The organism is Rhabdobacter roseus (genome assembly GCF_014202275.1).
Lineage (GTDB): Bacteria > Bacteroidota > Bacteroidia > Cytophagales > Spirosomataceae > Rhabdobacter > Rhabdobacter roseus.
The window spans coordinates 114327-208894 of the sequence record NZ_JACHGF010000011.1; the positions used below are offsets into that span (position 1 = coordinate 114327).

The 94568-nt window shown below is 54.3% G+C and carries 76 protein-coding genes and 1 tRNA gene (1 of these 77 only partly in view); 29 read left to right on the top strand and 48 right to left on the bottom strand.

From position 1 onward, the window contains the following. From HNQ92_RS24110 to HNQ92_RS24145, 8 genes are all read left to right on the top strand, one after another. Window positions 1-1349 carry the 3' portion of a RagB/SusD family nutrient uptake outer membrane protein gene (locus HNQ92_RS24110; RefSeq protein ID WP_184178238.1) on the top strand. It extends 55 nt beyond the left edge of the window, so only the last 1349 of its 1404 coding nucleotides appear in the window; the start codon falls outside the window, past its left edge; the stop codon is at window positions 1347-1349. Between the two features lie 104 nt (window positions 1350-1453). Next, window positions 1454-3949, top strand: a complete 2496-nt coding sequence (locus tag HNQ92_RS24115; RefSeq protein WP_184178240.1) for a PIG-L family deacetylase — start codon at window positions 1454-1456, stop codon at window positions 3947-3949. Next, complete coding sequence (locus tag HNQ92_RS24120) at window positions 3949-5100, top strand: DUF5009 domain-containing protein (protein WP_184178242.1); 1152 nt, start codon at window positions 3949-3951, stop codon at window positions 5098-5100. Before HNQ92_RS24115 ends, HNQ92_RS24120 begins: the two co-directional genes overlap by 1 nt. 108 nt (window positions 5101-5208) lie before the next feature. Beyond that, window positions 5209-6489, top strand: coding sequence for a Gfo/Idh/MocA family oxidoreductase (locus tag HNQ92_RS24125; RefSeq protein WP_184178244.1), 1281 nt, complete (start codon window positions 5209-5211; stop codon window positions 6487-6489). A gap of 69 nt (window positions 6490-6558) precedes the next feature. Further along, a complete protein-coding gene (locus tag HNQ92_RS24130) occupies window positions 6559-10023 on the top strand; it encodes a 3-keto-alpha-glucoside-1,2-lyase-like domain-containing protein (RefSeq protein WP_184178246.1) in 3465 nt (1154 codons plus the stop codon). 364 nt (window positions 10024-10387) lie between these two features. Continuing rightward, window positions 10388-11614, top strand: coding sequence for an NADP-dependent isocitrate dehydrogenase (locus tag HNQ92_RS24135; RefSeq protein WP_184178248.1), 1227 nt, complete (start codon window positions 10388-10390; stop codon window positions 11612-11614). 378 nt (window positions 11615-11992) lie between these two features. Beyond that, on the top strand, window positions 11993-12430 hold the full coding sequence (locus HNQ92_RS24140; RefSeq protein WP_184178250.1) for a hypothetical protein: 438 nt from the start codon (window positions 11993-11995) through the stop codon (window positions 12428-12430). Window positions 12431-12721: 291 nt separating this feature from the next. Continuing rightward, window positions 12722-13690: an AIPR family protein gene (locus HNQ92_RS24145; RefSeq protein WP_184178252.1), complete on the top strand. Its 969-nt coding sequence runs from the start codon at window positions 12722-12724 to the stop codon at window positions 13688-13690. A 427-nt stretch (window positions 13691-14117) separates the two neighbouring features. Here the strand turns inward: HNQ92_RS24145 and HNQ92_RS24150 are convergent, their stop codons facing one another. Further along, window positions 14118-14318, bottom strand: coding sequence for a prevent-host-death protein (locus tag HNQ92_RS24150; protein WP_184178254.1), 201 nt, complete (start codon window positions 14316-14318; stop codon window positions 14118-14120). Between the two features lie 127 nt (window positions 14319-14445). Beyond that, window positions 14446-15969 (bottom strand): RtcB family protein, encoded by a 1524-nt coding sequence (locus tag HNQ92_RS24155; RefSeq protein WP_184178256.1) that lies wholly within the window; start codon window positions 15967-15969, stop codon window positions 14446-14448. A gap of 236 nt (window positions 15970-16205) precedes the next feature. Here HNQ92_RS24155 and HNQ92_RS24160 point away from each other — a divergent pair, with 236 nt between their 5' ends. Further along, window positions 16206-17423 (top strand): pyridoxal phosphate-dependent aminotransferase, encoded by a 1218-nt coding sequence (locus tag HNQ92_RS24160; RefSeq protein ID WP_184178258.1) that lies wholly within the window; start codon window positions 16206-16208, stop codon window positions 17421-17423. A 235-nt stretch (window positions 17424-17658) separates the two neighbouring features. After that, window positions 17659-18735, top strand: a complete 1077-nt coding sequence (locus HNQ92_RS24165) for a ferredoxin--NADP reductase (RefSeq protein ID WP_184178260.1) — start codon at window positions 17659-17661, stop codon at window positions 18733-18735. A 28-nt stretch (window positions 18736-18763) separates the two neighbouring features. On the opposite strand, the gene HNQ92_RS24170 is transcribed toward HNQ92_RS24165, so the two are convergent. From HNQ92_RS24170 to pdhA, 11 genes are all read right to left on the bottom strand, one after another. Next, the gene (locus HNQ92_RS24170) at window positions 18764-19516 is read right to left on the bottom strand and encodes a hypothetical protein (RefSeq protein WP_184178262.1); all 753 of its coding nucleotides are present in this window, start codon (window positions 19514-19516) and stop codon (window positions 18764-18766) included. Between the two features lie 327 nt (window positions 19517-19843). Further along, the gene (locus tag HNQ92_RS24175) at window positions 19844-21787 is read right to left on the bottom strand and encodes a M56 family metallopeptidase (protein ID WP_184178264.1); all 1944 of its coding nucleotides are present in this window, start codon (window positions 21785-21787) and stop codon (window positions 19844-19846) included. Between the two features lie 2 nt (window positions 21788-21789). After that, entirely contained in the window at window positions 21790-22164 is a 375-nt protein-coding gene (locus HNQ92_RS24180) for a BlaI/MecI/CopY family transcriptional regulator (RefSeq protein ID WP_184178266.1), read from the bottom strand. 150 nt (window positions 22165-22314) lie between these two features. Further along, window positions 22315-22977 (bottom strand): ATP-binding cassette domain-containing protein, encoded by a 663-nt coding sequence (locus HNQ92_RS24185; RefSeq protein ID WP_184178268.1) that lies wholly within the window; start codon window positions 22975-22977, stop codon window positions 22315-22317. Beyond that, window positions 22974-23297, bottom strand: coding sequence for a hypothetical protein (locus HNQ92_RS24190; protein ID WP_184178270.1), 324 nt, complete (start codon window positions 23295-23297; stop codon window positions 22974-22976). The genes HNQ92_RS24185 and HNQ92_RS24190 overlap by 4 nt, the downstream gene beginning before the upstream one ends. A gap of 124 nt (window positions 23298-23421) precedes the next feature. Further along, the gene (serS, locus tag HNQ92_RS24195; protein WP_184178272.1) at window positions 23422-24711 is read right to left on the bottom strand and encodes a serine--tRNA ligase; all 1290 of its coding nucleotides are present in this window, start codon (window positions 24709-24711) and stop codon (window positions 23422-23424) included. A gap of 79 nt (window positions 24712-24790) precedes the next feature. Next, a complete protein-coding gene (locus HNQ92_RS24200; RefSeq protein ID WP_184178275.1) occupies window positions 24791-26149 on the bottom strand; it encodes an aspartate kinase in 1359 nt (452 codons plus the stop codon). Window positions 26150-26221: 72 nt separating this feature from the next. Next, window positions 26222-26497, bottom strand: coding sequence for a CBU_0592 family membrane protein (locus tag HNQ92_RS24205; protein WP_184178277.1), 276 nt, complete (start codon window positions 26495-26497; stop codon window positions 26222-26224). Beyond that, on the bottom strand, window positions 26494-26988 hold the full coding sequence (ribH, locus tag HNQ92_RS24210) for a 6,7-dimethyl-8-ribityllumazine synthase (RefSeq protein WP_184178279.1): 495 nt from the start codon (window positions 26986-26988) through the stop codon (window positions 26494-26496). Before ribH ends, HNQ92_RS24205 begins: the two co-directional genes overlap by 4 nt. Window positions 26989-27118: 130 nt before the next feature. Continuing rightward, complete coding sequence (locus HNQ92_RS24215; RefSeq protein WP_184178281.1) at window positions 27119-27820, bottom strand: tetratricopeptide repeat protein; 702 nt, start codon at window positions 27818-27820, stop codon at window positions 27119-27121. A gap of 190 nt (window positions 27821-28010) precedes the next feature. Continuing rightward, on the bottom strand, window positions 28011-29039 hold the full coding sequence (pdhA, locus tag HNQ92_RS24220) for a pyruvate dehydrogenase (acetyl-transferring) E1 component subunit alpha (protein WP_184178283.1): 1029 nt from the start codon (window positions 29037-29039) through the stop codon (window positions 28011-28013). 131 nt (window positions 29040-29170) lie between these two features. Between pdhA and recF the strand changes: the two genes are divergently transcribed. After that, window positions 29171-30265, top strand: a complete 1095-nt coding sequence (gene recF, locus HNQ92_RS24225) for a DNA replication/repair protein RecF (protein WP_184178285.1) — start codon at window positions 29171-29173, stop codon at window positions 30263-30265. A gap of 54 nt (window positions 30266-30319) precedes the next feature. Here recF and HNQ92_RS24230 read toward each other — a convergent pair whose 3' ends face one another. From HNQ92_RS24230 to HNQ92_RS24240, 3 genes are all read right to left on the bottom strand, one after another. Beyond that, complete coding sequence (locus tag HNQ92_RS24230) at window positions 30320-31387, bottom strand: hypothetical protein (RefSeq protein WP_246440747.1); 1068 nt, start codon at window positions 31385-31387, stop codon at window positions 30320-30322. Between the two features lie 223 nt (window positions 31388-31610). Next, window positions 31611-32432: a hypothetical protein gene (locus HNQ92_RS28795; RefSeq protein ID WP_246440749.1), complete on the bottom strand. Its 822-nt coding sequence runs from the start codon at window positions 32430-32432 to the stop codon at window positions 31611-31613. A 516-nt stretch (window positions 32433-32948) separates the two neighbouring features. Next, the gene (locus tag HNQ92_RS24240) at window positions 32949-34148 is read right to left on the bottom strand and encodes a hypothetical protein (RefSeq protein WP_184178382.1); all 1200 of its coding nucleotides are present in this window, start codon (window positions 34146-34148) and stop codon (window positions 32949-32951) included. 313 nt (window positions 34149-34461) lie between these two features. Here HNQ92_RS24240 and HNQ92_RS24245 point away from each other — a divergent pair, with 313 nt between their 5' ends. Further along, window positions 34462-35601: an acyl-CoA dehydrogenase gene (locus tag HNQ92_RS24245; protein ID WP_184178384.1), complete on the top strand. Its 1140-nt coding sequence runs from the start codon at window positions 34462-34464 to the stop codon at window positions 35599-35601. Between the two features lie 175 nt (window positions 35602-35776). Beyond that, window positions 35777-36706: an AraC family transcriptional regulator gene (locus HNQ92_RS24250; RefSeq protein ID WP_184178291.1), complete on the top strand. Its 930-nt coding sequence runs from the start codon at window positions 35777-35779 to the stop codon at window positions 36704-36706. 83 nt (window positions 36707-36789) lie between these two features. Here HNQ92_RS24250 and HNQ92_RS24255 read toward each other — a convergent pair whose 3' ends face one another. The 6 genes from HNQ92_RS24255 to glpK form a co-directional block, all read right to left on the bottom strand. Continuing rightward, complete coding sequence (locus HNQ92_RS24255) at window positions 36790-38184, bottom strand: NADH-quinone oxidoreductase subunit N (protein WP_184178293.1); 1395 nt, start codon at window positions 38182-38184, stop codon at window positions 36790-36792. A 42-nt stretch (window positions 38185-38226) separates the two neighbouring features. Then, window positions 38227-39681, bottom strand: coding sequence for a complex I subunit 4 family protein (locus tag HNQ92_RS24260; RefSeq protein WP_184178295.1), 1455 nt, complete (start codon window positions 39679-39681; stop codon window positions 38227-38229). A gap of 22 nt (window positions 39682-39703) precedes the next feature. After that, on the bottom strand, window positions 39704-41623 hold the full coding sequence (gene nuoL, locus HNQ92_RS24265) for an NADH-quinone oxidoreductase subunit L (protein WP_184178297.1): 1920 nt from the start codon (window positions 41621-41623) through the stop codon (window positions 39704-39706). Window positions 41624-41677: 54 nt separating this feature from the next. Further along, on the bottom strand, window positions 41678-42019 hold the full coding sequence (nuoK, locus tag HNQ92_RS24270; protein WP_425504312.1) for an NADH-quinone oxidoreductase subunit NuoK: 342 nt from the start codon (window positions 42017-42019) through the stop codon (window positions 41678-41680). Between the two features lie 106 nt (window positions 42020-42125). Next, a complete protein-coding gene (locus HNQ92_RS24275; RefSeq protein ID WP_184178299.1) occupies window positions 42126-42935 on the bottom strand; it encodes a 3'-5' exonuclease in 810 nt (269 codons plus the stop codon). Window positions 42936-43058: 123 nt separating this feature from the next. Next, window positions 43059-44558: a glycerol kinase GlpK gene (gene glpK / locus HNQ92_RS24280; RefSeq protein WP_184178301.1), complete on the bottom strand. Its 1500-nt coding sequence runs from the start codon at window positions 44556-44558 to the stop codon at window positions 43059-43061. Between the two features lie 187 nt (window positions 44559-44745). On the opposite strand from glpK, the gene pbpC reads away from it, so the two are divergent. Further along, entirely contained in the window at window positions 44746-47085 is a 2340-nt protein-coding gene (pbpC, locus tag HNQ92_RS24285; protein WP_425504313.1) for a penicillin-binding protein 1C, read from the top strand. Window positions 47086-47135: 50 nt separating this feature from the next. Here pbpC and HNQ92_RS24290 read toward each other — a convergent pair whose 3' ends face one another. The 4 genes from HNQ92_RS24290 to HNQ92_RS24305 all read right to left on the bottom strand — a co-directional run bounded on the left by HNQ92_RS24290 (window position 47136) and on the right by HNQ92_RS24305 (window position 50316). After that, window positions 47136-47621, bottom strand: a complete 486-nt coding sequence (locus HNQ92_RS24290) for a GAF domain-containing protein (RefSeq protein WP_184178305.1) — start codon at window positions 47619-47621, stop codon at window positions 47136-47138. A 75-nt stretch (window positions 47622-47696) separates the two neighbouring features. After that, on the bottom strand, window positions 47697-48122 hold the full coding sequence (locus HNQ92_RS24295; RefSeq protein ID WP_184178307.1) for a lipocalin-like domain-containing protein: 426 nt from the start codon (window positions 48120-48122) through the stop codon (window positions 47697-47699). Between the two features lie 193 nt (window positions 48123-48315). Then, window positions 48316-49185 carry a sugar phosphate isomerase/epimerase family protein gene (locus HNQ92_RS24300; RefSeq protein WP_184178309.1) on the bottom strand — a complete coding sequence of 290 codons (870 nt, stop codon included), beginning with the start codon at window positions 49183-49185 and terminating at the stop codon, window positions 48316-48318. Window positions 49186-49335: 150 nt separating this feature from the next. Next, on the bottom strand, window positions 49336-50316 hold the full coding sequence (locus HNQ92_RS24305) for an isoaspartyl peptidase/L-asparaginase family protein (protein WP_184178311.1): 981 nt from the start codon (window positions 50314-50316) through the stop codon (window positions 49336-49338). Between the two features lie 106 nt (window positions 50317-50422). Between HNQ92_RS24305 and purU the strand changes: the two genes are divergently transcribed. Next, window positions 50423-51256, top strand: a complete 834-nt coding sequence (purU, locus tag HNQ92_RS24310; protein WP_184178313.1) for a formyltetrahydrofolate deformylase — start codon at window positions 50423-50425, stop codon at window positions 51254-51256. Window positions 51257-51322: 66 nt separating this feature from the next. Here purU and HNQ92_RS24315 read toward each other — a convergent pair whose 3' ends face one another. From HNQ92_RS24315 to HNQ92_RS24325, 3 genes are all read right to left on the bottom strand, one after another. Continuing rightward, window positions 51323-52381: a hypothetical protein gene (locus HNQ92_RS24315; RefSeq protein ID WP_184178315.1), complete on the bottom strand. Its 1059-nt coding sequence runs from the start codon at window positions 52379-52381 to the stop codon at window positions 51323-51325. Then, complete coding sequence (locus HNQ92_RS24320; RefSeq protein WP_184178317.1) at window positions 52353-52949, bottom strand: anti-sigma factor; 597 nt, start codon at window positions 52947-52949, stop codon at window positions 52353-52355. Before HNQ92_RS24320 ends, HNQ92_RS24315 begins: the two co-directional genes overlap by 29 nt. A 129-nt stretch (window positions 52950-53078) precedes the next feature. Next, a complete protein-coding gene (locus HNQ92_RS24325; protein ID WP_184178319.1) occupies window positions 53079-53636 on the bottom strand; it encodes an RNA polymerase sigma factor in 558 nt (185 codons plus the stop codon). 194 nt (window positions 53637-53830) lie between these two features. Between HNQ92_RS24325 and HNQ92_RS24330 the strand changes: the two genes are divergently transcribed. Further along, the gene (locus HNQ92_RS24330) at window positions 53831-55057 is read left to right on the top strand and encodes a 4-hydroxy-3-methylbut-2-enyl diphosphate reductase (protein ID WP_184178321.1); all 1227 of its coding nucleotides are present in this window, start codon (window positions 53831-53833) and stop codon (window positions 55055-55057) included. A 33-nt stretch (window positions 55058-55090) separates the two neighbouring features. Here the strand turns inward: HNQ92_RS24330 and HNQ92_RS24335 are convergent, their stop codons facing one another. Together HNQ92_RS24335 and HNQ92_RS24340 are read right to left on the bottom strand one after the other, a co-directional pair. After that, window positions 55091-55609 (bottom strand): DinB family protein, encoded by a 519-nt coding sequence (locus tag HNQ92_RS24335; RefSeq protein ID WP_184178323.1) that lies wholly within the window; start codon window positions 55607-55609, stop codon window positions 55091-55093. Between the two features lie 65 nt (window positions 55610-55674). Next, complete coding sequence (locus tag HNQ92_RS24340) at window positions 55675-57153, bottom strand: glycoside hydrolase family 10-like protein (protein ID WP_246440758.1); 1479 nt, start codon at window positions 57151-57153, stop codon at window positions 55675-55677. Window positions 57154-57529: 376 nt separating this feature from the next. Here HNQ92_RS24340 and HNQ92_RS24345 point away from each other — a divergent pair, with 376 nt between their 5' ends. Beyond that, entirely contained in the window at window positions 57530-59344 is a 1815-nt protein-coding gene (locus tag HNQ92_RS24345; protein WP_184178325.1) for a glycosyltransferase family protein, read from the top strand. 94 nt (window positions 59345-59438) lie between these two features. Here HNQ92_RS24345 and HNQ92_RS24350 read toward each other — a convergent pair whose 3' ends face one another. Continuing rightward, window positions 59439-60713: a Glu/Leu/Phe/Val family dehydrogenase gene (locus HNQ92_RS24350; RefSeq protein ID WP_184178391.1), complete on the bottom strand. Its 1275-nt coding sequence runs from the start codon at window positions 60711-60713 to the stop codon at window positions 59439-59441. Between the two features lie 353 nt (window positions 60714-61066). On the opposite strand from HNQ92_RS24350, the gene HNQ92_RS24355 reads away from it, so the two are divergent. Further along, complete coding sequence (locus tag HNQ92_RS24355; RefSeq protein ID WP_221307535.1) at window positions 61067-61450, top strand: TraR/DksA family transcriptional regulator; 384 nt, start codon at window positions 61067-61069, stop codon at window positions 61448-61450. Window positions 61451-61626: 176 nt separating this feature from the next. Next, the gene (locus HNQ92_RS24360) at window positions 61627-62091 is read left to right on the top strand and encodes an META domain-containing protein (RefSeq protein WP_184178327.1); all 465 of its coding nucleotides are present in this window, start codon (window positions 61627-61629) and stop codon (window positions 62089-62091) included. Between the two features lie 58 nt (window positions 62092-62149). Here HNQ92_RS24360 and mnmC2 read toward each other — a convergent pair whose 3' ends face one another. Together mnmC2 and HNQ92_RS24370 are read right to left on the bottom strand one after the other, a co-directional pair. Next, window positions 62150-62827 carry a tRNA (5-methylaminomethyl-2-thiouridine)(34)-methyltransferase MnmC2 gene (mnmC2, locus tag HNQ92_RS24365; protein ID WP_184178329.1) on the bottom strand — a complete coding sequence of 226 codons (678 nt, stop codon included), beginning with the start codon at window positions 62825-62827 and terminating at the stop codon, window positions 62150-62152. Window positions 62828-62844: 17 nt separating this feature from the next. After that, entirely contained in the window at window positions 62845-64116 is a 1272-nt protein-coding gene (locus HNQ92_RS24370; protein WP_184178331.1) for an aspartyl protease family protein, read from the bottom strand. A gap of 199 nt (window positions 64117-64315) precedes the next feature. On the opposite strand from HNQ92_RS24370, the gene tpiA reads away from it, so the two are divergent. Next, the gene (gene tpiA, locus HNQ92_RS24375) at window positions 64316-65077 is read left to right on the top strand and encodes a triose-phosphate isomerase (protein WP_184178333.1); all 762 of its coding nucleotides are present in this window, start codon (window positions 64316-64318) and stop codon (window positions 65075-65077) included. 52 nt (window positions 65078-65129) lie between these two features. Here tpiA and HNQ92_RS24380 read toward each other — a convergent pair whose 3' ends face one another. Further along, entirely contained in the window at window positions 65130-65645 is a 516-nt protein-coding gene (locus tag HNQ92_RS24380; protein WP_343063042.1) for a rhodanese-like domain-containing protein, read from the bottom strand. A 90-nt stretch (window positions 65646-65735) separates the two neighbouring features. Here HNQ92_RS24380 and HNQ92_RS24385 point away from each other — a divergent pair, with 90 nt between their 5' ends. The 7 genes from HNQ92_RS24385 to HNQ92_RS24415 all read left to right on the top strand — a co-directional run bounded on the left by HNQ92_RS24385 (window position 65736) and on the right by HNQ92_RS24415 (window position 76465). Continuing rightward, window positions 65736-68807 (top strand): serine hydrolase domain-containing protein, encoded by a 3072-nt coding sequence (locus HNQ92_RS24385; protein WP_184178337.1) that lies wholly within the window; start codon window positions 65736-65738, stop codon window positions 68805-68807. 145 nt (window positions 68808-68952) lie between these two features. Next, window positions 68953-73278: an Ig-like domain-containing protein gene (locus HNQ92_RS24390; protein ID WP_184178339.1), complete on the top strand. Its 4326-nt coding sequence runs from the start codon at window positions 68953-68955 to the stop codon at window positions 73276-73278. Between the two features lie 77 nt (window positions 73279-73355). Further along, window positions 73356-73802, top strand: a complete 447-nt coding sequence (locus HNQ92_RS24395) for a nucleoside deaminase (protein ID WP_184178341.1) — start codon at window positions 73356-73358, stop codon at window positions 73800-73802. A 65-nt stretch (window positions 73803-73867) separates the two neighbouring features. Next, window positions 73868-74479, top strand: a complete 612-nt coding sequence (locus HNQ92_RS24400) for a superoxide dismutase (RefSeq protein ID WP_184178343.1) — start codon at window positions 73868-73870, stop codon at window positions 74477-74479. A 106-nt stretch (window positions 74480-74585) separates the two neighbouring features. Then, window positions 74586-74661: transfer RNA gene (locus HNQ92_RS24405), tRNA-His, on the top strand. 68 nt (window positions 74662-74729) lie between these two features. Further along, a complete protein-coding gene (locus tag HNQ92_RS24410; RefSeq protein ID WP_246440770.1) occupies window positions 74730-75392 on the top strand; it encodes a carotenoid biosynthesis protein in 663 nt (220 codons plus the stop codon). Window positions 75393-75586: 194 nt separating this feature from the next. Then, window positions 75587-76465, top strand: a complete 879-nt coding sequence (locus tag HNQ92_RS24415; protein WP_184178345.1) for a MerR family transcriptional regulator — start codon at window positions 75587-75589, stop codon at window positions 76463-76465. Here HNQ92_RS24415 and HNQ92_RS24420 read toward each other — a convergent pair. From HNQ92_RS24420 to HNQ92_RS24435, 4 genes are all read right to left on the bottom strand, one after another. Further along, entirely contained in the window at window positions 76462-77415 is a 954-nt protein-coding gene (locus HNQ92_RS24420) for a D-2-hydroxyacid dehydrogenase (protein WP_184178348.1), read from the bottom strand. The genes HNQ92_RS24415 and HNQ92_RS24420 overlap by 4 nt on opposite strands. 199 nt (window positions 77416-77614) lie before the next feature. Further along, window positions 77615-77932, bottom strand: coding sequence for a hypothetical protein (locus tag HNQ92_RS24425; protein ID WP_184178350.1), 318 nt, complete (start codon window positions 77930-77932; stop codon window positions 77615-77617). A 162-nt stretch (window positions 77933-78094) separates the two neighbouring features. After that, complete coding sequence (locus tag HNQ92_RS24430) at window positions 78095-78700, bottom strand: hypothetical protein (RefSeq protein ID WP_184178352.1); 606 nt, start codon at window positions 78698-78700, stop codon at window positions 78095-78097. Window positions 78701-78983: 283 nt separating this feature from the next. Continuing rightward, on the bottom strand, window positions 78984-79952 hold the full coding sequence (locus tag HNQ92_RS24435) for a YheT family hydrolase (RefSeq protein WP_184178354.1): 969 nt from the start codon (window positions 79950-79952) through the stop codon (window positions 78984-78986). Between the two features lie 100 nt (window positions 79953-80052). Here HNQ92_RS24435 and HNQ92_RS24440 point away from each other — a divergent pair, with 100 nt between their 5' ends. Together HNQ92_RS24440 and HNQ92_RS24445 are read left to right on the top strand one after the other, a co-directional pair. Next, the gene (locus tag HNQ92_RS24440; protein WP_184178356.1) at window positions 80053-82725 is read left to right on the top strand and encodes a cation-translocating P-type ATPase; all 2673 of its coding nucleotides are present in this window, start codon (window positions 80053-80055) and stop codon (window positions 82723-82725) included. Between the two features lie 259 nt (window positions 82726-82984). Then, window positions 82985-83671 (top strand): hypothetical protein, encoded by a 687-nt coding sequence (locus HNQ92_RS24445; RefSeq protein WP_184178358.1) that lies wholly within the window; start codon window positions 82985-82987, stop codon window positions 83669-83671. 149 nt (window positions 83672-83820) lie between these two features. Here the strand turns inward: HNQ92_RS24445 and HNQ92_RS24450 are convergent, their stop codons facing one another. The 9 genes from HNQ92_RS24450 to HNQ92_RS24490 form a co-directional block, all read right to left on the bottom strand. Then, entirely contained in the window at window positions 83821-86211 is a 2391-nt protein-coding gene (locus tag HNQ92_RS24450; RefSeq protein WP_184178360.1) for a M1 family metallopeptidase, read from the bottom strand. A gap of 48 nt (window positions 86212-86259) precedes the next feature. Continuing rightward, entirely contained in the window at window positions 86260-86883 is a 624-nt protein-coding gene (locus HNQ92_RS24455; protein ID WP_184178362.1) for a HupE/UreJ family protein, read from the bottom strand. A gap of 246 nt (window positions 86884-87129) precedes the next feature. After that, a complete protein-coding gene (locus HNQ92_RS24460; protein ID WP_184178364.1) occupies window positions 87130-88461 on the bottom strand; it encodes a DUF58 domain-containing protein in 1332 nt (443 codons plus the stop codon). Between the two features lie 13 nt (window positions 88462-88474). Further along, window positions 88475-89446 carry an AAA family ATPase gene (locus HNQ92_RS24465; RefSeq protein ID WP_184178366.1) on the bottom strand — a complete coding sequence of 324 codons (972 nt, stop codon included), beginning with the start codon at window positions 89444-89446 and terminating at the stop codon, window positions 88475-88477. Window positions 89447-89458: 12 nt separating this feature from the next. After that, entirely contained in the window at window positions 89459-90679 is a 1221-nt protein-coding gene (locus HNQ92_RS24470; RefSeq protein WP_184178368.1) for a DUF4350 domain-containing protein, read from the bottom strand. Window position 90680: 1 nt separating this feature from the next. Next, on the bottom strand, window positions 90681-91400 hold the full coding sequence (locus HNQ92_RS24475; RefSeq protein WP_184178370.1) for a DUF4129 domain-containing protein: 720 nt from the start codon (window positions 91398-91400) through the stop codon (window positions 90681-90683). A gap of 90 nt (window positions 91401-91490) precedes the next feature. After that, window positions 91491-92252 (bottom strand): PKD domain-containing protein, encoded by a 762-nt coding sequence (locus tag HNQ92_RS24480; protein WP_184178372.1) that lies wholly within the window; start codon window positions 92250-92252, stop codon window positions 91491-91493. A gap of 131 nt (window positions 92253-92383) precedes the next feature. Continuing rightward, the gene (locus HNQ92_RS24485) at window positions 92384-93292 is read right to left on the bottom strand and encodes a DUF7847 domain-containing protein (RefSeq protein ID WP_184178374.1); all 909 of its coding nucleotides are present in this window, start codon (window positions 93290-93292) and stop codon (window positions 92384-92386) included. Window positions 93293-93398: 106 nt separating this feature from the next. Further along, window positions 93399-94400, bottom strand: a complete 1002-nt coding sequence (locus tag HNQ92_RS24490) for a stage II sporulation protein M (RefSeq protein WP_184178376.1) — start codon at window positions 94398-94400, stop codon at window positions 93399-93401. Window positions 94401-94568 lie beyond the last annotated feature (168 nt).

Below are 94568 nucleotides of genomic sequence, written 5' to 3' on the forward strand. Positions count from 1 at the left end.
GCAGTGAGGATTTCACGAACCTTAATCCGGTTTCCCAGCGAAATGTCAACGGATTTTACCAAACCGCCGGTGACATGAACACGGCCATCAATGCAGCCTACAAAGTGCTGCAAATGAATGGTACCTATAACCAGAGTTACTGGATCATGCATGAAATGCGAACAGACAATACCGATCAGGGGCCGGACGGAACCGGCCTGGGGGCTGAACTGACGGTGATTGACAATTTTTCTGAAATATCCACGAGTGAAATCATCACGGCAGCGTATACGGATTCGTATCTGGGCATTGCCCGCAGCAACATAGTACTCAGCCGCATTGACGCCATTCCCATGGATCAGGCGATGAAGGATCGGATCAAAGGGGAAGCTCTCTTTCTACGCTCGTTGTTTTTTTACAATCTTGCCGTTTCCTTTGGTCATATTCCGATGCCACTCACCGAACCCAAATCGGCCGACGAAGGGCGGGCTCTACCGCAAGTACCCGCCGCTGAAATTTATCGTCAGATTAGCGCCGACTTGGTACAGGCCGAAGCCTTTTTACCCATCAAACACGCGGCCGCCGCAGATCTCGGTCGGGCAACCAAAGGGGCCGCGGCGGCCCTGCTCGGAAAAGTATACCTGACCGCTGGCGATAAGTCTTCGGCCGCTACCGTTCTAAAGCGCATCGTAGAGACCTACGGGTATTCGCTCATGCCCGACTACGCCACGATCTGGGGACTTGCCAATAAGAACAACCGGGAGTCAATTTTTGAAGTACAGTACCGAGGGGGAGGCACTGGGACCGGTAATGGTTTTACTAATGCTTTTTCACCCTTGCTGCGCCAAACCACCGGAGCCTATAAAAATCGGCCTACCGTAAACATGATGAACGCCTACGAACCAGGCGACGATCGGTTTTTGAAATCCATGGATACAAGCTACGTGAACTCACAGGGGACTTTACTGACCAACTCAGCCAACAACGTGCGGTTCATTACTAAATTCGGAAAAGAAAATACCTTCAATGAAAACGATGCATCGTATAACTTCATGGTCCTGCGCTATGCCGACGTATTATTGATGCTGGCCGAAGCACTCGGCGAGTCGGATGCTGCGTACGGATATATCAATCAGGTGCGAGCCCGGGCCAAACTGGCGCCGATCAGTGCGGCCACGCCCGGTACATTTGCCGATAAACTCCTACGTGAACGCCGGGTTGAACTAGCCTTTGAAAATCATCGCTGGGCCGATTTGCTGCGGTTTGGCAAAGCGACCGAGGTTATGCAAGCACAGGGCAAAACCGCCCGGCTGCTGTATTTGATCCCACAGCGGGAGCTGGATATTAATTCATCCTACAAACAAAACTAGCACTTTAAAAAGGAAACCGTCCCCTTCTCTCCAATCCGGATACACCGTAGCCCGATTAGGAGGACCCGGATCGTACTCCCTTATACCGATCTTCCGTCTATACTATGCAAAGCAACGTAATAAAAGCAGGCCTTTGGCTGCTCCTTGCCTGCGGATCGGGTTCCCTGACCGCTCAGGCCCCGCAGCGGCTCCCCTCTTCCAAATTGGCTCAGGATATTAAAAAACTCAATGTGCTCGGCAATGTACTATACATGGCTGCCCACCCCGACGACGAGAACACAACGTTTATCGGTTACATGGCCAATGAAAAGCTCTATACGACCAACTATCTGGCTTTAACCCGCGGCGACGGCGGCCAAAACCTGATTGGCCCCCAAATCCGGGAACAACTGGGTATAATCCGCACGCAGGAGCTTTTGCAGGCCCGCCGAATAGACGGCGGGCGGCAGTACTTTTCCCGCGCCAACGACTTTGGTTTTTCCAAAAATCCGCAGGAAGCATTCATGATTTGGGAAAAAGAGCAATTACTGGCTGACGCCGTATGGGTGATCCGGAAAGTAAAACCGGACGTAATCGTTACACGCTTCCCACCCGATAGCCGGGCCGGGCATGGCCATCATAGTGCGTCATCTATTCTTGCCGAGGAAGCCTTTGACGCCGCGGCTGATCCCACACGTTTTCCCGAGCAACTCAAATACGTAGCCCCCTGGCAAGCCAAACGCCTGCTGTGGAACATCAGCATGTGGTCGATTACCAACCGAGCCGAGTTTGTAAAAAATGCCGGGCAGTACCTAAAAATTGACCTCGGCGTCTATAATCCACTGCTGGGAAAATCGTACGGAGAACTATCGGCCGAAAGCCGGAGTATGCACAAAAGCCAGGGCTTTGGCTCCGTAGGCACGCGGGGAACGTCGGTAGAATATTTCCAACACACCAAAGGCGACAAAACCATGACCGACCTGTTTGAAGGCATTGACACGTCCTGGAAACGGGTAAAAGGCAGTGCCAAAATAGAACAACTGGTGCAGCGGGCCGCCAGGGAATTTGACCCGGCCAATCCTGCCGGTAGCGTACCCTTGTTGTTATCTATTCGTACGGAGCTACAAAAACTCCCGGATGGCTTCTGGAAAACCACTAAACTAGCCGATGTGCAGGAGCTCATCAAAAATGCGCTGGGTCTGTATCTAGAAGTTACGGCCCCGGAATTTGCCTATTCGCCCGGGGCTACCCTACCGCTTACGGTAGAAGCCATCAACCGCTCGTCGGTGTCTGTTTCGCTGGAAAAAATCCATTTTCCCTTTGCGACAACGGATTCTGCCATGCATACTCCCTTAGCTTATAATCAAGATCTTACCTGGGAAACCAACGCCAAAATACCGGTAACTACCCCCATTTCGCAACCCTACTGGTTACGCAAGGAAATCGGGTACGCCGGATTGTTTTCGGTGGATGATTTGCAGGAAATCGGTCAGCCGGAAAACCCACCGGTTGCCGTTGTAACTTTTGACCTGCTCGTAGCTGGACAACCCCTGCGAATGGAGGTACCGGTGGCATTCAAGAAAAAGGATCCCGTCCTGGGCGAAGTGTACCAGCCTTTGGTTATTACCCCCCCGGTATTTGCCACCATTGCACAGGAGGTATACATGTTTGACACGGCCGAACCTCGGAAGGTGGACGTAACGGTCAAAGCCGGAAAAGACAATTGTTCGGGCGACGTGCAGTTAGCGCTGCCCGAAGGATGGAGGTCCATTCCCGAAAAAATTTCGTTTGCTCTTAGGGATAAAGGTTCCGAGCAAACCGTGGAATTTCAACTTTTCCCCCCCGTTGATCCGCAGGAAGCCCGCCTGCGGGCCGTGGTGACCCTGGAAGGCCAGGAATACGATAAAAGCTTCGGTTTGATCAGCTATACGCACATTCCAGCGCAGGCGTTTTTTCCGGCTGCCTCGGCGAAAGCAGTCAAACTGAACCTGGTCAAAAAAGGCACCAATATTGGGTACATTATGGGGGCGGGAGATTTGATCCCCCAAAGCTTGCGGCAAATTGGCTACCGCGTCTCCCTGTTGGAAGATCAGGATATCACACCTGAAAAATTGGCAACATTTGATGCCGTTATCACGGGCGTTAGGGCCTATAATACCAATGAACGCATGAAACACCATCAGACGGCTTTGTTAAAATACGTCGAAAATGGCGGCAACCTGGTGGTACAGTATAATACAAATATGGGCCTTATTACTACCGAGCTGGGTCCCTACCCGTTTGAACTCACCCGGGACCGCATTACAGAAGAAACCTCAGAAGTACGACTTATCAAACCGGAAAGCGTGGTGCTGAATTCCCCCAATAAAATAACAGCTGATGACTTTAATCACTGGGTACAGGAGCGTGGGCTTTATTTTCCGCAGAATTGGGACCCTCAGTACGAGGCAATTATTTCCTCTAACGACCCTAACAGCCCACCCCTCGACGGCGGCATTTTGGTGGCTCGCTACGGTAAAGGCACCTATGTCTACACCAGTTTGTCCTGGTTTAGAGAACTACCCGCTGGCGTACCCGGGGCTTACCGACTTTTTGTAAATCTACTATCCCTTGGTGACTAGTGACAACGGCTCAATCAACCAAAATTCCGGCCAACGCGTCCTCCCGGGTAGTTCCCCAACGCCTGCAATCGCTTGATACTTTGCGGGGGTTTGACATGTTCTGGATCACCGGTGGAGGGCAGCTCGTGCATGCTCTCACCGCCGCCTCAGGCTGGGCGTGGCTGCAAAGCGTAGACCAACAGCTTCACCATCCGGAATGGCACGGATTTCGTGCCTACGACCTGATTTTCCCACTCTTTATTTTTTTAGCAGGCGTGTCTACCCCATTCTCCATGGACAGCCGCCTAGCCAACGGCCATTCACCCACTCGTTTGGCCCGCAAGGCCATACAGCGGGGGTTGATTCTGGTGGCCCTGGGTATATTGTACAACAACGGATTTTTCAAAACCGAATGGGCCCTAATGCGCTATCCAAGCGTATTAGGGCGTATAGGCCTGGCCGGAATGCTTGCGCAGCTTCTTTATATCTATTGCTCAACGCGCTGGCTGATTGCGTGGTCTGTGGGTATTTTGGTCGGGTACTGGGGCTTTATGTCCTACTTCCCGGTACCCGGCTGCGGGGCGGGTTTGCTGACCATTGAGTGCAATCCGGCCAGCTATTTTGATCAGCTCATAGTACCCGGACGGCTGCACAATAAAATTCACGACCCCGAAGGCCTGGTATCTACCCTACCCGCCATAGCCACCGGACTGTTAGGTATTTTTGCCGGTAAATTCCTGCGCCTTTCGCCCCACCAATTTACCCCCTCGCAAAAAGTATTGCTGCTTTGGACGGCCGGAATTCTGGGCATTGGCCTGGCACTAACCTGGAATTCATTTTTTCCCATCAATAAAAACATCTGGACAAGCTCCTTTGTACTCCTGACGGGCGGGTTGAGTTTTTTATTACTGGGGCTATTTTACGGGGTCATTGATGTCCTACACTTCCGTTCCTGGACGTTCTTCTTCGTGGTCATCGGCATGAACTCCATTGTGATTTACATGGTCAAAAAATTCATTGACTTTTCCTATACCGCTCAGACTCTGTTTGGGGGGTTGCTAAGCTTTTTTTCTGAGCCGGTACAAATGGTCGGGGCGGTGGTAACCTATATTCTGATTCAATGGCTATTTATGTGGATTCTGCATCGCAATAAGTTATTCTTAAAAATATAATATGCCTGGAATTCCCTTGCCTAACCCTTAAAAAAGTCTATTCCCCGCTTAAACCGCTTCCTTCCAAGGGGTGGTGGGGGGGAAACTCAAGTTTTTATAGAACGTATCATGCAAGAAAAAAAATCTACCAAAAAAGGAGTTTCCCGGCGTGATTTCGTCAAAGGAACTGCCGCCACCTTGGCGGCTTTTACCATTGTTCCGCGCCATGTGCTGGGCAAAGGGTTCCTGGCCCCGAGCGATCAGCTCACCAAGGGAATTATTGGTGTGGGCGGTATGGGACAAGGCCACATTTCCTACGCCGGAACCCGCGTGGTGGCTATTTGTGATGTAGATAAAAGACACCTGGCCGCAACATTGACCAAGCTCGACCAAGGCACCAAAACGTTTACCGACTACCGCGAACTAATCAAACTGCCGGAGGTGGATATTGTCCACATTGCGACACCCCCTCACTGGCACGGAATCATGGCCGCCGACGCCGCTCGCGCGGGGAAAGATATCTGGTGCGAAAAACCCATGACCCGCACCATCGGCGAAGGCAAGCGCGTGATGGAGGCCGTGCAGCAGCACGGCCGCATTTTCAGGCTCAATACCTGGTTTCGGTTTGAATCTAACTTTTACGGCATGAATACGACCGTGAAGCCGATAAAAAAACTCGTTGACAGCGGCATGCTGGGTTGGCCCCTGACCGTGACCGTAGGCAAGCATACGGGCTTTGACTGGAAGTTCTACTGGGTAGGCAAAACGGATCTTGCGCCCCAGGCCGTTCCGGTCGAACTTGATTATGACCAATGGCTTGGCCCGGCGCCGTACAAGCCTTACAACGCCCACCGCACGCATGGCACCTTCCGGGGTTACTGGGACTATGATGGCGGTGGATTGGGCGATATGGGGCAGCATTACATAGATCCGATTCAGTATTTTCTAGGAAAAGACCACACCAGCCCGATTCAGGTAGAGGTGGATGCCCCCCAGCAACATACCGACGCCGTTGGAACCTGGCGGCGGATTGAATTTACCTACGAAGATGGCTGCAAGATTATCCTTGATGGCGAAGGTAAGGACGTCAACGCGCCCTACATTGCGGGTCCCAAAGGCAATGTATACAACGGGTTCCGCTGCGATATTCCTGATTTTGAGAAAAAACTGGCCGCATTCCCCGATCCCGAACCACAGGTGACGGACTTTGTTGAAGCAGTAAAAAAACGGAAGAAATTTGCCCTCAATGAAGAAAACGGACACCGCTCGTGTACCATTGTAAACATGGGACTGGCCGCCTTGCGTTTAGGAAGATCGCTTTCATTTGATCCGGTAAAACAACAGTTTATCGGCGATGAAGGAGCCAACCGCCTGATCGATCAACCCATGCGCGCGCCCTGGAATGTGTAAAAACAGGGTGGAAAAAGAAGATTGAATGCTTCTTCTTCTCCATCTCTATGTAGTCCGTACAATTGATTCATGAAACGACCGAAGGAAGTGAAAAAATATATTTACAGTATCCTCTTGTTCTGTTTGCCCCTGACACCCGGTTGGGCGCAGCAACTGAACGCCAACCGAACAACCGCCACCCGAATTGCTGATTTACTGGCCCAAATGCCCGCAAAGGATGCCAAAGCGCTGGCCAAAAATGCCGAAGAAACCGCCGCATTAGGCCAAGAGGGTATTGTCCTACTCATCTCCCGCCTGTACCCGACTGGCCACGGCGACAACTCCGCCATTCAGTATGCCGTGGGTGGCTTTACCTACTACGTCACACAGCCCGGCAGAGAAACCTGGCGTCAATTAGCCTCCGAAGCCTATGCCGAAGCGCTGCCCAAATTGACTGATAAAACCAACCAGGCATTTGTCCTTTTTCAGTTGCAGCAGGTAGCCAAGACCGAAGCCGTCCCAACGCTGGTGTCGTTCCTCAGCAATAAAGACCTGGCCGGACCCGCTGCACGAGCGTTGGTAAAAGCCGCTACACCCGAAGCCGGAAAAGCCTTATTGGCTGCGCTGGAAAAACCCTGGGGCACCAATCATCTGTCGTTTATGGAAGCACTCGGCGATATGCCTTACCCGGAGGCTGCCCCGCTTTTGGAAAGTTTGGCCGCAAATGAAGATCAAACGATTAGAAATACAGCCTACTATGCCCTAGCCCAACTAGCTGCGTCGTCCTCGGAAAGTGTGCTGCAACAGGCTGCTCAAAAAGCCGGATACGTATACACTGAATCTAACGCTACGGCCTACTATCTGCGATATCTCACCCTTAGGCTGGCCAAAGGTGAAAATACAGCCGTGGCCAAAGCAGCCCAAACGCTGCTCGCTCAAACGCCAGGCGCTACACAGGTATCTACCCGCACCGCCGCACTCAAACTACTGTCGGATGCCAAAGGCGATGCCGGGCTGGAAATTTTGGTAAAAGCTGCCGAGAGTACAGACGGGGCCTACCGGGCCGCCGCGTTGAAATACCTGCAACCCCTGGCTAGCCCCACTACTACGTCTCTACTATTAAAATCGCTGGCCAGAGGGTCGCTCGCAGTAAAGGCCGATGTGATGGACTATTTTGCCAAAATTAATGCAAAAGCCGCATTACCTACTATCCTTAAACTACTCCCTGAGAAAGACCCGATCGTACAATTGGCAGCCATTGATGCCGCCGGGAAAATCGGGGGCGAAAGTGTTTTACTTGCCTTTTTACCGCTACTCAAAACAGGGCATGCCGAGACGATTCGTGCGGTAAAAACAGCTATTTTGTCCATGAAAGGCCCAACCGTAGTGGGTCAGGTGGTGAAGGCGGTTCCGTCGCTATCGCCCGCGGCACAGGTGGCCTTTGTGGAAATTTTGGGCGCGCGCCGGGCCGATGCTCACATGAGCGTGATCGCGGCTTTGCTCAAAAGCCCACAGGCAAACGTAAAAACTGCCGCCTTCACCGCCCTGAAACAAGTAGCTACGGGTCAGGATTTACCCCAACTTTTTACCTTACTAAACACGACTACCGACGCCGCACATCAGCAAGCGGTACAGGAGGCTATCAAGGCTACCATTCCGTCGGTGGGTGGAGTGAATCAGCAAGCCGACCTGGTGTTGCAGCAAATGGCATCGGCTCCTCAGAAGTCGGTCTATCTGCCGGTATTAGCAGCAATTGGTGGAAAAAAAGCGTTGAATGTCGTTACTTCCGCCTACAAAAGTACCGATCAGCAAATGCAGCAGGCGGCTATAGCATCGTTGGCGGCATGGACAACCCAGGAAGCTGCCGGTGAACTGTACACGATCGGCATGACCACAACAAATGACATCTACCGTGATGCAGCGCTGAAAGGATACGTAAAAAGTGTAAGTAGCGCCTTGGCCACGCCCGTTCAGAAAGTCCTGATGCTTCGCAAAGCCCTGGCATTTTCCTCAACCCCCGAACAAAACCAACTGATATTAAAAGAATTACAAAAAAATAAAACCTTTGAATCACTGATTGTAGCAGGAAAATATCTTAATGACGTTCCTGTACAGCAGGTCGCCGCCCAGGCCGTCATTGCCATTGCCCTGGCTAATCCCGATTGGAACGGCTCAGTAGTTACGGATTTACTGACCAAATCCATGCAAGTGCTAACCGGACAGGATAGTGAATACCAAAAGGAAGCGATTCGCAAACATTTGTCAGAACTACCCAAAGGCGATGGTTTTGAAGCCATCTTTAACGGGCAAGATTTAACCGGCTGGAAAGGTCTCGTCGAAAATCCAATCAAACGCGCCAACCTGCCCGCCGATTCACTGCGTGCCCAACAGGCTCTCGCTGATGAAAAAATGCGTACCGGATGGGTGGTGAAAAAGGGAGAGCTAGTCTTTACCGGAAAAGGGGATAATCTCTGCACCGTTAATAAATATGGCGATTTTGAGATGTACGTGGATTGGAAAATTGAGCCCGAAGGCGATGCCGGAATTTATCTGCGGGGCACGCCACAGGTGCAAATTTGGGATACCTCCCGCGTGAGCGTAGGCGCACAGGTAGGTTCAGGAGGATTGTACAATAACCAAAAAAATGAAAGCAAGCCCACGCAGGTAGCCGACAACGCGGTGGGCGAATGGAATACGTTTTATATAAAAATGATCGGCGACCGGGTAACCGTTGATCTGAACGGAATACGGGTGGTGGAAAATGTAATTCTGGAAAATTATTGGGATAGAAACCTGCCTATTTTTCCGACGGAACAACTGGAATTGCAGGCCCATGGCACACAGGTATATTACCGCGACATTTATGTAAAAGAACTTCCCCGCCACGAGCCTTTTGTACTGCCCGCCGAGGAACAGCAGGCAGGTTTCAAAATGCTATTTGACGGAACTAACATGCACGAATGGACTGGAAATACGCAGGATTATGTCATTGAGGAGGGAATACTCGTGACCCGCCCCACGGGCCGAGGCAACGGAAACCTGTATACCAAAGAACAATACCAGGATTTTAACTTTCGGTTTGACTTCCAGCTGACGCCCGGAGCCAACAACGGTCTCGGCATACGCGCCCCGCTCACGGGCGATGCAGCCTACGTAGGTGCTGCTGAAATACAGATTCTGGACGATAACGCGCCGATTTATGCCAACCTGCAACCGTACCAGTACCACGGCTCGGTGTATGGTATCATCCCGGCCAAACGTGGTTTTCTAAAACCCGTGGGGGAATGGAATTCCGAAGAAGTAATGGTGCAGGGGACAAAAATAAAGGTCATTTTGAACGGTACGACCATCGTGGATGGAGACCTGGCAGAAGCCACGAAAAAAGGCACCGCCGACCACAAGGACCACCCCGGCCTGACTAATCCCACGGGTCATATCGGTTTTTTGGGCCACGGAACGGTCGTGAAGTTTCGTAACGTGCGGATAAAGGATTTAACGGTGAAAGAAGCCCTTGCTCCTATTGTGGAATCAAAGAAAAAACGGAAGAAAAAGTAGTTTCAGCCTCAATAGAACATAGGCGTTGATCGGCATTGCCTTAGTAGACTACCGGGACCCTAACAATGAGCTAGTTTTATATACGCTTGAAAAGATTTATTATAGCTAATCCTGCACCCATCAGGCTTATAGTTCAGCTGGGATCCGAGCCGGTAAAAGCTCAGTCGCCGGATTTGTGGTGTGCCGTTTTCGAATGCAGTTTTTTTTCGGCCGACCAAACCCCGGAGGAGCGTCTCCCAGCCAAAAGGGCCAGGGTTTTACACTCCTATTTCATAATACATTAGCCTTTTAGCCTATATTTTGTACTTTTGCGCCGTCTTTTGTACAAATCTTGTTTGGCTATTTTACTAATTTATTTACGAACATGAACAAAATTAAGGTTGCAAACCCAGTCGTTGAGCTCGACGGCGACGAGATGACCCGCATCATCTGGAAATTCATCAAGGAAAAACTCATTCTACCCTACCTGGATGTCGATATTAAGTACTATGACCTGGGTATCGAATACCGCGACGAAACCAACGATCAGGTGACGATCGACGCCGCCCATGCCATCAAAGAGTACGGCGTCGGGATCAAGTGCGCCACCATCACGCCCGACGAGGCGCGCGTGGAGGAGTTTGGTCTGAAGCAAATGTGGAAGTCGCCCAACGGTACCATCCGGAACATCCTGGACGGAACAGTATTCCGCGAGCCGATCGTGATGAGCAACGTACCCCGCCTGGTGACGACCTGGACCTCCCCCATCATCGTGGGACGTCACGCCTTTGGCGACCAGTACCGTGCTACGGATTTTGTGGTACCTGGCAAGGGAAAACTAACCATGAAATTTGAGGGTGAAGACGGTACCGTGCAAGAGTTTGAGGTATTCAACTTCCCCGGTGGTGGCGTCGCGATGGGTATGTACAACCTCGACGAATCCATCCGTGGCTTTGCGCGTTCGTGTATGAACATTGGCCTCCAGAAAGGCTGGCCGGTGTACCTTTCGACCAAAAATACCATCCTGAAAAAATACGACGGCCGCTTTAAGGACCTGTTCCAGGAAGTATTCGAAGCCGAATTCAAAACGAAGTTTGAAGAAGCGGGCATCGTATACGAGCACCGCCTGATCGACGACATGGTGGCCTCGGCCCTGAAATGGAGCGGTAGCTTCGTGTGGGCTTGTAAAAACTACGACGGCGACGTACAGTCTGACTCCGTAGCGCAGGGCTTTGGCTCGCTGGGCCTGATGACGTCGGTACTGGTAACGCCCGACGGAGGTACCATGGAAGCCGAAGCGGCCCACGGCACCGTAACGCGCCACTACCGCGAGCACCAAAAAGGCCGGCCTACGTCTACCAACCCCATCGCCTCCATTTTTGCCTGGACGCGCGGCCTAGCCTTCCGCGGCAAGCTTGACCAAAACCAGGAGCTGATTCACTTCGCCGACACGCTCGAGAAGGTGTGTATCGATACCGTGGAAAGCGGAAAAATGACCAAAGACCTGGCCATCATCGTACACGGCAACGACGTGAAGCATGGCGATCACTACCTCTATACGGAGGAGTTCCTGGAAGCCATTAACGAAAACCTACAGGCAGCCCTGGCCTAGTCGGGCTTCCGGTAAAGTACCTTTCAACCGCCGCTAGTTTCGCAGGAAATCAGCGGCGGTTTTTTTGTGGGCTGGAAAGAAGATTGAAGCCATGGTAAGCTCCTAATAATGAGTGAATAGGACCGGAAAGTAAATTACAGTATTTCACTTTGCTGAGCTGAGGAGTCTAACTAAAGCTCCATAAGAGTTTACAAACTAGCTCACGAATCAATAAATTACAATACAAAAGAAGTGTTCTCAAATTATTCTGCTATTTATTACAATAACACGGTAAATCTGCCACAAATTAATTAAGTACTGAAAAATACATAATAAATAACAGAGTCTGAGGAAGTTTTGTACATTTACAGTCCTATAGCACCTTTAATGCGACCTAATATGACACTAAGACAACAAATCGTACAAGATCATATTGACAAGACAGCTGCAAAGTTGGGACTGACGCCTGACCAAGCTTTTCTCGTATTTGGGCACAGTCTATTTACTGACAAAAGCATTCATTCGTTTGATGCGAATGACAATGTTGATGGAGGACAAGATAAACAAATTGACGCTATAACGATTGAGGATGATTCTGATGAGGCAACAATATATATCACTCAAATTAAGAACGAAGAAAGCTTTTCTTCAAATTGCATTATTCAAATAAGAAACGGCTTAAAATGGGTTTTTGAAAAGCGTCAGGCGGACGTTGATACATTATCTAATGTAAAATTCAAAGATCGAATTAAAGATTACCGAACAGTACAATCTAGTTTAGGCCCTTCTAATATCTATGTAAAGGCCGCCTACATCACTAAAGGTTTGAAATCTTAACTATCGGATGAAGCGAAGCAAGAAATTAAAACAATTACTGACACATATAATAATGAAACATTTGCAGGTTTTACTTTTGAAATAATTGGAGCTGATGAAATCGTAGATATATTAAATTCTCAGGAAAAAAATAACAAAAAAATTGACCGCGAAATAAAGATTATCTACGACACTAATAATCCTTCATTAATAAAATATCATAGCAAAGGCCTCAAAGGAATTATATGCTCTGCTACAGCTTCAGAGATAGCTCAGGTAGTAAATAGCGATAAAAGTGGGTTTGTTTTTGATTTGAATATCAGAAAGTACTTAGGGAAACTTGGAGGTGTAAACAAGGACATACTAAATACTTGCACTAGCAGTCATCTAAGTAACCTCTTTTGGTTTTTAAATAATGGAATAACTATTATATGTGATAAAGCTGACCCAGTTACAGATCCAGATGATCCAAAGGTTAAAATAGAGAACATGCAAATTGTAAATGGATGTCAAACAGCGACAAGCTTAGCAAATGCACTAAAAGATGGACGCCTTCAACCGGACACAAAAGTGCTGCTTAGAATCTACGAAACGAATGATTTGGAGCTAGTTGACAAAATTGTATTAACTACAAACAATCAAAATAAAATTACAGGCAGGAATTTAAGAGCCAATGATAAAACTCAGCTTGATTTAGAAACCGGATTTACACTGCATGGCTATTCTCTGGAAAGAAAGCCAAGACAATACGAATCGACAAATATTATTAAAGAAAAAATAATACCTAATGAGGATGTTGCTGTGGCTTATTTAGGTGTAGTCTTGAAAAAGCCTTCAGATGCACGAAGTAGAAAATACAAAGTCTGGAATGAATACTATGATAAAGTATTCTCAGGAACAGACATTATAGAACCATACCTTATTTCAGTTCTAATACATAGAAAGGTTAATGAGTATTTGCTTTTAAAATATTCATCGTCCACTGATGACACTACTAGGTACCTGGCTAAGAATGCACCTTTCCATATTTCTAGAATTTGCGCCTTTTTGTGGCGTAATGGTGATAATTGGACAAATACGATATCTTTGAAAAGTGATCTCGTCAATTTCACATCTAATAATAATTTACTAGAACCATATATAGACTCAGCAATGACGATCTTAAATCATATTATAACTAGTAATTCAAAGTATTTAGCAGACTTGAACTCTGCTTTGAAATCTGCAGATTTGGACAATGAGCTAAACAAAGAGTTACATACAAATCATAAATCATCATAGACCCGTGAGTTGATCTGTAAAAGAACTAGGTGATGCAAAAGCCTTTTCATTACTCGTAATAAGAAAGCCATCAAACACTTTACAAGCTAATTCACGTATCAATAGTACTTTACTTCCTAATCTTTCAAAAATTACTTTATAGAGGCATCCGTAACGGTTTCTTGATCTGATTTGTCATAAACAGAAAGAAGATAAATGCGTTTATTAACAATCTTGACATACGTTATCAGCCGCCCCCCACCGCTTTTCCCTTTTCCTTATGCTTTTAATGGCAAAGCGAATTTTATAGCAATTTTTAAATACTTCACTACCTTGAGTAGGATCTTCTTTTAATGATTTACTCAATGCTCCAAGATCAGATTTAAGGGAAGGGTACTTCTTACTAAGCTTCTTGAGTTCCCTTTCAAAATTCGGCGTTGAGATTAACTCATAGCTCATTTAATAAATCCTCTAAGGTTTTAGCCGGAAGCTCGCCTTTTTCAATCTGCTCCATGTCCTGATAGCCCTTTCTGATACTTTCGGCAATGGCCAAGGCTTCCAGTTTTTTTTCTATCTCCCGCCAGGCTTTTAATGGAAGTTGTACTGCCATGATCTCCCCCTTGGCATTGGATACATACTGTATGTTCATAAGCGCTGACGGTTTATAAAAAGCCCCATTTTTTTAAGCAGGTAGTTTCCAACTACCTGAGGGAGCTACTCAACAAAAATACAACGACTTCCAAAGATTTTCTATTTCTCTCACCATAACATATACCCTAATCTTCCCGCCGCTCCTTGCGGTTGGCGTCGGCCATGCGCACGATCTTGGGCGAGAATTTGGCCAGTACCGACACCAGCTCCGTCTGGGCCGCCATCACCGTGTCAATATCCTTGTACACCATCGGCGACTCGTCCAGGTCACCTCCTATGAGCTGAATACCCGCTTCTTCCAGGATTTTGTTCATCTGGTGGCGGGTCGTTTGGTTGAAAGCCTGGTTGCGCGACATGAGTCGCCCGGCCCCGTGCGAAGCCGAGTTGATGGCCTCAGGCTGTCCTTTCCCGCGCACCACGTAGCCCGGCTGGCTCATCGAGCCAGGAATAATGCCCAGGTCGTTGGTACCGGCGGGCGTAGCGCCTTTGCGGTGCACGATCACCTCCCGCCCGTCGGCCAGTACCTCCTTCCAGGCGAAGTTATGGTGGTTTTCGACCATCTGTAGCGGCTCCTGGCGCAGCGCGTGGGCTATTTTACGGTGGATCTCGTGGTGGTTGGCCGAGGCATACTCGCCCGCCAGGTTCATGGCGATCCAGTACTCCTGGCCCTCCTCGGTGTTGAGGTCGAGCCAGGCCAGGTGCGCGGCTTGCTTGGGTAGCTGGGTTTTCTGCATGGCCAATTTGGAATAATAGTTGGCGACGGTACCCCCAAAACCCCGCGAGCCCGAGTGAGACAGCAGGGCCAGGTACGCGCCGGGAGGTACTTGGAACCGATCGTCCTGGGCGAGTACCTCCACGATGCCCCACTCCACAAAGTGGTTGCCCGTACCCGAAGTACCCAGCTGGCGGTACGCTTTGTCTTTCAGTTCCCGGATCACCTTCGTAGCCGTCCACTCCGGGCGGTCCATCACGCTTTCGTCAAACTTCCGTGCCACTTCCCCCCCCATGCCAAACTGCGTGTTTTCCAGCAGGGTACTTTTGAGCAAATGCGGCTCCCGCTTCAGAAAAGCGGGCGGTAAATCAAATACCGACAGGCACATGCGGCACGCGATGTCTACCCCTACGGCGTAAGGAATCACCTTGTCGGCCTCGGTGGCCAGTACGCCGCCAATGGGCAGGCCGTAGCCCTGGTGGGCGTCGGGCATGAGCGCTCCGGCCACCGCAATGGGCAGGCTCGCCGCCGTTTCCATCTGTTGCAAAGCCCCCGCTTCGATTTGTTCCCGCCCAAAAACGGCGTAAGGAAGGATACTTTCCCGCAGACTGAAGGTACCCGCCTCCTGCTTCCCTTTTTCGTCCAGGCCAAAGACCGGCTCCTGTGGCAAGTACCCCTGCCCTACGCTCGAAAGCATGATGACCGTTCCTTGCTTCTGCAAATCATACACGGCTCGGGCCAGGTTGGTGAGCTTATTTTTGGAATAGGCGTACTTTTTGGGGTTTTCCAAGAGCTGCGCAAAAAGCTGAAGTACCTTCTCCTTGGGGTACTTGGCGCGCTGGTGCAGGCCGTTGGCTACCCGCAAAAAGGTAGTTTGCAAGCTTTCGGGAATGTGTCCCAGTTGCAGGATTTCTTCCAGACTGAAAGTACTTTCCATGATAAAAAGCGTTGGGTTATGGGCAACTTGCTGCGTTGGTTCAGCGGATGCTTAGAAAACTATACCAGGTACCGGCGGGTATGGGGGTACTTTTCTCTTTTAATAGTAAAAAATAGCTACGGGATTCCCGCGAATTGGTAGCAATAATTATTCAATTCTCGCTACCTCACTAAAAAAACGCGTAACTTTGCGGCAATTTATTGATACCCTTTCAAATAACTTAATTAAACATTGCAATGTCCGCAGTAGCAGAGCAAGCGCGGTTGTTGGCCGACCGCATCAACGCCCTCGAAGAATCTTCGACACTGGCGATGACCAAAAAGGCCCGGGAACTGGCCGCCCAGGGCCATCAGGTAATTAGTTTGAGTGTAGGTGAGCCCGACTTCAAGACGCCCGCCCACATTTGCGAAGCGGCCAAAAAAGCCATCGACGATGGTTTCCACGGCTACTCACCCGTAGCGGGGTACCCCGACCTGCGCAAGGCCATTGCGGACAAGTTGAAACGCGACAATAACATTGACTGGAAACCCGAGAACATCGTGGTATCGACCGGAGCCAAGCACTCGCTAGCCAATGCGATTCAGGTACTGGTCAACCCCGGCGACGAGGTGATCATTTTTGCGCCCTACTGGGTGAGCTACTCCGAAATGGTGAAGCTGGCCGAGGGAAAATCCGTAATACTGGAAGGCGCTTTTGAAAATGATTTTAAAGTAACCGCCGAGCAGCTCGAAGCCGCCATCACACCCCGCACGAAGGTAGTGATGTACGCTTCACCCAACAACCCTACCGGCTCGGTGTATACCGAGGCCGAGCTGCGGGCCGTGGCCGAGGTACTTGAAAAACACGAGAACATCTACGTCCTGGCCGACGAAATTTACGAATACATCAACTTCACGGAAGAAGGCCATTTTAGCATCGGGTCCATTCCGGCGCTGAAAGAGCGCGTCATTACCGTCAACGGCGTGGCCAAAGGATATGCCATGACCGGCTGGCGCATCGGGTTTATCGCCGCCGCCAAATGGATCGCCGACGGCGTCGAAAAACTCCAGGGGCAGGTGACCTCCGGTACCAACTCCATCGCGCAGAAAGCCGCCGTGGCCGCCTTCAACGGTCCGCTGGATGCCACCCGCGAAATGAGCAAAGCTTACGCCCGCCGTCGCGACCTGGTCGTAGGGCTGCTCAAGGAGATACCGGGCTTTAAGGTCAATGTACCCCAGGGCGCGTTCTACGCCTTTCCGGACGTGAGCTACTATTTTGGAAAATCCGATGGCAAAACCAACATCAACGACTCGGATGATTTCTCGCTTTGGCTGCTGAACACGGCCTTTGTTTCTACCGTAGCTGGCTCGGGTTTTGGCGCGCCCAATTGCATCCGGATCTCGACGGCCGCCGCCGACGAAGCTCTGACCGAAGCCGTACAGCGGATCAAAACCGCCGTGGCAACGCTGCACTAAGGTACCTTTGAATACTAAATATACCTTCCTTTTTTGACCGAGCCCCGTAGCATCTACTACGGGGCTTTTGGCTGAAAGTACCCCGCAGACGTACTTTTGCGCACGATTTTATTCCCCAGCCCTCTTTATAGCAGGGTACTTGAAACTTTGGCGAAACGGACGGGTTTATACAAAAGTAGGAAAATGATTTCTACCCCAAGTAAAAAATAACGAGCGCTGGCCGCTGACAATTCTTATGAGTAAATACTATTACCTGAAAGTGAAAGACGTGGTGCGGGAAACGCCCGATACCGCCACGATTCACTTTTGGCACCCCCTCAACGAAGTTATTAAATACAAACCCGGTCAGTTTCTGACGCTGCTGATCCCCCAGGGTGATACGAAACTCCGGCGCTCCTACTCGATGTGCAGCTCACCCTACACGGACGTAGCGCTGGCCATTACCATCAAGCGGGTATCGGGCGGCTTTGCCTCCAACTACCTCATCGACAGCGTACAGGTGGGCGATAGCCTCGAGGTCATGGAGCCCATGGGTACTTTCACGCCCCAGCTCGACGCCGAGCAGCAGCGTACGGTGGTGCTGGTCGGGGCCGGTAGCGGCGTTACACCGCTGATTTCCATCGCCAAGTCGGTGCTGATCGTGGAGCCGGAAAGTACCGTGTACCTGCTCTACGGCAACCGGAACGAAGCCTCCATTCTTTTCAAGACCGTGATCGATCAGCTGCAGGCCAAGTACGGGGAGCGCTTCCGGGTGGTCCATACGCTCAGCCAGCCGTCGGGTACCTGGACGGGCGAAACGGGCCGTTTGAACAAAACGCACATGCTGAAAATGCTGGAAAAGCTTCCTCCCGTCGATCCGACTCGGGCCGAATACTACCTCTGCGGTCCCGATACGATGATGGAAGAAGCCCAGCGGGCGCTGGATATTCTGGGGGTACCTGCGCCGCAGGTACGGCGCGAAAGCTTCCTGACGGCCACCACCGCTAAGGCCCACGGCGAGGTCACGGTGGGAGAGGAAGAAGACGAGGGCTCGCTCAAAACCCGCGAGATCACGGTTATTTACGAAGGCAGTGAATATAAATTTCCGGTCGAGCCGCACCAAACGGTACTGGAAGCCGCCCTAGACCGCGACATCGACCTACCCTACTCGTGCCAGGCGGGCATGTGTACGGCCTGTCTGGGCCGCTGCGTATCCGGCCAGGTACAGCTCGACGAAGAGGATGCCCTTTCGGAAGCCGAACTCAAGGCGGGCTTCATCCTTACCTGCGTAACGCACCCGCTCAGCGACGACGTGGTGATCGAAGTAGAATAATTATAGGATCAAGTGCGAATGGGCTCGTTCATTCGCACTTAGCCAGTACTTCCTTTGCTAATTTCTTGGCCAGATCCAGGTTCTCGTCTTTATCCTTACTCACATTCGCTACGACCTGAAAAGTCATTGCGCCGACCAACACCGTGAGGTAGTTTTCCTCCTTATTGAAAGAGGCAGCGTCGCCAATGCCTGGTATATTCTCGAACTTGTTTTTAGCGGCCATTCCTTTAGCCATGCCCGTCGCCGTTTCGGCCTGTTCCTTGGAGTACTTAGGGTCGTTTTTGATCCGTTCTTCGGCAGCCTTGAAGGCTTTATCCATTTCCTCCTGCGTAGGATTGCGGTAGAATGCCTTGAAGTTTTCGAGGGGCGTGGCTTTTTTGCTGATCATGAACAAATCGCTGCCTAACCACATCACGCCAATCTCGTTTTGGAGCGGAATCTCCATCTTTGAATTGCCCATCTCCAGCGTGCGGGTGCGGTCGCTTTTCCAGGAAATAACGTACTTGTCCATGGAAGCCTTTTTGTCGGGAGCGCTTTTCTGGTATTTTACTTTGACATCGGGCATTTCACCCGTATAGTGCCGCTTGATCACTTCCAAGGGCAATAGCTCGTCCATTTTACGCTGGTAGCCCAGAATGCATTCACCTTGATTCGAAGCAGGAGCGGATGTTACGGCCGAAAGGGCGGAAGTTGTGTGGCTGGTTCCTTCGGCCCCGCCCCCGCAGGAGCTAAAAAGGTGGGAAACGCCCAGCAGAGCAAGGAAAACTAGAGGCTTTTTCATAGGGAAAGAAAAGGGGGCTTTATGAGGGGAAAGTCCGTTGGGGATTTACCCCCGTAAAGAAGGGTTGTTTTACGATATGGGCCAACGATGGCCTAGCCGTCGGAGCCACCGGCAACGCGATTGGTCACAACAACCTAGCAATCGGATTCTCCCTCCATACCCACTGCTGAAACCCCCTGGACAAGAAGCACCCGATTCGGGGCGATTTGACGGCCCGGGGCTTCATTCTTACCTGCGTAACGCACCCGCTCAGCGACGACTTGGTCATTGAGGTAGAATAACAAAGTACCCCTGACGCGGCTCTATTTCAGCACGTCAGGGGTACTTTTACTTCTTCGCCGGGCTCGCCGCTTTGGGCGAAGCCGCGGGCGCTACTTTGGCTTTTCCCTGGATGGAGGTAGCCTTCGCGGGTTTTTCTACCGGCGGAGGGGGCGGAGCCGGTGAGGCCGCCGGAGCCGGGGGTACCGTTTTTTTTCCCGTACCGTACACGTGTACCGGGGGAGGCGGTGGGGGGAGGTACTTTTCCATTTCGCGGGCTTCGCGGTTCATTTGGGAGGCGATTACCTCCATTTTTTGGCTAATCGTCTCCATTTCCTTCTGAATCGCGCGCGACGGCTCCTCGGCTTGGTGCGCTTCCTGGCGGCTTTGGGCCAGCTGCGCGTTCAGCTCCGTGATTTTCTGCTCCTGGTCTTTCACCTTTTGCTCCAGCTCCCCTAATTGCTTTTCCACTTCGCTTTCGCTGAGCTTCGCCGGAGCTTGCCCCTTGGCCGCCTGAGGATACAGCAACGCCGAGCGTTTTTCCATCAGCTTCTGGCGCCCGTCCATCAGCTGTTGTTTTTTCCACTCAATCTGCTCCTGAGCCCGGTGGTAGCGCTCCACGTCAAACTGCTGCTTTTCCATGGCCAGGTGCAGCTCTTCCATTCGGCGGTGCAGCGGCTCCATCTGCTCTTGCAGGGCCTCCATGTTGCGCTGGTACGCTTCCAGGCGCTTTTGAGTCGTGTCGCTGGCGCTTGCCTGGTATCTATAGATATCCCCTTCCATAACCTGGTATCGCGGCTGAGGAGCAGGATCGGCTAACTCTAACGACTCGGCGACTTCCACCAGCGAAGGTACTTCGGCCAGCTCTTCCAGGCTGACAGCAGCCATGATATCCATTGTTTCTGGGGCTTCCACCTTCCGATCCTTCTGCTCGCCGCGCTGAAGTACCTTTTTACGGTTTTCTTTCTGCGCTTCCTGCTGTCCTACAGCATAGACAGAAACGCCCACCAGAAGTCCCGTCAGGATGAGTAGGGCCGGCACGGTACCGATCAGCCGCCGGGGAGCGGGAGCCACGCCTAATACCCGGCGTATCCGGCGCAGCAGCAATGGCTTGCGCGAGGCAAAGGCCATCGCCAGGCGCGGGTTCGCTTGCAGCTCTGCTACCCGCACCAGTGCCTGGGCCAGCGAGGTGCGGTCGCCGCAGGTAGCTACGGCCAGGTCGTCGCAGCAGTGCTCGCGCTCGGTACGTACCCGCTCGGAGAGCCACCACAATGCCGGGTGAAAGAAAAAAACAATTTCGACGAGCGATTGCAGTAGGTTAACCAGGTAGTCGTGCCGACGAATGTGCGCCAGCTCATGCGCTAGGATGGCCTCGACCTCCGCCACCGAAAAGCCCGTCAGCAGGCCCACCGGCACCAGCACCACCGGCCGGAGCGCCCCAATCACCAGGGGCGATAGCACGCGGGCCGTTTGCCGCAGCTCCACCGACTGCGTAATGTTGAGCTTGGCGGTCAGCAGACCAAAGCGCGTGCGCCACTCCTGGTCCATCACCAGCCGCGCCCGGCTACGCAGTACTTCCAGATACACCCAACTACCCACAAACCGCAGCAGGAGCAGCCCCGCGCCCACCAGCCAGCATACTACCAGCTCTGGCAAATGGGTACTTAGCCAAAGCTGTACCCGCTCCAGGAAGGTCTGCTGCTGGTACACCTGCTGCCAGGCTTGCACCAGCGCTACCGCCGAAGTACCCCCGGTGGTGGGGGAAGTACCTACGGGAAGCGCGGCGGGGCGGGAAAGCCAGTAGTAGGCAAAAGTACCCAGCGAAGCCAGTACCTGACCGGCCAATACACTTACGCCCAGCGTATAGCGCCATGCGGCGGGACGGCGGCGGAACGCGTAGAACCCGGCACCGGCCACCAGCGCCAGCAAAGTACCCTGCCACAGCGCGTGCAGGAGCGTCCAGCCCAGGGTACTTACGGCGTACGGCGGAATCATGTCAAAAAGATTTTTCATGGCTAACGATCTTTTTCAAGGTTGTTTAGTAGGTTTCGGATTTCGTCCAGCTCTTCGGCGGAAGCCTGGTGGTTGCCCAGCGCCTGCATCACCAGCCGCGCCGCCGAGCCCCCGAAGGCCGTTTCGACGAAGCGGTCCAGCAGGCCGCGCCGGGTTTCGGTTTCGCTCACTTTGGCGGCGTACACGTGCGAGCGGCTTTCTTCGCTGCGCTCCAGCAGCCCCTTCTCGTGCATGATCTGCATCAATTTCAGGGTGGTGGTGTAGCCCGCCTCCTTGGTGGTGGCCAGGTATTCGTGTACCTGCCGCACGGTACTGGGCCCTTCGGACCAGAGGTAGTTGAGAATTTCCAGTTCGGAATCGGTGGGTTTAAGGTTCATGGCTTACGGGAAATAGCATATAGTACGAAGATCTTCGTAACAAAGATGTACGATTGATTTCGTAGTTGCAAATTTTATCTACGAAATTTTTCGTAATTAAATAAAATGGTCTTTTTGAAACGCAGGCAGGCGTGTTTTCAAAGTACCTCATCACGGCAAGTACCCCCGCCAGCGCAGCTCTTCAAGCGGATCTTGCAGCAGGACGGTACGCCCGACCGGTACCAGCAGGTACACCACATCGCTGAGGTTCAGCACGGGCCGGTAGGCGTGGTCCGACAGCAGAATGCCTTTGGTTTGGGCCTGCGCCCGGATCACCTCTTCGAGCCGCTCTACCACCACCGGCGCCAGGTGCGAGAAGGGCTCGTCCAGCAGCACGAAGTCGACCGGCGAGAGCAGAATCAGCAGGGTCTCCACCAGCCGCTGCGCTCCGCCCGACAAATCGCCCAGGCGCTCGGTGTGGTACTTGCCTAGCTCCGGAAAGTACCCTTCCAGCGCGGCAAAGGGTACCTCGTAGGCGTGGCAAGCGGCCTCGACACGAAGGTTCGGCGGCACAAAGGGATGCTGGGGCAGGTACCTGAGCAGCGTTTTGTGCTGGTACGGATGGGAAAGGTACTTTTGATCCACCCGCACCGACTGGCTCTGCCCCCGCAGGGTACCAAACAGCATTCGCAGCAGGCTCGACTTACCGGTACCGTTGCGGCCCAGCAAGCCCACGGTTTGTCCGGTTTCGACCCGCAGGTAGATATTCTGCAAGATTTTCGTGGAGCCGTACTCCAGCCAGAAGCTGTCGGCTTCAAGTACCCGTTTGGTCATACAAAGTGCTTGGTGAGGTGAACCAACAAGACAAAAGCTAAAAAAAGCAGTAGGTCCAGCCCAAAAGCAATCAGGTACAAACGGCGCTCGGAAAGGCCCAGGTTGGCGTAGAAAAAGTAGGCATGCGGATAGAAGGTACGCTGGAGGTACCACACCAGGGCGCCGGTCGCTATTTTTAGTAGCAAAAAAAGCGGCAAGAACCGAACGAAGGCCACGCCCATGGGTAGTTCTACCACCCCCCACGCACCCAGGGAGATCAGGATGGTGAAGAGTCCGAACCGGCGGTAAAAACCCCAAATCAGTAGGCCCTGCTGCTTCATAGGAAAAGCTTTCCCGAAAGATAGCGCCCAGGTACCTTTCCTGCTGGGGCGTTAAGCTTTTTTAACAAAAAGAAGCCCCCGGTTGGGGGCTCTTCTTGTTGATTCAAAGTACCTTAAAGACGCTTTAATCGATCGTCTCAAAACCGCAGTAAGGTACCAATACGGCCGGGATGCGGACGCTGCCGTCGGCCTGCTGGTTGTTTTCCAGCAGCGCGGCCAGGATGCGCGGCAGCGCCAGCGCCGAGCCGTTGAGCGTGTGCAGGAGCTGCGTTTTCCCCTCGGTTTTGTAGCGTAGCTTGAGGCGGTTGGCCTGGTAGCTTTCAAAGTTAGACACCGACGAGCACTCCAGCCAGCGCGCCTGCGCGCCGGACCACACCTCAAAGTCATACGTGAGGGCGGACGTAAAGCCCATATCGCCTCCGCAGAGCCGCAGAATCCGGAAGGGTAGTTCGAGTTTTTCGAGTAGGCTCTTCACGTGTTCCACCATGGCATCGAGGGCGGCGTAGGACGCTTCGGGCTTGCAGATCTGCACGATCTCGACCTTATCGAACTGGTGCAGGCGGTTGAGGCCCCGCACGTGCGCGCCCCAGCTACCCGCTTCACGCCGGAAGCAGGGCGTGTAGCCCACGTGCTTTACGGGCAGGTCGTTTTCGGTCAGGATGACGTCACGGTAGAGGTTGGTGATGGGTACTTCGGCCGTCGGGATCAGGTACAGGTCGTCGGCGGTGGCGTAGTACATTTGTCCCTCTTTGTCGGGAAGCTGCCCCGTGCCGAAGCCCGAGTCGGCATTGACCAGGATCGGCGGCTGCACCTCCACGTAGCCCGCCCGGGCGGCTTCGTCCAGAAAAAACGAAATCATGGCCCGCTGCAGGCGCGCGCCTTTGCCTTTATACACCGGAAAGCCCGCACCCGTGATTTTAGTACCCAGCTCAAAGTCGATCATGGCCCCGGAAGTACCTCCCAGGCTCTGGATCAGCTCCCAGTGGGGCTTGGCTCCGGCGGGTAGCTCGGGCTTTTCGCCCTGCTCAAGTACCGTGACGTTATCCTCGGCGCTGCGGCCTTCGGGCACGCTTTCGTGCGGCAGGTTGGGGAGCTTCACCAGCTCTTCAAACAGGGCCGACTCGGCTTGCTTGAGCTGCTCGTCAAGTACCTTGGAGCGCTCCTTCAGGGCGCTGGTTTCGGCTTTGGCGGCCTCGGCTTCCTCTTTTTTGCCCTGCTTCATCAACCCGCCGATCTCCTTGGCCTTAGCGTTGGACTGCGCCAGCACCGTATCCAGCTCCTGCTGGGTTTCGCGGCGCAGGCGGTCGAGTTTGAGCAGGAGCTCTACGGTACTTTCGGCCTCTCGGAAGTGTTTCTTGCGCAGGCCCGCCACGGTGAGCTCCTGGTTATCACGAATAAAATTTGTTTGTAACATGAATCGCTTTTTCTCTCGGTAAAAAGTACCTTTAAAATCGTTGTAAGTACCTCTAGTGGTCAAGGTACCCTAAACTACCTCAGTGAGCTGAGGGTACTTCAGATGCCTCCTGCTCGTAAAAAAAGAGCCGCTCGTTGAGCGCGTTCAGGGCGTCGGCCTTGTGCTTGGAATGGATCAGCAGCGACAGGTTGTGCTCCGAGGCCCCGTAGGAAATCATCCGGATCGGGATGTCTTTCATGGCTTCAAGTACCTTCAGGGCAATGCCTTCCTTGTCGGCACTGAAATTACCCACCACGCACACGATGGTCTGATCCAGGTCGTGCTCTTCGAGATCGGCAAACTCCCGGAGCTCGGCCGTAATGGCCGCTAGGTGCTCGGAGTTATCGATCGTCACCGACACCGATACCTCCGAGGTCGTGATCATGTCCACGGGCGTTTTGTATTTTTCAAAAATCTCAAATACCCGCCGCAGGAAGCCGTAGGCATTCAGCATACGGGTCGAGTGAATGTAAATGGCCGTGATGTTATCCTTGGCCGCAATGGCCTTGATGTCACGCTGGGTACTTTGGTTAGCAATGAGCGTACCGGGGGCGTCGGGCTGCATGGTGTTCTTGAGTCGCACGGGTACGTTCTGCATTTTGGCCGGTGTGATGGTACTGGGATGCAAAATCTTGGCCCCGAAGTAGGCCAGCTCGGCGGCTTCCTCGAAGGTAAGCTCCCGGATGGGGAAGGTACGCTTCACGATGCGCGGATCGTTGTTGTGCATGCCGTCGATGTCGGTCCAGATCTGGATTTCCTCGGCGCGGATCGCCCCTCCGATGAGCGAGGCCGTATAGTCCGAGCCGCCGCGCTTCAGGTTATCAACTTCCCCGCGCGGATTCCGGCAGATAAAGCCTTGCGTAATGATAAGCTGCTTGTCGGTATGCTGGCCCAGAATCGTCGCGATCTTTTCTTCAATCACCGCCAGCTCCGGCTCACCGTCGGCGTCGATCTGCATGAATTCCAGCGCGGGCAAGAGCACGGCGTTTTCGCCCTGCTCTTGCAGGTAGGCCGCGAACATTTCGGTACTGAGCAGTTCGCCCTGAGCCACAAGTTCCTTTTCCTGCTTGATGGTAAAGGGTTTGATCCCCACCAGCGAACGAAGGAAGGAAAACTCCTTTTCCACGATCTGCTGCCCCTGGGCCAGCCCGGCTTCGGTTTGGTAGAGCTCTTTCAGGAAAAGATCATAATGCGTTTTAAGATCGTCGGTTTGCCGGGCGGCTTCGGCATCGTTGTTGGCCTTGGCCGCTTCCCCGATGGCGATCAGGGCATTGGTGGTACCCGACAGGGCCGACAGGACCACAATCTTGCGCGTATCGGTGGTGGTGATGAGGTTGCGAATTGAGTGCATGCGCTCGGGCTTCCCGACCGAGGTGCCGCCAAATTTCCAGACTTGCATGGTACTAAAAGCGATGATGGATTAAGATGGATAAACTTGATATACGGATGAACTTGGAAAGTACCTTCTCGCTCACGAACGATCGGTCTTAATCCGTTTGAATAAAACGCGACGTTGTTTGGTGATTCCCCACACCCCAATAACAACCCAGATGACATTGACGCAGGCCGAAGGGTAAGCCCCCACGTAAGCCGTGTTAATAATGAGCCCGATGCTCCCCACAATATTAGCCCACAGGTAGAAAGGCGCGTCGGCCCGGAGGCGACCCATGATGTTCAGGGCGTAGGCCGCTACGACCAGCAGCGAGCCCAACCAGCCCACTACCTCTACCCAGATCGGATTGCTCATACACGTACCTGATTTTTTAGTCCTAGCATTTTGATGGCCGTCATGGCGGCCTCGTCGCCTTTGTTACCGTGCTTGCCGCCCGCCCGGTCCAGGGCTTGCTCCAGCGTGTTGGGCGTAAGTACCCCAAAAATAACGGGCTTGCCGTACTTCAACCCCAGGTGGGTAAGCCCCTGCGCCACGGCGTGGTTGATGTAATCGTTGTGCTTGGTTTCTCCCTGAATCACCGCCCCCAGGGCTATGACGGCGTCGACGTCGGAGCGCTCGGCAAACCACTGGGCCCCCAGCGTGAGCTCAAAACTACCCGGTACGTTGCCCCGCAGCACGCGTTCAGGCGCGGCTCCGTGGGCCAGCAGCGTCTGGTAGGCCCCTTCGTAGAGCTTTTCGGTAACCTGCTCATTCCATTCGGCCACCACGATGGCAAAGGTACTTTGGCTAATATCGGGCAGGGCTTCGGTGGAAAAAACGCTTAAATTTTTATCGACGGATGACATGGTTGGTGCAACGTTTGGTCTATGAATCAATGCAGTTGGGGGGGGGTACTTTGGCGTACTCCCAAAGGGTACAAAAAAAGGATAAAACCGCGTCGGCTTTATCCTTGATGGAAAGGGCTGCGCTATTACATTATTCGCCGACTTGCCCTTCGAGCATTCCCATGTACTTCTTGGCGTTTACGACTTCGGCCGAGAGCGGGAATTCATCAATAATACGTTTGTAGGAGGATATAGCATCCTTGGGTTGCTGCGCTTTCTCTTGCGCAATGCCCAGCTTCATCAGGTAGATGGGCGTAAAAAACTGATTGGCCTTATAGTCTGCGGCCTTTTTGTAGAAGCTAATGGCTTCGGCCGGTTGATTCTTTTCCATGTAGGCGTCGCCAATGAGCGATTTGGCCCGGGCTTCTACCAGCAGATCCGACGAGCTGAAAGACTTCAGGCGGTCAATCGCTTCGTCAAACTTCCCCTGCTTCAAAAGGGATACGCCCGCGTAAAAGCTGGCCAGATTTGCCGCGTCGGTACCTCCGTAGTTGTCAGCGATGCCCAGTAAGCCTTCGTTTCCGCCGCTGCCGTTCAGGGCGCGCTGCAGGGAGTCGGCCTCAAAATCATACACCGCATTGGAAAGTGCTACCTGAGCTGTAGATTCCTGCCCGTCGATATAAAAACGATAGCCCGCAAAAGCCACAAGTGCCAACACAATAGCGGCTCCTGCGCCAATGAGTAGCTTCTGGTTTTTACGAAAAAAGGTCTCGGCCTTGCTAATTTGACCGGCCAACGCCTCAGGACTTTCTATGAAATCCAAGCCCGCACCCTCGGAATTTTTCTTGCTCATGCGATTAGGTAATGAATTTTGGAGTGCAAAGTTATGAAAAGTTCTTAATGTCAAACAAGTAGCGTTCCATTTCTTTAGGGTACTTGTACAAGTTTTGGGAACAGGCGGACAAAATACGCGGCTGTTTGAAGCAGAAGCGGCCCACCGGATGTACCAGCGGGCCACTTTTGCGCTTAGCGTAAGGTACCTTCTAGTCCGTTATGAAGGGATAATCTTCCTGTACGTATACGTCCGTATAGGCTTCCTTCGGATCGGGGTAGTTGGACTCTTCGGCAAACTGCACCGACTCCGCCACGATTTCTTTTATTTTTTTGTCAATCTCCGCCAGCTCTTCCTCAGTCAGGAGCTTATGCTCCAGGATAGTAGCCTTTATCTGCTCGATAGGATCCCGCATTTTGTACTCTTCCACCTCTTCCTTAGTGCGGTACTTCTGCGGATCGGACATGGAGTGGCCGCGGTAGCGGTACGTCCGGAATTCCAGGTAGGTAGGGCCGTCGCCTTTGCGGGCGCGGTCGGCGGCGCGGGCTACGGCGTCGTGGATGGCTTCCACGCTCATGCCGTCTACGGGTTCCGAGGGCATGTCGTAGGCCTCACCCAGGGTATACAGCTCGGTCACGTTGGAGCTCCGTTTTACGGAAGTACCCATGGCGTAGCCGTTGTTCTCCACCACAAAAATAACGGGTAGTTTCCAGGTCATAGCCATGTTGAATGCCTCGTGAAACGCGCCCTGACGCACCGCGCCGTCCCCAAAGAAACAGATGCACACGTTGCCGGTCTCGTTGTACTTTTCGGCAAAAGCAATGCCTGCTCCCAGCGGAATCTGGGCACCTACAATCCCGTGGCCTCCCATGAAGTTGCGCTCTTTGTCGAAGATGTGCATGGAGCCTCCCTTGCCTTTGGTGGTGCCGGTCTCTTTTCCAAAGAGCTCCGCCATGATGGCCTTAGGGTCGGTACCCAGGGCCAGCGGCATACCGTGGTCGCGGTAGGCGGTAATGTACTTGTCGTCCGGCGTGAGCGCCGTGGCCGTTCCGGAGGAGCAAGCCTCCTGGCCAATGTACAAGTGGCAAAACCCCCGGATCTTCTGCTGACCGTACAGCTGGCCGGCTTTTTCTTCGAAGCGACGTTGCAGGAGCATATTCTCGTACCAGAACAGGTAGCGCTCTTTGGGGTGCTGCAACTTTTTGGCAGTGTCTTTCTTTTTCTCCTTAACGGTAGCCATGTAGTTAGTGGTTCTCGTTTATTTAAGACAGAACTTTGTCTGTCCGTTGTTGGTTTGAATAGGGTCTTGCTTTTCTTTAAATAAGGTAAAGAGCTGCGAAATTAAGCATAAACTCCCTAACAAAGAAGTTCATGTGGCTTGAAAAACTCCATCTGACTCATTTTAAAAACTACGAAGCGGGGAGTTATACCTTTGGGGAGCGGGTAAATTGCCTCGTAGGCCAGAACGGAAGTGGCAAAACCAACCTGCTGGACGCTATTTATTTCCTGGCACTCACTAAAAGTGCCTTTCAAAATCAGGATGCGCTTACCATTCAGCACGAAGCGGATTTCCTGGTCCTGGATGGCATCTTTCGGGACGGTACGCGGCGTACGCAGATCACGGGTAGCCTCCAGCGAGGCCAGCGGAAGGTCATGATGGCCGACAAGAAAGCCTACGACCGCCTGAGCGACCACATCGGACGGTTTCCGGTGGTGCTCATCGCCCCCGACGATACCGATCTGGTACGGGATGGCAGCGAGGAGCGGCGGCGTTTTTTTGATGGGGTACTGGCCCAGCTTACCCCTGCCTACCTCGACGATTTCCTGCAGTACAACAAAATCCTCAGCCAACGCAACAGCCTGCTCAAGATCTTCGCCGAGCGCAACTACCTCGACGAAGACATGCTCGAAACCTACAATGAGCCGCTCATCGCCCTGGCCCAGCGTATCTACGAGCATCGGCGTCGATTCATGGAACACTTTCTGCCGCTGGTAGGCCGGTACTACGCTTACCTGAGCAACGAGCGTGAGCGCGTGGACCTCATCTACGAGAGTGAGGTAGCCCGGCCCGATTTCCCGACGGAGTTTCGGAAGCATCGCTCCCGTGACCTCCACGCCCAGCGAACCAGCAAGGGTATCCATAAGGATGACTACGTATTTGAGATCGACGGACGGGCCCTGCGGAAATTTGGCTCGCAGGGTCAGCAAAAGTCGTTTGTAATCGCCCTCAAACTAGCGCAGTACGAGCTACTGGCGCTTGAGAAAGAAACGCAGCCTATCTTGCTGCTGGACGATATTTTTGACAAACTCGATGACCTTCGCATTCATAAACTAATCGAAATGATCGACAGCGGCTCCCTGGGGCAGGTATTTATTACCGACGCCCGTCCCGAGCGCTCTCACCGTATTCTCGATCAGGTCGCCGCTGATGTCCGCTTCTTTGAGATTGGGAAATCATACGAGTAAGGTACCCGGGTGAGGTACCTGTCGGCCCCTTAGGACGCGTTTTAAGCCTTAAAACTACCTACGTACCGTCGGTGCTTTCGGAAAGGATAGCACGATGAAGTAGCCCGTCAGTAGTACAATGCCCAGCTGCATGAGGTAGTCAGTCACCGAAGCCGACGAAGCCCAAATGTCCGAGGGGCGCAGGTACCGGGGCATATCCAACCGCCACCAGTACGACGGATGCACCACGCACAGCAGGTTGTAAAGCAGTAGTAATACTACTTGTGTCCGGTTGCTCCAGTCGATGATGTACAGGGCCAGGGGAAGCAGAAACATAAAAATATAATTGCTGTAGGCGCTCTGCTGGGCAATCATCATGGTGGCGTAGGTTACTATAAATACCCTTGATACCGCCCCGTGGTACTCGGCTTCTCGGGAACGCCAGGCTGCCAGCGCACCCACTCCTACGGTCAGTAGCAGTCCGATCCAGTTCCAGAATTTTTCACCCACTCCAATGCTATTAAGTACCCAGGGATTAAGCACTGATAGTACGTTGGGTGACCGAAGCGTATCTGCCTCTCCCAGCGGCTGCATGAATTCCAGCCCGACCAGCGTGTACAATATACCCAGTACCAGAAGCCCCCATCCGGCGAGTACCGCGGCCAGTCTAAAAGGTGCCTTAGCCAAAAGCAGTAAGGCCGGTAAAACAAGTACAAAGGTAGCTTTGGTACTAAGTAACCCCAGCACCAGCAAGCTTCCATAAAGCAGATAGCTGGACTTCCGGTACCAAGCAAAGGCCGCCAGGGCTACAAATAGCCATGTCCAGACATCCTCCTGCCCACCAATGACGCAGAGTACTAAGGAGGCCGGCAAGCACATGTATACCAAAAGACGTACTACGAGCGCCAAACAGGGTACTTTAGGTTCGTAATAGGTAAAGGAAATCCAAATGGCAATGGCTTCCATCACCAGCATCAAGAAAACAATGGAGCGGGCGCTATCCCATAAGGCCAGAGAAAGGCCAATCAGGTACGGAAAGAATGGCGAATAGGTACAGACGAAGTCGCGGTAAATAAGCTCTCCATTTTTAGCGTGCGTCCCCCAGCCTACCAGAAAGCCGGTTATATCGGAGCGGGGCTCCATATTGAGGAAGTGGTAGATCAGCAGAAACGGCAGTAGACGCAATACTACCCAACCTATCCCCAGGAGCAGATGACTGTTAATTTTTTGTCTGGCTATTTTTTTCTCTGAAAAAAGAACGAGAATCGCTAGTAGACTTAATAATACACTCAACCCTGTTTTGAACCAGACAATTTCCATGCATGAAGTAGTATAATTTCTAATCTAACCCATCAAGTACCCCACTTTACTTTGGGGAAGGGGTACTTCGTTGGATTGACCGGATCGCTAAAAAAAATATCCCCACGTAACACCCTACATTAAGTACCTGTAGTGTGTATTCAAACAGGTAGGTGGGGTTGCCTAACATCGACCAGGCCTCATAGGAGGGAGATCCGTTGTATACGTACACAAATGGCTGCACCACCAGCAACCAGCTGAATAGTAGTACCAGTACCAAGTGCCTCGGCCGCAAGGGGTCAATCAAGGCGAACAGCATTATCAAAAGGTAAGAAGTGGCATAGCCCCCCGGCGCACTGGGCTGAAAGATCATCATCGAAACAAAAGATACCAGAAAAAGCGATGGAAGTACCTCTCGAAGCGATCGTGAGCGAAACCGCCATGCTACCAGTACGGAAGTACCCAGTGTCAGCAGCAGGCCAATCCAGTTGGCCATGGTATAGCTACTTTCCGGCACATGAACAATACTTTCAATAAAGGGTCTGGCAATCGAAAATAGGTTGGGGGTCAATAATACACTTGTGTGCTGGATGGGCATCAAAAATTTTTCTCCAACCTGAGAATAGAGTATTGCCAGCGCGATCAAACCCGGAATCGCCATTGCGATTAGCATGCGCAGGGGTCGGCGCACGAAGACCAGCAACGGAAATAGAAAGAAGATGTAGGTTACCTTGATACACAGCAATCCGGCCGCGTACAGTAGTCCGGCTCGTCGCTCATAATTTTCGGGCCGGGCTACTACTTGGCGCCAGATGAGTAAGGTAATCAGCCAGAACCAGATGTCTTCCTGGCCATTTAGTAATACAAATACAAAAGAAGCGGGTAACATCCAGTACAGACAGGCTAGCAGAAGCGCTTCTGGTCGTTGTTTTTTATAGGATAAGTAAGTCAGAACAACCGTCAGGGCTTCCATCAAAACCATCAATAATACGATCGCGCGGGGATTGTTCCATATCCAAAGAGGCAGACTGATTAGGTAGGAAAACAACGGAGCGTGGTAAGACCAAAAATCACGGTATACCATTAGTCCCCGGAAGGCCGATTCTGCTTTATAGTAAAAGAAAGGAACGTCGTTTCGGGGTTCTTGGCCCAGAAGTACATAGACTCCTACAAAGGGTAGTAGCCTTAGCAGCAAAAAGGAAACCAGCAACACAACTTGGTCTTGCTGATTTTGCTGCCATTTTTCAAAAAGTGCCCTTTTCCACACCGCCCCTATAAAAAGAAGCGTAAGCAAAGTACTGATGATTAATTTAATATAAAATACAGTAATTATTGGCATCGTATACGTATTTCTAAAATTTTAGTAGCCTCCGGACTAGCGCACGTAGGTCTTTCCAACTGTCCTTTAGTCAAACCAGCCCCAGCCTAGCATTCGGTCCAGCGCCATGGCTGCTTTCACAGGCAGTGGCTCCGCCCAAATTACTTTATTATAACCCAATGTATAACACAGAGGATGGATAACGCAAATAATTGCCATGACAAAGATGATCTTCCGAAATTCGGGAAGTGGAATGCTTCGCGACAGTATTAAAGTACTAATGAGTAGGAAGGGAAAGCCATAACCCAGCGCACGGTCAATATCGTGCACTAAAATGCCCGTCGTTATCAAAACGCCTATGCCCACGAGCAAGAGCAGCAACAGCCAGCGCCGATGGGTACTGTATAGTACGTATCCTGCCGCTCCCAGCAACAGCCAGGTTCCTTCGAAAGAGGTCCACAAGCTATTTCCTAGCCCCCAGCGGTGTGCATCGGCAAAAAGTACGGGCGATCCCATGGTGCTATACGAGTGGCCGTAAAAATAAGTACTCATGATATACCTTCTAAATACCAGATAAACGCCCCAGGCAAGCAATACAATCCAGGTAGGAAGAGCCAAGGTACTTTTGACGACCGACGAAAAGCTAAAACTTTCGCCCTGCTCCACCAACCGACGGGTTATCCACCACAAAATGACGTACCCTCCGGCTATAATGGCTCGCTCGTCGGTAAAAAATGCACACTGTAGACATATAAATAACAAAACAGGATTGCGTACAAACAACGCCAGCAGCAAAAAAAAGTAGGCGAAACTGTCGCCGTAACCCGCCGTATCCACAAAAAACCAGGAAAAGACAAACAGGTTCGAAAGGCCTAGTGCAAAAAATGCCGTAAGTACCTTATCGTGGGTTTGCCGGAAAACCTCCCTGGAACACAGATACAAAAATAAGCACCCTAATAGGGCTTGAATGATCAGTATTAGTACCAAGTTATGACCCGTCAGAAACGACATCAGGGGAAGCATCCAGCGCATCACCATGTTTTCCCGGCGAATATAATACCCCAAATCGCCAGGATGCAGTAGGTCCTGGGATTGCATTTTTATGAAAGTCCAGGCATCGGAGCTTTGCATGACGGTATACGGCGGCACCGCCAGGCACCAGGAGAGCACAGCACAAAACAGCGTGAGTTGCCAGAGCCACTGCTTTCCTGTTAGTCTTTGTTCAATAAAGCGTGAAAGATGCGCATACTTTTCCGACAAGGACAAGTTTGTAGTTAAGTAACTCATTTTTAGTTGATACAAGGAGGGATATATTTCTTAAAGTAAAGATTCTGTAAAACTAAGTACCTCTTCCAAATTATCAACGTTTCTTTGTTGAGATATTTATTTTACGTAATTCTTACTTGCTTTCCTACAGCGGCAGAAGGAGAGTACCCTCTTTCAGGCGCTTCGGGGACTTCTTTGCCGCAGCCTATTCTTAGTAGTTTTGATAGTCCGTATGCTTGCATACCTTCCTGAATTGATTTAATTTTGAACATCAACTTCATCCTACGTTAGTAAACAATACCCACTTATGGCCACCGCATCAGAACTGATAGGAATGGATTTTAATCTTAGTGAAGAACACGAAGCGGTGCAGCTAGCCGCCCGTGATTTTGCCCAAAATGAACTACTCCCCGGTGTCATCGAGCGCGATAACGCGCAAACGTTTGACCCGTCTCTCCGCCAACGCATGGGCGAATTAGGCTTTCTAGGCATGATGGTGCCTCCTGAATACGGCGGAGGCGGCATGGATACGCTTGCCTACGTTATTGCGATGGAGGAAATTTCGAAAGTAGATGCCTCCGCCTCCGTGATGATGTCCGTAAATAATTCGTTGGTATGCTGGGGGCTGGAAGCTTTCGGAAACGAATCACAAAAGCAAAAGTACCTTACCCGCCTGGCCAGCGGAGAGATACTGGGTGCCTTCTGCCTTTCAGAGCCTGAGGCCGGCTCGGACGCTACTTCCCAACAAACGCTGGCCGAAGATAAAGGCGATTACTACCTGCTGAATGGTACCAAAAACTGGATCACCAACGGTGCCACCGCTTCGGTGTGCCTGGTTATAGCCCAAACCTACCCTGAAAAACGGCACAAGGGGATCAACTGCCTCATCGTGGAAAAAGGAATGCCTGGCTTTTCGGTGGGTAAAAAAGAAGATAAGATGGGGATTCGGGCTTCTGATACGCACTCCCTGATGTTCTCGGATGTGCAGGTACCTAAGGAAAACCGCATCGGCCCGGATGGTTTCGGCTTTTCGTTTGCCATGAGTACCCTCAACGGCGGCCGTATCGGCATTGCTGCCCAGGCGCTGGGTATTGCCGCTGGCGCTTACGAGCTGGCCCTGCAATATGCTCAGGAACGGAAAGCCTTTGGTAAGGCTATTTTCGACCACCAGGCTATCCAGTTTAAACTTGCCGACATGGCTACTCGCCTGGAGGCCGCCCGGTTACTGGTTTATAAAGCGGCTCGTCTCAAAGACCAGGGCAAAGATTACGTACAAGCTGCGGCCATGGCCAAGCTATATGCTTCCGACATCGCCATGTGGGTCACTACCGAAGCCGTTCAGATTCACGGAGGTTATGGCTACGTAAAGGAATATCATGTGGAGCGCCTCATGCGGGACGCCAAAATTACACAGATCTACGAAGGTACTTCAGAAATACAAAAACTTGTTATCGCCAGGGGGTTGACAAAATAGGGTTCAGGGTACTTCAAGCGGAATTTTGTAAAAAAAGTGGACGTTATACGACTATAATCGTCCACTTTTTTTTTATTTTCCTTAGGTTTATACTTGTATTAGTTTTGTACAATTTATTAGATTTGTACAAAATTAGAATTTTCAAGGCCGTTACCCGCCAAAAACATATCCCCTTATGGAAGATTACAACAAAATTATCGAGTCGCTCGGGGTTAAATTCGTGAAAGCACGCCACATTCGCATTTTGCAGCCCATCACGATCAAGAACTTTTATGATGTCCAGAACTCCCTTACTATTCTGTACGACGGGGAGGTATCTTTTGGCGGCGAAGAACCACAACGCGTAGAGGTAGGCGATATGCTGTTTATTCCGGGTGGCAAGCACGCTACGGTTACGTACGGAAATGCGGCGCTATCGAAAACAGTGTCTAACGAGGAATTTATGACCAACCGCGACAACTACATCGAGGCCGGTCATGATCCAGCCCTGGTTGGTAAGCTTCCCAATTCCTTCGGCCTTATTTCGTTTGAAGCCAAGGTGTTCGACACCGTTAATTTTTTCACCTCGCTGGATGTACCTCCTTTCCTGATCAAGCGCGACGATCAGATTGCAGCCACGATCAACCAGATCCTGGTAGAAGACATGATCGACACGCCTGGTAAAGGCCGAATCATCAAGATCAAGACCGAGGAAGTCGTCATTGAAATAATTCGGTATATTTTGAAAAACAAGCTGTTTGTGGAGCAGCTCGTGACCAACAGTACGTATTTCAAAGATCCTCGCCTGATCGACATCTTTGCCTATATTAAAGATAACCTCGGCGGCGACCTGTCCAACAAAGTTCTGGCCAACGTTGCGAACGTTTCCGAAGATTACGTAGGGCAGTACTTCAAGATGCTGACGGGTATCAACCCGCAGGACTACATTGAATACCAACGTATGGAGAAGGCCGTTGATCTACTACGTACGTCGAAGAAAAGCATCCGTGCCATTGGCTCTGACGTGGGCTACAAGGATACCGCCTACTTTTGCCGCCGGTTCAAGATGATGTTTGGCATTCCGGCGGGTAAGATGCGCCGTCGTGAGTCACTCATGAACGTGTAAGTACCTCGGCTATTTTCATAGTACCTATTACCAAAAAAGCCCGGCGAAGTGCCGGGCTTTTTTGGTAATAGGTACTTGCGTACTTATAAAAGCTTCTCGAAAATACCCGGCGCTAAGCCGAATAGAATCGTCATGGCCGTAGCTACTACCAGGATAATCCGGTAAAAAGGGGCTATTCGAATTTTGCCAATATCCCCTTCTTTTAGGTAGGCGGCTATAATGGCCCGGAAGTAATAGTAAATACCGACGGCTGACATCAGGACCGCTACCACCAGCATCCACACCAGCCCGCGCTCTACCGCGCTGCCAAACACGAAGAATTTACCCCAGAAACCGGCCGTAAGGGGAATACCCGCCAAGGATAGCATCGAAACCGCCAACACAAAGGCCAGCAGCGGGTTTTGTGCCGCTAATCCGTTAAAGGCTGCGTAGCTCTCGTCCACTTGTCCTTCCAGCGCTTTTTTCTTCGAGACCAGCATCAGTACCCCGAAGGCACTAATGGTAGCTATGGAGTAGGCCAGGGAGTAAAACAGAATCGCATTTTCGGTTTGGGGACTGAGCGAAGTAACCGCGATGAGCAGGTACCCGGCGTGAGAAATGCTGGAATAGGCCAACATGCGCTTGAAGCTGTTCTGATACACCGCTATGATATTTCCTACCAGCAACGTCAGTACCGTAATAGCCGCCAGGGTTATCCACCAAAAGCTATAAATAGGGGTAAACGAATGGGAGAGCAAGCGAAAAATCGCCGCAAAGCCCGCGGTTTTGACGATGGTAGACATAAAGGTGGTGAAGATGGTGGGCGCACCATCGTACACGTCCGGGGTCCAGAAATGGAAAGGCGCCGCCGATACTTTGAAGAGCATTCCGATGAGCAGCAACAGTAGTCCGGCGTACAGGATATAGGACACGCCTCGCCCCTGTATACTCACGTAAGACTGGATGTCCGTCAGGTTGAAAGAACCCGTAGCTCCGTACAGCAAGGCAATCCCAAAGAGCATAATACCCGTAGCAAAGGCCCCCATCAGAAAATACTTAAGGGCGGCTTCGTTGGAGCGTAAATTGCTTTTATCACTCCCCGTCAGAATATACATGGACACGGACAGGATCTCAATTCCTACAAAAAGCATGATCAGATGCTCGTACCCAATAATCATAAAGGCACCTACCAGGGAGAAAAGCATAATGCCGTAATACTCCGCGGGCTGGGCTTCCTCCTGATCCTGAAAACCCCGCGTCATGGCCACAATCATGAAGGCCGATACCAACACAATGGCGTTGAAAGCCAGGGTGAGGTTATTAACGGCTAGCATCTCGTAAAAATAGAGCACCTTACCCTGGTTCCAGTCAATGAAATTACTAGCCAGCGCCAAAACCAGAAACAGCAACGTGGCTGGCAAAAGCACGCTCTTTGACTTCATAAATCCTAAAAAAAGGACTACGATTCCAAGAACGGACAACAATACAATAGGGTACATAATTAGTTAGGTCGTCAGTTAACAGACTTTTTATAGGTTCCGCTAGCCGTTCACGATGCGCAACAGCTGGCTCACGGCGGGTTCAGTAAGTTTTAAAAAGGTAGCTGGATAAAGCCCGATCCAGAATACCATAATTACCAACGGAACCAGTACGGCCCGCTCACTCAGGCTAAGATCCCGGAAGGTCTCTGCGGCCTGGCTTCGGGGTCCAAACATGGCTTTCTGAAACATACGCAGCATGTATACCGCACCCAAGATGATCGTTAGGCCGGCCACCGCTCCGAGCCAGGGGTTGTGCTCAAATACACCCGCCAGCAGCAAGAACTCTCCCACAAAACCGCTGGTCAGCGGCAGCGCAACGCTACCCAGTAGCAGTATCATGAAGTAAACCGTCAGATGTGGAGTACGTTGGGTAATGCCACCCAGGTGATCCAGGTAGCGGGTTTTGGTGCGGGAGAAGATGATTTCCACGATAAAAAACAAGCCAACTACGTTGATGCCGTGCGCCAGCATTTGGATCAGTGCGCCCTGCAACCCGTTAAGGGTATTGGAAAATACCCCTGCGGCCATCAGGCCGACGTGCGCAAAGGAAGAGTAGGCAATGAGCCGTTTCATGTCGCGCTGCTGAATGGCAATGATGGAGCCGTATACAATACCCGTAACCGACAGCACGATCGCGACCCATCCCCACTCGGCCAGGCCCACCGGTGCAATGGGGAGCAGCAAGCGAATGAGGCCGTATACCCCCATCTTGAGCATAATACCGGCGAGCAGCATGGTAGCAGGCGTAGGGGATTCGGTGTAGGTGTCGGGCTGCCAGGTATGAAACGGAAATACGGGCATCTTGATGGCAAAGGCTAGAAAGAACGCCCAAAATACCCAGCCCTGGGCCGCCGGACTCAGATTCAAAGCGTAGAGCGCGGTGAGGGCGGACGAATGCTGGCCCGGGGTTTGGAAGTAGAGGTACACCAGCGCAACCAGCATGAATAAGCTGCCAAACAAGGTGTAGAGAAAGAATTTGAAGGTAATCCGGATTCGGTTCTCCCCGCCCCATATCGCCGCCAGGAAGTACACCGGGATAAGCGCTGCTTCAAAGAAAAGGTAGAAAAGGAAAGCGTCCGTTGCCACAAAAACGCCCACCAGGGCACTTTCCATGAACAGGATCAGCGCGTAGAAGGAGGCCTCTTTGGAATAGCTATGCCCAAACGTGGAAAGTACGATCAGGGGTACCAGAAAAGTGGTTAATACGATGAGCAACATGCTAATACCGTCGATACCCGCACTGAACGAGATGCCCGCAGAGGCAATCCAATCAAAAGCAAAGCCGAATTGAAAACCCTGCGCTGGATCAAACTGGGTCCAGACGACCACCGCCACGATGAGCTCGGCCAGAGCACCCGCCAGGGCAATCTGCCGGGCGTGGCCGGGGCGTCCACCGAGGCCCAATGTAAGTAAAGCCGCCAGGGCCGGAAGTACTATCAAAAGAAGAGTATACATACCAATGAGTCAACGGTTCAATTTAACGAAGCAGCAGATTCCAGAATAAAATCAACACAATACCAACTACCATAGCAAAAATATAGTAACCCGTGGAGCCCGTTTGGGTACGGCGCAGCTGCCCCGAAAGTACCTTCACCAAAGTACCCGTACCATTCACGACCAGGTCGATGAAGAATTCGCCGAAGCTAAACAGCAGCGCCGACAGCGTCCGGATGGGCTTCACAAAGACGGCGTCATACAGTTCGTCGATGTAGTACTTGTGATAGATCACCCGCTGTAGGGCTGGACGCTCCTGTGTTTCCGGGGCAGGAACTGAATCCCGGCGCACGTACACTACGTAAGCCGCCAGGGCTGCCACCAGCGCCGCTACTACCGAAATACCCATCAACAGGTACTCCTCGGAGTGGCTCAGCGTAGTAGCCGCGAAAGCCGCCGGGTTGACCTGCCGGGCTCCTTCATAAAGCGGACTCATAAACGTGGCCAATTGGTGCGTCCCGCCTAATACTTCAGGTACCCCCATAAAGCCACCCAGCGCAGAAAACACCGCTAGGACGATCAGGGGGAGGGTCATGGAGGTGGGCGACTCGTGCAGGTGGTGGGCTTGCTCGTGAGTGCCCCGGAAAGAGCCAAAGAACGTCAGGAACAGCAACCTGAACATGTAAAAGGAGGTCATGATCGAGCCCAGCAGCCCCAGCACCCAAAGTACCTTGTTGTGCTCGAAGGCGTGCGCCAGAATCTCGTCTTTGGAGAAAAAGCCGGCAAAAGGCGGAATCCCCGCAATGGCAATGGTACCGATCAGAAAGGTAATGAAGGTAATGGGTAGTTTCTTGCGCAGCCCCCCCATGAAGCGGATGTCCTGCTCGCCGGACATGGCGTGGATCACGCTACCGGCTCCCAAGAACAGCAACGCCTTGAAGAATGCGTGCGTAATGACATGAAACATGGACGCCGAGTAGGCCATCACGCCCAGCGCCAGGAACATGTAGCCTAGCTGACTTACCGTCGAGTAGGCCAGTACTTTCTTGATGTCGTTTTGCAGAAGCCCGATGGAAGCCGCCAGCAGCGCGGTGGCCGTACCGATGATGGCCACTACTTCGAGCGTAGCCGGAGCGAGCGTAAAAAGTACGTTGGAGCGGATCACCATGTAGATACCCGCCGTCACCATCGTAGCGGCGTGGATGAGTGCCGAAACGGGCGTAGGCCCCGCCATGGCGTCGGGTAGCCAGGTAAATAAGGGTATTTGGGCGGATTTTCCGGTGGCTCCGACAAAGAGCAGCAGCGTAATCACCACCACCACCGGGTCCCCCACGGGTAGGCCCGTGGCTTGTCGGAATACCTCCGTGAACTCCACCGAACCAAAGGTACCTATGATGGTAAAAATCCCCAGCAAGAAGCCCAGATCCCCGATGCGGTTCATGATGAAGGCCTTGCGCGCGGCGTTGTTGTAGTCGGTATTTTTGTTCCAGAAGCCGATCAGAAGGTACGAGCACAGCCCCACGCCTTCCCAGCCAATGAACATGATGACGTAGTTGGAGCCCATCACGAGCAGCAGCATGAAGAATAAGAAGAGATTCAGGAAGGCGAAAAACTTCCCAAAGCCTTCGTCCTCTTTCATGTAGCCCGCCGAGTACACATGGATCAGCGAGCCCACGCCGGTGACGATCATCAGCATCAGTAACGACAGCTGATCGATCTGAAACGAGAAGGGAATGGAAAGCTCTCCTACCGAAATCCAGTCGAAGAGGGATACCACCTGGGGGGTACTTCCCGCTTCCTTGAAGGCCATAAGTACCACCACCGACACGGCAAAACTTCCCAAAGCCGCCAGCGAACCAATGATACCCACGGCCCCTCTGGGAATACGGCGGAACCCAATTCCATTGATGAGGAACCCTATCAACGGAAGCAGCGGTATCAGAACGAGTAATGAAGCAGACATACAGTTATTTCACTAGTTGAAAATCCAGGAACGAAGCCACCAAAAGGTACTTGGTTACCACTTGAGTTTGTTAAGAAAACCGACATCAATGGTGCGGGTATTGCGGTAGATCATGACAATGATGGCGAGCCCCACGGCTACCTCGGCCGCGGCTACGGCCATGATGAAGAAAACGAACACCTGCCCAGACGCGTCGGATTTGTAGGAAGAAAAAGCGATGAGAAGCAAATTGGCCGCGTTCAGCATGAGCTCAATGGACATAAAAATGACGATGGCATTGCGACGGGTCAAAACGCCAATAATGCCAATGACAAACAACGCCGTACTTAGAATCAGGTAGCTTTGAAGCGGAATTGCCTGGATGATCTCCGGGATCGGAGGGGTCTGCTGCATCATAGCGGGTTATCTATAACTCTAGATGGTTAGTTGGGGGTACTTAAAAAAATTTGGGCAAAAATACGGATAAATCCTCCTTAACTCAAACGCCCGTGCTGGTATTATTCTAGCGCTGGGTCAGGGCTCGTAATTTGATTTCGGTCAGCTTTCGTTTCGTATCCAGCGGAAATTCCCCCTTCATGATCCAGTCGTAGAAGGCGGGCTCCTTTTGAAGTACCTCCACCACGCGCTTGCCATTGTGTTTACCAAAATTAAAAACTTCCTCGCCCTGCTCATTGAAGACCATCCGGCCCGCAAAATCCACCGAGCGGGTGGCCGTGAGCTCGTGCAGGGCGTCCATGTCATTTTTGACCGGCTCAAATTCGTTCCCCTGCTCGTCCTTGATGGTCCGACCCGCGTAGTGGCTGATCTGGGCGTTAAGTACCTCGTAGGTAGCCAGGGCGTCTGCCTCCGCTCCGTGTGCCCCAATGAGCTCCTTGCCGCAATAAAACTTATAAGCGGCGGCCAGGTTCCTTGGCTCCATGAGGTGAAAAATACGCTGGGCATCCACCAGGCGGCGGTTTTTTACGTCAAAGTCAACCCCTACTCGCAGAAATTCCTCCACCAGCATGGGTACATCGAAGCGGTTGCTGTTGAAGCCCGCCAGGTCGCAGCCCGACAAAAACGTCGCCATCGACTTGGCAATGCCCTTAAACGTAGGACAATCTTTCACATCCTCGTCGTAGATCCCGTGGATCAGGCTCGACTCCAGTGGAATGGGCATCTCGGGATTAACCCGCTGCGTACGCACTTCTGTTTCGCCATTCGGCAGGGCCTTCACTACGGATATTTCCACGATCCGGTCGCGCGAAATAGTAACACCCGTGGTTTCCAGGTCAAAAATAGCGAGTGGTTTCTTGAGATGTAGCGTATGCATAGCTGGGGTAGGCTTGGAGTATAAGCGCTGCGAAGTTAGGGTTTAACACCATATAAGCCCAAAAAAGCCCCAGTTTCCTGCGAAAAACCGGGGCTATTAGTACAAATCGAATACCATATATAACTACTCCATCCAGCCGTAGGATTTGGTGACGGCTTTTTGCCAACCCGCGTAGAATTCGTCGCGGCGAAGGGCGGCCTGATCGGGCTCCCAGCTGCGGGCCACGGCCCAGTTTTTCCGCAGATCTTCTTTGTCGGCCCAGTATCCTACGGCCAGTCCGGCGGCGTAGGCGGCACCCAGGGCGGTCGTCTCGGCTACGGCGGGTGCTACGACGGGCACCCCCAGCATATCGGCCTGAAACTGCATGAGCAACTCATTGGCTACCATGCCGCCGTCTACCCGCAGCGCCACCAGATCTATGCCCGAGTCCTGCGCCATGGCGTTCACCACGTCTACGGTTTGGTAGGCTGTGGCTTCCAGCACCGCCCGCGCAATGTGCCCCTTGTTGACGTAGCGGGTCAAGCCCGCGATAACGCCCCGGGCGTCGTTGCGCCAGTAGGGAGCGTACAGGCCCGAGAAGGCCGGCACCACGTAAGCTCCGCCGTTGTCCTCGACGGTCCGGGCCAGGCTCTCAATGTCTTCGCTCCGCTGGATAAGCCCCAGGTTGTCCCGCACCCACTGCACCAACGCCCCCGCAATGGCAATACTACCCTCCAGCGCGTACTGCACCGGCTCCTGGCCAAACTGGTAGGCAATGGTCGTGAGCAGCCCGTTTTCGGACATTTTTAGTTCATCGCCCGTATTCATCACCAGAAAACAACCCGTACCGTAGGTATTTTTAGCCATGCCCGGATCAAAGCAGGCCTGCCCTACCAGCGCTGCGTGCTGGTCGCCCAGGGCCCCCGCGATGGGTACCCCCGGAAGTACCTCCGAAGCCACTGTACCGTAGACTTCGCTGCTGCTGCGGATCGTCGGTAGCATGGTTTTGGGAATGCGGTAGGCCTCGAGCATGGCGTCGTCCCAGGCTAGGGTGCGCAAGTTCATGAGCTGTGTACGGCTGGCGTTGGTGACGTCCGTGACGTGGATGCCGCCCTGGGTACCTCCCGTCAGGTGCCAGATCAGAAAGGTATCTATAGTACCAAACAGCGCCGTGCCGTTTTCGGCGTCTTCCCGCAGTCCCTCCACGTTTTCGAGCAGCCACTGCAACTTCAGACCACTGAAGTAGGTCGATACGGGTAGTCCCGTCCGTTCCCGAAACTGGTCCAACCCGCCCTGCTGCTCGTATTGCGCTACCTGCTCGCTGGTGCGGGTATCCTGCCACACCAGGGCGTTGTAGTAGGGGCGGCCCGTCCGGCGATTCCAGACCACGGTGGTCTCGCGTTGGTTGGTAATGCCGATGGCCGCAATGTCGCGGGCCGTGGCGGAGACTTTGATGCGCGCCAGCGCAACGACCTCCAGGGTATTTTTCCAGATTTCGTCCGGATTGTGCTCTACCCAGCCGGGTTTCGGATAAATTTGCGCGTGCTCCTTCTGCGCTACCGACACGATGGTACCGGTACGGTCAAAAAATATACAGCGGGTGCTGGTGGTACCCTGGTCAATGGCGGCCACGTATTTAGCCATAGTAGTATTTCGTTTAGCTTTTTTAGGAAGAAAAGGGGGAAATAGCGGAATTTTTACCAGAAGCACAAACGCCAAAATTGAAAGGCCAGCTGCTGGGTGCGCTACAGCCGCTGCCAAGCACCTGATCCAGGCGTTGGGGTACTTGCCTGACTTATGCTATTTTTACGCTATTAAAAGACCAAAGCCCTTGCGTCGCCCTCGCCTACTCGCTGATCAAAAACTAAAGAAGGTACTTAGTACTACCCTACTCGGGCTGGCGGGGGTACTTCTAGCCTTTTTTATCGGGGACTGGTGGTTCCCGTTCCGGCCGGCAGTACGGTATTCTACCCAGATATTGGCCGAAGATGGTACCGTGCTGCACGCTTTCCTGAGCCCGGACGACAAGTGGCGACTCTACACGGAGCTTTCGGAAATAACCCCGCTGCTGCGCCAGACCCTCATGCACAAAGAAGACCGGTACTTTTACTGGCATCCGGGCGTGAATCCGCTGGCGCTGATACGGGCTACGGCCCGCAACCTGCTGGCGGGCCGCCGCACGTCCGGGGCGTCTACCATCACGATGCAGGTAGTGCGGCTGCTGGAGCCGCGCCCGCGTACCTACCGCAGCAAGGCCATCGAGCTCTTCCGGGCGCTACAGCTGGAATGGCACTTTTCCAAAGACGAAATCCTGCAGCTGTACCTCAACTTGGTACCTTACGGCGGCAACATCGAGGGCATCAAGGCGGCCTCGCTGCTGTACTTCGGCAAGCCGCCCCAGCTGCTAAGCCTGGCCGAAATCACGGCATTGACTATAGTACCCAACCGGCCCTCCAGCCTGCGGCCCGGTCGGCGCAACGACGCCCTGCACCGCGAGCGCAACCGTTGGCTGGAACGCTTCCGAAAAGAAAATCTATTTGCGCCCGGCGTTATCCACGACGCCCTCAACGAGCCGCTGAACGCACAGCGACTCCCGCCCCCGCGCCTGGCCCCACACCTGGCCCTGCGGCTCCGGAACGAGTACCCCCAGCAGCCAACGATCCGCACCAGTCTGCGGCCCCCACGCCAGGCGCAGGCCGAAACGCTGGTCAAAAACTACGTCAACCGGCTGCGGGCGCTCAACATCCATAACGCCGCGGTGCTGGTGGTGAACAACGAAACGATGGCCGTGGAAGCCTACGTGGGCTCGGCGGATTTTCACAACCCCTACGACGGCGGGCAGGTGGATGGCATCCGGGCCGTGCGCTCGCCGGGAAGTACCCTCAAGCCGCTGCTGTACGCCACGGCTTTTGATAAGGGCCTGCTTACGCCCAAGATGGTACTGAACGACGTACCTACTAACTTCGGTGGCTACGAACCCGAGAACTTCGACCAGCGCTTCAACGGCCCCGTGACGGTGGCTTTTGCCCTAGCCAACTCCCTAAACGTACCCTCCGTGAAGGTACTTAAAGACCTCGGTACGGCTACGCTGGTGGAGCAGTTGAAAAAAGCGCATTTCAAAACCGTCGAGAAGCAGGCCCCGGAGCTGGGGCTGTCGCTGATCCTGGGCGGTTGCGGCGTGACGCTCGAGGAATTAACGCGGCTGTTTGCGGCCTTTGCCCGGCAGGGGAAATGGCAGCCGCTGGGGTACCTGGCTTCCCAAAGTACACCCACGAAGCCGGTAACCGACGTCGCGCTGATCTCGCCCGAAGCGGCCTTTCTCATTCATGAAGTACTGACGCAAGTCACGCGCCCCGACCTGCCCAACCAGTTTGAAAGTACCTACCGCCTGCCGCGTATTGCCTGGAAAACGGGTACTTCCTACGGCAAGCGCGACGCCTGGAGCATCGGCTACAACCGCCGCTATACCGTGGGCGTGTGGGTTGGGAATTTTTCGGGTGAAGGGGTACCTGAGCTCAGCGGGGCCAATATCGCCACGCCGCTGCTTTTTGATATTTTCAACGCGCTGGACTACAACGCCCCGCGCGACGGGTACCCACCCCCGGCCAACCTGCACCTGCGGAAAGTATGCGCCGAAAGCGGAGCGCTACCGGAGGCTTTTTGTACGAATCAAATCACCGACTACGCCATCATGGGCGTATCGCCCTACCGCCGGTGCCAGCACCGCCGCTGGGTATTTACCGACGAGAAGGCGCGGGTGTCGTACTGTACGCAGTGCCTGCCCGAGCGGGGGTACCTCAAGCGCTCCTACCCCAACCTGGCCCCGGAGCTGATTGCCTACTACGAATTGAAGAAACTACCCTACGAGAAAATACCGCCGCACAACCCCGCCTGCGAGCGGGTATTTCGGGAAGGAGCACCGCTGATCGTGAGCCCCAACGACGGCAGCGAGTACTACCTGCCCGCCGGGGAGCCAGCGCAGCTCCAGCTCAGCTGCCAGGCCGCCAACGACGTACGGGAGGTGTTCTGGTACCTCAACGACCGCCTCTACCAGCGGGCCGCGCCCACCGAAGCCGTCTTTGTGAGCCCGCCACCGGGCCGCGTCAAGATTTCGTGCAGCGACGACAAGGGCCGCAACGCCGACATCTGGATTCAGGTAAAAAATTTATGAACATGAGGGGTACTTTGGAAGAAAAGTAAAAGTACCCCCTGCAAAGGTACCTAGAGCTTCCGCTCGATGAGCTTCATGAGCTTTTCCAGGCCGTGGGCGTCGGCCGGGCCAAAGTCGTCGAGCTGGTCGCTGTCTACATCCAGCACCAGGGCCACGGTCCCGTTGCGGTGAAAAACGGGCACGACGATCTCGGAGCGGGAGGCGGAGCTGCACGCAATGTGCCCCGGAAAGGCGTCTACGTCGGGCACCACGATGGTCTCGGCGCGGGTGTAACAGGCCCCGCAGACGCCCTTGTGAAACGGAATTCGCGTGCAGGCGATGGGCCCCTGGAAAGGCCCCAGTACCAGTTGTCCTTCTTTGGCTACATAAAAACCTACCCAGAAGAACCCAAAAGCCTCTTTCAGCGCCGCCGCTACGTTGGCCAGGTTGGCCGTCAGGTCACTTTCGGTTTCTAGCAGGGCGGCTAGTTGGGGATACAGCGCCTCGTAGCGCTCGGCGCGGTTGGTGATGGTGGGAAGAAGGAGCGTTTCGGCCATGAGGTACCTGGAGTTTTTCTTATTAAAAAAGCAGTGCTCTTTTAACGACAAACGCCGCCGCGGAAGTTCCGGTACCTAGCGCGGCCTGGGGCTATGCTTTTTGAAAACGTACTCGCCCGAGCCCCACGGATTGAGTACTAGTTGCTGGCTCGTGAGCGATACTATAGGATACGTATTTCCATAAGTACTGGACATACACATCGCCCGAATCCGAAGTTGGTTATCCTCCATGGCATAACTACCTCTGCCGCAGCCCAGGAAACCATATTCGACGGGAATAGTATTCTCGTAGCTTTCGTTAAAGGTCAAATCGTTGGAAAACGAAATATAAACGTGCTTGTTGGCAGGTACCTTCACTTCGTTGCAGGTACTTTGTCCGCTGGGTTTACAGTAGGTAGTTAGTCGCCAGGTACCTACCAGGGCATTGGCAGGGTCTACGGCCTCTTTGCTTCGGCAGGCGGCCATACTGAAGATCAACAGTAGCGTAGCGATTCGTCTCATAGCGGGGCGTTTTGTGGGTGCAGGAAGAAGACCGCCGTTGGCTGAAATTGGTTGGAAACCGTTTTTCTTTTTTTGAAAATAAAGTACATAACCTTCTCATTGCTACGATTTCCTGGAAAATGGTCTTTCGGGTACACGCGTCGGAGACGCTAGAAGAGGCCACCCCCATAGCAAATGGGGGTGAGCCTTCTGCCTACTCCCGCAGGCCTGTCAGGTAGGCGATGCTTTTGGGTACGTACTCCAGCTCCCGGTCGCTTTCGTCCTCGATGAAGTAGTGTTTTATGCCTGCTTTCTTGGCGGCTTTAAGCACCGCCGGGAAGTCAATTTGTCCCGTGCCCAGGGGTACATCGTTTTCGGCGGGGGTACCTCCGGTCAAATCACCCACGACGCCTTTTTTGAGGTCTTTGAGGTGCATGAGCTTGAAGCGGTTGCCGTACTTGTTGAGCAAGGCCACGGGATCAGCGCCGCCGTGCTTGGTCCAGAGCACGTCCATCTCGAAGGAAACGTACTTCGGGTCGGTATTTTCCACCATGTAGTCAAACAAAGTACCCTGGCCGTAGGGCTGAAACTCGTAGCCGTGGTTGTGGTAGCAGAAGGTAATGCCCTGCTCCTGAAGTACCTTCCCGACGCGGTTAAAATCTTCGACGGCCTGCTTGGCGTTTTCCAGCGTGAAGTTGCCCTTTTGGTGCGGAATCCAGGCTACCATCACGTAGGAGGCCCCCAGGGCTTTGGCCAGCTGGGCTACGTCCTGCGGATCTTTCACGATTTGCTCGTAGCCCGCGCCCGTGGAGGGTATCTTGATGCCCCGCGCATCGCACATTTTCTTGAATTCCTCGGGCGTCAGGCCACGCGGTGCGCCGCCTTCCAGCTCCTTGAAACCCAGCTTCTGGATGATGTCGAGAGTAGCCGCCACGTCCTTAGGGAAGTGGTTGCGGTAGGTATAGGCCTGTACGCCCAGCGGGAAACTATAGACCGGTTTGCCCTTTTTTTGGGCCAGGGCGTCGGTCATCGCGCCCGCCAGGAGCCCGGCGGCACAAGCCAGCAGGAAAGTAAGTCGTTTCATCAGTAGGTAGTTAGTGGTTCGTATCATAGCAGATGCTCTTCTTATTTCTAATAATAAGTACCTTTCGGGGCACACCTACTTTACCAATCCCTGTTTTCCTTAACCCAATCCGTAACCGGGGGCTGCAAGATGAAAAATTGTTTGTACACCCTACTTCATCCAGTAGTCGGCCTCGACCACCCGGTTTTGGCCATCCTGCCATAAGGCGAAGTTGAAGCCCTTCTGAATGCTATAGGCGCCGTACTCCCCTTTTTTATTCACGGCCAGGTACCCTACTTGAAAATCTTTAAAGTCAGCCTTGGTTTTTCCTTTTACAATGCGGCCAATGGCTTCTTCGCAGGCCTGCTGCGGGCTACGCCCCTGACGCATGAGCTCTACCAGCAGAAACGACCCGAGCGTCCGCATCACAAACTCACCCACGCCCGTTGCGCAGGCCCCACCTACCTCATTATCCACGTAGAGTCCGGCTCCGATGATGGGCGAGTCGCCCACGCGGCCATGGAGCTTGTAGGCCATGCCGCTGGTGGTGCAGGCTCCGGCCATATCACCCTTGGCGTCCAGGGTTAGCATTCCGATGGTGTCGTGGCGCTCCACGTTCACGATGGGTTGGTACTTGGCCGTCTTGAGCCATTCTTTCCAGGCTTTCTCCGAGCGGGGCGTCAGCAGGTTTTGTTTTTTAAAGCCATTTTCGAGCGCAAATTGCAGGGCTCCCGCCCCGCTGAGCATCACGTGCGGGGTTTTTTCCATCACCAGCCGGGCCACCGAGATGGGGTGCATGATGTGCTCGAGGTAGGTCACGGCCCCGGCGTTGCCTTTCTCGTCCATGATGCAGGCGTCCAGCGTCACGTGGCCGTCGCGGTCGGGCAGGCCCCCCAGGCCCACGCTGGTGTCGTTGGGGTCGGCTTCCTGTACTTTTACTCCCGCTTCGACGGCATCCAGGGCGCGTCCGTTTTTTTCGAGAATGGCCCGGGCGGCTTCGTTGGCCTTGAGGCGATCCCAGGTACAGATAGCCATCGGAAAGCCTCCCGCCGTCGGGGCAGGAGCGGGAGTAGCTTCGGCCTGAGTAGCCATTAGGGGCGCCGACAGCAAGGCTGCGCCTCCGGTTTGCAGGAATTTACGCCGGTTTAGCATAGAAAAAAGGAGTGATGAGGTAAAATTGCGTTACTTTGAACTCTCCGCCGAGCAAAGGCCTCAGACAAAGGAGTCTCGAAGATACGAGCAATTATTAAAAAAATTTATGAATTACCGGCATATCTTACTCATGGATGGCCCCGACCATAAGGGGCTCATCTACCAGGTAACCCGCGTGCTCTTTGAGCATAACCAAAATATCATCCGGAATAACGAGTACGTGAGCCCCTCGGGCTACTTCTTCATGCGGACCGAATTTGAGGGTGAGGCCGACGCCTCGCAACTGCTGGAGGTACTTCGCCGGGAGCTCCCGGAAGGGATTAATCTGCGCCTTAACCCCAAAAAAAAGAAGGACATTGTGCTGCTGGTGACCAAGGAGCACCACTGCCTGGGCGAGTTGCTGATCCGCTACGCCTTTGATGAGCTGGACGCCACCATCCAGGCCGTCATTAGCAACTACAACGTGCTGCAGCCGCTCGTCAGTAAGTTCGGGATTCCTTTCCATTACATCTCCCACGAGCATAAGACGCGCCCGGAGCACGAGGAGGCCATCCTGCGCACGCTGGACATTTACCAGCCCGAGTACCTGGTGCTGGCCAAGTACATGCGGGTACTTACGGCCGACTTTGTTCAGCACTTCCCGGATCGCATCGTCAACATCCACCACTCGTTTTTGCCCGCGTTTATCGGGGCCAATCCCTACCGCCAGGCCTACGAGCGGGGCGTCAAGATCATCGGGGCTACGGCGCATTTTGTCAATAATAACCTCGACGAAGGGCCCATCATTGCGCAGGACGTGAAAAGCGTAGACCACCGCCAAACCGCCACCGACATGGCTACGCTGGGCCGGGATACAGAAAAACAGGTACTTTCCAAAGCCCTGAAGCTGGTCTTCAACGACCGCGTATTCATCCATCACAACCGGACCATTATTTTGTAAAAAAATCAGCCCGACGAGGGCCGGGCTGATTTCAACTACGTGGTCTGAGGAAAATCGGGAAAAAGGCTACTCCTTGAGCCGGACGTTGCCGTAGGTCGAAACTACCTTGATGCGCGTACCCGTGCCGTTGCCCACCTGGCCCTCGTACTGCCGGGTACTTTGGCTGGGCTGGCTCCCGCGCACGGCGGGTGGCGAGACGAAGTTAACCTTCACGCCCTCGGGGTAGCTGAAGTTGCCGTGGCTGACCGTGACGTTGAACTGGCTCGACTCGGCGGGAAGTACCACCGGTGAGTACGTAGCCCGGATGTCGACGTTGGCGGCAGACTGGGGTAGTTGCCCGATACTGAAGCCATCGGAAAAGCTCAGCTTGATGATGCCCGACTCGCGCAAGGTACCTATCTTGGCCTCGGAGTAGTCGATGTTGGCGTTGAGGCAGCTGACGTCTTTGATGGATAAATTACCCAGCTTATTGATCAGCTGAAGTACCCCCGCCCGATCCAGCTGTAGGTTACAGTTGCGCACGTTGAAATTACCGCCCACCACTTCCCCAATGTTGATGTTGCCGTCTACGATCTCCAGGATGTTGCTTTCGTTTTGCAGCTTCGTGGCGTAAAAATTCCCGTAGCGAGACTCCACCGTGAGCGGGGCCAGGAAGGCCGGTATGGTGGTATCACCAAAGCGGTTGCGGATGCTAAGCGCATTTTCCTTTGGCATCGTGACGGTGTAGTCGATCTGGATGGCGTTTTTATCTTCCTTGGTACTTTTCCACGAATTCCAGCTGCTGGAGCCGTAGGCGGCCCGGTCGATGCTCGTGCGCAGCATGATCTGCTTGCCCTCGCGTTTTTCTTCGATCAGCACCGATCGCAGGTAGCTCAGCGCGCGCTCGTCGGTAGAGGCATTGGCCGTCACGACTACCTCCACCCGAATCTCCTTCTTATCCCAGAGGTGAATTTTTACATGCCCGTACTGGTTGTCGATCAGGAGTTGGTCTTTGGTACTTACTTCAAATACCTTCACCAGCGTTTTTCGCTTTTCGATGAGGGACTCTCCTTCGGCCCAGGCCGATCCGTTCATGACCATGAGCAGCGCAAGAAGACTAAATATACGTGGCGTTACTTTTTTCATGGCGTTTGTCGGCCTGTTTGATGCGTTGAAGAATGGTTAATTGCTGATTGAGCAGGTCAATCTGCCACTGTAGGTTCTGGATCATGGCTTGGATCAGCGCCTCCTGATTGGGAGCCTGGGGTAGTTCGGAGCGGAGGTTTTTATAGCTGTGCTCCAGGTGCTCCAGGTCCGTGGCAAACTCGTTGTAGAGCGCCGGGTTGTCGCTGGTAAGTCGAATGAGCTCGTTTCGTTTTTCCTCAATGGCCTGGTTGTATTGGGTAAATTCCCGGGCGTAGGTAGGGGCCGTGAGGGCTACCTTGGGGTCCCGGGTGACGCCGTACTCTTTGTTTAGGTAAGAAAGGTAGGAAAGGCCAATGGCTAGCACTAGCCCGGCCGCAATGCGCCAGTCGAAGTAGGCTTTGCCCCACCAGGCCGGACGACTTTTCTTTGGTACTACGGGAGCCGCTTCACCCAATTGCTCCTCAATGCGCTCCCACAAAGCATCGCTCGGCTCGAAGGCATCAAAGCCTTCTCGGTTGTCGCGGACAAAGCGCTCAAGCCGATCTTTTTTGTCAGAAGACTTTTTCATTGTTCACTTCCTGTTAAATTAGTAAATACTGTTTCAATAGTTGCTTGTATAGGGTTGGAGGATTCTTATTTATTCTAAAAAAATACGGCCCGTCGGTCGCCGGTTATTTTCTTTCGCCTCTACCCTACTTCACTTCATCATTTCCAGCAGCCGCCGCTTGGCCCGCATGTACTGGGTGCGCGAGGTCGTCTCGCTGATACCCAGTACTTCACTTATCTCTTCGTGGTCGTAGCCTTCAAAAAGGTACAGGCTCAGCACCACACGGTAGCCCTCGGGCAGTTGCTGCATGGTACTTCGTACCCGCTCAATCTCGTACGGAAAATCGTCTTCCCCGTAAGGTACCTCTTCCGCAGGCTCCCCGTTGCCGTCGGTTTTCTGCCATTCATCAATATCGATCCATTGTACCTTCCGGCTTCGCAGCTGATTGATGGCCTTGTTGACCACGATCTGCTTGAGCCACGCCCCAAACGTAGACTGCTGCCGAAACTGGTGCAGATGGGTAAACGCGTCCACAAAAGCCTCCTGCAAAGCATCTTCTGCTTCTCCGACGTGGTTGAGCATCCGCATACACACGTTGAACATGGCTTTGGAGTAGTGCTTGTATAGCTCATACTGGGCTTTGCGCTCGCCCCGCTTACAACGCTCCACCAGGTCGACGTGTCGGTCGGTGTACAATTTTGTTTCCAAACAGAAGGTTTAGTTTTGAACGTTCTGAACCAAAGACTCCCTCCCAAGAGCGTACGTTGCACGGCCCGCTACAATTTATCATAAAAGTACCTGGCTAGCGCACAGCGCGCACCCGAACAAAGCACGACGGCTGGTTGTTTTTAAAAAGCAAGTACCTTTGTACTCTCTACTAGCTGTTATTCGCGTACGATCCGATGAAGACTTTCAATATACCCGATTTTTACCGAAGCCGCATTATCTCGCCCATCAAAGAGTTTCGCCGCCGCCACGACAAGCTCAAGCGCGACTTTACGCCCACGGTGCTGGATTTCGGGCCGGTGCGGTTCCTGATCGCCCGGCACTTTGGCTTTTGCTACGGCGTCGAGAATGCCATCGACATTGCCTACAAAGCCCTTTCTGAAAATCCTGACAAGCGTATTTTTCTGTTGAGCGAAATGATTCATAACCCGGACGTCAACCGCGACCTGCAGGAGCGCGGCGTGCGGTTTATCATGGATACCAAGGGAAAATCGCTGATTCCGTGGGAAGCGATTCATCAGGATGACATCGTGATCGTACCGGCCTTTGGTACCACGGTGGAGATCCAGGCCAAACTGGCCGAAATCGGCATTGACGCCTACCAGTACGATACTACCTGCCCCTTTGTGGAGAAAGTCTGGAACCGGGCGGCGCAGATCGGCCAAAAGCAGTATACCATCGTGGTGCACGGCAAACCCACGCACGAAGAAACCCGCGCTACCTTTTCGCACAGCCAGCAGTCGGCCCCCACGGTGGTGGTCAGGGACCTGCAGCAGGCCCAGCGCCTGGCTACCTACATTACGGGTGAAACGCCCGCCGAACGATTTTACGAAGAATTTCAAGGACAGTACTCCGAAGGCTTCAACCCCGCCCGCGACTTGGAGCGCATCGGTGTGGTGAACCAAACTACCATGCTGGCATCGGATACGCAGGGCATCGCCGACTACCTCAAACAAACGATGATCCGGCATTTTCGGCTGGCTCCGCCCGAGGTAGAAGACCGCTTCGCCAACACCCGCGACACGCTCTGCTACGCCACCAACGACAACCAGGACGCTACCTACGCGCTGCTGAAGTACCCCGCCGACCTGGCCCTGGTAGCGGGCGGCTACAACAGCTCGAATACCTCGCACCTGGTGGAGCTTTGCGAGGAAAAACTACCTACGTACTTTATTTCGTCGGCCGATAAGCTCCTGGACCAAACGCTGATCCGGCACTTTGATGGCGCTACCAAAGAGGAAATCACGACGCCCAACTACCTCCCCGACCATACCCCGCTCACGATCATGCTCACCTGCGGCGCCTCCTGCCCCGACGCCATCGTGGAGGGGATTCTGCTGCGGCTGCTTTCGTTTTATGAAGGTACCCGGCCCGTGGAGGAAGTAATGGAGGCGTTTGGGTAAGGTACTTCACAAGGTACCAACCAAAGTACCTTCTTACAGACCCAGCCACGCCTCCCGCTCCTGCTGCTGGCGCAGGTGGTGCCGGGTGTGCATTCCACAAACGCGCAGCCATTCTTCGGCGTTTAGCCAGCCAAAGGTTGGGTTGGGGGTTTTGTAAAGGCCGGGGTCGGTACCTACTTCCTGCGCAAGTACCTCTACCTGCCGGACCATGACTTCCCATAGCGGCCGGTACTCCGCCCGCGAGCGGGCCACCGGCTCCGGTCCTTGCAGCGCCTCGGGTACCTTAAGCTTGATGGGCGGAAAGCTGTTGTACTGAAGTACCTTCCGGCCCGAGTCGTTCATTTCGCCCCCCTCCTGCCCTTTCCGCTTTTCCAGACAACGCTTTACGTTTGCCATAAAAAAGAATGTCGTAGCCACATACAGGTGCTCGTACATCTGGCCCAGCGACCAGGCTTCTTCGGAAGGTTTGGCCGCAAACTGCTCATCACTGTAGCGGTCCAGCGAGTAGTGGTAGTGCATCAGGGGGCTGATCAGATCCGTCTGTATGTCCATCAGATAGGTAGTAAAGGTACTTTTGGTTAATAAAGAACGGGAAAAGTACCCCTCAAGTACCCCCTTTACTCAAACTGCTGCAAGCGACTATCGTTGAAGTACACCCGCAACGGCCCGGCGGGGCGGCCTTCGTTGTGCAGGCGGTCCACGGCCGTGACGTAGTAGAGGTACTTGCGGCCCGGCTCCATGGTTTTGTCCACGAAGCGCTCGCCCTCATGGCACAGCCCGATGATCCGGCGCGCATCGCGGGCGCTGGGTTTTTCTTCCGAGTCGAAGCGGTACACCACGTAGTAGCGGGCCGTGTCGCCGTCTTCGGCGGGCTCGGGTTGTTCCCAGAGTAGCTCCAGGCCTTCGGGAGCCAGGGTTGCTTTGAGGTTTTGGGGGGCTAGCGGCGGTACGTTGTCTTTCCAGGGCATGGTAGGTACCAGCGCCGGGTACTGGTAGAGGTGAGTACGCAGCGAATCCACAAAGCCCAGGCTGTTGCCCCGCAACGAACGGGAGCTAAAAAAAACGCTGCCGTCGGCCCCCTGCGCGCGCAGGTACCTTACCTGGTTGGGGATTTCGGCCGCATTTTGCCAGGTTTTGTCGGTATCCTGGTACCCCACGCGGTAGGCACTCTGCCCAATGTACAGGTGCCGGTCAAACTGGTTTTCGGCCCACCAGTCCACCAGATTCCGGAAGGGTACTTTCTTGAACCCCGACGAAAAATAAACCTGCGGGGCGATGTAGTCTACCCAGCCTTCCATGAGCCACTTGCGGGTATCGGCGTAGAGGTGGTCGTAGGAGGCCAGCCCCCCGAAGGTTTCGGAGCCGTTGGCATCTTCGCGGTGATTCCTCCACACCCCAAAGGGGCTAATACCAAACTTGAGGCGTGGATTCAACGCTTCGAGCGCCTCGTGGATTTGTTGGATCAGGAGATTGATGTTGTGCCGTCGCCAGTCGTTTTTGTTGGCAAAACCCTGCCCGTACTGCCGGTAGGTGGCGTCGTCCTGCAGGACTTGCCCCGGGGCGGCGTAGGGATAAAAATAATCGTCGAAGTGAATGCCGTCTACGTCGTAGTGGCGGGCCACGTTGACCGTCATGTCAGTGATAAACTGCCGTACTTCGGGCAAGCCGAAGTTGAAGAGCTTATAGCCGTCGTAGCTGAGGATCCAGTTGGGCTTGGTGCGGCTGATATTCTGAGCCGACACACTCGTAGACGACTTGTGTACCAGGCGGTTCAGGTTGAGCCAGGCGTGGAATTCAAGCCCCCGGCGGTGGGCTTCTTTTACCATAAATTCCAAAGGATCGTAGAAAGGCTCCGGAGCCCGCCCCTGCTCGCCCGTGAGCCACTCAGACCAGGGCTCGGGGCTTTTGGCATAGAAAGCATCACCGGCGGCCCTTACCTGCACAAAAACGGCATTCATCCCTACTCCTTTATGAAAGTTCAGCAGCTCGGCAAACTCCTGCCGTTGCTGGGCCGGGGTCATGTTCTTGCGGCTCGGCCAGTCGATGTTGTCCACGGTAGCGATCCAGACGGCCCTAAACTCCCGTTTGGGGGGCAAGATAGGTTGTATATCAGAAGATTGGGCCTGGCAGGCAGTCAATACTACGGAAAACAGAAAGGAAAGGAAGAAAGCCGTAATACAGAAACTTTTCACTCGGAGATCTGGGGGATTAGTTTGGACTCGTCAAAGTAACGTATTTTGAAACAAAATTCAGTTGCTACGGTCTATAAACTTAGCGGGCAGGCCAAAGCCAAAGCGTAGGGATCGGAGCGGGGTGTACGCTTTTTGGACGGGCTCATTTTTTTAATTATTTTTAAAACAGTACGGAGGACATCCTCCAATTTTTTAGGTACATAGTGCTATTTTTTGTGATTTTGACGAAAAATAGTACCTTTCCTTCCAAACCTCAATTAAGCTTAAACGCATACCCATTTTGGAACCATTCGTAAAAACGCCTAAAAATAATACGCTGATTGAAATAGCCTGGGAAGTTTGTAATCAGGTAGGGGGGATCTATACTGTCATACGAACCAAAGTACCAGCTATGGTAGAAAAGTGGGGCGAGGACTACTTTCTGCTCGGACCCTATTTTCCCCAAAAAGCGGCTTCCGAATTTGAGCCCATCCTTGATCTGGACGACTCCCCCGCCGGACGCACGGTACGGCGCATGCGCGAAATGGGGTACTCGGTACAGTACGGCTACTGGCTCGTCACGGGCAAGCCCCGCGTGGTCCTTTTTGATGTGGCCAGCATGTACCCCCTCCTGGACCGCATCAAGTTCAACCTCTGGGAAAGCCAGCGGATTTCCACGATCAACACCGAGGATCTGGTCAATCAGACCCTCCTTTTTGGGGAAGCCGTGCGCGTGTACCTGACAGCCTACGCCGACGAACACGCCAAGAAATCGGACGTCACCGCGCAGTTTCACGAGTGGATGTCCAGCAGCGGACTGTCCGACCTGCGCAAGGATAACGTAAAAATAGCGCTTTCCTTCACTACCCACGCGACGATGCTCGGCCGGTACCTAGCCCAGAACGTAACGGATTTCTACGGTAAACTACCCTTTTTTGATTGGGAGCAGGAAGCCCGGCATTACAACATTGTGACGCAGGCTACCATTGAGCGCCTGTCGGCTCAGAATGCGCACGTGCTCACCACCGTCAGTGACGTCACGGCCCGGGAGTGTGAGGTGTTTCTGGGCCGAATGCCCGACCTGGTGACCCCCAACGGCCTCAACGTGGTTCGTTTTCAGGCCGTGCACGAGTTTCAGAACCTGCACGTCAAGTACAAGGAGCGCATTCAGGAGTTTGTGCTGGGTCATTTTTTCCCGAGCTACTCTTTCGACCTGGACAAAACGCTGTACTTTTTTACCTCGGGCCGGTACGAATACAGCAACAAAGGCTACGACCTGACCCTGGAAGCCCTGGCGCGCCTCAACTGGAAAATGGTCCAGGCTAACATGGACATGACCGTTGTGATGTTCATCGTGACCAAGCAGCCCTACCACTCCATCACGCCGCATGTGCTACAGTCCAGGGCGGTGCTGGATGAATTACAGGAAACCTGTACGGCCATTGAGAAGCAGGTCGGGGAGCGGCTCTTTCTGGCTACGGCCGCTGGCAGCGATCACAAAATGCCCGACCTCAATAACTTCGTGGACGAATACTGGCGCCTGAGGCTGCGCCGCACCATTCAAACCTGGAAAACGGACGAATTACCCGCTTTTGTAACGCATGACCTCGTCGAGAGTGACGGGATCGTGGAGTTTTGCCGACAGGCCAACCTGGTCAACAACGAGCGCGACCGCGTCAAGATCGTCTACCACCCCGATTTTATTTCTTCTACCAATCCGCTTTTTGGTCTCGACTACGGGCAGTTTGTGCGGGGTTGCCACTTGGGGGTATTTCCCAGCTACTACGAGCCCTGGGGCTACACGCCGCTCGAATGCGTGGTGCGCGGGGTACCTACCGTCACCAGCGACCTATCCGGCTTCGGGGATTACATCATGCAGATCATGCGCGATTACGAAAACCGGGGCATTTACGTCATTAACCGTAAGTCCCAAACCTTCACCCAGGCGGCCGACCAAATGGCGGACATTCTGTTTAAGTTTGTGAAGATGCAGCGCCGCGACCGCATCATGCAGCGCAATCGGGTAGAGAATATTTCGGATGTTTTTGACTGGACCAACCTGCGCTCCTACTACGACACCGCCCATGACCTGGCCAACAAGCGCCGAAAGCCCTGATAAGTACCTTTTCATAGATACCTAAAGGAAAAAATGCCGCCGGTAGCGATGTACTGCTACCGGCGGCATTTTTAGTTCATGGAGGGGTACTTGCTCAGTATCCGCCCCGGTACTTGTAGGTACTGGCTACCTTGTCGATGGCCACAATGTAGGCGGCGATCCGGAGGGGTACCTGGTACTGCTGCGATGTTTCGTATACTTTGTTAAAGGCCTCTTTCATGATCCGGTCGGTACGGCGGTTGATCCGCTCGAGCGTCCACTTATAACCAATCCGGTTTTGCACCCACTCAAAGTACGATACCGTCACGCCGCCCGCATTGGCCAGAATATCGGGTACCACCATAATGCCCTTCTCATTGATGATGTCGTCGGCCCGGGCCGAGGTAGGGCCATTAGCTCCTTCCACGATCATCTTGGCCCGAATGGACGACGCGTTCCGAAACGTAATGACATCTTCCGTGGCGGCCGGTACCAGCACATCCACGGGCAGGCTCAACAGCTCCTCGGCGGGAATGAACTCCGCCTCCTGGTAGCCATCCAGGGAGCCATTGTTCCGATTGCGGTAGGAGATGGCCGCTTCTACGTCGATGCCGCCTTCGTTATAGTACGCCCCCGACAGGTCACTGACCGCCTGCACGCTCACGCCCCGCTCACGCAGGAGCGCCGCCGCGTGGGAGCCCACATTTCCGAAGCCCTGCACGGCTGCCGTAGCGCGGTAAGGGTTCAGTCTCAACTTTTCCATGCCCGCCAGTGCCGACACCATTACGCCGCGGCCCGTGGCTTCGGTACGCCCCAGCGAGCCCCCCAACACCAGGGGCTTGCCAGTTACGACGGCCTGTACCGTCATGCCCTTAGACTTGGAGTATTCGTCCATCAGCCAGGCCATTTCCCGGGGGCCGGTACCCATGTCGGGAGCCGGAATATCCTGGTCGGGCCCGAAGACATCCAGCATGGAGGTGGTGTAGGCGCGCATGAGTCGCTCCATTTCGCCCGCTGACATCTGCCGGGGGTTACAGGCAATGCCCCCCTTGGCTCCGCCGTAGGGAATGTCTACCACGGCGCATTTCCAGGTCATCCAGGCGGCCAGGGCCCGTACTTCGTCCAGGTTGACGCCGGGGTCAAAACGAATACCTCCCTTGCTGGGCCCCAGGATGGTGGAGTGAATTACGCGGTAGCCTTCAAAGGTCCGGATCTCGCCGCTGTCCATCGTGACGGGCAAGCCCACAATCACCTGCTTGCGGGGTACTTTGAGTATATGGTACATCTCCTCGGATATTCCCAACAGCTGCACCGCCTTGTCAAAACGTTGCATCATGGACTCCAGCGGGTTCTCTTTATCCGTAATGGGCGCCGGTTCTATATAAGACATCATATTAATATTTAATCTGTTGATTTTTAGAAAGTTAGTGTAATTTGACTTTTTATACTACAAACATACTGCTTTTGAAACGACAAAATCAAAAATCTATTTTTTCTTGAAATTATCGTATTATTTATCGGCTAATTTTCTTTCTTACTTCTTGAAAAAAGGGAAAAATACGTTAGTTATATCCAAAACAACCCAAATAAAAAACCGGGTTTTGCCCTAAATTTAGAATGATAAAAATTTTGCTATTTTTCGATTTAGAAAAATATAATAGACAAAAAGTGCGGATTAACTGTTAATTTTGTTGTTAAGCTAACCACGCTGACCGATACGCTTACTCCAAAACTAGTACAATTATGCAAGAAGATAGGACCAGGTATTCGGAAGAAGAACTGAAAGAATTTGAAGATCTGATCCGGGAGAAATTAGAGGGCACACGCAACGAACTAAACTACATCAAGGAAGGCCTTAGCAAAAAGAACGACAGCGGTACTGACAATACGGCGGGTACTGCCAAGCTGCTGGAAGATGGAGCTGATGCCAGTGAGCGCGAAAACCTGAGCCAACTAGCCGCCCGGTTACAGAAGTACGCTACCCAGCTTGAAAACGCGCTGGTGCGGATTAAGAATGGTACTTACGGAGTCTGTATCGACACCGGCAAGCTTATTCCGAAGGAGCGCCTGCGGGTAGTACCCCACACGCAGCAGACCATCGAGGCAAAGCTCAAGCGCGTTAGCTAGCGGCGGATGGCTTTTACGTAACCAGTGCCTCACTGGGCAAATCCAGTGTGGTAATCCATACGCGTTGGGCCCTAAAAAAGACAACCTCTGGAGAGGTTGTCTTTTTTAGGGCCCAACGGCTAAACAGTAGGGATGGCGCGGGCGTTCTAGCTTTGGTTATAAACCCCATCCAATTCATGAAAAAAATAGCCTGGCTGCTTTTGTTGCTGCCCTTAGGAATGAGTCATTGCCAATCGCTGCGCAAAACGGCCCAAGTACCTGCTGACGCTCGGGGGTCTTCGGGAGAAGTACCTCTGGAAGGTACTTACTGGCGGCTAACCGAACTGCACGGAAAGCCGGTAGATCCCGCTCCTACCGACCGGCGGGAGGTGTATGTGCGGCTCCGGAAAGAAGAAAATCGACTGGAAGGCTTCGCGGGTTGTAACAGCCTGATGGGCCGTTATACGCTTTCCAACCGGAATCGCCTCCGGTTTCAGTCGGTTGGAAGTACCCGCATGGCCTGCCCCGAGAATACCACCGAAAGTGAATTTCTGAACGTGCTGGAAACGGCCGATAGCTACACGCTTAGCGGCCGACAACTAGTACTTACCAAAGCCCGGATGGCTCCACTGGCGCGGTTTGAGGCTCGGGATTTGGACTAACTAAGGTACCTTCCCGTAGCGGAGGGGTACTTAGCCGTTGCTCAGGTACCTTGCGTAGTTATAAACGAACGGCCCGCACCACTTCCCGCTTGGTGCCGGGGCCGGGGTGTTTCTCCACCGCAAAACCCGCCGCCTGGAGGGCTCGCCGTACGCTGCCCTTGGACGAATACGTCACCAGGTACCCCCCAGGCCGCGTAAAAGCCGCTACCTGCGCGAAAGTAGCTTCACTCCAGAGCTCTGGCTGCGCGCCGGGGGCGAACGCATCGTAGAAGATGACGTCGTAAAGTACCTCCGGGCGGAACGCCTGCAAGGTGGTGTGCTGCTTTTGAAAGGTAAAGTAGTCGGAAAGTACCTGCGAAGTACCCCAGGCGGCCCGGTGCAGCTGGCTCAGGCCCGCTTGTCCGGTTTGCTCGCCAAAGTTGAGTTGGGCCGCTTCGGCCTCCGAAATCGGGAAGGCTTCTACCCCCAGGTACGTTACGGGCTGCCGAAGCCGGTCGGCCAGTTGCCAGGCCAGCAGCGCGTTGAGACCCGTCCCGAAGCCCATCTCAAAAATTTGGATTGGGGTACTTGGCGCGTTAGCCTGGAGTAGAGGCTCCAGGCCCAGGCCTATGAAGATATGCCGCGACTCCTGCAGGGCTCCGTGCAGGGAGTGGTAGTGTTGATTAAAAACCGGGCTGTACAAAGAATGAGTACCGTCGGCCGTCAGGACCAAACGCTCGGAAGACGGATTGTTCATACCGCAAAGAAACGGGATTAAATCATCCGGCGCAGGGTTAATTTGGTAAAAAAGAGTTGCCCCTGGCGCCGCACCAGCAGCTCAAGTACCCGGCCGTCGCCTTTTTGCATGAGCTTGTACAGCTCGCTAATGTTCATTTCTTCGACGGAGCGGTCGTTGACAAAGAGCAGCTGATCTCCCTCCACCAGGCCTGCCAAGGCGGCGGGCGAGCTGTCCAGGACATTGCTTACGTAGTAGTTTCGAAAACCCTCGCCAAAGGCGCGTAGCTCAAGGCCGCTCATGTCGTGCTCGAAGCTTTCGCGCAGGCGTCGTTTCACGGGCTTCAACACCATGTACCCTTCCTGGTAGTTCATCGTCACCCGGAACCGCCGCAGCAGCTCACAACCAATGTTGCCCTGCCGGGCGTCCCGGTCGGGTAGTTTCGACCCAAAAGCCAGGCTATCCGGGAAAGACGCCACCACGTTTTCCAGCTCAAAGCGCCCGAAGCGAATCCGCTCCACGCGCCCCAAACTACCATTGACAACGCCATTGAGTCCGCGCCCCAGCTGGGCCCGGATGGCTTTCTCGGGTAGCTGTATGCGGTCGTCGGTTGATTTGTCCAACAACAGCGCGTGGCCCGCCCCCGTGTCGATCACGACCCGGATTGGGTGCTCTCGGCCATCCGCAAACAGCGCCACAGCATCGGTGAAGGGCTTGGTATCTTCAATGGTGATGGGATAGCGATCGCCCTTACGCCGGTGGTACTGGTAGGTATCCGACCGCCGCAGGATGAGCTCCCGGGTAGAAAAATCAATCGTGACCACAAAGTGATTAAACACATCGTAGCCAAAAATGCCGTGGATAGGTACCCCTACGTATTCGGAAAGGTGAAGTACATCCTGATCCAGCACCACCACATTCACGTGATTGGCCCGCATGTGCCCCATGGCCAGCGAGTTGTCGATCGCGACGTGCGCCGCCAGGGCGTTTCCTTCCCCAGCGCCGGTAAGCACCACTTGTCTGACCAGCTGTAGGCTTTGGGGGCGTAGCACGGTAGGGTCCGTGATGATGATCGAGCCTACGCCCGTGTCGAGGATAAAACGCAAGGTATCGTGCTCATTGAGCCGAACCGGAACGATGATTAAATTGGAATGAAGTTCAAAGGGAATGCGGGTCGTTTTACGATTGTTTTCTAGAAAAAAACCGTATTTATCCTTGGGTGGGATAAAGCGCTGCGCCTGTACGCTGTGGGCTACGATCAACCCCAACGCACACACCAAAAGGCCTATTTTCCAGGTACATTTTCTCATGGCTTTCTACTCCGTACTACTACTTTGCCCTCACAAAGGTAGTTATAAATCCTTCTTTGCTAAACACAAAAAAAACCCGATAAGTGTCAAAATGTTAGAAAAAAACTACATCATTTTCAGAAAATCGGGCAAGTAGGGAAAAAGTGGTAATTTCACGGCGACAAAACCTAGTAGCAGTCTTTTATTTACTACCTAACCTATGCGAAAAAAAATAGTTGCCGGTAACTGGAAAATGAACAAAACCCTGGACGAAGCCCTGGCGCTTACGTCGGAGGTAGTGAATATGGTTAATGACGAAGTAACGCGGGATGTGCAGGTGATTCTGTGCCCCCCGGCCCTGTACCTGACGGCGCTTAACAAGTACGTCGAAAACAGCCCGCGTGTAGCCCTCGGCGCTCAAAACTGCCACCAGAAGGCATCGGGTGCTTTTACGGGCGAGATAGCCGCGCCCATGCTCCAATCGATTGGTATTCAGTACGTACTAGTGGGGCACAGCGAGCGTCGGCAGTACTTCGGCGAAACCAACGCACAACTGGCGGAGAAGGTGGACTTGAGCCTGGCCCACGGCCTGACGCCGATCTTCTGCTGTGGCGAATCGCTGGATCAGCGCCAAAACGAAGATTTCATCGGCTTCGTAAAAAATCAGCTTACGGAAAGCCTTTTCCACCTAACGGCCGAAGATTTCAGCAAAATCGTGATTGCCTACGAACCCATCTGGGCCATCGGCACCGGGCTTACGGCCAGCTCGGCGCAGGCCCAGGACATGCACGCCGCCCTGCGAGGGCACATTGCTGACCAGTACGGCGCGGAGGTAGCCGAGGGTACTTCGATTTTGTACGGGGGTAGTGTGAGTGCCGCCAGCGCCGAGGAGCTCTTTGCTTGTCCGGACGTAGACGGCGGATTGGTAGGAGGCGCTTCGCTCAAATCGCGCGAGTTTACTAACATTATCAAAGCGCGCTAAGTAGGGTACTTGGCGGGTCAGGTACTTTTCAGGAGGTACCTACCGCCAGGGGTTATTCATATACTTTTTGTCCTTTGCGGAGCCAGATGCCCCAGGCCGGGGAGTAGGCGTGTACTTTTTGGGTGGGTTGGCCCTGGGCATTCACGATGGGCTTGTCCTGATTGACCCACTCAAAAAGACTTCCGTTGAGGTTATAAACCTGGGTATAGCCCGCTTCCCGCATTTTTTTGCCTACGCGCTCACTCCGTACGCCCACCGAGCAGTATACCACCACGGGCGTTTGGAACGAAATATCCCGGACCTTAGGGAGTGAAAATTCTTCGTAACCCACCCAGCGTGCGCCAGGGATATGGCTGACGTCGTATTCGGGCCGGGCGCGGGTATCCAAAAAAACCGCTTTGGCTAGTGCCTGCGCGCTGTCGCAGCTGATGAGGGGTACTTCGTTCTTGTACAAAGTACCTAGCAGCACTTTGTAGGCAGGGTTTGTGATTTGCCCATTTGCCCAATAACTATGAAAAAAAACCATGATTAAAATCATTTGTAGAGAATTCAACTGCTTTTTCATCATTTCACGTTATATTGTCAAGGAAACTACTTTTCTCTAAAAGGCGTTTCATTTTTAGTATTAACCTCCTTTACTAAGTCGTTAACGGGTAGCATGAGAAAATGGTTTGTCCGCCCCGCCGGGGTGAACGTGGTTCGGGTAGCTTTGGTGATGATGCTTGCTTTGGTGATTAGTTCGGTAGTAGCTACTGCCTGGAAAATCCATGAAAGGATCTTACCTCCTCCCGTTTCGATACCCGCAAAAACAACGCCTAAGAAACTCCCCAAAAAGCCGGTCAAGAAACAGGTACCTACGGGACCCGTGCAGGTACTTCCCGAAAGTGCCTGGGTGGATAGTACCTTAAGTACGATGTCCCTCGACGAAAAGATCGGGCAGTTTTTCATGGTCGCGACTTTCTCGAACCGCGACGAACCCCACCACCGCTACATCGAGAAGCTCATCCGGGACTACCACCTGGGCGGCCTAATTTTCTTCCAGGGTGGCCCCTACCGGCAAGCCGTACTCACCAACCGCTACCAGGCGCAGTCACGCGTGCCGCTTTTTATTGGCATCGATGGCGAATGGGGCCTGGGTATGCGGCTCGACAGTACCGTCGAATTCCCGCGGCAAATGGCCCTGGGGGCCATCCGCGACGATAAGCTGATCTACCGCATGGGCCACGAAATAGGCCAGCAGTGCCGCCGGATGGGTATTCACATCAATTTTGCGCCGGTGTCGGACATTAATAGCAATCCCAATAATCCGGTGATTGGCATCCGTTCCTTCGGTGAGGACCGCGATAACGTGAGCAGCAAGGCTTCGGCCTACATGAAAGGCCTCCAGCACCACCGCGTCATTGCCACGGCCAAGCACTTTCCCGGCCACGGCGATACCGACGCCGACTCCCATTTTACGCTTCCGGTGCTAAACCACTCGCTCGACCGGCTGAAAAACAGCGACCTCTACCCGTACCGTCGGCTCATTGCCGACAGCCTGATGGGGGTACTTAGCGGGCATCTGTACGTACCCGCGCTGGACAATACGCCCCAACTACCCAGCTCGCTTTCCGAAAAAGTAATTACGCAGCTGCTGCGCCAGGAAATGGGCTTCCGTGGCCTGGTGTTTACTGATGCGATGAACATGCGGGGGGTACTTAAAAACGGGAAAGCCGCGGACGTAAACCTGAAAGCCCTGCTGGCGGGTAACGATATTTTGTTGTACCCTGAAAACGTGGGCGAAACAGTGCGGCGCATCAAAGAAGCGTTGTTTCAGGGGACGATCAGTGAGCGCTTTATTGACGAAAAAGTAAAACGTATTTTGCAGGGCAAGTACTGGGCCGGTCTGGATCGCTACCAGCCCATTGAGCTAACTAATCTCTACCAAGACCTTAACAATGAGCGAAGCCGGGAGCTCAAGAGCGAATTGAGCGCAGCCGCCGTTACGGTAGTTCGCAACCAAAACGACCTGATTCCTTTTCGCAACCTGGAAGGGCTCCAAGTGGCGGCAGTCACCATTGGCGAAGGAAACGGGACGGCATTTCAGAAAATGCTAAACCACTACGCGCCCGTCCGGCAGCACCTCTTTTACGACAAACCCAATGCCGAAGCCGAAATAGCCGAAATGCTTAACTACCTGACGCCCTACGACGTAGTGGTGGTGGCGGTGCACGGCATCAGCTCCTCGGCCCGTCGTAACCACGGCATTAGTACAGGTACCGTTCATTTTGTAAGCCGCCTCAAGCAGCAGGGCAAGCGCGTGGTACTATGCTTGTTCGGCTCTCCCTACAGCATCTCCTTTTTTCCCGAAACCGACGTGCTCATCTGCGGAAATCAGGATTCTGAACCCACCCAGCAAGTAACCGCCCAAATCCTGTTCGGGGCCTTGCCATCGCGGGGCTTGCTGCCGGTTTCGGTGGCGGCTTACCGGCCCGGCGACGGAGTCGAGACCTCCGTGGTGGGCCGCATCAGCTACGGCACGGCCGAAAGCGTGGGTATGGACTCCTACGTACTTAATAAGATCAATGGCGTCGTCAGTGAGGCCATCAACCAGCACGTTTTTCCTGGTTGCCAAATCGTGGTGGCCCGCCAGGGGAAAGTCGTCTTTGAGAAATCGTTTGGTACGCTCGACTACCGCACGCCCAGCCGCGTCACCAGCGAAACGCTTTATGACCTGGCCTCGGTAACCAAGGTAGCCGCTACCTTGCAGGCCGTGATGCTACTCTACGACCGCAAGCAGATCGACCTGGACCAAAAGGCCTCGCACTACCTGCCCGAGCTACGCAATACCAACAAGCAGTACTTTACCGTACGCGATCTGCTCCTGCACCGCTCGGGGCTGGTTTCGTTTTACCCCCGGCTCTGGCAACGTACCATGACGGGCGGCGGCGGACTACTCCCCGAGTATTACAGCGCCAGTGCCGATAGTGCCTATCAGTTGCAGGTGGCTCCCCGCCTCTATGCCAAGCCCGCCCTGCGCGACTCGGTGTGGAAAGGGGTCGTTCAGTCGGCGTTGCATACCAAAAAAGACAAGTCGGGCCGGTACGCCTACGTATACAGCGATTTGGGCTTTCTGACGCTCCAGAAAATTGTGGAACGGGTGACGGCCCAGCCCCTGGATGCGTTTGTGTACCAGAATATCTACGGGCCCATGGGGCTCTCCCAGTTGGTATTCAATCCGCTGCGCCGTTTTCCCGAAGACCGGATTGCCCCCACGGAGCAAGACTACCGTTTCAGGAGCCAGCTTATCCGCGGTACCGTCCATGATCAGATGGCGGCTATCCAGGGCGGAGTATCTGGCCACGCCGGGCTGTTTGGTACCGCCACGGACGTAGCTACTCTACTTCAAATGAACCTTTGGAAAGGTACTTACGGCGGCAAACAATTCTTTCAACCTACTACCATTCCAGCCTTTGCGCGCCTCCAGGACGAAGCCCACCACCGGGGCTTAGGCTGGGATAAAGCGCCGGGCAGTGGTAGTAGTTCGTACGTTTCGGGCCGGGCCTCGGCCAACTCCTTTGGCCACACGGGCTTTACGGGTGCCGTAGCCTGGGTAGATCCCGACGCCGACCTGGTTTACGTATTTCTTTCCAACCGCGTTCACCCCGACCCCGAAAACAACAGCATCAATAGCCATCACACCCGTCGTAAAGTACACGACCTGATTTACCAGTCTCTCCTGCTGCAATAAGCGAAGGTTACTACTTACTAAGTGGGTACCTTCCATTTTGAAAAATATACCTAACTTTAACGCGGTTTTTTGTAAACTCGCGTAGCATCAACTTTTTATCAACACTTAGGTATATAGTATGCAGACAAAACGTTTTACTCACTGGATGATCATATGGCTTGTAGGCACGTTGTGGGTAAGTAATTCAATGGCCCAAAGCATTACTACGGGTACCCTCACCTCCGATAAAATCTGTACAGGAAGCGCCATACAGGTACCTTACGGCACATCGGGTGCTTTCGGGGCAGGAAATAATTTCACCGTTCAGCTTTCCGATGCCTCGGGTAGTTTTGCTAGCCCAACCAACCTCGCGCCCTCCGCTACTACCAACCCGCTGGCCGTTATTGTTCCCGTAGGTACCCCCAACGGAACGGCTTATAAAGTACGAGTGGTATCGAGCAATCCCGTCATCGTAGGTACGGCCAGCGGTACGGTACTTACCATTCAGAATACTCCCACGGCTCCCACGGTACCCCAACCCAGCGTAAGTTACTGCGTGGGTGAAACCGCCGCTACCCTGACGGCGACCGCCGCAGGCGGTAATACGCTCAAATGGTATAACTCCGCCGATGCGCCTTTGGCTTCCGCTCCTACGCCTAGTACGGCTTCGGCAGGTGCTCAGCTTTACAAAGTATCCCAGATTACGTCCGCCGGTTGTGAAAGCCCCAAGACAAACATTACCGTGGTGGTTAACGCTACGCCCGCCGCTCCCACCGCTACCAGTCCGGTGGCTATTTGCGAAGGTGCTCCCGCCTCACCCCTCACCGCATCGGGTAGTAATCTGAAATGGTACAGCAGCTCGAATACCCTTCTACCTGGAGCACCCACGCCCAGCAATACCACCGCTTCGACTTACCTCGTAAGCCAAACGGTTAATAACTGCGAAAGCCCTAAAAGAACGGTAGAAGTAACCATTACGTCCAAGCCCACGCCTCCGGGCGTTACCTCGCCCCTCACCTACTGCTACGGGGCTACCGTCCCGGTGCTTACGGCCACGGGCTCCGGCCTGAAATGGTACGATGCGAGTAACAACGCCCTGGCGGGTGCCCCTACGCCCAGCAACACCAGCTCTTCGAGCTACGGCGTAACGCGTACCACCGCCGGTTGCGAAAGCGATAAGGCTACGATCAATGTGAATATCACCCGCACGGCCGCTCCGACCGTCACTTCGCCGGTTACCTACTGTATTTCTGAAACTCCCTCGGCGCTGACGGCCACGGGCACGGCCCTTAAATGGTATAATGCCGCGAACAATCCTTTGGCCAGCGCCCCTACCCCTAGCACAGCCAGCGCCGGTACCACGACTTACTACGTAACACAAACCCTGAACGGCTGCGAAAGCGACCAAAAAGCGCAGATCAACGTGGTGGTAAATGCCCGCCCCGCGGCCCCCGGTGTTTCTAACGTTACCTACTGCCAGAATGCAACGCCTTCCGCCCTGACGGCTACGGGCTCGAATCTCCGGTGGTATACGGCGGCCTCGGGAGGGTCCGGTAGCGCTACAGCTCCTACCCCCAGTACAGCCACGGCTGGCACCACTTCTTACTACGTGAGCCAAACGAACGGCTCGGGCTGTGAAAGTACTACCCGCTCTCAACTAAACGTGATCGTCAATCCGAAGCCAGTAGCTCCGGCCGTAGCAGCTGCCCTGATCGAGTACTGCCGTACGGCCTCGGGGGCCACGGCGCTCAGCGCAACGGCCACCGCGGGTCATACCCTGAAGTGGTACTTACCCAATGGTTCTACTACGGCTACTGCTCCTACCCCTTCCACGGCGACCGCCGGAGATCTGAACTATAAAGTAAGCCAGACCAACGCCTCCGGCTGTGAAAGTGATCTGGTGGACATCAAGGTTACCATTTACGCCTTACCGGCCAGTCCGGGGGTTTCGAATCTGGAAGTATGCCAAACCAAAGAGTCAACCACGCTGACGCTTACGGCTACGGGCTCCAACCTGAAATGGTACGCGGCCGCCAGCGGGGGCACGGGAGAACCTACCGCACCTACCATTGACCGCAAGGACGTCTTGGCTACCAAATCGTACTTTGTGAGCCAAACCAGCGCCAATGGTTGTGAAGGTCCACGGGCGGAACTAAAAGTTCGGGTAAAACCCCTTCCTGGCCTGCCCGCGGTGATTGCCGCCGCGGCCTACTGCCAGGCGGACTCTCCCCAGGCCCTTAGCGCCAGCCCCTCTACGGGAGGTTCGCTCCGCTGGTACGGCACCAGCGCCACGGGCGGAACCGGCTCGCTTACGGCCCCCAGCCCTTCGACGGGCACGGCGGGCGTAACAACCTACTACGTAAGCCAAGTAGTAGAAGGTTGTGAAAGTGATCGCGCTCCCATTACCGTAACGATCCGGGCAACGCCCGCTCCAACCGCCGACCCACTGGTAGAATACTGTCGCCAGGCCACGGCCTCTCCTCTAACCGCCCAGGGTACCAACCTGAAGTGGTATACGGTTGCTACCGGCGGTACTTCGTCTACGGCTGCTCCTACGCCCTCCACGGCCAACGTCACTACTACCTCCTACTACGTCACCCAAACCCAGGGCTTCGCCGTAGGGGCTATTAATCTCAGCTGCGAAAGTACCCGTACAAAAATCGACGTAACCATTAACCCACTGCCTGGTTTACCGAGCGTGACCAACGCCGTAGAGTGCCAAACCCGTCAGCCGCAGAATTTAGCCCTCCAGGCAAACGGCTCAAACCTACAGTGGTACACGGCCGCTACCGGCGGTACCGCCAGCACGAATACCCCCCAGGTCAACCTGGCTAATGCGGGTGAGACCTCTTACTTCGTGAGCCAGGTAACGGCCAAGGGCTGCGAAGGAAGCCGGGCCGAGCTGAAAGTGCGCATCAAACGCTTACCCACCCTGCCGGGCGTGTCTCCTGTAGAGTATTGCCAATTTGACAACGCCAGTCCGTTAACGGCTACCTTGGAAAATCAGGCCTCGGTCAACTGGTACGGTACCAGCTCCGAGGGGGGGAATCGCTCCGACAACGCGCCCGTACCCTCTACGCAAAACGGGGGCGAAACGTTCTTCTACGTAAGCCAAACCCTGGAAGGCTGCGAGGGGGACCGCTCGTCCATTCGGGTATTTATCAAAACGACCCCTAAGCCCGGTGTTACGCCTTCCCTGGCCTATTGCCAAAACGTAACGGCACCTCCGCTGGCAGCTCAGGGTGAGAATCTGAAATGGTACCGGGCTTCAAACACCGGCGAATTTCAGACAACCCCCTTCACGCCCTTCACGGCCAACGTAGGGGAGTTTTCCTTCTTCGTAACCCAAACGGGAAGCAACGGGTGCGAAAGCCCCAAAGAAGAAATCAAGGTGCGGGTCAAACCGTTACCTTCTGCTACCATCACCGGCGACAACTCCATCAGCCTGGGCGGATCAACCCAGATCACGGTTACCTTTACCGGCGACGGCCCCTGGACCTATGTACTTTCCAACGGCCTACAGGCCACGACCAGTGATAATCCCATTAGAATCACCGTCAGCCCGGAACGGACTACCACCTACCTGGTCACGGAAGTAGCCAACGAATGCGGCAAGGGTAGCCCTAACGGCAGCGCCCTGGTTACGGTACTGATCCCGACCATCAGCACCGGAAACCCTACCGTAGCCAGCCTCTGCGCGGGTACTGCTTTTACCCTGCCCTTCCAGCAGTCGGGTGAGTTTGTGCCCGAAAATAAATTTAACGTCCAGGTTTCGCGCGATACCGTAGATCGGAATTTCTACTCCATTCCTTCGGTACAAAACGGCAATGAAGTCGTAGCTACCATTCCGGACACGACCCGGGGCGGCAACTATTTTGTGCGGGTAGTAGGTGAAAGTCCTTTGTTCACGATCAAGGGTAGTACCAGCCCGGTAAATGTGACCATCCGACCGCTGCCTACCGCTACCCTGACCGGCGAGAAAACCATTCTGATCGGGGAATCAACCGACCTGAGCGTGGCCCTGACGGGTGACGGCCCCTGGACGTTTACGTTCAACAACGGCCAGCGCGATACGTTGATCACCACCAGTGTCTCGACTTATATCCTTACAGTGAAGCCCGAAACAACGACCGTCTACCGCGTTATTTCCGTCACCAACCCTTGCGGTACCAGCGTTGCTTCCGGGACGGTCCGCATCCAGGTAGATCCCATCCTGGGTACTGAGCCCGTAGTTACCACCCAGTGGCTACAGGTATATCCCAATCCGGTAAGTACCCTGCATCAAACCTGCACCCTGGACATTACGGTTCCGCTGGTAGCGGGCCAGGCGCAGCTTCAGATCTTTGATATGAACGGCCGTAGGGTCATGACAAAAACCCTCCGTACCGCCCGCTCAGAGATTGATTTTTCCACGCAGCCCGCGGGGATGTACCTCTTGCGCGTCGAGAACGGGGGAAGAACCGCCGTACAGCGTATTTTTAAGCAACACTAACGCCGTACGTAAGTCCTACATCGGAAAAGCGAGGAGCCTGCTTCTCGCTTTTCCTTTTTTAAAAGTACCTATAGACCATGCTGGATCTTTTCAACGACACCTACTTTATGAACGAGGCGCTGCGTCTGGCCCATCGAGCCGCGGAGGAAGGAGAAATTCCCGTGGGAGCCGTGGTGGTATGCCAGCGGCGGATCATAGCCCGGGCCTATAATCAAACCGAAAAACTACATGACGTCACGGCCCACGCCGAAATACTGGCCGTTACGGCTGCGGCTCACTACCTGGGTTCCAAGTACCTCCCGGACTGTACGCTGTACGTCACCCTCGAGCCCTGCGTGATGTGCGCCGGGGCGCTTTCCTGGGCGCAGCTTGGCGGCCTGGTGTACGGAGCGGCCGATGAAAAGCGCGGTTTCTCGCGCTTGGGAAAAGGGGTACTTCACCCCAAAACCAAACTAAAAAATGGCGTTTTGGCAGCCGAAAGCGAGGAGCTGCTACGTAACTTTTTTCGCCGACTGAGAACATAAAAAACGTTTCCGCTGTTACTCTAAGCGAAATCTAAATCTTACAACCTGTAAAACATACTCTGAATATGGCCTTCACACTGGATCCCCTACCGTACGCTAACGACGCCCTTGAGCCGCATATTGACGCCAAAACCATGGAGATTCACCATGATAAGCACCACCAGGCCTACGTGACTAATTTGAACAATGCCGTAGCCGGTACCGAGCTGGAAGGCAAAAGCATCGAAGAGCTGGTGGCTAGTGCTGGTTCGCACCCGGTGGCGGTACGTAACAACGGAGGTGGTCACTGGAACCATTCCTTCTTCTGGAAAACGCTTTCCTCCAACGGAGGCGGTACTCCCCAGGGAGAATTGGCCCAGGCGATTGAAGCCAAATTTGGTTCTTTCGATGCCTTCAAAGAAGAATTTAAGAAAGCCGCCGCGGGTCGCTTTGGCTCGGGCTGGGCGTGGCTGATCGCTACCGACGGGGGCGAAGTAGCCGTTTCGTCTACTCCCAACCAGGACAATCCGCTGATGGACGTGGCCGAAGCCAAAGGTACCCCCATCATCGGACTGGATGTGTGGGAGCACGCCTACTACCTCAAGTACCAGAACAAGCGCCCCGACTACATTGAGGCCTTCTGGAACGTAGTAGACTGGAAAGCCGCCGAAGCCAACTACCAGGCCGCTAAAAAATAAACCTTAATTTGCTGAGTGAAAAAGGGTTTGCAGCGCACGCAAAAAAATCTGTCAGGGATGTATTGCAAGCTGTAAACCTTTTTTTAACTTTGTACCCCAATAAAACGGAGATTGTAGCTCAGTAGGTTAGAGCGTCGGATTGTGGTTCCGAAGGTCGCGGGTTCGAGCCCCGTCTTTCTCCCTTCTCCCTAAAACCCCGCGTACCGGGGTTTTTTTATGGCTCATTGACTTGACTCTCCCCGCTCGTACGATGTCCGGTACTCCGATCCCGCTAAGTCCCCGCGTTCGCCGGGTCATTGCTGTAGTGTTCTCACTCATGTACCTGGCGGGGCTTATTGGCCTACAGGTACCCGCCCTGCAGCCGCTCTTCCGCCCCCTGATCCCCTGGAACCTCCTGGCTTCGGTTGGTTTGTTGCTGCTTTTTCATACCGACTGGCACCGCTCTTTCGTCCTGTTCGCCGGAGTAGCCTTTAGCCTGGGCTTTCTGGTAGAGGTACTTGGCGTACATACCGGGTTTCCCTTCGGCTCCTATGCCTATGGCCCCGCCCTGGGCTGGAAGCTCTGGGAAGTACCCCTCGTCATTGGCACCAATTGGCTCATGCTGGTGTACGCCAGCGGCAGCCTGTGCGACCGGCTCGCCGCACCGCTGGTTGCCAAAGCCCTGGCCGCCGCCGCGCTCATGACCGGCCTGGATGTACTCATTGAGCCCGTGGCCATCCGGCTCGATTTCTGGCAGTGGGCTACGGCCACCATCCCCTTGCAAAATTACCTGGCCTGGTACCTGATTGCCTTTGTTTTACTGCTACTTTTCTACGGGCTTCCTTTTAAGAAAAAAAATGAGCTCGCTCCCCTGCTGCTGCTGCTCCAGCTTTTATTTTTTGGTATACAAAATCTTTTATATCTTCTTGACTGACAATATTTTAAACAATGTCTAGGCGAAAGAAGTTAGTATTCTGTAAGCGAAATGTATATCTTGAAGAAAACCGGCTAATCCAACGGGTGCGATTTAGGTACTTTGCGGAAAACAAGCGAAAAACAATACGCTTCATGGGCGGTTGTATGTAGCAAAAACCCCGTACACTCTCCTTTAGCTCTTTATAAAAAACAATGAGTAACTATTCAATTCGCGATCTTGAACAGTTGTCGGGCATCAAAGCCCACACGTTGCGCATTTGGGAGCAGCGCTATAACATCATTACCCCCAAGCGTACCGATACCAACATTCGCCTTTACGACGATCAAGACCTAAAACTGGTACTTAATATTTCGCTGCTCAAAGACCACGGCTACAAGATTTCGGAGATCTCTAAAATGAGCTCGGAAGCAATGGCCGCCGAGGTCGTGGCTATCTCGGACCAGCAGCTCAGCTACCCCGACCAGATCCACGCGCTCACGATCTCGATGATCGACCTGGACGAAGACCGCTTCGAAAAAGTAATCAGTACCAATATTCTGCAGTTTGGTTTCGAAAACACGATGGTCAACATCATCTATCCGTTCTTGAGCCGGATAGGTACCTTGTGGGTAACGGGGGCCATTGGGCCCGCCCAGGAGCACTTTATTACCAACCTGGTGCGCCAGAAGCTCATCGTGGCCATTGACGGCCAGGTGGTGAAGCAACTACCTAGCTCACGAAAGTACCTGCTGTACCTGCCCGAAGGGGAGCTGCACGAAATCAGCCTGCTCTTTGCCAACTACGTGATCCGGGCCCGCCACCACAAGGTGGTGTACCTGGGCCAGAGCCTGCCATTTACCGAGCTGGAATTCGCCTACAACGTACACAAGCCCGACTACATTTTTACGGCCATCACGTCGGTCCCTTCCAACCACGAAGTGCAGCCCTACGTCGATCGGCTGGCCGGTCGGTTTCCCGAGTCGACCATTCTGCTTACGGGCTACCAAGTCGTAGGGCAAGACATCCAGCCTGCTTCCAATACCGTCATTATCAATAAGATCGACGACCTGATTGAAATCGTAAGTCCCTAGCTCACGACGTTCTGCGGAGTACCTTCCTGAAAAGCCTTCACGTTATCCACCACGATCTGCAGCAGCCGCTTCCGCGACTCGTACGAGGCCCAGGCAATGTGCGGTGTCACCAGGCAGTTGGGTGCCGACAGCAGCGGGTTGTCGGCCTGCGGCGGCTCGGTAGAAAGTACGTCCAGACCCGCACCGGCCAGGGTACCTGCCGCCAGGGCGTCGGCCAGATCCTGCTCGCGTACCAGTCCGCCGCGGCCGGTGTTGAGCAGGAAGGCGCTCGGTTTCATCCAGCCTAGCGACCGGGCGTTCACGATCTCCTTGGTTTCGTCGGTGAGGGGGCAGTGCAGGCTCACTACGTCGCTGCGGCGAAATACCTCCTCCACCGAGGCCAGCTCGATGTCTTCGTCGCCCGTTTTGGCCGGATTTTTTCGGTGTACCAGTACCTTCATACCGAAGGCTTTGGCGAGTTGGGCCACCTGCGCACCGATGTCGCCCAGGCCGATGAGCCCCATCGTTTTACCGGCTAGCTCCACCAGCGGCGTTTTCCAGTAGCAGAAGTCGGGCGTTTGGCTCCACTCGCCCGCCCGCGCACTCTGGCTGTGCAGCTCGGCGTGGTTGGTCAGGGCCAGCAGCAGCGCAAAGGTATGCTGGGCCGTGGAGGCAGAGCTGTAGGCCTTGGCGTTGGTCACCACAATATTTTGCTTACGGGCCGCCGCCACGTCGATGTTGTTGTAGCCGGTGGCCATCACGCCCACGTAGCGCAGCTGGGGTAGTTGGGCGAGGGTACTTTCACTCAATACTACTTTATTTACGATCACGGCTTCGGCCCCCGCCGCCCGCTCCACGATCTGCTCCGGGGCCGTCCGGTCGTGGATGGTGACCTGACCCAGGGCTTCCAACGCTTCCCAGCTCAGGTCACCGGGGTTGAGGGTGTAGCCGTCCAGAATGACAATCTTCATGCGTAAGTAAGGGTTGGTTTGTGGCCCAATACTACGGCAATTTTTGCTACCTGGCAAACCGAGAAAGTGATTGCGGAAGCCTTCGGGGGGTACTTTGGGAGAAGTACCTGGGAACTAAATAATGCGAGTTTCTAACCGCGGCGCTCAGTAGAGGTTGCCCGTCGGCGCTCCGAGACGGCTGCTCGAACCCATCTTCCAGTCATGGCTTTAAAAGGATGGCCAGAAGGTAGTCACAGACTATGATTAGATTTAACCACCGGTTGCAAACCGGCGGTAGCTGGGGTGAAAACAGGCCCGCGATTCCCGTGCTATCGTTTTCGCTTTTAATGAGTCCATTCAGGAAATCAGCCGTGCGTTCAGACGACTTTCGTAGGGACTCCTGGTACTGAGCTTCGTCCGTAATTTCTTCTCGATACTTAAACGAAATGGATTTCAGCCGCACCTGCCCGTGTACTACCGTAGTAGCAACAAGACAAAAAAAGAGCCCCCAGCCCAGTAAACTACCTCGGTGAAACATAGAATGATTGTTTTTATATTCGCTGAAAATGAAAGATAGAACGCCTTTTCACCTAGTTAATTTAAAGTTTAACCCGGAAAGTACCCGGTACTTTCCGGGTTAAACTTTAAAGACTCTTTGAATAGCTTCAATATAGAACTAGACTCCCCAACTATTTTCTAACTACAAACCGTACAAATTAAAAATATCGCCATCATACAAAATGTACTTTTGAAGTTCATAGTCCGACAATCCGTAACAAAAAGACACTCCGGGCACGCCTCTTCGGGTCTCCGTCAAGTATTCTTTTTTAATTACAATGGCTAGGCATCCCTTCTGATAGAGATAATGATTGGGATAGGGAGGCTTTTCAATGTACTTATACTCGCCAGGGTACTGCTTTTGTAATATTTCAATAATGGCCTGATCCGTAAGGGTCGTATCTTTCAAACTAATCGTCACCCCAAAAACCCGCGTATCTTTCAGGTACTGAAGCGTATCCATCATGGTTATATTTTTAGGATAGGCGTGCCGGAATTCCAAATGAGCATCCGGAATGATATTATCGGTCCAGAATCGGCGCTCATTCGCGCCCATGTTTCCCTGGCAGAGGTAGTATGCTTCTGCCCCCGTAAGGGGGAAGGCGAAGTTAATCCCCCGGAAGTTCACCATTTCGCTGGTCTCACAGGTACCAGGTTCCTGGCAAGAAAGACAGGCTACCAAGCCACTCAGGAGTAAGGTACCTAGGCTTCGGGTAAATCGTTGGGAGAAAAGGTACTTTTGGTTCATGCCAATACACGCGCATCTAAAAAGTACCCCGCGGAACGTAAGGCGAAAACGTGATGAGAAGAAACAGAAACGACGCATAGGATGGTGTGGCGAAGGTGCTTTTTCTACCAAGTACCTTACGGATTAATTAAAAAGGTAAATAAAGCCCTCACTTACTTTGGTTATAAAAAGAAATTTGTAAGCCGTACTTAAAAGGTGCTTAATGCTGGAGTTTATCAAAGTACCTCTACCGAAATGATGGGTAGGTACCTTGCTCGCGCTACGAATAAGCCCGTCCGAACCTTCAAATCTTCTCCCGCACAAACTGCAGCGCCCGCCGCTCGGCCCAGGTGTGCTCGTCGCCCGGTACGAGAAAACCCACGTGGCCGCCGGTAGCGGGGGTTTCCAGGAAAAAGTGCGGGTGCTGCTCGGCCAGGACGTACGGGGCGCACTCGGGCGTCAGGATGGGATCGTTGAGGGCATTGGCCAGCAGCACGGGTACCTGGATGCCCGCCAGGTAGTTGAGCGCGGAAGCCTGGGCGTAAAAATCGTCGGCGTCGAGGTACCCACCCAGGGCGGCGGAGAAGGCCTCGTCGAAGTCGCGCCAGAGGCCGATGGTACCCAGCCGCGACACATCCAGCGAGCCGGGGTACTGGGCAGCCTTCAGAAGTACCTTGCGGGAGAGTTTGCTCAGGAAGCGCTGCTTGTAAAAACGGTTGGAGGGACGATCCAGGATCGCGGCGCTGGCGCGCAGATCGGCCGGAGCCGAAAACGCCACCCCCCGCCGAATGACGTCGGGTACTTCGCGCCCGTGTACGCCCAGGTACTTCATCGTGATGTTGCCGCCCATGCTGTAACCCACCAGCACCACTTCCTCATACCTTTTGGTGCGCAGCGCGTGGTGGATCACCGCGGCAATGTCGCCGATCTCGCCGTGGTTGTAGAGCCGAAAGGTGCGGTTCATCTCGCCGCTGCACGAGCGGCAGTTCCAGGCCAGTACGTCCCAGCCCGCCCGGCCGAAGAGCTTGGCGGTACCCAGCATGTAGTGCCGCCGGGAGTCGCCTTCCAGTCCGTGCGTAAGGAGTACCAGCCGCTGGCTGCCCCGATCTACCCAGTCCAGATCCAGGAAGTCGCCGTCGGGTAGTTCCAGGCGCTCGCGCTCGTACACCACCCCTTTTACCTTTCGTAAAGCACTGGGTACGATGGTCTGGAGGTGGCCGTTGTACAGGTACCTTGGTGCACCGGGGTAGGAAGAGCGGTGGATAACGGGCATGGCGTAAAAGAGGACAAAGGGGCGGCTACAGGTACCTTTCCCAAAAGGATTCTAATGTTTCGTTAATAAACCATTTCCGGCGTGCCTTGTTGAATGGCTAATGGAAAAGAATAAAAATAGGTTGAAAAATACGCTGAAACAAGACTGGCACGCGGCCGAAGTAGACGAGGTACTTAAACTGACCGACGCGCAACGAGGGTTAACGGACGACGAAGTGCGCCAGCGGCAGGAGGAATTGGGCAAGAATGTACTACCCACGGGCAAGCAGGTGTCCCTGGCGGCCATTCTTTGGCACCAGTTCAAGAGCCCGCTGATCTACGTGCTGGTGGTAGCGGGGGTTATCTCCCTGCTCGTGGGCGAGCACCTCGACGCGGGTTTTATTGGCATTATCCTGCTCATCAACGCCGGGTTAGGTACCTGGCAGGAATGGCGGGCCGAGTCCGGCGCGCAGAGTTTGCAGGAGATGATCAAGCTGAAAACCAGCGTCATGCGCAACGGTACCTGGCAGGAGCTGGACGCCGAAGCGCTGGTGCCGGGCGATGTCATCCGGCTGGAGTCGGGCGTACAGGTACCTGCCGACGCCCGCCTCGTTGAGGTCAATAACCTGCAGGTAGAAGAAGCCATGCTCACCGGGGAGTCGCTCCCGGCGCACAAGGAAACAGCAGCCGGCGACGCCCAAACGACCAACGCGGGCGACAAAAAAAACCTGGTGTACGCCGGTACTACCGTGCTAGTGGGGCGGGGCCGGGCCGTCGTGACCGCCACGGGGCTTCACACGGAGATTGGCAAGATCGCCGACTCCCTCAACCAGGAAGACACCTCCCAAACGCCCCTGATTGAACGAATGGAGCGTTTTTCACGGATGATCAGCGTAATCATCCTGGTGGCGGCTGTTATTTTGGGGGGGATTGGCTGGTGGCACGGCATGGAGCTGATGGATCTCTTCTTTCTGGCCATCGCCATGGTGGTATCGGCCATTCCTGAGGGCCTGCCCATTGCCATGACCGTCGCACTGTCCATTGCTTCCCGCCGCATGGCGAAGCGCAACGTCATTGTCCGGAAGCTCTCGGCCGTGGAAGGGCTGGGTAGTTGTACCTATATTTTGAGTGATAAAACCGGTACCCTGACCGTGGACCAGCAGACCGTGCGGCAGATTTACCTACCCGACGGACAAACCCTGGCCGTAACCGGCGAAGGCTACAACGGCGAGGGAGAAATCCAGATCGACAACCCCGATAGCGAGCACCTCCACCGTTTTCTGCGCATCGCGACCCTGGCCAACGAAAGTACCCTGGAGAAAAAAGGCGAGGAATGGAGGTACAAAGGTGACGCCGTGGACGTGGCACTGCTGGCGCTTCCCTATAAGCTGGGCTCTTCCCCGGACGAGATCGGGCGAGAAACCGACGTGCAGCGGGAAATTCCCTACGAGTCCGAAAACAAGTATTCGGCGGTGTACTACCACCGCAACGGTCGGCTGGTCTTTGGGGCCAAGGGGGCTTGGGAGGTTTTTGAAGACAAGCTGGTAGAAGACGAAAAAGAGCAGGCCGCCGAGATGGCCGAAAAAATGGCCGCCGACGGGCTGCGGGTACTGGCCATGGTGTACAGCATTACGGACGATGATACGTCTGATCTGGCGGAGGAGCTGCACCTGGCGGGGCTGGTGGGACTCATTGATCCCATTCGTCCGGAGGTGAAGGACGCCATTGCCGAGTGCCACGAGGCCGGTATCAAAATCGCGATGGTGACCGGTGATCACCCCCTCACGGCTCTAGCCATTGCCAAGGAAATCAACATCGCCGACGGCCCGGACAACCTCATCAGCGGGGCCGAGCTTCGCGACATCGAGGACGACGAAGCCACGCTTGTGGAGGTACTTCGGGACAAAACGGTGTTTGCGCGCGTCAGTCCGGCGCAGAAGCAAAAACTCGTGAAGGCCTTTCAGCAGCGGGGCGAGTACGTGGCCATTACCGGCGACGGCGTCAACGACGCCCCGGCCCTGCGGCAGTCCAACGTAGGGGTAGCCATGGGCAGCGGCACGGACGTTACGCGCGGAGCAGCCTCCATTGTGCTAAAAGACGATAACTTTGCCTCCATCGTGGCCGGGGTAGAAGAAGGTAGGTACAGCTACGACAACATCCGTAAAGTGGTGTTCCTGCTGCTCTCGACGGCCGCCGCCGAGGTATTCCTGATCATGCTAAGTACCCTCTTTGGCCTGCCCAAGCCCCTCACGGCCGTGCAGATCCTGTGGCTCAATGTAGTTACCAATGGCCTACAGGACATCGCCCTGGTCTTTGAGCGCGGCGAACCCGGTGCCATGAAGCACCCGCCCCGCTCGCCCGAGGAAGGTATCTTTGACCGCCAAATGATTTCGCAAACCGTACTGGCCGCCTTTGTGATGACGGCCCTGGGCTTTAGCCTGTGGGTAAGCTGGATGAACCAGGGGCGGGAAGAAGTAAGCGCCCGCAACGACCTGCTGCTCGTAATGGTCCTTTTGCAGAACTTCCACGCCTTCAACGTGCGATCCGAGACCCGCTCCGTGTTCCGGATTCCCATTAGCCATAACTACCTCCTGCTGCTCAGCGTGTTCCTGGCGCAGGGGATTCACATCGCCGCCATGCACATTCCGCTGACGCAGCGGCTGCTGGAAATCGAGCCGGAGTCGCTCGACGAGTGGTTTACGTACTTTGGCCTGGCGGCTTTGATCTTGGTTGTCAGTGAAATCTACAAAGTATTCGTCCGGCGGAGGGAGGGCCGGGAGCAAAAGGTAGGTTAGCAAGTACCTTGGGAGATAGGTACTTGCTAAAGCTACGCCTCATTGGAATGTGGCCCGCTACGGTTAAAAGGTACTTTGTAAGTATCCTCGTTCATTCACTGGCCGTAGGTACTTTCAATCTCAAGTACCTTTTCGATCTAACCAGAGCAGGCCACCTCTTCTGGCGACCTTTTTTAGGTAATATAAACGTAGCCTTGCAACCAATGGCCCCCAAAAAGGCTCTTTCAGGTACCTTACAACTTTTTTTATTTAGTACAAAATGAAAAATACGGTACTTGCCCTCCTGGGAATAGCCCTAACTAGCCTGAGCACCAGCTGCCTCACCAGTCCCGAAGTAGATCCCCAGATCGCTATTTGCCCGCCACCCGTAGAGATTCTTAGCCAAGACACGATCACGACCGGCAGCTACCGGGGCATGGGTATCAACGAGACGGCAGAGCGGGTTTACACCGCGATTCAAGCGCTGCAACAAACCGAAGGCCTGCCGTATTTGAATGTGGTCAGCAACGCTACTTCGGAGCTTACTCAGCTGCAAGGCCGCCTCCCGCTCTACCAATACATCTTGCTGGATGAAAACCAGGGTACCGATGCCGGCGTGCAGCTCACCCTGGAGGCCGGTGTTGTCACGAGCATTTACCTCAACAGCGGTCAGAAGCTCTCCCAATGGCCCGCCAAGGCCGACGCTTCCGTTCGGCTGGGCGACCGGGCGGAGGATTTGTACGGGAAGCTCGTCAAAGTGAGAGCTCAAAAGCAATACGCAAGTAAATTTGAACGCATATTTCTAATAACCAAAGACTTGGCTAAGGCTTACGACCCGGCCATGGCGCAGTCGCCGCAATGGTACTTTGCGTTCAAGACCGCCGCCGATCAAATGGAAGAAATCAGGGTATATTGGGAGGCCGGACAACTACGCTCCATCGTGGTAAGCCGCCTAAAACTACCTTGATCGTCTCGTTTTGAAAGTACCTCCAGCAAGGCTCACGGGCACTTACTCTTTTTGATAAAATACCCTTCCTGATAAAAGCATCGCCACGACCGGCAAGTACCTTGGGTCGTGGCGGTGCTTTTTTAACGTCTTAAAGCCCGGGAGGGTACTTAGTTACCACCGCTGCCCGTACCCAGCCTTCCGGCTCCGCCTTCCTGCTTCTCGAGCTGCATGGGGTTGGGCGGACGGCGCATTTGCTGCTGCTTGTAGATCTGAAAGCGCGTGGGCTTGGGCACCGGCGGAAAGGAATTGTTCTCGGTGTCAATGTCGGCGATCTCGTAGTAGGGGTCCAGCGTCCACTGCACGACCTTCTTCTTGGTCGAGATCACCTTCTGGATCTGCTGGTCGTTGAAGCGCCAGATTTCGGCGGGGAAACGCGCCACCGAGTCGGTACCATCTTCAAACTCCATACGTACAATGACGGGCATCACCAGCCCACCCTTGTTTTTGAGCGTCAGCGTATAAAAATTGGTATTCGATTGTACCAGCTCCCGCTCTTCGGGCGAGAGCGTGGCCAGGTACGCTTCGTACTTTTGGCGGTCGGCGGCGGTTACTTTATACGGGTCGTAGGTGTTGTAGAAGTCGGCCATGGTCGAATCCTGCGCTACCACGGTTTGGCCTTTGGTGGCGGCGTCGCGCTGCTTGCTGATGGTATTGGCGCGGCGGGCGGCGGCCTCGCGGGCCAGCTCCTTCTCTACCTCGGGGTTCTGGGTATCCACGCTAAACCAATCCACGCTCACCAGGTCCTGATCCACCGGCTCCACGCCGTAAAACCAGCCCTTCCAGAACCAGTCCAGATCCACACCCGAAGCATCTTCCATGGTCCGGAAGAAGTCGGCCGGGGTAGGGCTCTTGAAGCGCCAGCGCATGGCGTACTCTTTGAAGGCGTAGTCGAACAGCTCCCGGCCCATCACCGTTTCGCGCAGGATGTTCAGCGCGGCGGCGGGTTTGGCGTAGGCGTTGGGCCCAAGACCGATTACATTTTCCGAAGAAGTCATGATGGGCGAAAGTACCGATTTGTCCGACGACATGTAGTCGACAATCGATTGCGGCTCGCCCCGGCGCGTGGGGTAGTTGTAGTCCCACTCCTTTTCGGCCAGGTACTGGCAGAAGGTGTTCAGCCCTTCGTCCATCCAGGTCCACTGGCGCTCGTCGGAGTTCACGATCATGGGGAAAAAGTTATGGCCTACCTCGTGGATAATGACGCCAATCATGCCGTACTTCACTTGCTCACTGTAGGTACCATCCGGCTCGGGGCGGCCGCCGTTAAAGGAAATCATGGGGTACTCCATGCCGCCCCCGGCCACGGCGTGGCACGAGATTGCCACCGGGTAGGGGTACTCGAAGGTACGGTTGCCGTAGGAGCGCAACGTGTGCTCCACGGCGCGCGTCGAGTATTGCTCCCAGAGCGGATTGCCCTCCTTAGGGTAAAACGACATGCTCCAGATCTTGCGGCCGTTGCCGTAGACGTCGGTCTGCATGGCGTCCCAGATAAACTTCCGGCTGCTGGCAAAGGCAAAATCCCGCACGTTGTCGGCCTTGTAAATCCAGGTTTTCTTCGCCCCTTTAGTACCAGTCCGCTTTTCGGCCTGCTCGGCTTCGGCCTGGCTCACAATGATCACCGGATTCTTGGCCGTTTCGGCTTGCTTAAGGCGCTTCCGCTGCTCGGCGGTAAGTACCTGCGCGTAGTTCTGGCACTCGCCCGAGGCGGCCACCACGTGGTCGGCGGGTACGGTGATGGCTACCTTGTAGTTACCAAAAATAAGGGCAAACTCGCCCTGCCCCAGAAACTGCTTGTGCTGCCAGCCGTTTACGTCGTCGTAGGGAGCCATGCGCGGAAACCAGTGCGCGATGAAGTAGTTGTAGTTGCCGTCTTTGGCAAAGTACTCGTAGCCGCTTCGGCCGTAGTACTCCGTGATGTTGTAGTCCCAGTCCACGCCAAAGGCAAAGCTGGTACCGGGCTTCATGGGTACCGGCAGATTGATACGCATCATGGTACCGTTGATGGTGTAGACCAGCGCTTTGCCTGCTTTGTCCTTCACGGCCTTGATGTTGTAGCCGTATTCCTTCTCCGGGCTGAGGTTGGAGCCGCGGCCCGCGTTCATGGCGTTGAGCTGGCCCGTACTCATTCCCTTGTCGTTGATGGTACCCGTACGGCTCACGCCGCCCACGGCGTCTTTCTTGAACAAGTTCTGATCCAGCTGTAGCCAGATGTACTTGAGCTCGTCGGGCGAATTGTTAAAAAACGTGATCGTTTCCGAGCCCGTAATGCGCTGGTTCTCGTCGTCGAGCTCCACTTTGATGTCGTAGTCGGCGCGCTGCTGCCAGTACTCGCGTCCCGGCGCGCCCGAGGCCGTGCGGTAGGTGTTGGGCGTGGGGAGCGTCGTTCCCAGCTGTTCAAAGGTCGTGTTGGCGTTGTAGTTGGGCGAGGTCGGGAAGCGCTGGGCCTGTGCTCCCCAAGTCATCAACACAGCTACCGCCAAAGCAAAGGTTTTCTTCATAATAAATCGACTGTAAAATAGATAGTTAGGTTAATTAGATCTTCATTTTTATTCGTTCGACATCCCCACTAGTTCCTGAAACAGCTCGTCGTTCAGGATGAGCGACAGCGCCATGCCCGCAATGATACCAGACAGGATGTAGTTCCAGCTGCGCTTAGGTACCCGCCCCAGGTCTACTAGCCCAAAGGCAATCAACAGCACAATGAACACAATGACCAATTGCCCCAGCTCCAACCCAACGTTAAACGCCAGCAGCGGCTGCCAGATGCTCGACTCCCCGCCCAGCAGGCTGCGGAGGTAGTTGGAAAACCCTAACCCGTGGATGAGCCCGAATACCAGCGCCAGCGGGTAGCGGAGCGGTGAGCTCTTCTCCTCGGTGACGAGCGTGGTCTTGGGGATATGGTGAAAAAAGTTCATAACTGCCGTCAGCAGAATCGTAATCGGTATGAGTAGCTCGATGACATCAGACCGCACCTGGATGATTTGCAGCGTAGCCAACGCCAGCGTCACCGAGTGCCCCAGGGTAAAAGCGGTTACTAATATCAGGATTTTTTTCCAGTCTCGTACCGTATAGATGGCACAAAGCGCTATCACAAAAAGGATATGGTCGTAGCCTCGGGGGTCGGTGATGTGTTCAAAGCCCAGCCGGAGGTACGCTTCAAATTCGGACATAAAAACTAGTTGTTAAGCCAATAAAGGTATAAAACTCTCTTTAAATTTCTTGAGCACCAAAACTAATATTGCCCTGGACCGGCATTGCATTACATTTATTCTCCAAAAAATGAAATCAGCCAGCAAGTACCCGAACGTACCCATGGCCTGGCTGCCTGCCATAAAAAGTCAATTTACCGGGATTATTCCTACGTACTTCTCTCCCTTATGCTATACGCAACGTACCAAAAAAGAAGCTAAACTACCTCAAATAGCCCCTCGGGCCTTCAGCTCCAGGTACTTGTTGATGGTATTGGCCGTGAGCTGCTGCGGGGGCGTGAGTATCACCTGGATGCCGTAGCGCTGTAGCTCCAGCACGATGCGCTTCTTTTCGTAGTGAAAACGCTCGGCGATGGTCTTGAGGTAGATTTGCTCTACGGTGCGGGCCGGGGCTTCGAGCAGGGATTGGGTTTCGGTGTTTTCAAAAAAAATCACGACCAGCAAGTGCTCACGCGCCAGGCGCCGTAGGTAGGGGAGCTGGCGCATGAGGCCGTGCAGGGTTTCAAAATTGGTAAACAACAGCAGCAAACTACGCTGCCGAATGCGCGTACGCACGGCTACGCCCAGGCGCTCGAAGTCGGTTTCGAGGAAGCGGGTTTTCTGCCGGTAAAGTACCTCCAGCAGCTTTTGCAGGTGTCCCGAGCGGCGCTCAGCCGGGACGACCTGCCCCAGCGTATCGGAGAAGGTCAGGAGCCCGGCTTTGTCCTGCTTGAGCAGCGCGATGTTGCTCAGCACCAGTGAGGCGTTGATGGCGTAGTCGAGCAGGGTGAGGCCTTCGAAGGGCGACTGCATGGTCCGGCCTTTGTCGATGAGGCAGTACACCGACTGCGCCTTTTCATCCTGGTAAGCGTTCACCATCAGGTCGCCGCGGCGGGCCGAGGCCTTCCAGTTGACGGTACGGCGGTCGTCGCCCGGCACGTAGCTACGTACCTGGTCGAACTCCAGGGAGTGGCCCACGCGCCGAATCCGCCGGATGCCGGCTTCGTTGAGGCGGTTGGCCACGGCCAGCAGGGCGTACTGCCGCATTTGCAGAAACGACGGGTACACGGCCACCGTCCGGGACTCGTCAAAGCGGTACCGCCGCACCACCAGACTCAGGGCCGTATGGCAAAATACGTTGACGCGCCCGAAGTCGTACTCGCCCCGGCGCGTGGGGCGCAGCGTGTACCGGATCTGTCGCTCGCTGCGGGCTTCCAGGGGTACTTTGAACAGCACGTCGCGCCGCTGAAACTGGTGCGGGATTTCGTCGATTACCTCCAGCACCACGCGGAAGGGGTACCTGTTTTCGATAAACAGCTGCATTTCGTTTTCGTCGCCGTTGGAAAGGCGCTCGGGGGTAGTTCGTCGGGCAAAAACGCCCTGTCGGCTCCGGTACAAGGCCAGGCCATCGGCGAGCAGCAGCAGAAAAAACACCAGCAGCAGTACCTGCATCACGCCCAGCAGCGGCGGCAGCAAAAACGCCAGCACAAAGCCCAGCGCCAGCCCCGCGACCAACGCCCAGGTGCGGCGGTGAAAGTACAGCGAGCGGATAAAGTTCATGAGCACGGCGGGCTTAGCGGGGTACTTCCACTTTTTCCAGGATCAGGCGCACCACGTCGTCGGGGGTACCTCCCTCCATTTCGCGCTCGGCGGTGAGCATGAGGCGGTGGCGCAGCACGGGATAGGCCAGCTCCTGCACGTCGTCGGGTGTGACGAAGTCCCGCCCCCGGATGGCCGCCAGGGCCTTGGCGCCGTTGAGCAGCGCCACCGAGGCGCGCGGCGAAGCCCCCAGGTACAGGGCCGGGTGCGCGCGGGTGGCGGCCGTGATCTGTACCATGTAGCCAAACAGGTTCTCCTCCACATGTACCTGCCGCACGGTTTCGCGCAGGGCCGCCAGCTGCGCCACCGCCAGGACGGGCCGCAGGGCGGCTACTTCTTCGGCCAGGCTCCGCCGGGCGTGGTGGCCCCTAAGTACCTCCACCTCGTCGGCCGGGCTGGGGTAGTCTACGCGTAGTTTGAACAGAAAACGGTCCAGCTGTGCTTCGGGCAGGCGGTAGGTACCTTCGTGCTCGATGGGGTTTTGGGTAGCAATGATCAGAAACGGGGCCGCCAGCGGGTAGGTGTGGCCATCGATGGTGATTTGCCGCTCTTCCATTACCTCAAACAGCGCCGACTGCGTTTTGGCCGGGGCGCGGTTGACTTCGTCTACCAGCACGATGTTGGCAAAAATGGGCCCCGGCTGAAACTCAAACTGGGTACTTTTGGGATTGAAGATCGAAGTACCCAGCACGTCGGACGGCATGAGGTCCGGCGTGAACTGGATACGGCCAAAATCCAGGTCGATGGTGCGGGCCACGAGCTTGGCCGTGAGGGTTTTGGCTACGCCGGGCACACCTTCCAGCAGTACGTGCCCGTCGGCCAGCAGGGCCGTCAGCAGGTAGTCGATCGTGGCCTCCTGCCCGATCAGCACCCGGCCTATTTCTGCCTTGACGGCTTGGATCGTCTGGCTAATCTCGCCCAAATCCAGGCGGTTGGTATAATCCATGGTTAGCTTGGTTTAGTGCATCTTCCTGAGGAAGGTACCGCTCGCTTCGTTCGTTTTCTGGTAAAAAAGCTCTATTTGTTCGTTGAGCGCCCGCAAGGCTTCCGCCGAAAACCCGGCGTTGGCTTCGGCCCGTCGTATGTCCGCCAGCAGCGCTTGTACTTCGGTCAGGGCCAGGCCGCTCTTGCGGGCCAGCTGCTCCGGCTCACGGAGCGCGTCGTCGGCGCGTAGCCCGAAGCGCTCCCACACGTAGAGCCAAAAGTACTGAATCCGCTTCCGGGCCAGGTTGGCGTGGTCGCCCCGGCGGTAGTACATGTGGCCAATGGTCCGGACAAATTCCAGAGAGCTGTTACGCGGCGGCTCCAGGACCGGAATCACGCGCTGCCGCCGCTTACCCGCCAGGAGCGCATAGGCCACCAGCCCGATCAGCGCCAGGTAGTAGGCCGCCCGCAGGGCGGGTTCGGTGGCAATATAGCGCAAAACCGACGATTCGTTGGCCCCGAAGCGCCCCTGTTTTTGGTACTCGTCCCAGTAGGTAGGCTGCTGCGGCAAGTACGACAGCGCCCGGAAAGCGTAGTCGGAGGTACTTGGGGCAAGCACGTAGTAGTTGGTAAAAGCCAACGGCAGGTTGTGCAGCAGGAAGGTACCTTGGCCGTAGGCTACCCGCACAAAGATCGGCTCCCGGCGCTGATTCACCCCCAGCACCGTAATGCGGGGCGAGGTGCCCAGCCGGAAGTAGTTACGGCCGTCGTCCTGGGAAAAAAGGTACCCCTGCCGCGCCCGCAGCGCCGGATTCGCGAAGTTGACCCGCTGGGCGGTGTCGCGCAGGGCGGGCGGGTGCTCCACCGCCCGCAGACCCAGTGTGGGCAGCAGCGAGTCGGCGAAGCTGTAGGCCGATATAAACACCGTATTGCCCTCGCGTACGTACTTTAGCAGCGCTTCGCGGTCGTTTTTATCAATGGAAAAGTTCGTTTGGATATACACGCAGGTACTTCGGGCGGGGCGCTGGCCTTCGCGCAGGTGGTTGAAGGGAGGTACCCGTAGGCTGGGGATCGAGGGCTGCTGGAGCAGGTCGGGCAGGAGGCGGTAAAGTACCTCAGTGCCAAAGGGAATGTTGTCTTTATTGGAAAAAGTAGGTCGCCAGTCGATGGGCTTCGGTCGGTAGTACTCAAACAGCCCGTAGCCTACCAGGGCCAGCAGCAAAAACACGTGAAAGCGGCTCAGACGGAAAGGCATATCAGCGGCGGGATAACTGTTGAGAAAAAGAATGCGCCCATTCGCGCATTTCGCCGAAATCCTCGGCCCCGATCCGGAAATCGCCGTACCAGACGTACTCAAAGCGGCGCGTCAGGCGCTCAAACTCCGGCTGTAGCGGCGTAGCGGCCAGCTCTTGCAGGTAGCTGTAGTTGGTGCGGTTGGGCTGCCAGTGGATCAGCTCCTGGTCGGTGAGTTGCTTGAGGGTTTTGAGGTACAGCAGGCGCGTCGCCAGGCGGTAGTCGCGCTGGGCAAGTACCCGTTCGAGGGCCTCGTCGAAGTCGATCTCGTGGATATTCTCCTGGCCTACCACGTACGCCAAAGTACCTTCCCCCGCGCGCTGCTGAAACAGAAAGTCCAGGGCCCGGGCCCGGTAGAGAAAGTAAAGTACCATGGCGGCCACGGCGGCCATGAGCACGTACTGCCAAAAGCTCCGGTAGGATTCTCCCTGCAGAAAGCCCGTCAGCTGCCGCCAAAGCCAGTCGAGCCAGCGCAGCAGCGGGTTGTCGGGCGGGGGTACTTCGCGGTCGTACTGGTAGTGGCGGTCGTTCCGGAACCCCTCCAGCTGCCCCGCCGCCGGGTAGCGCGGGGTGATGGCGCTGCGATCCAGCCGCAACGGAGCCGCGCTATCAGCCTGGCCCCGAGCCGCGGGCGCAAAGCCCAGCCCCAGCAGAAGTACCCAAAAAAGAAGGCGGATTGGCATAGCGAGGTACTTTAGTCTGCATAGCGATACCTGATTCTTTGGCGGTACGCGCTGAGGGTTTGGGTGAAACGGGTGAAAAACGTTTTTTAGTTATGGAAATTCGATACGGTACTTTACCCGAACATGAGAGCCCCAATCGTCGTTTCCTCGCTGCACGGAATAGTAGCCTTCCTTTTTCGCTTTATCAAAGTGATTATTTATCCTGGCTCCTGCCACCAGGTTCCTCGCAATTTGCCGGTCGGCTTTGTCGGAGTTATGGTCGTAAAAATGGATAAAGGGATAGAATGTGTGGGGTAAGTAAACCGATCCGCCCAGCGGGATGCGGTCTACGGCCCAGGTCAATGGCAGGTCGGCCCGGCTGACGCCGTTACGCACCTCACTCGTATACCAGGCTTGCGTTTTAAGATTATCTTCTGGATGGTAACCCGCTATTTCTAAGTATACATTAGGAGCACCTTCCGAAGGCGCGGCCAGGTCGCCCCCCTCCAAAGCGTAGTTTTCGAAATAGCTCAGTAACTGCACTTCATACACAAAGTACGCCCCTATTTTCAGGAGTTTTTCTACGGTACTTTCCTTGCCCGCTTGGTAGGTTGTCAGCTTGATCGTGTACACGCCCGGCTTATCGTACCTGATTTCATTAGGAATCCGTTCCGTGGAGGTAACGCCATTGCCAAAATCCCACCGGTAGCGGTCGGCCTCACTAACCTCTTTGATTTGAATGTATTCATGAATGGCATAGTACTCATCGGCCAGGCTAAATTCGGGCGTTGGGATTGGGAGGGGTGTTTCTTTTTCTTTGCAGGAGGCAAGCGCAATCAGGAAAGCAAACAGCAAAACAACATTTCTCTTCATTTCTAACGTCACTTTAATTAGTAATTCATTCGAAAGATAGTCATCAGGTACCTAGCAGCAATATAGGGCAAAAGCCCTGATCTACAAAGTACCCCGCAGGCCCCTCTTTTTACGGAGGAAATCCTTTTCTGTTAAAAATCCTCCTCCGTGTCGGGCCGGGGCGTATCCGGGCTGCCAATGTTCTCGATGGCCGTGCGCAGGCCGGTACCATCCACGCGCTCCACCAGGTTGTAGTACTGAAAGCCCATCGCCACCGCGATCAGGCTCCGCACCAGCGTACTGCCTACGATGGAGATCACGCTCCCGAGCATCACCAGGATGCCGTGGTCGTTCCAGCTGTCCTTGTCACCAAGCAGGCTGATCGTGCCCAGGATGGTTAGTATGAAGGAAGGAATTTGAAATACAATGGAAATAACCCCCGCAATGAGGCCCATCACCACCAGCAAGCCGAAGGTAGACCACCATTTGCCCTCGACCAGCCGGTAGCTGCGCCCCAGGGCGCTGTCGGCGCTATCGCCCTCCCGGATCACGACCATGAGCACAAACTGCAAACAGATGGCCGCGTAAATGCCCGGCAGCACCAGTATGATCATCCCCGCCAGGGTAATCACAAACGCCAGCAGGGCCGCGCCGATCCCCGTACCGAGGCGCTCGGTGATTTTGCTCCATACCCGCCCCGGCGTAATGGGTTCCGAAACCGTAAAGGTACTTTCCTCTTCGTACAAGGCCATGAACGAGTACACGGTCGCTGCTACCAGGTAGGCCGCCACCAGGCTGAAAACAAGGCTCACCAAAAACGAGTACGAAAGGTACTGCGCCAGGATAAAGGACCCGATCTGGTCGGGATTGGACCGTAGCCCCAGCATGTTGGAAGCCAACACGCCTTGCGCTATGCCCGCCAGCAGGGCCGGTGGCCCCGCAATGTAGATCAGCGCCAGCACCAGGGACCGGAAGTTTTGGCTTACAAATTCAAACGTAGCGTTGATCTTTTGACCGAAGTCACGCTCCCGGAGCAGTTCAATGGGTGGTTGTTGCATCATGAATGAAAAGTACCTGCCGGTACGGGATTACATGTTAAAAATGGAAGGACCCTTGAAAATAAGCAAAAGATAAGTACCCCTACCGCGCACCGGGCTAAACTTTTCTTCAAAAGGTACCTTGGGCGTGCCGTTCTACGGCTACTTTTCCACGATTGGGCAACGCATGGTCCAAAGTACCCCGGGCTAGCCGCCGGGGGTATACGACAAAGTACCACCCAATAAAAACCGCCGAAAGGCCAATGATGCTGACGCTCACCCATCCGGGTAGCGTCAGGCGCGTCACGAAACTTTCCAGAAAACCCGCCAGCACAAAAACCGGCACCAGCCCCACCACGATTTTCAGGCCCGCCTGGGTACCCCGCCGAAACGAATGCAGCCGCGTGTAGGTACCCGGAAACAGCAGGCTGTTGCCCACCACCAACCCGGCACAACCCGCAATGACAATGGCCGAGATCTCCAGCGTGCCGTGAATCCAGATCTTGAGAATGGAAGCCGCCAGCAAGCCCCGCTCGTGAAAAAAGTACTGGAACGCCCCGAGCATGATGCCATTTTGCATCAGAACCATCATCGTACCGGCCGAAAGAAAGATCCCCAGCACAAAGGCCAGAAACGCCACCCGGATGTTATTAAAGGTAATGGCCAGAAACATATCCGCCGAAGAGGACGACTTATACACCGCCAGCGGATCGCCCTGCTCGATGTTCCGCAGGGTCTGGTTTACGTAGCCATCGCCCAGGATGAGCCGCACGAAGGTGTCGTCGTGGGCGGCCGATACCCAACCGATGAAAAAAGCGGCCGTAAAAAAAAGCAGCGCGTAGAGCAACCGCCACCGCTCGGCGTACATCAGCAGGGGTAGTTCGTAGCGCCAGAAGGTCTTGATGCGGCTGCGGTCTTCGCGCTGGTTGCGGTAGAGCTGCCGGTGGAGCTGCGCCGTGAGGCCGTTGAGGTAGTGGGTTATGCGGGAGCCAGGGTAAAACGTACGGGCGTAGGAGAGGTCGTCGGTGAGGGCAATGAAGCGCTCCGTGAGCTCATCGGGGTCCTGGGTAGGGGTACTTTCGTAGGTTTCCCAGCGCGGGGTATTTTGTTTTACAAAAACGGCCTCTTTCATGGATATACTGGGAGCTTATGCAATAAAAGGGAGCATTTGAAGAAATTGTCCCATCGTTAAGACAGTGGTTTCCTGATACAGGGCTTTCTCATAAAACTAATTCTTGGGTCATAAACTGAATCAAGGTTTGGAACTTATCAGCAAATGAGTCTATCTGGGCTGCCATGT

Excerpts from the sequence above, each read along its gene's own strand:
- HNQ92_RS24115 (WP_184178240.1), top strand. The coding sequence starts at position 1,454 with ATGCAAAGCAACGTAATAAAAGCAGGCCTTTGGCTGCTCCTTGCCTGC.
- HNQ92_RS24125 (WP_184178244.1), top strand. The coding sequence starts at position 5,209 with ATGCAAGAAAAAAAATCTACCAAAAAAGGAGTTTCCCGGCGTGATTTC.
- HNQ92_RS24130 (WP_184178246.1), top strand. The coding sequence starts at position 6,559 with ATGAAACGACCGAAGGAAGTGAAAAAATATATTTACAGTATCCTCTTG.
- HNQ92_RS24135 (WP_184178248.1), top strand. The coding sequence starts at position 10,388 with ATGAACAAAATTAAGGTTGCAAACCCAGTCGTTGAGCTCGACGGCGAC.
- HNQ92_RS24140 (WP_184178250.1), top strand. The coding sequence starts at position 11,993 with ATGACACTAAGACAACAAATCGTACAAGATCATATTGACAAGACAGCT.
- HNQ92_RS24150 (WP_184178254.1), bottom strand. The coding sequence starts at position 14,318 with ATGAACATACAGTATGTATCCAATGCCAAGGGGGAGATCATGGCAGTA.
- HNQ92_RS24155 (WP_184178256.1), bottom strand. The coding sequence starts at position 15,969 with ATGGAAAGTACTTTCAGTCTGGAAGAAATCCTGCAACTGGGACACATT.
- HNQ92_RS24160 (WP_184178258.1), top strand. The coding sequence starts at position 16,206 with ATGTCCGCAGTAGCAGAGCAAGCGCGGTTGTTGGCCGACCGCATCAAC.
- HNQ92_RS24165 (WP_184178260.1), top strand. The coding sequence starts at position 17,659 with ATGAGTAAATACTATTACCTGAAAGTGAAAGACGTGGTGCGGGAAACG.
- HNQ92_RS24170 (WP_184178262.1), bottom strand. The coding sequence starts at position 19,516 with ATGAAAAAGCCTCTAGTTTTCCTTGCTCTGCTGGGCGTTTCCCACCTT.
- HNQ92_RS24175 (WP_184178264.1), bottom strand. The coding sequence starts at position 21,787 with ATGAAAAATCTTTTTGACATGATTCCGCCGTACGCCGTAAGTACCCTG.
- HNQ92_RS24180 (WP_184178266.1), bottom strand. The coding sequence starts at position 22,164 with ATGAACCTTAAACCCACCGATTCCGAACTGGAAATTCTCAACTACCTC.
- HNQ92_RS24185 (WP_184178268.1), bottom strand. The coding sequence starts at position 22,977 with ATGACCAAACGGGTACTTGAAGCCGACAGCTTCTGGCTGGAGTACGGC.
- HNQ92_RS24190 (WP_184178270.1), bottom strand. The coding sequence starts at position 23,297 with ATGAAGCAGCAGGGCCTACTGATTTGGGGTTTTTACCGCCGGTTCGGA.
- serS (WP_184178272.1), bottom strand. The coding sequence starts at position 24,711 with ATGTTACAAACAAATTTTATTCGTGATAACCAGGAGCTCACCGTGGCG.
- HNQ92_RS24200 (WP_184178275.1), bottom strand. The coding sequence starts at position 26,149 with ATGCAAGTCTGGAAATTTGGCGGCACCTCGGTCGGGAAGCCCGAGCGC.
- HNQ92_RS24205 (WP_184178277.1), bottom strand. The coding sequence starts at position 26,497 with ATGAGCAATCCGATCTGGGTAGAGGTAGTGGGCTGGTTGGGCTCGCTG.
- ribH (WP_184178279.1), bottom strand. The coding sequence starts at position 26,988 with ATGTCATCCGTCGATAAAAATTTAAGCGTTTTTTCCACCGAAGCCCTG.
- HNQ92_RS24215 (WP_184178281.1), bottom strand. The coding sequence starts at position 27,820 with ATGAGCAAGAAAAATTCCGAGGGTGCGGGCTTGGATTTCATAGAAAGT.
- pdhA (WP_184178283.1), bottom strand. The coding sequence starts at position 29,039 with ATGGCTACCGTTAAGGAGAAAAAGAAAGACACTGCCAAAAAGTTGCAG.
- recF (WP_184178285.1), top strand. The coding sequence starts at position 29,171 with ATGTGGCTTGAAAAACTCCATCTGACTCATTTTAAAAACTACGAAGCG.
- HNQ92_RS24230 (WP_246440747.1), bottom strand. The coding sequence starts at position 31,387 with ATGGAGCCCCGCTCCGATATAACCGGCTTTCTGGTAGGCTGGGGGACG.
- HNQ92_RS28795 (WP_246440749.1), bottom strand. The coding sequence starts at position 32,432 with ATGTTACCCGCTTCTTTTGTATTTGTATTACTAAATGGCCAGGAAGAC.
- HNQ92_RS24240 (WP_184178382.1), bottom strand. The coding sequence starts at position 34,148 with ATGAGTTACTTAACTACAAACTTGTCCTTGTCGGAAAAGTATGCGCAT.
- HNQ92_RS24245 (WP_184178384.1), top strand. The coding sequence starts at position 34,462 with ATGGATTTTAATCTTAGTGAAGAACACGAAGCGGTGCAGCTAGCCGCC.
- HNQ92_RS24250 (WP_184178291.1), top strand. The coding sequence starts at position 35,777 with ATGGAAGATTACAACAAAATTATCGAGTCGCTCGGGGTTAAATTCGTG.
- HNQ92_RS24255 (WP_184178293.1), bottom strand. The coding sequence starts at position 38,184 with ATGTACCCTATTGTATTGTTGTCCGTTCTTGGAATCGTAGTCCTTTTT.
- HNQ92_RS24260 (WP_184178295.1), bottom strand. The coding sequence starts at position 39,681 with ATGTATACTCTTCTTTTGATAGTACTTCCGGCCCTGGCGGCTTTACTT.
- nuoL (WP_184178297.1), bottom strand. The coding sequence starts at position 41,623 with ATGTCTGCTTCATTACTCGTTCTGATACCGCTGCTTCCGTTGATAGGG.
- nuoK (WP_425504312.1), bottom strand. The coding sequence starts at position 42,019 with ATGATGCAGCAGACCCCTCCGATCCCGGAGATCATCCAGGCAATTCCG.
- HNQ92_RS24275 (WP_184178299.1), bottom strand. The coding sequence starts at position 42,935 with ATGCATACGCTACATCTCAAGAAACCACTCGCTATTTTTGACCTGGAA.
- glpK (WP_184178301.1), bottom strand. The coding sequence starts at position 44,558 with ATGGCTAAATACGTGGCCGCCATTGACCAGGGTACCACCAGCACCCGC.
- HNQ92_RS24290 (WP_184178305.1), bottom strand. The coding sequence starts at position 47,621 with ATGGCCGAAACGCTCCTTCTTCCCACCATCACCAACCGCGCCGAGCGC.
- HNQ92_RS24295 (WP_184178307.1), bottom strand. The coding sequence starts at position 48,122 with ATGAGACGAATCGCTACGCTACTGTTGATCTTCAGTATGGCCGCCTGC.
- HNQ92_RS24300 (WP_184178309.1), bottom strand. The coding sequence starts at position 49,185 with ATGAAACGACTTACTTTCCTGCTGGCTTGTGCCGCCGGGCTCCTGGCG.
- HNQ92_RS24305 (WP_184178311.1), bottom strand. The coding sequence starts at position 50,316 with ATGCTAAACCGGCGTAAATTCCTGCAAACCGGAGGCGCAGCCTTGCTG.
- purU (WP_184178313.1), top strand. The coding sequence starts at position 50,423 with ATGAATTACCGGCATATCTTACTCATGGATGGCCCCGACCATAAGGGG.
- HNQ92_RS24315 (WP_184178315.1), bottom strand. The coding sequence starts at position 52,381 with ATGAAAAAAGTAACGCCACGTATATTTAGTCTTCTTGCGCTGCTCATG.
- HNQ92_RS24320 (WP_184178317.1), bottom strand. The coding sequence starts at position 52,949 with ATGAAAAAGTCTTCTGACAAAAAAGATCGGCTTGAGCGCTTTGTCCGC.
- HNQ92_RS24330 (WP_184178321.1), top strand. The coding sequence starts at position 53,831 with ATGAAGACTTTCAATATACCCGATTTTTACCGAAGCCGCATTATCTCG.
- HNQ92_RS24335 (WP_184178323.1), bottom strand. The coding sequence starts at position 55,609 with ATGGACATACAGACGGATCTGATCAGCCCCCTGATGCACTACCACTAC.
- HNQ92_RS24350 (WP_184178391.1), bottom strand. The coding sequence starts at position 60,713 with ATGTCTTATATAGAACCGGCGCCCATTACGGATAAAGAGAACCCGCTG.
- HNQ92_RS24355 (WP_221307535.1), top strand. The coding sequence starts at position 61,067 with ATGCAAGAAGATAGGACCAGGTATTCGGAAGAAGAACTGAAAGAATTT.
- HNQ92_RS24360 (WP_184178327.1), top strand. The coding sequence starts at position 61,627 with ATGAAAAAAATAGCCTGGCTGCTTTTGTTGCTGCCCTTAGGAATGAGT.
- mnmC2 (WP_184178329.1), bottom strand. The coding sequence starts at position 62,827 with ATGAACAATCCGTCTTCCGAGCGTTTGGTCCTGACGGCCGACGGTACT.
- HNQ92_RS24370 (WP_184178331.1), bottom strand. The coding sequence starts at position 64,116 with ATGAGAAAATGTACCTGGAAAATAGGCCTTTTGGTGTGTGCGTTGGGG.
- tpiA (WP_184178333.1), top strand. The coding sequence starts at position 64,316 with ATGCGAAAAAAAATAGTTGCCGGTAACTGGAAAATGAACAAAACCCTG.
- HNQ92_RS24380 (WP_343063042.1), bottom strand. The coding sequence starts at position 65,645 with ATGATGAAAAAGCAGTTGAATTCTCTACAAATGATTTTAATCATGGTT.
- HNQ92_RS24385 (WP_184178337.1), top strand. The coding sequence starts at position 65,736 with ATGAGAAAATGGTTTGTCCGCCCCGCCGGGGTGAACGTGGTTCGGGTA.
- HNQ92_RS24390 (WP_184178339.1), top strand. The coding sequence starts at position 68,953 with ATGATCATATGGCTTGTAGGCACGTTGTGGGTAAGTAATTCAATGGCC.
- HNQ92_RS24395 (WP_184178341.1), top strand. The coding sequence starts at position 73,356 with ATGCTGGATCTTTTCAACGACACCTACTTTATGAACGAGGCGCTGCGT.
- HNQ92_RS24400 (WP_184178343.1), top strand. The coding sequence starts at position 73,868 with ATGGCCTTCACACTGGATCCCCTACCGTACGCTAACGACGCCCTTGAG.
- HNQ92_RS24410 (WP_246440770.1), top strand. The coding sequence starts at position 74,730 with ATGTCCGGTACTCCGATCCCGCTAAGTCCCCGCGTTCGCCGGGTCATT.
- HNQ92_RS24415 (WP_184178345.1), top strand. The coding sequence starts at position 75,587 with ATGAGTAACTATTCAATTCGCGATCTTGAACAGTTGTCGGGCATCAAA.
- HNQ92_RS24420 (WP_184178348.1), bottom strand. The coding sequence starts at position 77,415 with ATGAAGATTGTCATTCTGGACGGCTACACCCTCAACCCCGGTGACCTG.
- HNQ92_RS24425 (WP_184178350.1), bottom strand. The coding sequence starts at position 77,932 with ATGTTTCACCGAGGTAGTTTACTGGGCTGGGGGCTCTTTTTTTGTCTT.
- HNQ92_RS24430 (WP_184178352.1), bottom strand. The coding sequence starts at position 78,700 with ATGAACCAAAAGTACCTTTTCTCCCAACGATTTACCCGAAGCCTAGGT.
- HNQ92_RS24435 (WP_184178354.1), bottom strand. The coding sequence starts at position 79,952 with ATGCCCGTTATCCACCGCTCTTCCTACCCCGGTGCACCAAGGTACCTG.
- HNQ92_RS24440 (WP_184178356.1), top strand. The coding sequence starts at position 80,053 with ATGGAAAAGAATAAAAATAGGTTGAAAAATACGCTGAAACAAGACTGG.
- HNQ92_RS24445 (WP_184178358.1), top strand. The coding sequence starts at position 82,985 with ATGAAAAATACGGTACTTGCCCTCCTGGGAATAGCCCTAACTAGCCTG.
- HNQ92_RS24450 (WP_184178360.1), bottom strand. The coding sequence starts at position 86,211 with ATGAAGAAAACCTTTGCTTTGGCGGTAGCTGTGTTGATGACTTGGGGA.
- HNQ92_RS24455 (WP_184178362.1), bottom strand. The coding sequence starts at position 86,883 with ATGTCCGAATTTGAAGCGTACCTCCGGCTGGGCTTTGAACACATCACC.
- HNQ92_RS24460 (WP_184178364.1), bottom strand. The coding sequence starts at position 88,461 with ATGAACTTTATCCGCTCGCTGTACTTTCACCGCCGCACCTGGGCGTTG.
- HNQ92_RS24465 (WP_184178366.1), bottom strand. The coding sequence starts at position 89,446 with ATGGATTATACCAACCGCCTGGATTTGGGCGAGATTAGCCAGACGATC.
- HNQ92_RS24470 (WP_184178368.1), bottom strand. The coding sequence starts at position 90,679 with ATGCCTTTCCGTCTGAGCCGCTTTCACGTGTTTTTGCTGCTGGCCCTG.
- HNQ92_RS24475 (WP_184178370.1), bottom strand. The coding sequence starts at position 91,400 with ATGCCAATCCGCCTTCTTTTTTGGGTACTTCTGCTGGGGCTGGGCTTT.
- HNQ92_RS24480 (WP_184178372.1), bottom strand. The coding sequence starts at position 92,252 with ATGAAGAGAAATGTTGTTTTGCTGTTTGCTTTCCTGATTGCGCTTGCC.
- HNQ92_RS24485 (WP_184178374.1), bottom strand. The coding sequence starts at position 93,292 with ATGATGCAACAACCACCCATTGAACTGCTCCGGGAGCGTGACTTCGGT.
- HNQ92_RS24490 (WP_184178376.1), bottom strand. The coding sequence starts at position 94,400 with ATGAAAGAGGCCGTTTTTGTAAAACAAAATACCCCGCGCTGGGAAACC.